The organism is Mucilaginibacter sp. SG564 (genome assembly GCF_013149275.1).
Lineage (GTDB): Bacteria > Bacteroidota > Bacteroidia > Sphingobacteriales > Sphingobacteriaceae > Mucilaginibacter.
Window position 1 is genome coordinate 346,027 of the sequence record NZ_JABGNA010000003.1, and the last position, 115,343, is coordinate 461,369.

Annotated in this window: 102 protein-coding genes, 1 tRNA gene and 1 pseudogene (1 of these 104 running past the window's edge); 59 read left to right on the plus strand and 45 right to left on the minus strand. The window is 43.3% G+C overall.

What is annotated here, in order from left to right; all coding sequences use genetic code 11:
- Positions 1–177: 177 nt before the first annotated feature.
- Complete coding sequence (locus FHW89_RS08970; protein ID WP_172334690.1) at positions 178–801, minus strand: MarR family winged helix-turn-helix transcriptional regulator; 624 nt, start codon at positions 799–801, stop codon at positions 178–180.
- 77 nt (positions 802–878) lie between these two features.
- On the opposite strand from FHW89_RS08970, the gene FHW89_RS08975 reads away from it, so the two are divergent.
- The 4 genes and pseudogenes from FHW89_RS08975 (at position 879) to FHW89_RS08990 (ending at position 5,188) form a co-directional block, all read left to right on the plus strand.
- Complete coding sequence (locus tag FHW89_RS08975) at positions 879–1,217, plus strand: YciI family protein (protein ID WP_172334691.1); 339 nt, start codon at positions 879–881, stop codon at positions 1,215–1,217.
- A 282-nt stretch (positions 1,218–1,499) separates the two neighbouring features.
- Positions 1,500–2,387, plus strand: a complete 888-nt coding sequence (locus FHW89_RS08980) for an AraC family transcriptional regulator (RefSeq protein WP_172334692.1) — start codon at positions 1,500–1,502, stop codon at positions 2,385–2,387.
- An 89-nt stretch (positions 2,388–2,476) separates the two neighbouring features.
- A pseudogene (locus FHW89_RS08985) lies at positions 2,477–3,516 on the plus strand (NAD(P)-dependent alcohol dehydrogenase).
- A gap of 856 nt (positions 3,517–4,372) precedes the next feature.
- Positions 4,373–5,188 (plus strand): helix-turn-helix domain-containing protein, encoded by an 816-nt coding sequence (locus FHW89_RS08990; RefSeq protein WP_172334693.1) that lies wholly within the window; start codon positions 4,373–4,375, stop codon positions 5,186–5,188.
- 27 nt (positions 5,189–5,215) lie between these two features.
- Here FHW89_RS08990 and FHW89_RS08995 read toward each other — a convergent pair whose 3' ends face one another.
- Positions 5,216–5,569 (minus strand): nuclear transport factor 2 family protein, encoded by a 354-nt coding sequence (locus FHW89_RS08995; protein WP_172334694.1) that lies wholly within the window; start codon positions 5,567–5,569, stop codon positions 5,216–5,218.
- 32 nt (positions 5,570–5,601) lie between these two features.
- Positions 5,602–6,792 (minus strand): MFS transporter, encoded by a 1,191-nt coding sequence (locus FHW89_RS09000; RefSeq protein ID WP_172334695.1) that lies wholly within the window; start codon positions 6,790–6,792, stop codon positions 5,602–5,604.
- Positions 6,793–7,041: 249 nt separating this feature from the next.
- Here FHW89_RS09000 and FHW89_RS09005 point away from each other — a divergent pair, with 249 nt between their 5' ends.
- Positions 7,042–7,452: a cupin domain-containing protein gene (locus tag FHW89_RS09005; protein WP_172334696.1), complete on the plus strand. Its 411-nt coding sequence runs from the start codon at positions 7,042–7,044 to the stop codon at positions 7,450–7,452.
- Positions 7,453–7,526: 74 nt separating this feature from the next.
- Here the strand turns inward: FHW89_RS09005 and FHW89_RS09010 are convergent, their stop codons facing one another.
- Positions 7,527–8,207: a hypothetical protein gene (locus FHW89_RS09010; protein WP_172334697.1), complete on the minus strand. Its 681-nt coding sequence runs from the start codon at positions 8,205–8,207 to the stop codon at positions 7,527–7,529.
- A gap of 78 nt (positions 8,208–8,285) precedes the next feature.
- Entirely contained in the window at positions 8,286–8,867 is a 582-nt protein-coding gene (locus tag FHW89_RS09015; RefSeq protein ID WP_172334698.1) for a Crp/Fnr family transcriptional regulator, read from the minus strand.
- Positions 8,868–9,009: 142 nt separating this feature from the next.
- On the opposite strand from FHW89_RS09015, the gene FHW89_RS09020 reads away from it, so the two are divergent.
- Complete coding sequence (locus FHW89_RS09020) at positions 9,010–10,056, plus strand: YncE family protein (protein ID WP_172334699.1); 1,047 nt, start codon at positions 9,010–9,012, stop codon at positions 10,054–10,056.
- Between the two features lie 11 nt (positions 10,057–10,067).
- Here the strand turns inward: FHW89_RS09020 and FHW89_RS09025 are convergent, their stop codons facing one another.
- The 4 genes from FHW89_RS09025 to FHW89_RS09040 form a co-directional block, all read right to left on the minus strand.
- Positions 10,068–10,487, minus strand: a complete 420-nt coding sequence (locus FHW89_RS09025) for a DUF1003 domain-containing protein (protein WP_172334700.1) — start codon at positions 10,485–10,487, stop codon at positions 10,068–10,070.
- Positions 10,488–10,648: 161 nt separating this feature from the next.
- Positions 10,649–11,329: a hypothetical protein gene (locus FHW89_RS09030; protein ID WP_172334701.1), complete on the minus strand. Its 681-nt coding sequence runs from the start codon at positions 11,327–11,329 to the stop codon at positions 10,649–10,651.
- Between the two features lie 326 nt (positions 11,330–11,655).
- Positions 11,656–12,915 carry an MFS transporter gene (locus FHW89_RS09035; protein ID WP_172334702.1) on the minus strand — a complete coding sequence of 420 codons (1,260 nt, stop codon included), beginning with the start codon at positions 12,913–12,915 and terminating at the stop codon, positions 11,656–11,658.
- Between the two features lie 59 nt (positions 12,916–12,974).
- Entirely contained in the window at positions 12,975–13,412 is a 438-nt protein-coding gene (locus FHW89_RS09040) for a MarR family winged helix-turn-helix transcriptional regulator (protein WP_172334703.1), read from the minus strand.
- Positions 13,413–13,632: 220 nt separating this feature from the next.
- On the opposite strand from FHW89_RS09040, the gene FHW89_RS09045 reads away from it, so the two are divergent.
- From FHW89_RS09045 to FHW89_RS09065, 5 genes are all read left to right on the plus strand, one after another.
- Positions 13,633–13,902: a hypothetical protein gene (locus tag FHW89_RS09045; RefSeq protein ID WP_172334704.1), complete on the plus strand. Its 270-nt coding sequence runs from the start codon at positions 13,633–13,635 to the stop codon at positions 13,900–13,902.
- A 9-nt stretch (positions 13,903–13,911) separates the two neighbouring features.
- Entirely contained in the window at positions 13,912–14,304 is a 393-nt protein-coding gene (locus FHW89_RS09050) for a group III truncated hemoglobin (RefSeq protein WP_172334705.1), read from the plus strand.
- A gap of 42 nt (positions 14,305–14,346) precedes the next feature.
- A complete protein-coding gene (locus FHW89_RS09055; protein ID WP_371742439.1) occupies positions 14,347–15,249 on the plus strand; it encodes a glycoside hydrolase family 25 protein in 903 nt (300 codons plus the stop codon).
- A gap of 47 nt (positions 15,250–15,296) precedes the next feature.
- On the plus strand, positions 15,297–15,788 hold the full coding sequence (locus FHW89_RS09060; RefSeq protein WP_172334706.1) for a nuclear transport factor 2 family protein: 492 nt from the start codon (positions 15,297–15,299) through the stop codon (positions 15,786–15,788).
- Between the two features lie 112 nt (positions 15,789–15,900).
- Positions 15,901–16,386, plus strand: a complete 486-nt coding sequence (locus FHW89_RS09065) for a DUF6265 family protein (RefSeq protein ID WP_172334707.1) — start codon at positions 15,901–15,903, stop codon at positions 16,384–16,386.
- Positions 16,387–16,456: 70 nt separating this feature from the next.
- On the opposite strand, the gene FHW89_RS09070 is transcribed toward FHW89_RS09065, so the two are convergent.
- Complete coding sequence (locus FHW89_RS09070) at positions 16,457–17,158, minus strand: GIN domain-containing protein (RefSeq protein WP_172334708.1); 702 nt, start codon at positions 17,156–17,158, stop codon at positions 16,457–16,459.
- 133 nt (positions 17,159–17,291) lie between these two features.
- Between FHW89_RS09070 and FHW89_RS09075 the strand changes: the two genes are divergently transcribed.
- Positions 17,292–18,248, plus strand: a complete 957-nt coding sequence (locus FHW89_RS09075; protein WP_172334709.1) for a glutamate--tRNA ligase family protein — start codon at positions 17,292–17,294, stop codon at positions 18,246–18,248.
- On the opposite strand, the gene FHW89_RS09080 is transcribed toward FHW89_RS09075, so the two are convergent.
- The gene (locus FHW89_RS09080; protein WP_172334710.1) at positions 18,220–19,131 is read right to left on the minus strand and encodes a polysaccharide lyase; all 912 of its coding nucleotides are present in this window, start codon (positions 19,129–19,131) and stop codon (positions 18,220–18,222) included. The two genes, FHW89_RS09075 and FHW89_RS09080, sit on opposite strands and share 29 nt — an antisense overlap.
- Before the next feature lie 1,438 nt (positions 19,132–20,569).
- On the opposite strand from FHW89_RS09080, the gene FHW89_RS09085 reads away from it, so the two are divergent.
- The 7 genes from FHW89_RS09085 (at position 20,570) to FHW89_RS09115 (ending at position 32,819) form a co-directional block, all read left to right on the plus strand.
- A complete protein-coding gene (locus FHW89_RS09085) occupies positions 20,570–22,057 on the plus strand; it encodes a TolC family protein (RefSeq protein ID WP_172334711.1) in 1,488 nt (495 codons plus the stop codon).
- A gap of 17 nt (positions 22,058–22,074) precedes the next feature.
- Positions 22,075–23,259: an efflux RND transporter periplasmic adaptor subunit gene (locus FHW89_RS09090; RefSeq protein ID WP_172334712.1), complete on the plus strand. Its 1,185-nt coding sequence runs from the start codon at positions 22,075–22,077 to the stop codon at positions 23,257–23,259.
- Between the two features lie 47 nt (positions 23,260–23,306).
- Positions 23,307–26,558 carry an efflux RND transporter permease subunit gene (locus tag FHW89_RS09095; protein WP_172334713.1) on the plus strand — a complete coding sequence of 1,084 codons (3,252 nt, stop codon included), beginning with the start codon at positions 23,307–23,309 and terminating at the stop codon, positions 26,556–26,558.
- 5 nt (positions 26,559–26,563) lie between these two features.
- Entirely contained in the window at positions 26,564–29,848 is a 3,285-nt protein-coding gene (locus FHW89_RS09100) for an efflux RND transporter permease subunit (protein ID WP_172334714.1), read from the plus strand.
- An 11-nt stretch (positions 29,849–29,859) separates the two neighbouring features.
- Positions 29,860–30,291 (plus strand): MarR family winged helix-turn-helix transcriptional regulator, encoded by a 432-nt coding sequence (locus tag FHW89_RS09105; protein ID WP_172334715.1) that lies wholly within the window; start codon positions 29,860–29,862, stop codon positions 30,289–30,291.
- Between the two features lie 92 nt (positions 30,292–30,383).
- Positions 30,384–32,300 (plus strand): M1 family metallopeptidase, encoded by a 1,917-nt coding sequence (locus FHW89_RS09110; RefSeq protein WP_172334716.1) that lies wholly within the window; start codon positions 30,384–30,386, stop codon positions 32,298–32,300.
- A gap of 93 nt (positions 32,301–32,393) precedes the next feature.
- Positions 32,394–32,819 (plus strand): SRPBCC domain-containing protein, encoded by a 426-nt coding sequence (locus tag FHW89_RS09115; protein WP_172334717.1) that lies wholly within the window; start codon positions 32,394–32,396, stop codon positions 32,817–32,819.
- Positions 32,820–33,063: 244 nt separating this feature from the next.
- On the opposite strand, the gene FHW89_RS09120 is transcribed toward FHW89_RS09115, so the two are convergent.
- From FHW89_RS09120 to FHW89_RS09140, 5 genes are read right to left on the minus strand one after another with little or no spacing between them, the layout of a single operon-like run.
- Positions 33,064–33,555: a hypothetical protein gene (locus FHW89_RS09120; RefSeq protein WP_172334718.1), complete on the minus strand. Its 492-nt coding sequence runs from the start codon at positions 33,553–33,555 to the stop codon at positions 33,064–33,066.
- 22 nt (positions 33,556–33,577) lie between these two features.
- Complete coding sequence (locus FHW89_RS09125) at positions 33,578–34,306, minus strand: hypothetical protein (RefSeq protein ID WP_172334719.1); 729 nt, start codon at positions 34,304–34,306, stop codon at positions 33,578–33,580.
- 4 nt (positions 34,307–34,310) lie between these two features.
- Positions 34,311–35,291, minus strand: coding sequence for a hypothetical protein (locus FHW89_RS09130; protein WP_172334720.1), 981 nt, complete (start codon positions 35,289–35,291; stop codon positions 34,311–34,313).
- 40 nt (positions 35,292–35,331) lie between these two features.
- Positions 35,332–35,796, minus strand: coding sequence for a hypothetical protein (locus tag FHW89_RS09135; protein WP_172334721.1), 465 nt, complete (start codon positions 35,794–35,796; stop codon positions 35,332–35,334).
- A 21-nt stretch (positions 35,797–35,817) separates the two neighbouring features.
- Complete coding sequence (locus FHW89_RS09140; RefSeq protein ID WP_172334722.1) at positions 35,818–36,141, minus strand: DUF4870 domain-containing protein; 324 nt, start codon at positions 36,139–36,141, stop codon at positions 35,818–35,820.
- Between the two features lie 275 nt (positions 36,142–36,416).
- Here FHW89_RS09140 and FHW89_RS09145 point away from each other — a divergent pair, with 275 nt between their 5' ends.
- Positions 36,417–38,231 carry a hypothetical protein gene (locus tag FHW89_RS09145; RefSeq protein WP_172334723.1) on the plus strand — a complete coding sequence of 605 codons (1,815 nt, stop codon included), beginning with the start codon at positions 36,417–36,419 and terminating at the stop codon, positions 38,229–38,231.
- Positions 38,232–38,297: 66 nt separating this feature from the next.
- On the opposite strand, the gene FHW89_RS09150 is transcribed toward FHW89_RS09145, so the two are convergent.
- Positions 38,298–38,371, minus strand: a tRNA-His gene (locus FHW89_RS09150).
- A 116-nt stretch (positions 38,372–38,487) separates the two neighbouring features.
- On the opposite strand from FHW89_RS09150, the gene FHW89_RS09155 reads away from it, so the two are divergent.
- Together FHW89_RS09155 and rnhA are read left to right on the plus strand one after the other, a co-directional pair.
- Positions 38,488–40,584, plus strand: a complete 2,097-nt coding sequence (locus FHW89_RS09155; protein ID WP_172334724.1) for a cation-translocating P-type ATPase — start codon at positions 38,488–38,490, stop codon at positions 40,582–40,584.
- Positions 40,585–40,689: 105 nt separating this feature from the next.
- Entirely contained in the window at positions 40,690–41,148 is a 459-nt protein-coding gene (rnhA, locus tag FHW89_RS09160) for a ribonuclease HI (RefSeq protein ID WP_172334725.1), read from the plus strand.
- Positions 41,149–41,264: 116 nt separating this feature from the next.
- Here the strand turns inward: rnhA and FHW89_RS09165 are convergent, their stop codons facing one another.
- Both FHW89_RS09165 and FHW89_RS09170 read right to left on the minus strand, forming a co-directional pair.
- Positions 41,265–41,762 carry a metallophosphoesterase gene (locus tag FHW89_RS09165; RefSeq protein WP_172334726.1) on the minus strand — a complete coding sequence of 166 codons (498 nt, stop codon included), beginning with the start codon at positions 41,760–41,762 and terminating at the stop codon, positions 41,265–41,267.
- 380 nt (positions 41,763–42,142) lie between these two features.
- Positions 42,143–42,895 carry a tRNA1(Val) (adenine(37)-N6)-methyltransferase gene (locus FHW89_RS09170; protein ID WP_172334727.1) on the minus strand — a complete coding sequence of 251 codons (753 nt, stop codon included), beginning with the start codon at positions 42,893–42,895 and terminating at the stop codon, positions 42,143–42,145.
- A gap of 129 nt (positions 42,896–43,024) precedes the next feature.
- Between FHW89_RS09170 and FHW89_RS09175 the strand changes: the two genes are divergently transcribed.
- Positions 43,025–43,552, plus strand: a complete 528-nt coding sequence (locus FHW89_RS09175) for a transposase (RefSeq protein ID WP_172334728.1) — start codon at positions 43,025–43,027, stop codon at positions 43,550–43,552.
- A gap of 152 nt (positions 43,553–43,704) precedes the next feature.
- On the opposite strand, the gene FHW89_RS09180 is transcribed toward FHW89_RS09175, so the two are convergent.
- From FHW89_RS09180 to FHW89_RS09190, 3 genes are all read right to left on the minus strand, one after another.
- The gene (locus FHW89_RS09180; RefSeq protein ID WP_172334729.1) at positions 43,705–44,094 is read right to left on the minus strand and encodes a VOC family protein; all 390 of its coding nucleotides are present in this window, start codon (positions 44,092–44,094) and stop codon (positions 43,705–43,707) included.
- Positions 44,094–46,316 carry a phosphoribosylformylglycinamidine synthase subunit PurL gene (gene purL / locus FHW89_RS09185; protein WP_172334730.1) on the minus strand — a complete coding sequence of 741 codons (2,223 nt, stop codon included), beginning with the start codon at positions 46,314–46,316 and terminating at the stop codon, positions 44,094–44,096. The genes FHW89_RS09180 and purL overlap by 1 nt, the downstream gene beginning before the upstream one ends.
- Positions 46,317–46,845: 529 nt before the next feature.
- A complete protein-coding gene (locus FHW89_RS09190; protein ID WP_253952201.1) occupies positions 46,846–47,715 on the minus strand; it encodes an SDR family oxidoreductase in 870 nt (289 codons plus the stop codon).
- A 120-nt stretch (positions 47,716–47,835) separates the two neighbouring features.
- On the opposite strand from FHW89_RS09190, the gene FHW89_RS09195 reads away from it, so the two are divergent.
- The 6 genes from FHW89_RS09195 (at position 47,836) to FHW89_RS09220 (ending at position 51,381) form a co-directional block, all read left to right on the plus strand.
- Complete coding sequence (locus tag FHW89_RS09195; protein WP_172334731.1) at positions 47,836–48,162, plus strand: helix-turn-helix domain-containing protein; 327 nt, start codon at positions 47,836–47,838, stop codon at positions 48,160–48,162.
- 169 nt (positions 48,163–48,331) lie between these two features.
- Positions 48,332–48,775 (plus strand): VOC family protein, encoded by a 444-nt coding sequence (locus tag FHW89_RS09200; RefSeq protein ID WP_172334732.1) that lies wholly within the window; start codon positions 48,332–48,334, stop codon positions 48,773–48,775.
- A gap of 71 nt (positions 48,776–48,846) precedes the next feature.
- Entirely contained in the window at positions 48,847–49,422 is a 576-nt protein-coding gene (locus tag FHW89_RS09205) for a Crp/Fnr family transcriptional regulator (protein ID WP_172334733.1), read from the plus strand.
- Between the two features lie 50 nt (positions 49,423–49,472).
- Positions 49,473–49,901 carry a tautomerase family protein gene (locus tag FHW89_RS09210; RefSeq protein ID WP_172334734.1) on the plus strand — a complete coding sequence of 143 codons (429 nt, stop codon included), beginning with the start codon at positions 49,473–49,475 and terminating at the stop codon, positions 49,899–49,901.
- Positions 49,902–49,947: 46 nt separating this feature from the next.
- Positions 49,948–50,499, plus strand: a complete 552-nt coding sequence (locus tag FHW89_RS09215; protein WP_172334735.1) for a nuclear transport factor 2 family protein — start codon at positions 49,948–49,950, stop codon at positions 50,497–50,499.
- Positions 50,500–50,799: 300 nt separating this feature from the next.
- Positions 50,800–51,381 (plus strand): Crp/Fnr family transcriptional regulator, encoded by a 582-nt coding sequence (locus tag FHW89_RS09220; protein ID WP_172334736.1) that lies wholly within the window; start codon positions 50,800–50,802, stop codon positions 51,379–51,381.
- A gap of 51 nt (positions 51,382–51,432) precedes the next feature.
- On the opposite strand, the gene FHW89_RS09225 is transcribed toward FHW89_RS09220, so the two are convergent.
- A complete protein-coding gene (locus tag FHW89_RS09225) occupies positions 51,433–52,860 on the minus strand; it encodes an amidase (protein ID WP_172334737.1) in 1,428 nt (475 codons plus the stop codon).
- Between the two features lie 228 nt (positions 52,861–53,088).
- Here FHW89_RS09225 and FHW89_RS09230 point away from each other — a divergent pair, with 228 nt between their 5' ends.
- Positions 53,089–53,553, plus strand: coding sequence for an N-acetyltransferase (locus FHW89_RS09230; RefSeq protein ID WP_172334738.1), 465 nt, complete (start codon positions 53,089–53,091; stop codon positions 53,551–53,553).
- 230 nt (positions 53,554–53,783) lie between these two features.
- Positions 53,784–54,803, plus strand: a complete 1,020-nt coding sequence (locus tag FHW89_RS09235; RefSeq protein ID WP_172334739.1) for an LLM class flavin-dependent oxidoreductase — start codon at positions 53,784–53,786, stop codon at positions 54,801–54,803.
- Positions 54,804–55,097: 294 nt separating this feature from the next.
- Here the strand turns inward: FHW89_RS09235 and FHW89_RS09240 are convergent, their stop codons facing one another.
- The 3 genes from FHW89_RS09240 to FHW89_RS09250 all read right to left on the minus strand — a co-directional run bounded on the left by FHW89_RS09240 (position 55,098) and on the right by FHW89_RS09250 (position 57,689).
- Entirely contained in the window at positions 55,098–55,688 is a 591-nt protein-coding gene (locus FHW89_RS09240) for a cysteine hydrolase family protein (RefSeq protein WP_172334740.1), read from the minus strand.
- Positions 55,689–55,746: 58 nt separating this feature from the next.
- Complete coding sequence (locus FHW89_RS09245) at positions 55,747–56,604, minus strand: AraC family transcriptional regulator (protein ID WP_172334741.1); 858 nt, start codon at positions 56,602–56,604, stop codon at positions 55,747–55,749.
- Between the two features lie 254 nt (positions 56,605–56,858).
- Positions 56,859–57,689 carry an energy transducer TonB gene (locus FHW89_RS09250; protein WP_172334742.1) on the minus strand — a complete coding sequence of 277 codons (831 nt, stop codon included), beginning with the start codon at positions 57,687–57,689 and terminating at the stop codon, positions 56,859–56,861.
- A gap of 440 nt (positions 57,690–58,129) precedes the next feature.
- Between FHW89_RS09250 and FHW89_RS09255 the strand changes: the two genes are divergently transcribed.
- Both FHW89_RS09255 and FHW89_RS09260 read left to right on the plus strand, forming a co-directional pair.
- On the plus strand, positions 58,130–58,486 hold the full coding sequence (locus FHW89_RS09255) for a hypothetical protein (RefSeq protein WP_172334743.1): 357 nt from the start codon (positions 58,130–58,132) through the stop codon (positions 58,484–58,486).
- A gap of 348 nt (positions 58,487–58,834) precedes the next feature.
- Positions 58,835–60,142 (plus strand): ammonium transporter, encoded by a 1,308-nt coding sequence (locus FHW89_RS09260; RefSeq protein ID WP_172334744.1) that lies wholly within the window; start codon positions 58,835–58,837, stop codon positions 60,140–60,142.
- Between the two features lie 276 nt (positions 60,143–60,418).
- Here FHW89_RS09260 and FHW89_RS09265 read toward each other — a convergent pair whose 3' ends face one another.
- From FHW89_RS09265 to FHW89_RS09275, 3 genes are all read right to left on the minus strand, one after another.
- On the minus strand, positions 60,419–61,012 hold the full coding sequence (locus tag FHW89_RS09265) for a DUF4468 domain-containing protein (protein ID WP_172334745.1): 594 nt from the start codon (positions 61,010–61,012) through the stop codon (positions 60,419–60,421).
- 366 nt (positions 61,013–61,378) lie between these two features.
- Complete coding sequence (locus tag FHW89_RS09270; protein WP_172334746.1) at positions 61,379–62,416, minus strand: porin; 1,038 nt, start codon at positions 62,414–62,416, stop codon at positions 61,379–61,381.
- Positions 62,417–62,630: 214 nt separating this feature from the next.
- Positions 62,631–64,253 carry an ammonium transporter gene (locus FHW89_RS09275; RefSeq protein ID WP_172334747.1) on the minus strand — a complete coding sequence of 541 codons (1,623 nt, stop codon included), beginning with the start codon at positions 64,251–64,253 and terminating at the stop codon, positions 62,631–62,633.
- 816 nt (positions 64,254–65,069) lie between these two features.
- Here FHW89_RS09275 and FHW89_RS09280 point away from each other — a divergent pair.
- From FHW89_RS09280 to FHW89_RS09290, 3 genes are all read left to right on the plus strand, one after another.
- Complete coding sequence (locus FHW89_RS09280; protein WP_172334748.1) at positions 65,070–67,244, plus strand: glutamine synthetase III; 2,175 nt, start codon at positions 65,070–65,072, stop codon at positions 67,242–67,244.
- A 396-nt stretch (positions 67,245–67,640) separates the two neighbouring features.
- The gene (locus FHW89_RS09285) at positions 67,641–68,819 is read left to right on the plus strand and encodes an AIR synthase related protein (RefSeq protein WP_172334749.1); all 1,179 of its coding nucleotides are present in this window, start codon (positions 67,641–67,643) and stop codon (positions 68,817–68,819) included.
- Between the two features lie 154 nt (positions 68,820–68,973).
- Positions 68,974–69,663, plus strand: coding sequence for a sterol desaturase family protein (locus tag FHW89_RS09290; RefSeq protein ID WP_172334750.1), 690 nt, complete (start codon positions 68,974–68,976; stop codon positions 69,661–69,663).
- 124 nt (positions 69,664–69,787) lie between these two features.
- On the opposite strand, the gene FHW89_RS09295 is transcribed toward FHW89_RS09290, so the two are convergent.
- On the minus strand, positions 69,788–73,147 hold the full coding sequence (locus FHW89_RS09295; RefSeq protein WP_172334751.1) for a TonB-dependent receptor: 3,360 nt from the start codon (positions 73,145–73,147) through the stop codon (positions 69,788–69,790).
- Between the two features lie 363 nt (positions 73,148–73,510).
- Between FHW89_RS09295 and lpdA the strand changes: the two genes are divergently transcribed.
- From lpdA to smc, 9 genes are all read left to right on the plus strand, one after another.
- A complete protein-coding gene (lpdA, locus tag FHW89_RS09300) occupies positions 73,511–74,902 on the plus strand; it encodes a dihydrolipoyl dehydrogenase (protein ID WP_172334752.1) in 1,392 nt (463 codons plus the stop codon).
- A 110-nt stretch (positions 74,903–75,012) separates the two neighbouring features.
- The gene (locus FHW89_RS09305) at positions 75,013–75,852 is read left to right on the plus strand and encodes an MBL fold metallo-hydrolase (protein ID WP_172334753.1); all 840 of its coding nucleotides are present in this window, start codon (positions 75,013–75,015) and stop codon (positions 75,850–75,852) included.
- A gap of 238 nt (positions 75,853–76,090) precedes the next feature.
- Positions 76,091–76,951 carry an RNA polymerase sigma factor RpoD/SigA gene (locus FHW89_RS09310; protein ID WP_090466905.1) on the plus strand — a complete coding sequence of 287 codons (861 nt, stop codon included), beginning with the start codon at positions 76,091–76,093 and terminating at the stop codon, positions 76,949–76,951.
- A 176-nt stretch (positions 76,952–77,127) separates the two neighbouring features.
- Positions 77,128–77,832 carry a deoxyribonuclease V gene (nfi, locus tag FHW89_RS09315; RefSeq protein WP_172334754.1) on the plus strand — a complete coding sequence of 235 codons (705 nt, stop codon included), beginning with the start codon at positions 77,128–77,130 and terminating at the stop codon, positions 77,830–77,832.
- A 22-nt stretch (positions 77,833–77,854) separates the two neighbouring features.
- Positions 77,855–78,187, plus strand: coding sequence for a hypothetical protein (locus FHW89_RS09320; RefSeq protein WP_172334755.1), 333 nt, complete (start codon positions 77,855–77,857; stop codon positions 78,185–78,187).
- Entirely contained in the window at positions 78,162–78,827 is a 666-nt protein-coding gene (locus FHW89_RS09325) for an ATP-binding cassette domain-containing protein (protein ID WP_172334756.1), read from the plus strand. Before FHW89_RS09320 ends, FHW89_RS09325 begins: the two co-directional genes overlap by 26 nt.
- Positions 78,828–78,947: 120 nt before the next feature.
- Positions 78,948–79,739 carry a PhzF family phenazine biosynthesis protein gene (locus FHW89_RS09330; RefSeq protein ID WP_172334757.1) on the plus strand — a complete coding sequence of 264 codons (792 nt, stop codon included), beginning with the start codon at positions 78,948–78,950 and terminating at the stop codon, positions 79,737–79,739.
- Between the two features lie 106 nt (positions 79,740–79,845).
- Positions 79,846–80,268 carry a hypothetical protein gene (locus FHW89_RS09335; protein ID WP_172334758.1) on the plus strand — a complete coding sequence of 141 codons (423 nt, stop codon included), beginning with the start codon at positions 79,846–79,848 and terminating at the stop codon, positions 80,266–80,268.
- The gene (gene smc / locus FHW89_RS09340; protein ID WP_172334759.1) at positions 80,269–83,811 is read left to right on the plus strand and encodes a chromosome segregation protein SMC; all 3,543 of its coding nucleotides are present in this window, start codon (positions 80,269–80,271) and stop codon (positions 83,809–83,811) included.
- A 9-nt stretch (positions 83,812–83,820) separates the two neighbouring features.
- Here smc and FHW89_RS09345 read toward each other — a convergent pair whose 3' ends face one another.
- From FHW89_RS09345 to FHW89_RS09360, 4 genes are all read right to left on the minus strand, one after another.
- Entirely contained in the window at positions 83,821–85,389 is a 1,569-nt protein-coding gene (locus FHW89_RS09345) for a S41 family peptidase (protein WP_172334760.1), read from the minus strand.
- A gap of 56 nt (positions 85,390–85,445) precedes the next feature.
- On the minus strand, positions 85,446–86,054 hold the full coding sequence (locus FHW89_RS09350; RefSeq protein ID WP_172334761.1) for an HAD family hydrolase: 609 nt from the start codon (positions 86,052–86,054) through the stop codon (positions 85,446–85,448).
- A gap of 104 nt (positions 86,055–86,158) precedes the next feature.
- On the minus strand, positions 86,159–86,455 hold the full coding sequence (locus tag FHW89_RS09355) for a hypothetical protein (protein ID WP_172334762.1): 297 nt from the start codon (positions 86,453–86,455) through the stop codon (positions 86,159–86,161).
- 4 nt (positions 86,456–86,459) lie between these two features.
- A complete protein-coding gene (locus tag FHW89_RS09360) occupies positions 86,460–87,125 on the minus strand; it encodes an ABC transporter ATP-binding protein (protein ID WP_172334763.1) in 666 nt (221 codons plus the stop codon).
- 144 nt (positions 87,126–87,269) lie between these two features.
- Here FHW89_RS09360 and sucC point away from each other — a divergent pair, with 144 nt between their 5' ends.
- Positions 87,270–88,556 carry an ADP-forming succinate--CoA ligase subunit beta gene (gene sucC / locus FHW89_RS09365; RefSeq protein ID WP_256367775.1) on the plus strand — a complete coding sequence of 429 codons (1,287 nt, stop codon included), beginning with the start codon at positions 87,270–87,272 and terminating at the stop codon, positions 88,554–88,556.
- 162 nt (positions 88,557–88,718) lie between these two features.
- Here the strand turns inward: sucC and FHW89_RS09370 are convergent, their stop codons facing one another.
- Positions 88,719–89,054, minus strand: coding sequence for a DUF3276 family protein (locus FHW89_RS09370; protein WP_076377769.1), 336 nt, complete (start codon positions 89,052–89,054; stop codon positions 88,719–88,721).
- A 130-nt stretch (positions 89,055–89,184) separates the two neighbouring features.
- Positions 89,185–90,972, minus strand: coding sequence for an ABC transporter ATP-binding protein (locus tag FHW89_RS09375; RefSeq protein ID WP_172334765.1), 1,788 nt, complete (start codon positions 90,970–90,972; stop codon positions 89,185–89,187).
- Between the two features lie 358 nt (positions 90,973–91,330).
- Between FHW89_RS09375 and FHW89_RS09380 the strand changes: the two genes are divergently transcribed.
- The 10 genes from FHW89_RS09380 to FHW89_RS09425 all read left to right on the plus strand — a co-directional run bounded on the left by FHW89_RS09380 (position 91,331) and on the right by FHW89_RS09425 (position 98,605).
- A complete protein-coding gene (locus FHW89_RS09380) occupies positions 91,331–91,570 on the plus strand; it encodes a hypothetical protein (protein WP_172334766.1) in 240 nt (79 codons plus the stop codon).
- A 210-nt stretch (positions 91,571–91,780) separates the two neighbouring features.
- Entirely contained in the window at positions 91,781–92,866 is a 1,086-nt protein-coding gene (locus tag FHW89_RS09385; RefSeq protein ID WP_172334767.1) for a Glu/Leu/Phe/Val dehydrogenase, read from the plus strand.
- A 41-nt stretch (positions 92,867–92,907) separates the two neighbouring features.
- Positions 92,908–93,855, plus strand: a complete 948-nt coding sequence (locus tag FHW89_RS09390) for a transcription antitermination protein NusB (RefSeq protein ID WP_172334768.1) — start codon at positions 92,908–92,910, stop codon at positions 93,853–93,855.
- 11 nt (positions 93,856–93,866) lie between these two features.
- Entirely contained in the window at positions 93,867–94,325 is a 459-nt protein-coding gene (locus FHW89_RS09395) for a DUF1573 domain-containing protein (protein WP_172334769.1), read from the plus strand.
- 15 nt (positions 94,326–94,340) lie between these two features.
- Positions 94,341–94,670: a preprotein translocase subunit YajC gene (yajC, locus tag FHW89_RS09400; RefSeq protein ID WP_172334770.1), complete on the plus strand. Its 330-nt coding sequence runs from the start codon at positions 94,341–94,343 to the stop codon at positions 94,668–94,670.
- 174 nt (positions 94,671–94,844) lie between these two features.
- Entirely contained in the window at positions 94,845–95,792 is a 948-nt protein-coding gene (locus tag FHW89_RS09405) for a YbbR-like domain-containing protein (protein ID WP_172334771.1), read from the plus strand.
- Positions 95,793–95,870: 78 nt separating this feature from the next.
- A complete protein-coding gene (gene coaE, locus FHW89_RS09410; RefSeq protein WP_253952202.1) occupies positions 95,871–96,515 on the plus strand; it encodes a dephospho-CoA kinase in 645 nt (214 codons plus the stop codon).
- Between the two features lie 82 nt (positions 96,516–96,597).
- Positions 96,598–97,533, plus strand: a complete 936-nt coding sequence (locus FHW89_RS09415; protein ID WP_172334772.1) for an MBL fold metallo-hydrolase — start codon at positions 96,598–96,600, stop codon at positions 97,531–97,533.
- A 361-nt stretch (positions 97,534–97,894) separates the two neighbouring features.
- Positions 97,895–98,071 (plus strand): DUF5522 domain-containing protein, encoded by a 177-nt coding sequence (locus tag FHW89_RS09420; RefSeq protein WP_172334773.1) that lies wholly within the window; start codon positions 97,895–97,897, stop codon positions 98,069–98,071.
- 84 nt (positions 98,072–98,155) lie between these two features.
- Positions 98,156–98,605, plus strand: coding sequence for a MarR family winged helix-turn-helix transcriptional regulator (locus FHW89_RS09425; RefSeq protein WP_172334774.1), 450 nt, complete (start codon positions 98,156–98,158; stop codon positions 98,603–98,605).
- A 127-nt stretch (positions 98,606–98,732) separates the two neighbouring features.
- Here the strand turns inward: FHW89_RS09425 and FHW89_RS09430 are convergent, their stop codons facing one another.
- The 4 genes from FHW89_RS09430 to FHW89_RS09445 form a co-directional block, all read right to left on the minus strand.
- Positions 98,733–99,716, minus strand: a complete 984-nt coding sequence (locus tag FHW89_RS09430) for an aldo/keto reductase (protein WP_172334775.1) — start codon at positions 99,714–99,716, stop codon at positions 98,733–98,735.
- Between the two features lie 87 nt (positions 99,717–99,803).
- Positions 99,804–100,886: a family 10 glycosylhydrolase gene (locus FHW89_RS09435; RefSeq protein WP_172334776.1), complete on the minus strand. Its 1,083-nt coding sequence runs from the start codon at positions 100,884–100,886 to the stop codon at positions 99,804–99,806.
- The gene (locus FHW89_RS09440; RefSeq protein WP_172334777.1) at positions 100,883–102,037 is read right to left on the minus strand and encodes a carbohydrate-binding family 9-like protein; all 1,155 of its coding nucleotides are present in this window, start codon (positions 102,035–102,037) and stop codon (positions 100,883–100,885) included. Before FHW89_RS09440 ends, FHW89_RS09435 begins: the two co-directional genes overlap by 4 nt.
- A complete protein-coding gene (locus tag FHW89_RS09445) occupies positions 102,037–102,441 on the minus strand; it encodes an EVE domain-containing protein (protein ID WP_172334778.1) in 405 nt (134 codons plus the stop codon). The genes FHW89_RS09440 and FHW89_RS09445 overlap by 1 nt, the downstream gene beginning before the upstream one ends.
- 143 nt (positions 102,442–102,584) lie before the next feature.
- On the opposite strand from FHW89_RS09445, the gene FHW89_RS09450 reads away from it, so the two are divergent.
- Positions 102,585–103,409, plus strand: a complete 825-nt coding sequence (locus FHW89_RS09450) for a hypothetical protein (RefSeq protein ID WP_172334779.1) — start codon at positions 102,585–102,587, stop codon at positions 103,407–103,409.
- A gap of 102 nt (positions 103,410–103,511) precedes the next feature.
- Here the strand turns inward: FHW89_RS09450 and FHW89_RS09455 are convergent, their stop codons facing one another.
- Positions 103,512–103,880 carry a nuclear transport factor 2 family protein gene (locus FHW89_RS09455; RefSeq protein ID WP_172334780.1) on the minus strand — a complete coding sequence of 123 codons (369 nt, stop codon included), beginning with the start codon at positions 103,878–103,880 and terminating at the stop codon, positions 103,512–103,514.
- A 208-nt stretch (positions 103,881–104,088) separates the two neighbouring features.
- Between FHW89_RS09455 and FHW89_RS09460 the strand changes: the two genes are divergently transcribed.
- A complete protein-coding gene (locus FHW89_RS09460) occupies positions 104,089–106,413 on the plus strand; it encodes a family 20 glycosylhydrolase (protein WP_172334781.1) in 2,325 nt (774 codons plus the stop codon).
- Positions 106,414–106,472: 59 nt separating this feature from the next.
- On the opposite strand, the gene FHW89_RS09465 is transcribed toward FHW89_RS09460, so the two are convergent.
- Positions 106,473–106,865 (minus strand): hypothetical protein, encoded by a 393-nt coding sequence (locus tag FHW89_RS09465; RefSeq protein ID WP_172334782.1) that lies wholly within the window; start codon positions 106,863–106,865, stop codon positions 106,473–106,475.
- A 194-nt stretch (positions 106,866–107,059) separates the two neighbouring features.
- Here FHW89_RS09465 and FHW89_RS09470 point away from each other — a divergent pair, with 194 nt between their 5' ends.
- The gene (locus FHW89_RS09470; RefSeq protein ID WP_172334783.1) at positions 107,060–109,975 is read left to right on the plus strand and encodes a glycoside hydrolase family 38 C-terminal domain-containing protein; all 2,916 of its coding nucleotides are present in this window, start codon (positions 107,060–107,062) and stop codon (positions 109,973–109,975) included.
- Positions 109,976–110,302: 327 nt separating this feature from the next.
- Here the strand turns inward: FHW89_RS09470 and FHW89_RS09475 are convergent, their stop codons facing one another.
- From FHW89_RS09475 to FHW89_RS09485, 3 genes are all read right to left on the minus strand, one after another.
- Positions 110,303–112,594, minus strand: coding sequence for a GH92 family glycosyl hydrolase (locus FHW89_RS09475; protein WP_172334784.1), 2,292 nt, complete (start codon positions 112,592–112,594; stop codon positions 110,303–110,305).
- A gap of 9 nt (positions 112,595–112,603) precedes the next feature.
- Positions 112,604–114,889, minus strand: a complete 2,286-nt coding sequence (locus FHW89_RS09480; protein ID WP_172334785.1) for a GH92 family glycosyl hydrolase — start codon at positions 114,887–114,889, stop codon at positions 112,604–112,606.
- A gap of 61 nt (positions 114,890–114,950) precedes the next feature.
- Positions 114,951–115,343 carry the 3' end of an alpha-L-fucosidase gene (locus FHW89_RS09485; RefSeq protein WP_172334786.1) on the minus strand. Its footprint extends 1,014 nt past the window's final position, so only the last 393 of its 1,407 coding nucleotides appear in the window; its start codon lies off the right edge, out of view — the gene reads right to left on this strand; its stop codon occupies positions 114,951–114,953.

The following is a 115,343-nucleotide window of genomic DNA, read 5'->3' on the forward strand; positions in this document are numbered from 1 at the left end:
CACTACAGGTAACCAGAAGATAAACGATCAGGATGTGTTTCGGCATTTGGGTTTATAATTTTCCTAAATGTAACGGGTATGATACAACAGATGCAAGTGTTTTGAAAAATAATCTTTTTACCGGATGGGATAAAAAGTCAGCATAAGGTCATTTTGCCGTCTGTTTTATGTCATTATTCAGCTCTTATCTGTTAGCTGTTTAATGGCTAATTCCATATTTTCAATCGCTTTTGTTCTTCCATCATTAAGCATCGCTGTATGCTTATCGGCTATTTGAGATAAGGCCAGGCCAACTATCGCTTTATCATCAGTATTAATTCCAGACAGTACCATTGATGTTATCTTTTCGAACAAAGCTTTCAGGCGTTTTAAAATTTCGCCGCCCTCATTGGTTAGCTTTATTAAACGGGCCCTTTTATCGGCAGGGTCTATCCTTTCACTGATCAGACCCGCTTTGAGCATCCTGTTTAAAATATCTATACCCGTGGTAGGTTCCAGCAAAAGGTTAAAACTTACAATTTCGGTTTTACGAATTTCTCCTCCGGCCGCTATCGCTTCCAAAAGATAATACCAATCCAGTTCAAAGTTGGGTATTTGCCGAAGGGCAAGTTTATAGTAGGCTTTAAGGATGCTATTGGTTTTACCCAACTGTTTAGCCAGTTGCAGATCGGCTCGGCTGTTATCGGGCGCTTGTTTTTTATGTGCCGATAGATAGTTATAGCAAAAGCCTGCTACATCGGCATCCGCATGCTGTTCAGTATATTGTTGCCAGGCGGTAATGAGTTGTACTAAAGGTTGCATGCTCAAATATACAATTAATTACAAAACCATTGTATCTATATCGATTTCGTTTTATAATTGTAAAAAATAAATCAGACATGAAAAATTATATCGTATTATTCAGGGAACCCGATGGCCGTGTGGATGAACATCCGACAGAAGCCATCAAACAACACCAACAAAATTGGGCTGCCTGGTTCGGTCAATGGGGCGCTGCGGGTAAACTGGCTGGCGGCAGTGGGTTAACATTACAGGGCCGTATCATTAAAGAAGATGGCAGCATCATCACAGATATTCACCGGGTAGGCACCGAGATAGTTGGCGGCTACCTGCTGCTCAAGGCCGATGATCTTGATGAAGCCACACAAATTGCTGCCTCCTGCCCTATTTATGAGTTTGGCGGTTATGCCGAAGTACGCGAACTGCAAAATCAATAATAACGCAAGGCTAAGGTCCGGTATTAAACTGATTAGAATACAGGGGGCTCCGACGGTGCCAAAAACACTTCATACGATGGCTATAAACAGGGTGTTCCTCCGGAGCTTTGGTAATTTATAGCTCCAGAGGAGTATCTTGTTTATAGATAAACGAGGAAAAATTCATTGGCTCCTTCGGAGCCTCCTGTATTCGTATTGGTTACTTACCGGGACTCGTTTACATTTGTTTTATGGCTTCATCGCCATCTCCCCACTTTTTCTTTGAAATGTTTAACTTTGCGCATGCCAACGTCTGAGTTAACCGAAAACGATATTTATAATCACGACACCATCACCAGCGAAGCTGTTCAGTTTAGGGTTGCCGAAATTTGTGCCACCTATTGCAGTCTGAGTTCATACAATCGCCGGAATTTTTATAAGATCACCTTATCCCTGGGTGGTGAGGGGCAGTTATATTATGCCAACAGGGCCATCGAGATCAATAAACCCGCCCTGGTGTTCACCAATCCGCTGGTTCCTTATTCCTGGGAATGTGACCCGGCACAGCACATCGGATATTTTTGCCTTTTTACCGATGAGTTTTTACACCCGGGCAACCGTATGGAAAGCATGGAAGAATCGACCCTGTTTAAACCTGGCGGCGACCCGGTATATTTCCTGGATGAAACGCAGGTACAATATATCCAAAGCATTTTTAAACGCATGTTGCAGGAGTTTGATAGTGAGTACACTTACCGGTACGAGCTACTGCGCAACCACCTCAACCTCATTATTCATGAGGCTATCAAAATGCAACCGGCCATAGCCTATTTTACACCGCAGAACGCAGCCTCGCGCATAGCCAACCTGTTTTTGGGCCTGCTCGAGAAACAATTCCCTGTAGAATCGCCCAGGTATATGCTGGCGTTAAAAAAGGCCGGCGATTATGCCGATAGGCTATCGGTACACGTCAATCACCTCAACGCCGCCGTACGCGAAATAACCGGCCGATCCACCACCACGCATATTAACGAAAGGATACTGACCGAAGCCAAATCACTGTTAACGCATACCGATTGGAGCGTTGCCGACATCGCGCGCAGCCTGGGCTTTGATTACGCATCCTACTTTAATAACTTTTTTAAAAAACACACCGGACTTACCCCTATGGCTTTGCGCAAAACTCTTTGAAAAGTATAATTATTACTTTGAAACGTTTAGCAGGCGTTCAGGCCGTCCGTTTTAACTTTGCTTAACGAAAACATAAAAGCAACATTATTATGATACAAGCAAAAGCGTATGCCGCCCAAACGCCGGAAACTGACCTGGCGCCCTGGGATTTTGAACGCCGCGAGGTAGGGCCGCATGATGTACAGATAGAAATACAATATTGCGGTGTATGCCACTCCGACCTGCACCAGATCAAAAACGATTGGTTTCCGGGGATATTCCCGATGGTACCGGGCCACGAAATTGTGGGCAAAATTATTAAAGTAGGTGATCACGTTAAAAAATTCAAAGTAAACGAACTTGCCGGTGTTGGCTGTATGGTTGACTCCTGCCAGGTTTGCGAAACTGTAAAGACGGCCTGGAGCAATACTGCCTGGAAGGCAATACCCAAACTTACAACAACAAAGATCGCAGCGGCGTGCCTACCTATGGTGGTTATTCCAACACTATTGTAGTACGCGAGGAATTTGTACTGCATATTTCTGATAAACTACCGCTGGCCGCTACAGCACCCCTGCTTTGCGCCGGTATTACTACTTACTCGCCGCTACGTCACTGGAAAGTGGGCAAAGGCCATAAATTGGCCGTATTAGGTTTAGGTGGACTGGGCCACATGGGCGTTAAATTTGGCGCGGCCTTTGGTGCCGAAGTTACCGTACTGAGCACATCACCATCAAAAGAAGCTGAGGCTAAAGCTCTGGGTGCCCACCATTTTGTAGTAACATCCGATCCTGAGCAGGTAAAAGCCGTTAAAGGATCGTTTGACTTTATCCTGGATACCGTTTCGGCCGAGCATGATATGGATCTGTACCTGTCGTTATTAAGAACAAACGGTACTATCATTGGTGTAGGTGTACCATCAGAACCCTATTCCATCAGACCATTTTCGTTATTGGCTGGTCGTAAAAGCATGGCTGGTTCAGGTATCGGAGGCATCCCTGAAACTCAGGAAATGCTTGATTTTTGTGCCGAACACAATATCGTTTCTGATATTGAACTGATCGACATCAAGGATATCACCACTGCATACGAGCGCATGCTGAAAGGCGACGTACGTTACCGCTTTGTGATCGATATAGCAACCTTATAATTAGTGAATTATTGATTTGGTGAATTAGTGAATTTTCATTCAACATCGGCAGGTAAAAATTTTAATTGTTGATTATTGATTAAAAGACATAGCAACACTGTAATTGATTAACTATTGACTAAACTAAAACTAAAAGCGCCTTCCGGTTTCCCGGAGGCGCTTTTTTAGTTAGTGAATTTTGCCTGAACCATGATTTACACGATTTTTCACGAGTTAATTTTAATCGGTGTTCAAGAGGGCTCTGCCGTTTAAGGATTACCATGATTTATTGCCAGATCATCCCAACATGTTTGTCATCCTGAGGAACGAAGGATCTATTCTTAAACATGCACATCGTTTAATAGATGCTTCACTCCGTTCAGCATGACAATTTTTTTAATTATTGAATTAGTGATTAAAAAAATCTTCTTCCCCGTCAGCAGATAAGCTTCGGGCGAAAGCGGGCAGAACGATGATGGCCTTGTGCGATCGCAGGGGCATAGCAAGTTTTGCAGAAGAAGTGGAATTGTGTGAGCAAAGCGGGGCAAATAATTGCAGCCCGTGGTTCTGTCCGCATTGCAGGGTAAAGGCAATGAGCGCAAAGAAGCATTTCTGCTGAAGCCTTTTTGGTTACTTTTGTGGCGACATACGGCGAAGCCCTCTTGAGTACCTTAAAAAAAACAAACCACAACGAAAAAAGTAACTGGCCCTCCCGCGGCCAAGAGCGGGTATGCGCCATACAAACCAGCGAGTAGATCCTTCGCTCCACTCAGGATGACAAACCGTTCGTTTCCGTCACCTCCAAAAAAGAAGATTTTCGCATAAACATCTGGTAAAGAATATATTTATATTTGTATATCACCTGCTTAAAACTGTAATGAATTACCGTCAGTTATCACCGCCTGACTATCTCAAAAACCACATCCGCTTTTTCTGGACACTGGAAAGCGATGATTCGGCTGTGTTTAGCCGTTCTTTCAGAACCATGGCCGAAGGCTGCCCGGGCTTGATCTTTCAATCGCCGGATAAAGGGCCGATGTACCAGTTTGATAAAAAACTGCCCCATATTTTCATCTACGGACAATCAACCCGCCATGCCGATATCCAGTTCGGCGCTGTTTTTAGTACCATTGGCATCTGCTTTTTTCCTAACGCGCTCAAAGCCATATTCGGGTTTGACGCCTATGAATTGACCGACGATTGTACCTGTCTGGACCTGATAGCCCGCAAAGACGGCTTTTTATTATCAGAACAGCTCCTGGAGACCGATTCGCTCACCGATCGTATAGAAGCATTGAGCGCTTACCTGTTTTTTAAACTTCAAAGAAATACCCGGTATGAAGATGAGGCTATGCAGTTTGCCATAACACGCATAGCACAATCAAAAGGCAATGTTCAGATGAAGGAATTACAGGAGTATCTGCAGCTTTCGGAGCGCAGTTTTGAACGCCGGTTTAAGCAATATGTAGGTATCTCGCCCAAATTATATTCCCGGATCTCCCGGTTCCAGGCGGCCCTCAACCAGATCCGCCTTGGCCAGCACAGCCGCCTTACCGATCTGGCTTATGAGAATGACTATGCCGATCAATCGCATTTTATACGTTCGTTTAAGGAGTTTGCCGGCTGCTCACCCCTGCAATACCAAAAGCAATCCATGCAGCAGGTGGAGAATTTTTATGAGAAGGTGCTGTAAGTATCAAGCGTTTTGCAGACCGGACGCTTACTTCGCCTGTCCATAATAAGCTTTTACCAGTGTGGCCTTCCCATTATCATCCAAAACAGCTACATCGGCTACCAGCGCGCCGGTTTCCCGTTTGTAAATAATGGTGATGCCATCGGTTCCGCTCAGCATATCTATAAATTCAAAATACAGACCTGGGGCCAGGTCAAGGCCTTTCAAAAAATGTGCTCTTAGTTGTTCTTTCCCGCTGATCTTGCCATCGGCAATACCCCAGCGTTTGGTAACGGTGAGCGAGTAAAATACAATATCGTCGGTATAATGCGCCATGATCCGGTCAATGTCCCGGTTATTCCAGGCATCTATCCAGTCGAGCGCTATGACTTGCGTATCCATTTGGTATATTTATGATATATAAATATACGCTTTTAGTTTTTACAGACCAATGCTTCCACCTCTTCCGGAATCTGGACAGCCTTATTTCTGCCATCCTTTATTTTAAAGATCAGTCCGGCAAATAAAATACATACGCCGATAACGCCCAATGCCACAGGCAGTGTAAGCAGTTGGGCTATAAAGCCGATAAGTGCCGGGCCAGCCAGGATACCGGCATATGCCATAGAAGTAACCACCGGGAGCGCATAGGCTGGCGAAAGTCCCGGCATAGTGCCTGCCGTTGAAAATAGGATCGGAATGATATTAGCACAACCCAGCCCCACCATCAGGAAACCCGCCAGTGCCAAACTCACATACGGAAAACAAACCGCAAGTATCAATCCCGCGGAAGCGATAACGCTGCCCCATACAACCACCTTTAATCGTCCTACAGCAGCAATAACGCTGTCGCCTGTTAAACGCATGATGGCCATGGCTACCGAAAACATGGCATAACCAACACCGGCAAACTCAATACTTAAATGCCGGTTGGCGGTCAGGAAAACCGCGCTCCAATCCAGCATCGCTCCTTCGGCCAGGGCCGATATAAAGCAGATAGCACCCAATATCAGCAAAGCGGCTGAAGGAAACTTGAAACCTTTGGTGGATTTATCTTGTATTTCTGCCGGGTCATCACTCATTAAGCTGGAGAATTGCGAGTAAGTGATCAGCACCAATAAAACGGATATAAAAATAATGGTGGTCATGGCATCCAGCCCGGGCTTAAGCAATAAACCAAAGCCCAGCGAGCCCACCAAACCACCTATACTGTACAAACCGTGAAAAGACGACATGATATGTTTACCGTATGATCGCTGCACTTTAATAGCCTGCGCATTCATGGCTACATTAATGCCCCCGGTTGATGCCCCGAAAATGAGCAGACAGATACTCATTTGATAAGTATGATCAAGAATTAGTAACAAAGGTAATATGGCGGCAATCAAAGTGCCCGAAACTACAATCACCCGTTTACTCCCAAACCGGCTAACCAGTTTACCGGTAAGCGGCATAGTGATCATGGCGCCAACGCCAAAAAACAGTAGTAAAAGCCCCAGGCTGCCATTATCCAGCCCGAGCCTGGCTTTGGCCATCGGTACCAGTGGCGCCCAACTGGCAACACCTAAACCACAAACTAAAAACATTAAGGAATTGGCTATTCTGGCTTTTCTAAGATCGCTCATGATTCAATTTTTTTAAGGGTGATTGATTTCTCCTTGCAATAATATGCAATAAAAAGCAAATAATTGCATATATGTGCAAATATTTGCAATTATTTGCAAAAACAGATTCAATCATTTCTAAAAGAAGCACTGGCGGTTTAAGCGGAAAAATGACCAGTTCGGGGTTTCTATTGTCTATTTACCCCATTTAGCGGTTGAATTGAGGCAGTATTAAGCACAACTTTGTATCACAAAACAATAATTAAAACCATGGAAAAGAAAAAAGACATCCTTGCCGGCATCATTATTTTAGTTGCAATGGTCTTATTAACTATCTCAACTTCTGCCTCGGCACAGCAACAGGGAGTTAAACGTAACGATCTTCAACGTCACGATCTGAGCATTGCCGGATACGAAACCGTACAGGCACGCATCGATTTTGAGCCCGGGGCCCTGGCCGTTAAACACAAACACCCGGGCGAAGAGATTATCTACGTACTGGAAGGTTTATTGGAATACCAGGTAGGTGACAAATCTCCTGTTACGCTTAAAGCCGGCGAGGTATTATTTATTCCGGCGGGTACTGTCCACTCGGCTAAAAACGTGGGTAACATCCCAGCCAAAGAGCTTGCCACCTATGTGGTTGAAAAAGGAAAGCCGCTTGTTGTGCCGGTGAATTAAATATCATTACAATGCAAATAATCCCTCCGTTGCCAAAAGCATGGCAGCGGAGGATCATCATCTCCTTATAGCGATTAATTACTTTTTGCTTTAAGCAATCGCCTTATGGTAACCAAATGGGCGAAAAACACTGTAGGAACAATAAAACCGGGTAACCATACAAAAGGAAAATAGAACAAGGCCACACTGGGCTCATCAAACGCAAACCGCTGAAAAGGAAGGGGTGCCGACAATACCGCGGTTATTACAATATTGGCCAGCAATAACAAACAGATCACATTCCAGGCAAGCAATACTTTTTTGCCGAGCATCGGTTTAACGTAGCCAAAATACCAGACCAGTGGCGCGGTTATTCCGCAAAGGATGTCATAGTTCCGGCCTTCAAATGTCATTACCTGGGGGATCCCTTTATACAGGTGCAGCCAGTATAAAACCAGCTCAACCAGTATCCTTACTACATGGAGCAGGGTTAATATTTTCACATCAAAGCTATCCATTGCCCACCGTCCCCTTTTTATAAAAAATAAGGCGATTATGAACACCACCGGCGGCATTAATAAAAGCGCGAACCGTGGCGGCACCACGCTGGTTACCGTATAAAATCCCGACAAGCTGATAGCGCCCTGTAGTACCAGCCATAACAGGGTAATGATCATCACCGGTTTTGAATAATGTGTGGCTTTATACAACAGCAACAGCGTAACGATGACGCCAAGCGCAAACACAATATAGATATCAATTGGTAAATTTTCCATTGCTTAGTTATTTATAAAGCAAAGGAACTTAAATAAGGGCCGCCCCATCTTGCCAATTGGCAAGAAATGAACCTTTTACTATTTCTTTGAAAATTCTTTCCGGATCCGGCTTAGCGAAGTATCGGTAATACCCAGGTATGAGGCGATGTTTTTTAATGACATCTGTTGAAATATCCCGGGGTTGGTTTTTAGCAGATGCGCGTAGCGTTCTTCGGCGGTTTCGGTAATGGTCAGCAACATCCGGTTTTTCAACTCCGAAAAGCCTTTTACCAGTGTCCACCGGCCAAATTCCCTAAACTCCGGCAGCGTATGGAAAAGTTGATTGAGCTGTTCATAAGTGATATACCAGCCCTCGCAATCTGTTAAAGCCTGGATATTTTCTTTTGAGCGTGTACGGTTAAAAAAAGACGACACCTCCAATATGATCTGCCCCGGCGAACAAAAACCGGTAGTAACCTCATTCCCTTCTGTATCATGCGCAAATGTGCGCATGTACCCTTTTTCCAGGAACAGATATTGATCGCTTATTTTCCCGGCTGTTAAATGAAATTGATTTTTAGGAATGATTTTATGGTTAAACTGTCTAACAATTTCCTGCGCCGCAGATAACGAAACCAGGTTGGTGTTCAGCAAAAATGTAGTGAGGGTTTCTTTATCCATACAAACGATACTAATCAGGTAACTAATATACCAAAACCATCACTATAGGTAAGGCTCCTTCACCGTAGCGGGTGTTAAAAATCATATAATAATGGTAACTTTCCTATAAATATATTACCTGTTTCTTCAATCTGTAAATCCTATGAAAAAAGCAGCGCACAACCCGATCTTTAAAATTGCAAAACTCAACATACCCAAATTACTTACAGTAAGCTTTTTATGCGTGCCTTTAGTTTTTATTATAAGTGGATGTGCCGCCCAGTCGACACCAGCGCGTTCGTTGTTGGCCCTTTCTAAAAGTGATCATACGTTATCCATCATTGATCCGGTTAGCCTGAAAATTCTGGCAAGCGTTCCCGTAGGTTCAGATCCGCATGAGGTTATTGCCTCTGCCGATGGAAAAACGGCCTACGTTTCTATCTATGGTGGTGGTAGTCTGCACGAACTTAGTGTGATCGATCTGGTGGCGCAAAAGCCCCTGCCCTCTTTGGATACCAGGCCGCTGATGGGTCCGCATGGTTTGGCATTTGCCAATGGTAAGGTGTGGTTCTCGGCCGAGGGCTCCAAAGCTGTCGGCAGCTACGATCCGGCATCTGCCAAATTCGACTGGGCTATGGGGACCGGCGAGGACCGCACCCACATGATCTATGTAACCCGCGATGGAAAAAAGGTTTATACCACCAATGTTAACGCTGCAACAGTGAGCATTCTGGAGGATAAGGCCACACCCCCAGCCTATCACGAATGGGTGCAAACCGTTATCCCGGTGGCTAAAGGCTCCGAGGGCTTTGATGTATCGCCAGATGGCCGTGAGTTATGGACAGCTGGCGCCGCCAACGGTACCCTCTCTATTATCGATCTCGCTACCAAAAAGTTAACTGCCAATATCGACGCTAAGGCCGTAGGCGCCAACCGGCTCCAGTTTACCCCGGATGGCAAGCGTGTACTGGTGAGCAGCCTCAGAACCGGCGACCTGTTTATTTATGACGCGGCATCACATAGAGAGTTGAAACGCATCAATACCGGCCACGGCGCCGCCGGCATCCTGATAGATGACGATGGGTCACGCGCCTTTATTGGCTGCACCGGCGATAACTATGTAGCGGTGATTGATCTCAAGACCTTAACCGTAACCGGGCATATTGATATACGCGGAGCCGATGGCCTGGCCTGGGCGGTTAGACCGTAGGCCGATATTACTCAACTATTTTTATCCATTTTTTCCAACAGGGCCAGAATTTTGTCGAGTTTATCTGTTTCGATGGCGTTTAAGCGCAGTTGTAATTCTTCAATTTCTCTTTTGGCTTCCACATTGGTATGAAAATCCTCATTGGCCTGTGCCCGGTCGCGCTCATTCTGACGGTTTTGGGCCATCATGATAATCGGCGCGGCATATGCTGCCTGGGTCGAAAAGAGTAGGTTTAATAAAATATAAGGATACGGATCCCAGTGATCAACAAAAGCCACCACATTCAACAGCATCCACACGGCCACAATAATGGTTTGAATAATAATGAATCGCCATGAACCCATGCCCGCCGCTACCGAATCGGCCAATCGTTGCCCAAAAGCCAGTGAATCCGTATGTCTTTGATACCAATTTTTTTTACCGTTTGTCATTTTTAAAGGGGTTAAACTTTGTATGCTAAATATAAAAATTTAATTGGCCGGACTAAGCAGGTGCTTTTATGAAAAGAAAATCCCATCACGCGCCACTCGTGGTCTTCGTGATGGGAAATGATGTAAGTCTATTTTAGTACGCGCGAATCGCAGGCAGTAAATTACGGTTTGGACGATGGCGAGGCCAGAAACAACCTCTCCCCATTTTTAAAGGCCGCCACACCATCAAAATTTATCGATTCTGAAACCAGGTCTTTATCATAGGCAACCCTGCCCTGCCCCTCGTTGATAAATATGCCCGTTCCATGCGAATTGTCGATATTGATGATACCGTAAGTAACATTTTTTAAACTCGTACCATCTTTTGTTCCGGATAGCAGGATGCCGAAATAGGCAAATTTGGTTTTATCGGCCGAAACAGATTTCACCTTTCCATAAACGGTAAAATTATTGCCGCTGCCTGAGATGGCCGTAGTAATGCTGGTGTCTGCAGCGTTCAGAAAATATTTGCCAACTAACTTTATTCCAAAATCCTTGGTGCTTTGCTCAAAGAATTTCACGCTGGCATCATGAAAACTCTGACCGGGATAGTCGGTTTTGATATTACTTTTTTTCAGTATTAATGGGGCAATATGAAAAGCGCCCTCTACATTGGGTGGCGTTGTACCCTGGTTTACCGTCAGGCCTAATTTTGATAGGGTATCGATGTATTGCTGAGGCAGAATGTCCGAAATTTTCTTATTCAGGATCTCCTCCGGAGTAGGATTAACTTTGTCACTTTTTGAACAGGAAACTATCGTCACAGCAGATAGTAAACACAGCAGAACTAATAAATTTTTCATAGGTAAATGAATGATGATTGAATGTGATATCTAAATGTCTTTAGGGAGAGTTCAAAATTATATATGTTCTTACAATGCATCTATACCTACATTTGGGTATTTATTTGTACTGGTTTCTAAGTAATGGGATGGGAAATAGTTCCTATTCTACCGCAAGCGTCCCGCTTGTGGTCACCCTGATGATAACTGTACATAATCTATCTTAAATACCACAAGCGGGACGCTTGCGGTAGCGGGGGACGCCTGAATGGGCAAAGGCACATCAACTTCCGGTCTTGATACTTGATACTAACTACTTGATACTGACTACTCGCTACTTGATACTACTACGAAAGCGTATTCATAGGCTGCTCATCCAGCGTATGCACAGTATCTTTCTGGAGCTGGGTTTTGCGCAGGAAACGGAAGTGCAGTATACCGATGATGAGGGCCACCACGCCTTCCAGCATTACGGTATCGGCTGTGCCTATCCATTGCGAAACCGAGCCTACCAGCAAACCGCCAAGCGGCTGCATACCAAAAAATGCCATGGCGTAAAAGCTGATCACCCGGCCACGCATATCCGGTGTTACCGTGGTTTGTATCAGTGTGTTGCTGATGGTGATCTGCGACATCATCCCGAAACCGGTAACCGCCGCGAACAGCAAGGCCAGCGGGTAATTGGGCATGTGCGAAAAGATGACCAGTCCGGCGCCAAATATGAGCGTGTTAATAGCCAGTATCTTTTTGAGGTTATGACCCGGTTTTAGCGAAGCCAGGAATATAGCACCCGAAAATGCGCCCAGGCCTATCACACTATCCAAAACACCAAAGGTGGATGCCGTACCCTTAAAAATATCCTTGGCGTATACCGGTATCAGCGTGCTAAACGGCAATACCAATAAACTAATGGTGGCCAGCATAATGAGTATGGATTTGATGGATGGCGTATTGCTGATATAAACAAACCCTTCTTTGAGCTCCGAGAAAATATTTTTATCGTGTTTTTTAGATTCCATTTTGGGTAAACGCATCATCAGTAAGGAGCCTATTACCGCTATAAAGCTGATGGCATTGGCGCCAAAACATACGGTATCGCCAAATTTTTCCAGTACCAGACCGGCTATACCCGGACCAATCAACCGCGACAGGTTAACCATGGAAGAATTGAGGGCGAGGGCATTCGGCAGATCGGCCTTATTATCCACCATCTCATACACCAGCGATTGCCTGGCGGGCACATCAAAGGCATTAATAAAACCCAGTACGGCGCTCAGGGCTATGATCTCCCACACCACATAATGCCCCCAGAATATCAGCGCGGTAAGCAGCAGCGCCTGTATCATGGATGCCGCCTGTGTAGCCAGCAATAAACGGTAGCGGTTATAACGGTCGGCTGTTACACCACCCAGGAACGAAAATAAAAACGATGGGAACAAGCTGGCAAATAAGGTGAGCCCCAACATAAACTTCGAGTGGGTAAGCGAATAGATAACCCAGCTCACCGCCGTTTTCTGCATCCAGGTACCTACTAACGATATAGACTGGCCGGCAAAGTATAACCGGTAATTGCGGCTCTTGAAAGCATTAAATGTACTTATATTCATCTCTTAATAATGATTGAATTAGTGATTTAGTGAATTAGTGATTTTTGGGGAACCAACTCTTAATCAAAATCAACTAATTTGGTTAGCGGACCAATGGCCCGTTTCAGCAGTTCTTTTTCCTCCGCTGTGCAGGTAGCCTCCAGGGCCTTGTTGAGCCATTCGTTGCGCTCACTACGTACCTGGTACAACAGGGTTCGGCCAGCATCAGACAGGGTGATGATGGCCTTGCGCTTATCCGTTTCAGAAATACGCCTTTTGATCAGGTCCATCTGTAGCAGCTTGCTCAGTATTTGCGACATGCTTTGCGTGGTGATCTTCTCCATGGCGGCCAGCTCGTTGGGCAGCAACTCACCGTGTTTATCCAAAAGCGCGATGATGGACCGCTCGGTGAGCGATAACTTATCGGCTGTTGACGATTGTTTACGTAATTTTTTGATCAACCGTGTCACCACGGTACGCAGCTCAGAAGCCAGCAGGGAATCTTTTTGCTTTGTCATAATTCATCAAGTAAACTTATAAGTTTACCTTACAAAGGTAAGTATTATTTTATCTGGCTAAAGTCATAAAGAAAAAGAAGGGTTAACCTTAAAAGTGCGGTCCTCGAGCAATTCTCTCCCCACGGCAGGGAATTAAACTAACCTCTGTAACCTTAAATAATTTGACTAAAAAGTGCAACCTTTTTATTCCCGCTGCGTCTTGCATATAAACTATTGACTTATGCACCAATACCTTAAAATCATCAGCCTCACCATCCTATTACTCACCTTTTACATTCATGGCTTCGCGCAAAACGGTTTCTCCAATTCGCCCGACAGCGTCCGCTTTGTAACCGGCGATATCGACAATTTCTGGAAAGCTTTTGATCATTATAAAAAAGACACATCCATAAACACCTTTGGCAAAGAATATATCGACATTGGCAGCGATGGTGTAAAGGGCTTTACCCCTTATCGCATTCGGTGTCGACACAAAACCGCACCTTTGTGATCAGTAAATATGGAAGCCAAACACGACATAACCACGCTGGACGATATCAAACTACTGGTAGATACTTTTTATACCCGCGTAGCTGCCGATGCGCTGCTGGCCCCCGTTTTCACCGCGCGTTTGGGCGGGCACTGGCTGCCCCATCTGCAAAAAATGTATACCTTTTGGCAAACCGTACTACTGGACCAATATACCTATAACGGGGCACCTTTTCCGCCGCATGCCCGTTTACCGGTAGATGAGCAGCATTTTGAGGCCTGGCTTAACTTGTTCTCGGCCACCATCGATAACCTTTTCCTGGGCGAAAAAGCCGATGAGGCCAAATGGCGGGCAGGTAAAATGGCCCAGATGTTCCAGCTTAAAATAGCGCATATCAAAAACAACCCACGCAATATATTATAGCGGAATTACTGGTGTATAAGCGCATTTTTGTAATTTTGTACCGTGCCACCTATCGAAAAAAAAGTTACCGAAATTCCCAATCCCTTCGTCCCGGTGAAAAAGAAAGCTCCTGCTAAAAGAAAAACCGTGGCCCAAAAGAAAAAGGATCAAAAAAACACCGTATACTGGCGAATAGCTATCGTAGGATTGTTACTCATCCTGCTTTCGCCTTTTTATTATGGTTATGTTTTGCGTACTTTCAGCGCTACCTGGCGCTGGATAATGGATATAGGGCAGGATACCGGCTACCGGACTTACAAAAACTTTAACGTGCGTATCCCGGCAGGTTTTACGGTTCACGGCATCGATGTATCATCGTACCAAGGGAAAATAAACTGGCAAAAGGTAAAAGCCATGAATGATGATGATGTGCATATCACTTTTGCCTTTATCAAAGCTACGGAGGGCGTTTTAAGCGTTGATCCCTACTTTCAGCGCAACTGGCGCGAGGCCCCCAAGGCGGGCATCATCTGCGGGGCATATCATTACTTTTTACCACAGAAGAGCGGGGTATGGCAGGCCAGGTTCTTTTTGCAAACCGTAAAAATAGAAAAAGGCGACCTGCCCATGGTGGTTGATGTAGAGCAGTTGTACAGAACTCCGCCAGCCAAAATGCGCGAACAGCTGATGTCATTTGTAAATCACGTAGAAAACAAAACAGGGGTTAAACCTATTATTTATACCAACATCAGCTTTTACCAGGATTACCTGCAAGGTTATTTTGACGATTATACCCTCTGGATAGCACACTATTACCAACCGGTATTAAACATCAGCAAAAAAACCAACTGGCAATTTTGGCAACACTCAGATAAAGCGAGGATCAATGGTATCAATGAAAAAGTTGATTTTAATATTTTCAGGGGTGATAGTATAGCTTTTCGCAGATTGCTCATGAGCCAATGATTTTTTGTAACGGGAGAGCAGCTACAAACGTCAATAAAATAAAAACCATGAAAACACCCATATACCATTTCCTGATAGCTGTTGTCTTTTTAGTATCCTGCATGTTTTCATCCCAAAACGTACACGCCCAAGCCACTCAAAAACATGTTGACCAAAAGCTATACAATACCATTTTGCATATGGACAGTGTTTGCTTTGATGCCTATAACAACCGTGATCTGGAAACGCTGAAAAAAGTATTTTCCAAAGATCTGGAGTTTTATCATGATCTGGGTGGCCTTACCAATTATGAGCAAAACATCCAGGCTTTTGAAAGGACTTTCGCCCAAAATAAAGTTTCAGGCATGAAAAGAGAGCTGGTAAAAGGCAGTCTGGAAGTTTACCCGATTAAAGATTATGGCGCCATTGAGGTTGGTGTACACCGCTTTACCCATATGGAGGATGGCAAGCAAGTGGTTGGTCTGATGAAATTTTTGCATGTATGGCAATACAAAAACAACGAGTGGAAAATTACACGAATAGTTAGTTACGATCATTAATCCGGTTTCTTTAACGGGATAAACAAGGGTACACTATTTACCCACGAAGCACTTATTACAGTTGCAGATAAACCTTATCTTTATAAATTAAGTAACCTAAATCACCCTGTATATGAAGAAGTTCCTGCTGATCCTCATCATTTCAAGTGCATCATCTGCCTATATGGCTTTTGCACAACAAAGAACATGGCATTCTCAGCTTAAAAAAGCAGGTTGGCTAATAGGCGAATGGAAAAATCAGACCCTGAAAGGCCTGTCTGTAGAAAGCTGGAAAAAGCTAAATGATTCCACCTTACTGGGTAAAAGCTATGTATTAAGAGGTACAGACACTGTATCTGTCGAGCACATCCGACTGGAAGAACATCACGGTAACCTGTATTATATCCCTACGGTTAAAAACCAGAACGAAGGCAAACCGGTAACTTTTACCATGACAACATCATCGGCTGATCATTTTGTTTTTGAGAATCCGGAGCATGATTTCCCGCAAAAAATCACCTATAACCGTATCAACAAGGATAGTCTAGTAGCCGAAATTTCGGGAACATATAAAGGAAAGCAACGCGCTATAAAATTTCCGATGGGGCGGATAAAATAATATAGCCTACAAAACGGAAAAACCGCTGGCGGAATGCCAACGGTCTTTTCTGTTTATATAAAATGAGAGATTAGTTTACTTTATTCACCCTGCCCGAACCGGTGTACCTGGTTTCGCCAATGGTGGCATTGCCCGAGTACGAAACGCCTCCTGAACCGGTGATACGTGCGGATACAGTTTTATTGGCGATAATAGAAATGCTGCCCGAGCCACTGATGCTTGCGGCCAATGTTTCTGTAGTTAAGCCAGTACCGTTAATCTCACCAGAACCACTGATACGAAATTGAGCCGATTCGGTATTGCCTTTAATGTGTATACCACCAGAACCACTGATGCGTGTTTCTAAAGCGGATGCTTTTACAGCCACACGCATATTGCCAGATCCGCTTAATATTACGGATACGCTTTGACCAGTCAGGACACCATCAAGATCAAGATTACCAGAGCCGCTGTTGCTCAATCCGTTTAACGATTTGGCGGTAACATAAATGTCGCCCCGTTTAATGTTATGGTTACGCAGGGAAAAATTACGACGGAAGCCTATTTTTAAAACACCGCCTTCTACATCGGTTTTAACATCGTTTACTACATCGTCGTCAACATCCAAACGAACGCTTTCCGTACCGCCAATTTTAACGTGCACATTAAAGGGACCGCCCGATTCTATACTGCTAAAGCCAGAAACAGATCTGGTTTGCCCGCTTTGGGCGAATGTATTTAAAGATAGCATGGTTATAGCCAATGTAAACAGGATAAAGATTTTTCTTTTCATAATTCGATTGTTTTTTAGGAGACGCTATATAATGGCAAATAGTTGCAACAAATAATGAAGGATAGGTATTTTCTTTCCGAAAGAGGTTATTTTATTATTTTGGATGAAGTTAGTATATAAAGTTCCTATTTAAATGCCCGATCAGTCTGTCCGTTTTAACAAAACCCGTATAGCTCCTACCCCCAGCGGCTTTTTGCATTTGGGTAATATTCTGTCGTTTGCGCTGACGGTTGCATTGGCCAAACAACATGGAGCTAAAATATTGTTAAGGATAGACGATATTGATCAGGCCCGTGCTGATGAAAAATATATACAGGATATTTTTGACACCCTGAATTTTTTAGAGATCCCCTGGGATGAAGGTCCCCGTAATGTTGAAGAATTTAAAAACACCTACTCGCAAATACACCGGTTGGAGCTTTATGCCGAAGCTAATAAACAATTAAGGAACAATGGATTCCTGTTTGCCTGCACCTGCTCGCGCAAACAACTGGAAAAAGAAACTTGTACCTGCTTCAATCGTAAAATTCCGCTGGATACAAAAGATGCAGCATGGCGCTTGCATACCCACAATAACCGCGAGCTAACCATCGGGGATTACAATGGGCAAACCGTGGCCATTAATTTACCTATGGACATGCAAAATTTTGTGGTCAGGAAAAAAGACGGGTTTCCCGCCTACCAGCTTACTTCGGTAATAGACGACCTGTTTTATGGTATCGACCTGATTGTCCGCGGGCAGGATCTTTGGTCATCTACTTTGGCTCAGCATGAGTTGGCATTGGCTCTGGGTAAAAACGAATTCCGGGATATTACTTTTTATCATCATCCTCTGCTTACAGATGAGCAGAACCAAAAACTATCCAAATCGGCAGGAGCCACTTCGGTACTTTACCTGCGTCAAAACGGTAAAACCCAGGCGCAAATTTATACAATGATAGCCGGTATGCTGGGGCTCAATATAGCTATCAGCAGTTGGGAACAGCTGGCAGATGCAGTACTATCCTTTTATAAAAACAACCCTGCTCCGACAATGGCGGAACAGGGTCTGACATTTAAGTTTAGTTGGTGCTTATACGGTGTACACTGAGATTATCGTAATAGATATAATCGGTAGTATTGGCCGTCCAATAATCCTGGCTTCCCCCTCTGAAGGTATGCCAGGTTAGCTGGTCAATCATCCGTTTAGAGTCATTGGTTGTCCATCGGATATCCTGGTCAAGCACAACGGTACCGTCAATCACAATTTGAGCATGGCCATTGGTATTGCTGCCTGTATTGCTTTTAATATACATGTGCACATGATACCATTGCCCTTTAACCAGGGCGCCACTTGTAGGATAGGCTTTACCAAATGTATCGCCAAAGTTGTTGCCTGATGACGGGCCACCATTCATATCCTTGTAATAAAGATATGGCTGAAAATATACCCGACCTGGGTTAGAGTTTGGCGAATACCACATTAAGCGTAAAGTTCCGCCGTTGCCATCCCAGGCAGCGTCGCCACCGGTATTGTGCTCGCCTATACCGAAACCGAAGCCTACTTTACCGCCACGGCTCCAGTTAAACTGGCTGTGGAATTTTACATCATAGTCCATTTCGTAAGCGGTACCTGCCCCTATACTGATATTGGTTACCAAACCACCCGCACCCGAAAGCTGACCAGGCAACAGTGTAACACGGCTGCCTACGGTATTATCCTTACCATTGGTAGTGTAAGCCCTGTCGTTCCAGGAACTCGTATTACCCAAATCGGCATTGGCTTGCGACTGGGTGTAGGTAGCCCCGTTAGTCCGGTTATTCCAGTTGGCAGTAAAGCTGCTGTTTACCGCATCGACCGCCAGATTAGGGCCGTTTACAACGGGCTGTTTGTCATCAACATTGTTTGGCGCATTCGCTTCCTTTTTGCAGGCGGTAAGCGAGAGACCGATAAGCATGATAGCTGCCCCCGATCTTAAAACGTTCTTTTTCATAGTACTGGTTTTAAATGATAAATTGGTTAATTGGTTATAGTTAAAAGTTGATGATTTGCTGCAGCGGTTTTCAACTGTAAAACTCAGGATTGTATATCGGCTTAGTGATAAGGTTAAAGCGGATATAAATGAAATGTACAAGCATGGCAATGCCCTGCGAAATGTGTTATTTTTCCAATTCCGTTAAAATTTTAATAAATAATTATTTGATGTATTGACTGCGGTTTAAGCTCCAAATGAGTACTGACTTCCATTTGGTTAATTGGTTATTGTACAGGCGGTGAGCACTGTAACATCATATCAAAACTATTTAACTAAAAGATAATATTGCAACAATATCCCGATTTTATTTGCGCAATCGTTTTCGTAAAAACCCTCATAATCACACCACTTAAATCTAATTATAGCAAAAACATGGGAGACTGTTGAATACTAACCAGGCCAATAACGCAGGACTATAAATATCTATTTTTTTGTATTATAATGTAAAATACATCTTTCAACGATTTATTTCTTACCCACTCAATTAATCATGAAAAAGAGGCCGTTTCGCGGTAACCGCTGTTTGCCTTTAAGGGCAAACTGGCAGGTCACAAAACATCACCTTCTGACCCTCGTCAAGGCCTCTTCATAAAAACTTCATGAATTACCAAATAAATGACAGAGACTTAAAAAGCTTGTTATTTCTATTATTTAGGCAATATTTGGCTTGGATAAATCTCTTTTTATTAAAATCTTGAACTTATTTTGTTTGAGGTATTATTTTCTGTATCTAAATAATTACAAAACAGTTGATAGGTAAAACTGTATTTTTACAGCAGTTAAAATTATGTCGTGAAAACGCGGAAACAGATCATAAAGCAATGTATCGTTTTATCACTTTTAGTGATATTACAGGCTATATCTTTGATCCACATCGCTTCGATGCCCAGGTTCTATACTCCGATCGACAAGTCTCAATCGTCTTCAAGTGTAGATCTTCTTCATAAAAACCAAAGCGCGGGTAATGTAAGGATACCTTTTCAGCGAGGCATCGAAAACAACCGTAAAGCTTTAATAACCCCTCCAGATAAGGATTTTGTCCTTATTTTATCTTTCTTTTTAGGTAGCCTTATTTCACTGGCTATAGTTAAAAAACATAACACTCATGTAAGTCAACCAGGTGCACTATCACCGAGTTCATATCTGAGATTGTGTACGCTTAGGATCTGATTCTCTCCTGCTATTTCCTGCTCTAATTGATTGAAGCTTCTCATTAACAGAGGTTCCGATTCACGATATGTATTATTCCGGTTTTCATATGGAATAATATCTCAGTTTGTTCAGCTGTTTTTTAAAATCTATTGCTCAAAAAACAAGCAGATAATCATCAACTGAACCATCATCCTGATAAAACTAAATACGGATGTGCCGGAAGGCACAAACAATATGTTTTGAAATGAACAAAATACATTTTAATATTAAGCACAACCTTTTCGTTGTATTCGCGGGTTTGCTACTCTTATCATTGAGCGCACAGGCGCAAAATGCTAAGCCTAAAACCAAATCGTTCCCAGTTCCGGAAAATATCCCGGACACTAATAAAGTTGGCTTTCCTGTTATGCCCAACGCTACAAACCCGGGCAACAGCAGCGATCAGTACATGACACTGAAACAATGTATCGAGTATGCTATGATCCATCAGCCAGCGTTAAATAAATCACTGATCAATGTCGATATCGCCAAAACAACCAATGCCATTAATCTGTCGGCCTGGTTGCCCCAGGCCAATGCCAATGGTAACCTCATCCATTATATACAGCAATCTAACGCCAATATATCAACAGGTGTGGGTACCGGTGGCACTACCACCGGCAGTACGGGTACCGGCACTGGCTCAAGCACTAATGTGCGTTCGAGTTATTCCAATACATTTATTCCCGAGCTGGCTGTTACACAAGCTATAGTGAGCCCTAATTTATTATATGCTGCTAAAACTGCCCCCTTGCTGGTTAAACAAGCCCAGCAAGTAACTGATAGCACCAAAATATTCCTGGTATCGGCAGTAAGTAAATCATTCTATAATGTATTGCTTACACTACAGCAGATCAACGTTTTAAAAGAAGACACTACCCGCCTGGGTAAAAACCTTCGCGATACTTACCACCAATATAAAGGCGGTATTGTTGATGAAACGGATTATCTGCAGGCAACCATCACCCTCAACAATTCCAGGGCTCAGCTTAAGCAGGCCAATGAAAATGTGGTACCTCAATACGCTGCTTTAAAACAATTAATGGGTTATGAGCCTGATAAGGATTTTAATGTCAGTATCGATACCGTACAGATGATGAACGATATCCAGATCGATACTACCAAGCAGCTGCAATATGAAAAACGGATAGAGTATCAACAGATCCAAACCAAAAAGGATTTGCAGCTTCAATTAAGCAGCTATTACAGGTATCAGTTTTTACCTTCCGTATCGGGATTTTTTAACTACAGTGCACAGTTCGCGAACAACAGTTTTCCGAATCTTTTATCCAAATCCTACCCAAGTTCGTTGGTAGGTTTATCCATCAGCATACCCATATTTACCGGGTTTGCGCGCCTGCATAATTTGCATAAATCGCATTTGCAGGAACAACTGATCGGTTGGGACGAGGCGGATCTGAAACTGCAATTACATAAAGAGTATGCCACAGGATTGGCCGATTACCGGAGTAACCTTTACAACTTTAATGTTCAGCAGAAAAACGTGGCCATGGCCAAGCGGGTATACTTTGTGGTCGACCTTCAGTACAAACAAGGTATTGTGGCTTACCTGAATGTTATAACCGCCGAATCGAACTTAATTACCGCAGAAATCAACTACACCAACGCGCTGTTCCAGCTGCTTTCGAGCAAAATCGACCTGGAAAAGGCAATGGGAGATATCACTTATTAATATAAAAAACCAACTCCATGAAAAGAGTATTTTTAAATGCCATTTTTATAAGCCTTACTATTCTGGCAGCGTGCAATAAAAAGCAACCACCCGTTAATCCTGAAGTTCCTGTTAACCTGTTTAAGGTAAAGGAAAAACATGTGCTGTATTATGATCAATACCCTTCAACTACGGCGGCTCTTAGCCAGGTTACGCTGTTGCCACAGGTACAGGGTGCTGTAACAGGTATATTTTTTACAGAAGGTACTCATGTAAAAAAAGGTCAGAAATTATACGAGATCGATAAGCGTATATACCAGGACAGCTATGATGCAGCGGTGGCCAACCGCAAGGTAACCGAAGGCACATTAGTACAATCGCAACAGGATGCCGATCGCTATGATTACCTGAACAAATATAATGCTGTTGCTAAACAACTTTATGACCACGCGGTAATTACGCTGCAAAACGCGCAAAGCCAGGTTAAATCGGCAGATCAGGCGGTAAAAACGGCCCGCACAAATTTAAACTACGCTACCGTATATGCCCCTTTTGATGGCACCATCGGTTTTAGCCAGGTAAAATTAGGCAACGTGGTTACCAGCGGTTCCACAATGTTGAATACCATATCGACCGATGATCCTATGGCTGTTGATTTTGTGATCAACGAAAAGCAGCTACCTCGTTTTGAGCTGTTACAGCAAAACAAACAGCAAACCACCGATTCACTTTTTACCATTCTATTGGCTGATAATAGTCTTTATCCCATCAACGGAAAAATTTCGGTGATCGACCGTGCGGTTAATTCACAAACAGGTTCTATTACTATCAGGCTTGTGTTTCCAAATCCCAAAGGTATGCTTAGGGTTGGGATGAGCTGCGTAGTGCGGGTTCATAACCAGGAGAAAGGTCCGCAGTTGCTGGTTCCGGGCAAAGCCGTGGTTGAGCAAATGGGCGAATACTTTGTGTATACCGCTAAAGACAGCCTGATGAACAATCCAAAAGCAGGTGCCGACTCTGCCAAGCAAAAGATAAAGAAACTGGTTGCAGTGCAGAAAAAGGTTCAGGTCGGTCAAACTATAGGACCTAATATGATCATCAAAACTGGTATTAACAGCGGAGACCGGATTGTGGTTGACGGCGTGCAGCTTTTACATGATGGCTCACGAATTACAACGGCTAATAAGGTTGGGCCATCAGCCGGTGGCAGGGGCGGACGCTAATAGCATCGCCAAAAAACACAATCTGAAATTTTTAGACAAAGTATTGTATGATTGCTAACACCTTCATTAAAAGACCTGTAACGGCTATAGTTATATCTATTGTACTCATCATTACCGGTACAGTAAGTATACTGCTTTTACCGATAGACCAATATCCGGATATTACGCCGCCTATTGTACAGGTGAACGGTCAGTTTACCGGTGCCGATGCGCAAACCGTTGAACAAACCGTGGCCACCCCTATTGAAGAACAGGTAAACGGAACTCCAGGCATGGAATATATGCAAAGTAATAACACCAATAACGGGCAAATGAGCATGAACGTGACCTTTAAAATGGGAACAGACATTGACGTTGCCGCACTTGATGTGCAAAACCGGGTGAGTATTGCTACTCCACTGCTACCAGCTGTAGTAAGCCGTCTTGGCCTTACTGTTCGCGCGGTTAACCCCAGTATGCTGATGATGGTGGCTATTTATGCGCCGAAAGGAACGCATAATATCACCTTTCTGGATAACTATACCAATATATTTATTCAGGATGCTTTATTGCGCGTACCAGGTGTAGGCAGTATCAACCGCTTTACCGATGACTTCAGTATGCGTATCTGGATGAACCCGGATAAAATGGCTGCTTACAGCTTAACCCCACAGGACGTGATCAATGCCCTTAATGCGCAAAACGTGCAGGTAGCGGCCGGTACGGCCGGTGTGCCGCCACAGGCATCAAGCCAGACTTATGAGTTGGGTATCCTGGTTAATGGTCGATTGAGCAAAGTATCTGAATTTGAAAAAGTTATTGTAAAAACAGTACCGGCCACGGGCCAACTGGTTTACCTGAAAGATGTTGCCCGGGTTGAACTGGGTAAGTTTACTTTTTCGAGCAACTCCTTTGTTGATGGGCATAAAGCCTCCTATCTGCAAATTTACCAGGCACCGGGCAGTAACGCGTTGGAAACCGCCAACGGTGTATACGCGGCGCTGGCTAAATTGAAAACCAACTTTCCATCGGATGTAGAATACAAAGTTCCTTTTGAATCGGTTACCGTGGTTAAGGTTTCTATGGAGGATGTGGTAGGAACGCTGTTAAAAACCCTGGCGCTGGTTGCCGTTGTGGTATTTATTTTTCTGCAAAACTGGCGCTCGACCCTGATCCCGGTACTGGCTATTCCCGTATCTATTTTTGGCACCTTCTGCTTTTTTATCCCCCTGGGCTTTACCATCAACACCCTAACCATGTTTGGTTTTGTGCTGGCCATTGGTATTGTGGTGGATGATGCCATTATCGTGGTAGAAGCCGTGCAGCATTATATCGACCATGATGGCATGTCGGCTAAAGAAGCTACCTACCAGGCCATGAAGGATATCTCGGCACCGGTAATTGCTATCGCGCTGATATTGGCGGCGGTGTTTGTTCCGGTTGGGTTTATCCCGGGTATTGTGGGGCGCTTGTATCAACAATTCGCCATTACCATCGCCATATCGGTGATCATATCGGCATTTATAGCCCTTTCCTTAACACCGGCGCTATGTACCCTTCTGTTAAAACCATCACACCTGGATAAAGACGCCAAAGGCATTAACAAATTGTTCTTCAAGTTCAATACCTGGTTTGAAAAGGTAACCGCCAGTTATACCGAAGGTGTAAGAAAAAGCATCAAGGCATCGCGTTTTGTGGTGATCATTTTGATCTGCATTTGCGTGGGCACCTATTTCTTATTCCAGAATAAGCCATCGGGCTTTATTCCTTCTGAAGATGATGGCAACCTGTATGTGACCTTCCAGCTACCGCCGGCATCTTCTACCGCGGCTTCTGTTGATGTAATGTCCAGATTGATGAAAGTTATCGGATCGACACCCGGTGTGGCCCATTACGCGGCTCTATCCGGTCTCAACGTGGTAACCAATGCCAGTAACTCCAACAACGGTACTATTTATTGCCAGCTTGCCCCATGGGATGAGCGCAGTAAATCCACCGAGCAGGTACCAGGAATCATTGGCGAGCTGCAAAAACGTATTGCTGATGCTGGTATCAGGGATGCCAATGTGGAAGTTATCCAACCATCACCCCTTCCTGGTATTGGTACAACTGTGGGCTTCAGTTTGCAGATAGAACAACGCAACACCTCTGATAATTTGCAGGACTTTGAAAAAGTGGTGAAAAACTTTGTTGCCGAAGCCAATAAAAACCCGGTTATCAGCAAGGCGTTTACCTTTTATACCGCTCACACCCCCAACTATAGCTTAACGGTAGACCGGGAGAAGTGTGAGAAATTAGGTGTAAACGTAGCCGATGTATTCACCACCATCCAGGCGTATATGGGTAGTCTTTATATCAATGACTTCACCACCTATAACCGAACGTTTCACGTAGTGGTTCAGGCGGATACGGCCTTTAGAAAAGTAGTAAATAACATGGATAAATACTATGTACGTAACCAGGCGGGTGATATGGTTCCGCTGGGTACAGTTATCAGTTATAAGCCAGTTGACGCGCCACCACTGATCTCGCATTTCAACATCTTCCGCACTGCCGAGGTTGATGGTTCTGCAGCACCTGGTCATAGTAGTGGAGAAGCCATTGCTGCCATGCAGGATCTGGCTAAACGGATTTTACCACAGGGTTATGAATACGAGTTTTCGGGACTGAGTTATGAGGAGATCAAGGCGGGTTCAACCACTATTTATATATTCATCTTCTCCATCACCTTCGTATTCCTGTTCCTGGCGGCTTTGTATGAAAGCTGGTCGGTTCCTTTCTCTGTACTGTTGGCTGTACCGGTAGGCGCTATGGGCGCGATCCTTGCCCTGGTACTAGTGCCGAGTTTAACCAATAACGTGTACGCGCAGATCGGTCTCATCACATTGATAGGTCTCGCGGCCAAAAACGCGATCCTGATAGTAGAATTTGCCAAGGTGCGGGTAGATATGGGCGAAGAGCTGATCAAATCAACGCTGGAAGCCGTAAGTCTTCGTTTACGCCCTATCATCATGACCTCCCTTGCCTTCGTTTTGGGTGTATTGCCTTTGGTATTGGCAACAGGTGCGGGTGCGGTAGCGCGAAGGACTATCGGTTTTACCGTTTTAGGCGGTATGATAGCGGCTTCAACGCTGGCCATATTTATTGTACCGGTACTGTTTGTGCTGATAACCCGCTTCTCCTATGGCAAAGAAAAGCTGGAGTATTTACAGGCACACAAAGAAAATCTGAAGGAAAAAGCAAGAAAAGTTGAAGCTCAAAACATTGATCCCGAACTGGAATATGAGATTGCAAAATCCCGTGAATTACATAAAAGCTAACAAGGATGGTTTCAAATACATTTATAAAAAGGCCGGTAACCGCTATTGTTATATCATTAGTATTAATGATAGCGGGACTGATCTGCCTTTTCAATCTGGCGGTTGACCAATATCCTAATATATCACCGCCAAGTGTGTCGGTAAACGGATCGTATACCGGCGCAGATGCTCAAACAGTTGAGCAAAATCTGGCCACTCCCATCGAAGAGCAGGTAAACGGTACACCGGGCATGGAATACATGACCAGTACCAATACCAACAGCGGCAGCATGGGTATAAGGGTAACCTTTAAAATAGGCACCAACGTACATATCGCCGCGCTTAACGTTCAGAACCGGGTGGGCATAGCCACGCCCTTGCTACCTTCCGTGGTAAGTAAACTGGGGCTGACCGTACGTGCGAGTAACCCCGATCAGTTAATGCTGGTCGCGATTTACTCACCTAAACGCACCCATAACATCACCTTCCTGGATAACTATACCAATACGTTTATCCAGGATGCCATACTTCGTGTCCCCGGCGTGGGCGATGTTAGTGCACGTACCGATAATTTCAGTATGCGTATCTGGCTCAATCCGGATAAAATGGCATCTTACAGTTTAACGCCTGCTGATGTTACTGCTGCCCTTAACGGTCAGAACGTTTACGTTGCAGCTGGTTCTGCAGGTGCTCCACCCCAACAATCCTCACAAACTTTTGAAACGGGAATTTTGGTAAATGGGATGCTGAGCAAAGTTTCGGACTATGAAAAGATCGTGGTAAAAACCATTCCCGGAACCGGGCAATTGGTTTACCTTAAGGATGTGGCCCGGGTTGAACTGGGTAAGTTCACCTTCTCCAGTAATGCCTTTGTGGATGGCAACCGGGCATCAACCATACAGGTATATCAATCGCCGGGAAGTAACGCGCTGCAAACTGCCGAGAATGTTTACGCGGCATTGGCCAAACTCAAAAAATCCTTCCCAAAAGATGTGGATTATGTGGTTCCCTTTGAATCGATAACCATCATCAAAGTGTCGATGCAAGAAGTAATAGGCACCCTGGTTAAAGCATTGGCATTAGTGGCTATTGTGGTGTTCCTGTTCCTGCAAAACTGGCGCTCAACACTGATACCTATACTGGCTATCCCGGTATCTATTCTGGCAACGTTCATATTTTTTATACCGCTGGGATTTACCATCAATACGCTAACCATGTTTGGCTTTGTGCTGGCTATTGGTATTGTGGTGGATGATGCCATTATTGTGGTAGAGGCGGTGCAGCATTATATAGATGAGAAGGGGTTGTCACCCAAGGAAGCTACCTATCAGGCCATGAAGGAGATCGCCGCACCGGTGATTGCCATAGCATTGATCCTGGCATCGGTATTTGTGCCGGTGGGCTTTATTCCGGGTATTGTGGGGCGTTTGTACCAGCAATTTGCCATTACCATTGCCATATCGGTTATGCTTTCGGCTTTTGTGGCCTTGTCGCTAACACCAGCGCTTTGTACTTTGCTGTTAAGGCCAACGCCACCGGTAACCGAAAAATCAAACTGGCTAACCAAATTCTTTGATGCTTTTAACAAGCGATTTGAAAAGATCACCCTGAAATATACTAACGGCGTTCACCGCAGTATTAAAGGGGCCCGGTATATTGTTATCATACTGGTGTGTATTTGTGTAGGTACCTATATCATGTTCAGGGTTAAACCATCCGGATTTGTACCGGCAGAAGATGGCGGGCGTTTATACGTAACCTACCAGCTACCCGAGGCCTCATCAACCATTCAGTCCGTTACGGTCATGGAGAAGCTGATGAAAATAGTGGCCTCGACACCGGGCATATTGCATTACACGGCCATATCGGGCTTTAACATACTCAATGGCGGGGCCAACTCCAACAATGGTTCCATGTTTTGTATGCTTACTCCCTGGGACGATCGTACCACTCCAAATACCCGTGTACCCGGACTGATGAATGTGATCAAACAAAAGATAGCCAAAGCGGGTATCAAAAATGCTAACGTGGTGGTAGCTCAACCTCCTCCCATCAGGGGTATAGGCCAGGCAGCCGGTTTTAGTATGCAGATTGAACAAGGTAACACCACCGACGATATTTATGCTTTTGAAAAAGTGGTTAAAAAGTTTGTGGCAGCGGCAAAAGCCAATCCGGCCACAGCAGGCGCGTATAGCTACTTTTCGGCACATACGCCAAGTTATGAGTTGAATGTCGACCGTGAAAAATGCGAAAAGCTGGGCATTAATATATCTGATGTTTTCTCGACCATGCAAGCCTACATGGGTAGTTTGTTCGTCGACAACTTTACGCTGTATAACCGCACCTACCACGTAGTTGTGCAGGCCGATACCGCTTATCGCGCACTCATCTCCAACATGAACAAGTATTACGTACATAATTCTGTTGGACAAATGTTGCCTTTAAGCACAGTGATCAGCTATAAGCCTATTGTAGCGGCCCCGTTGATCACCCACTTCAATATTTTCCGCTCGGCCGAGGTTGATGGTTCTATACCGCCGGGATATAGCAGTGGCCAGGCTATTGAGGCGTTAAAAGCATTAGCAGCTAAAACATTACCGCGCGGATACACCTATGAATTTTCGGGCTTAAGCTATGAGGAGATCAAGGCGGGTTCAACCACGGTTTACATCTTCATGTTTTCCATCATTTTTGTATTCCTGTTCCTGGCGGCGTTGTACGAAAGCTGGTCGGTACCTTTCTCCGTAATGCTCGCGGTTCCCATCAGTGCTTTTGGCGCTATTCTGGCGCTTACTGTTGTGCCTACGGTTACCAATAACGTATATGCTCAGATAGGATTAATCACCTTGATAGGCCTTTCGGCAAAAAACGCCATCCTCATTGTGGAATTCGCCAAAATAAGGGTGGATCGAGGTGAGGAGTTGATCAAATCGACATTGGAAGCCGTACGCCTGCGTTTGCGCCCTATCATCATGACCTCCCTGGCATTTATTTTAGGCGTATTACCGCTGGTTTTAGCAACAGGTGCTGGTGCCGAATCCAGAAATACCATTGGCATCACGGTTTTAGGGGGGATGATAGCCTCGTCAACCATTTCCATATTTATTGTGCCTGTGCTCTTTGTATTATTTACCCGTTTTTCTTACGGTAAAAAGCAGCTGGCTTATTTGCAGGAACATCATGAAGAATTAATGGAAAAGGCCCGCAAAGTAGAGGCCCAGAATATCGACCCCGAACTGGAATATGATATTGCCGAAGCCAATGCCAAACATAACGCGGACAAGCAAACAGCAAATGAAAATAACAAATAGCGTAGCGATCTATGAAACACACACAGCTGATATCAGAAAATTTAAGACTGATCAATTATTTATATAATAAGAACCTCTCCAGGGAATTATCATCTATCAAGGTGAATCATCATTTTGAAGTATTGTTGATTTTGGCCCAACAAAAGGGCCCGATAACGCAAAATAAATTAGCAGAATTGCTGCACGTTGATAAATCGAGGGTGGTGAGTATTGTTTATTCACTGGAACAGCGAAAAATGCTGATCGTGAAAACAAACCCCGCCGACAGGCGTCAGCATTATATCTCCTTATCACCTCATGCTTTACTGTCTATTCCTTATATCGAAACAAAAGTAAAAGAGGTAAATGAATTGGCTAATACCGGCATCAGCGAAGAAAAACTGGATACTTTTTTCGAGGTGGCCGAAGCGATAATGCAAAACCTGACTAAAAACAAGCATTGAAACATACTATGCCTTTCATAAAAGTATAATATTTTTCAGATCGCAGTCAGGGTTATCTGCTGTTAAATGTGTCATGGTTCAAAATATCTACCATGAAATATTTAACAGCAGATTTAAAATTCATCAAAAAAAGCCTATCACTCATCTCCTTCATAACCGCCCTCCTGCTTATTGAACATGCACAATTACGTGCCCAATGCCTGTACTATCCCCGCGACCTGAAACAAGCTTTTAAAAACAAAACCCGGTCGGCAGATGGGAAACCTGGTAAAAATTACTGGCAAAATCACAGCAGCTACAACATCACCTTAACTGTATTACCTCCCAGCAGAAATATCCAGGGAACCGAGCAGATCATCTACAGTAACAACAGTCCGGATACGCTCAAAGAACTGAATATGAAGCTAATCATGAACATACACAAACCGGGAGCGGCACGATTTGCCAATGCGCAAGCCAACTATTTAACCCAGGGTGTGCAGATGGATAGTTTTTCAATAGATGGCCAGCCTGTAACGGTAAACAATCAGGATGCCACAACCAATCAAACTATCGCCCTGTCAAAACCTTTACTGCCACATCAATCTGTAAAATTGGATATTACCTGGCATTATGAACTGGCTTTGGGTGCGGGTCGCGAAGGGGTTATTGATTCCACCTCTTTCTACCTGGGCTATTTTTACCCGAGGGTAGCCGTTTATGACGATTATAATGGCTGGGATAAACTCCCTTTCTTAGATATCCAGGAATTTTACAACGATTTTAATGACTATACCCTGCAGGTTAAAGTGCCATCTGATTTTTTGGTGTGGGCAACAGGAACCTTACAAAATCCAAAGGAGGTACTACAACCAGAGTATGCCAAGCGTTTGCAAAGCTCCATGAACAGCGACTCTAGCATACACGTAGTCACTCCTGCCGACCTTGCCCAAAAGAACATCACCGCAAAAACCAAGCTCAATACCTGGATCTGGAAGGCGGATGATATCAGCGACATGGCTGTAGGCATAAGCGATCATTATGTTTGGGATGCGGCAAGTGTAGTTGTTGATCATTCTACACGTAGAAGAGCAAGCATACAGGCAGCTTACCTGGATAGTGCCGCCGATTTTCACTCTGCAGTAAAATTTGGGCAGTACGCCTTAAAGTGGTTTTCGAACAATTTACCAGGTGTACCTTACCCGTATCCAAAAATGACCGTTTTTCAGGGATATGCGGATATGGAATACCCCATGATGGTTAACGCCAGCCATAAAGATGATCTGAACTTTGCTCAGCTTTTACTGGATCATGAGATCTCTCATACCTGGTTTCCGTTTTATATGGGTACCAATGAAAGTCGCTATGGTTTTATGGACGAAGGCTGGGCCACCACCTTCGAAAGGTTGATAGGCGCCACAGAAATAGGTCAGGAAAGCACCGATGCGCTATGGACTGAGCTCCGGGTAAAACCGTGGATCAGTGATCCATCAGCCCCGGAAGATCTGCCCATCATCACGCCTACGAGCGAATTAAGAGATGGCCTTTCCAATAACGAATATGGAAAACCGGCTTTGAGCCACTTTGCGTTGAAGGACCTGTTGGGTGATGACCTGTTTAAAAGATCGTTAAAAGGTTATATGGACAACTGGCATGGTAAACATCCGGTTCCCTGGGATTACTTTAATTCCATGAGCGATAAATCTGGCCGAAACCTGAACTGGTTCTTCAACAATTGGTTTTTCAGCAATGGTTATATCGATCTGTCATTACAAAAGGTAAACAAAACCAAAGATGGCTACGCCATCACTATCAAAAACACCGGTGGGTTTTATATCCCCTTTGATGTTAAAATTATCTGCCTGGATGGCACCTGCAAGATCATACACCAAACACCTGCCATATGGGAGCAAAATCCGCAGGCTGTCAGCTTTGTGTTTCAAACAGACAGGGTAGTAAAAGCCGTTGAGATAAATACAGGGGTATTTTTGGATGCCAATACCTCGGATAATAGCTATGTGGTTAAATAGCATGTAGTCTGTCGCAAACTGCCCTTAATTTGTCGTTTTCACACGCTTGCTCTTTTTGCATGTACGCTATTTTTGTATCATAAATTCATGAATATGAACAGTAACAATAAAACGATCCTTACCGCGGAGGTAGAAATAAACGCCCCGATTGAAACAGTTTGGGCCAGGTGGACTGAACCGGAGCACATTATGCAATGGAATAACCCATCTGAGGAGTGGCGTAATTCTAAAGTAGAAAATGATCTGCAGGCGGGCGGCAGATTCCTTTTTGCCATGGAATTAAAAGATGGCAGCTCCCGTTTCGATTTTAAAGGCACCTATGATGAGGTCAAAATTCATGAACTGATCTCCTACACCCTTGACGACGACCGCAGATCAACCATAACTTTTACAACAGGCCATATGGTGAAAATAACCGAAGCCTTTGAACCCGAAAAGAACCACCCACTCGATATGCAAAAAGATTTTTGCCAGGCCGTATTAGATGGCTTTAAAAGATATGCGGAATCTGATATTTAATTAAAAAACGAAAACCCCAAAGCCCCTCAGAACTAAACCTATGACAATTTATTCTTTGGGCACATTGATAAAGTTGGGGCAAGAAGCAACCTCAGGAGCCCAAAAGTGGGTTTACACTAAAACCCATAAAATAGCATAAAAATAAAATTAACTATCTGATTGTTAATTAAATACATAAATGCAAACCATAAAAAGTGTAAACCATGTAAACCCACTTTTTAGGCTTTAATGAGCATATGGTTTATCAGGCCCTGCCCTGTAAAAAGGATTCTATGGCTGCCAAAACTTCTGTTTCAAATTCCTCTTGCCTTTTCAGGTCTTTTTTAGTGCTGCCAAACTCATGGCTGATGGGATAGCTTTTGCCGAATTTATTTTTCTTGTTCGAAATGGCGTAATGCAGCAAACCATTCAACTCCACGGGCAGCAGGTGCACATCTTCAAAATTCATTAATTTACGGGTGTATAATCCCGGAAATTTGCGGTAAATGGTTTGGGCGTACTGATCAAACTCATAAGTAACATTTACCCTGAACAAAAAGTCATAAATGGCATAAAGTGCTGGCACCATGCCTACGGTAAGCCATCCCCAGGTACTATCATGCCCAAGGTTTAGCACAGGTACTATGATAAATACGGCTACGGCTATCGAGGCCGAAATAACAATATTGATCCAGTAGTTGCGCATCGGCTGAAAACTCAGCTTCCCACCCATTATTTTCAAATTATAGCGATCCATCTTTATTTTTTAGTTGGCGATATCAATCCTGCCTGAAGCTTTTTAGTGTACCGTCGTTGTTAAATTCTATGGAGTAACGTTGGCGGCTGCCATTGATGGTGCCAGGATACCAGCGCATCACTTTATCCCAAACCACCATATAAGCGCTGGTTGTTGGCCTGGCACCTTCAATTTCCGCAGCCTTTTCATTATATAAGCGGGTAATGTTGGCTATCGTAGTAAAGTCGACCTCATCCAGGGAAACCGACCGGCTGTCTATATCAGCATTTACCGATACCTGTTCTGGTTTAGGTTTTGACCAGGCACCATTCCGGTATTCATAACTATCCACATCATCCGGATTTTCAGGATGACGGAGCATTATACTAATGCTGCCGTCATCATAAAAATGTACCGACCGGTAAATAAAGATCTCTTTACCCCGGTACTGCGGCAGGTTTCTTAAAGATGCCTCCGCTTTTTTCAGCGCCGTGGTGTTTGTTAAAAAATCCTTACTCTTTACAGGCCTACTACGATGCGAGGTAGCATTAACCTTTGATAAGGCTGTTGTTAACTGATCTTGCATCTGCATTATTGCTCTGCTGGTGGTACTGTCAATCGCCTGCTGCACCAAAGCACGTTTACTTACCCTCTGTTGTGGGTTTGGTTTAGGTATAAAAGTCTCTTCGACACTCCTGGTGATCTGTTTGCAGCCCACAGAAGTTAAACTGCAAACTACTGTAATGATTATAAAGGAGCTTAACGTTTTCATCGGTTTAATCTATTTCGTCTAAATCGGTGGCAAAAGCTATTTTTTGTGGGTCATCCTGCAGATAAAAGATGTCTGCCGTTTTCTGTTTTGTGCTATCCAGATCGAGCAAACTCACAATTTTTTTGATGCTGGCCCTATGTGTATGATTCTGGTAATCCACAAATTCCAGTTCGAAGTTCACCATCGGCTGCTCGTTAATGTAGGTACCGGTAAGGTTTGCCGCGATTTGTTTAGCCGTTGTTCTGACCCCCTTAAATTTAATTAAAGGAGCATTATCCAGTCCACTGTTTAGTTTACTGCTAATAAAGCCGAGAAGTACACGATAAAACAGTAGTACCGCCGGGCAAATCAGCAGCGGATGTCCAAAGCTCATAAAGCGCCAGCCCATCCCCTCGCTTTCTGACTGATAGGAGTATATGTAATATCCAACCACTACCGTTAAAAGCAGCAGCCAGCCCAGGTTTATCAACGCTATTATTCCTCTACGGATACTGCCTTCGCTATTTTCAAAAATAAAGTACGGGATATGTTTCATCTCCTTATCAATTAACAAACCAACCCGTTTACCTACTTCAAAGCGGCGCTCATAGGGCTTCATATCATTTATGCCAGCCTTTTGTACAATCTCGGTATTAGCCAGATTTTTAAAGCTCAGACTAAGCTCGTAGGTATTATACCCTGCGTCGGGTTTCGTTAGGTTGACTGATTCCAGTATTTTGGCCTCGCGCCGCACTCCATTTTTCTTAAGGCGATCCATATTCCGTTTGGCCGAAAACGCCTTCAAAACCCATTTACGATAATACCCTGCCAGCAAGATGATCCAAAGCACCATTGACAAAGCCGTCAGTCCTAACGAAAGCCAGGGATCCGATCCTTCGATATCAAGTGGGTTTTCGCTTTTGATGTTATAATATAACAGCATCGGAAAAGGGATAGCGAAAAACAACATGTAAAGCATCCAGAATATAGCAACACCGCGTTTCATTGTCGATTGGTTTTAGTTAAAAGCCAGTTACTTCTTAATTTCATTTGGGCAAGCCCATAATATCACTCAACTCGTCCGTAAAGTTTTGCAGGGGTTTGGTAACAAAAAAGCCTTGCCGCACCAGTATCCTTTTTTCTTTACCATTCTTATAAAAAATCATGGTAGCTGACACATTAAGCGTGATGCCGATGTTGGTCATTTTGGAGATCAGGAAATGATCAAAATCATCAAAGCTGTATTCCTTTTCAGGAGTAAAGAAAAATGTTTTAAAGGTCATGCTCCTGGCTGCTGTGTTAAAGCTTATTTTGGCGGTGGTACGCAGGATTCCTATCGTACCCAGGATACCCAGGCACGCCGCAAAAAAATAGGCACCTTTGCTGTTTCCATAAATCAAAGTAGCAACCATACCCCCGAATGAGAGTAAGGAAAGAAAATAGAACATACCCTTTTGTATTTTCACCTGGTAGGTATTCCCATCCTGTTCAAAATATTTAAGTGATTGCATAAGGCTATATTTTAAAAATGATCAACCTATAAAAGGGAAACTATTTTCAAATGCTTTACCAAATACAGGAATGGGCTTTTGGGCGTTATTGGCTGCATTGATCATACCCAATATCCAGAATACAATGATCACTAAGCCTATCAATCCCAAAAAGGCCAGTGCAGGCACCAACGATACAATAAATCGTAAAACGATATTAAGAATGATGCTCACAATGGCTAAACCCAATGATTGTCTTAAATGATATTTGAGCAACGCATCTGCTTTATCTTTTCCCGAAAAATACGCGACCAGCCACCCAATAAGAGTTATGTACGATACGATGGATAATGTTTTGTTGTTCATGATAATTTAGTTTTTTCGTCTGGCGATATTGCCGTAACAAAATTGCAGACAACTACCATGCAATGCTAATTTTTGCATTCTACAAAGCGTCTACCCATTTACAGCAGAGCGTCTACAATATATCTACAGGTTTTATAAATAATTGATTGTATGAATATTACAAATACACCCCAAGCACCAATCCTGGCGTTTCCGTATTAATTTTCAGTTAATTGTAGTAATTTGGCTTCATGACATCTCCATGGAATAAGCTCTTTATTGGGGCCTGTATGATAATGCTATCATTTGTTGCCCGGGCCCAGAATGTAATAATAGATAGCTTACGCTCTGTTATTGATAACCCCGCATTAAATGAAAAAGAAAAACCTGCTTTACTTTACCAACTGGGCCAGGCAAACCGGGTCAGTAAAAATTATGAGATTGCCGTATCCAATGCTAAACAATGCATTGTCCTGGCTTTAAAGTATAAAAACTTTACGGTAGCCACTAAGGGCTATACTCTATTGGCTACTATTAAAGCCAACACACAGCAGTTGGCCACTTTAAAACAAACCTGTGATACGGCCGTAATCATGGCACAACAGGCTAATGACCCCATAGCTATGGCCTATAGCTATTACGCAAAAGTATGGTTATATAGAATGCTCGGTAATTCGGATAATGTAGTAAAATACTGCCAGTTGGGATTAAAAGAGCTCGAAAAAAAAGCTGACCCCGGTTTAGCCGCTGGTTTTTATTACCGGCTTTACGCCGTAAACTCCGACTGGAACAATGAAGCTAAAGTGAATTTTTATGCCCGAAAAGCCGTTGAAAACGCCTTGCAGGCCAAAAATTATGACTTATTAAGTAATGCTTATACCGCGCTGTCAGTAGCTCATGAATACAATTACAATAAATCAAAAAACAAGGCCCAACTTGACAGCTTTTTCTTTTACCTGAATCGGTCAGAAATACTCTACCGGCAACATTCAGGAAGGGTATCTGCTAATACCTATGGTATTACTTGCATTAATATCGCCAACGCTTACTATAAATACTTCCCGCAAACTGATAAAAATGCCCGGAACCAGGCTATCGAGCATGCTAATATTGCCCTTTCAGTATTAAAAAACTCAAATAACGGTCAGGAAATTATGGCCAGCGGCTTGGGGATACTAAGCGAATATGCCCGGCGCGACGGAAATACCCCTCAGGAGGAAAAATATTTACTGGAAGCTTACCGTGTCATGCAAACTGATAAGCAACCTTATTATTACACGATGATCAATGTGGTTACGGGCTTATCGGAGTTTTATGAAAAAAGAGGAGAACTTGGAAAAGCGCTGGATTTTCAAAAGAACATAACGGAGTACAACATCAAAAACTTTAACCAGGAACAAGCTCTCAATACTCAAAAACTGGAAATACAATACGAGACCGAAAAAAAGAACAGTGAAATGCAGGCCTTAAAGGAAAAAGAGAAAAGCCGCAGATTGCAAAATTACCTTTACGGCTGTATAGCCATCGCTTCTGTTTTGGGTTTGTTATTCATGTTTAGGTCATATCACTTCAAGTTGCGTTATTCTATGCAGCGCGAAAAACAATTACAATTGGAAAATCAGGAATCTGAGCTACAGGTAAAACTGGAAAAAGAAGAACAGGCCAGGCTCAGAGCCGAGCAGCAATTACTGGAAACACAGCAGCAACAACTAAAATTAGAAATGATGGCCAACACGCTTCAACTGGAACACAAGAACCGGATGCTGCACGATATAAAAGATAAGCTAACCGAGGGTGACCCTGTAAATATGCAGCGGATACTAAAAGAAGAAATGCTGCTGGATAACGACTTTGAACATGCCACATTACAAATACAACATGTGCATCCAGAATTTTTCAATCTGCTTAATGATAAGGCAAAAAAGAAACTAACCCTGCTCGATTTAAAACTTTGCGCCTACCTGTATCTTAAAATGGATACCAGGCAAATTTCGCAACTGATGCATATCGAAGCCAAAAGTGTACGAATGAGCCGCTACCGGATAAAACAAAAATTAGGATTGGAAAAAGAAGAAGATTTGAACCTCTTTTTACAGAAATTAGGGAATTAGGGCTATAGCTGGCCGAGGTCATGATTGCGCACAAAAAAAGCCTCTCATTTTCATGAGAGGCTTTCGGGTAAATGATGGGGCTCGAACCCACGACCCTCGGTACCACAAACCGATGCTCTAACCAACTGAGCTACATCTACCGTTTGGAGAGTGCAAAAATAGAAATCTTACGGCTATTTGCAAACTCTTTTTAAAATTACATTCGGCTTACCTGTTTAATTTAGAACGATTTTAATTAATTATTAGATTTGTATTTATGGCTGAGCAATTAATTGAATTGAACGTGACAGGGATGCATTGTAATAATTGTGCCTTATCTGTACATAAACTACTTGAAAAAAGGGGCTTACATAATATACTGGTCGACTTTGCCAGCGAAGAGGTAAAATTTTCAACCAACGATAGCTCCAAATTGCCCGAAATAAAAAAGGGAATAGAAAATTTAGGTTTTAGAGTGATTGACGATATTTCGCAACATCAGCCTTCATTTTACGATAAAGTAGAGAATAAATTTGTCTTCTGCGCCCTGTTTACCGTACCTCTTTTACTCGGCATGTGGTTGCCCTGGCATGTATTACATCAACCTATTGTACAACTATTATTATGCCTGCCGGTATTTATAGTAGGCTGCCTGCATTTTGGTAAAAGTGCATGGAGTTCTGTAAAAGGTGGCGTACCCAATATGGATGTGCTCATATTTATCGGTTCAACATCGGCATTTGTATATAGCCTTACGGGTACACTGCAGCATTTAGGTCCGCAGTATCAGTTTTACGAAACGTGTGCTACTATTATTACCCTGGTACTATTAGGCAATGTGTTTGAAAAACGATCCGTGACCCAAACCACGTCGGCAGTAAAAGATCTGATCAAATTTCAGCAGGTAAATGCTAACCGTGTTGTTAACGGCGGTGTGGAAGTGATCAGCGCCAAAGAAGTACGCCCAGGTGATACCTTATTAGTAAATCAGGGAGATAAAATACCTGTTGACGGCGAAATTCTGTCTGGCAGCGCGTCTGTAGATGAGGCCATGCTTACCGGCGAAAGTTTACCCGTTGAAAAGAAAAAATATGACAGGGTAATAGGCGGTACTATACTAGTTAACGGCAATATACATATGCTGGCCACCAAAGTTGGCTCCAATACTATCCTGTCGCAGATCATCGAGCTGATGAAAAAAGCCCAGGCAGCCAAGCCGCCTATTCAAAAACTGGGTGATAAGGTTGCTTCTATATTTGTACCAGCAGTGCTGGGTATCTCCCTGCTTACCTTTGTACTTACTTTTTACATCGTTCATGCCGGTCTGCAGCATTCGTTGCTGAACGCGATAGCCGTATTGGTGATATCATGCCCTTGCGCTATGGGACTGGCTACCCCTACTGCGGTAATGGTAGGTCTTGGTCGTGCGGCTAAGAGTGGCATCCTCATCAAGGGTGGTGACACGATTGAAGCCGTAGCCCATACCAAATATGTGGTATTTGATAAAACAGGCACCTTAACCACCGGCAAGTTCAGCATCAATGAGATCAAAGCCGAAGCTGGCGTCGATATCGAATTGATCCGAGGCATCATTATCGCCATTGAAGAGCGATCAAACCATCCAATAGCCAAATCACTGGTGAGCGGATTAAAAAATCTCCCCCGGCAAAAAGTAATCCTCAAAGTAGCCAAAGAGGAAAAAGGCCTCGGTATGCGTGCCGAAGACGTACAAGGCAGCAATTACTTCCTCGGTACTGCCAAACTGAATAAGGACGATCATTTTAATCTCTCCCTTTATAAAAACCAGCAGTTACTGGCCCAGATAGCGCTTGATGATGAAATAAAACCCGAAACGGCCTCCCTTATAGCCCAACTCAAAAAAATGGGCATCAAACCCATACTATTGAGCGGCGACAAAAAAGACCGTTGCCTCAAAGTGGCCTCTGCTATAGGCATTAAGGAGGTGCATGCCGAAAAACTGCCCGACGAAAAGTTGAAAGTGATCGAGATGTATAAGCAAAAAGGTAAAACCATCATGATAGGCGATGGAATAAATGATGCCCCTGCATTAACCAAAGCCGATGTGGGCGTATCCATGAACGATGCCAGCCAGGTGGCTATACAATCAGCCAGTGTTGTGCTGCTTAATACCGATCTGAATTCGGTGATTAAATTTTTACAGATCAGCAAGCATACCCTGCTCACCATTAAACAAAATCTGTTTTGGGCATTTGCATATAACATTGTAGCCATTCCTCTGGCAGCCCTGGGCTTTTTAAACCCGATGGTAGGCGCATTTACCATGGCTTTTTCAGATGTGGTGGTGATTGGTAATTCGCTGAGGTTGAAAATTAAAAAGGTCGATGGTCGATAGACCATAGTCCATGGCCCTTTCATTTTCTGTTTTATTTACGCATAAGTCAAAGTTTCTTACTTTTGCAGCTGTGGACTATGGTCTATCGTCCATGGACTAACAATTATGATAGAAATATTTACAGACGGTGCATCAAGCGGGAATCCGGGTCCGGGTGGTTATGGGGTAATTTTGCGTTCGGGGAAGCATTATAAAGAGCTTTCTGAAGGCTTTCGCAAAACCACCAACAACCGTATGGAACTACTGGCTGTAATCAAGGGACTGGAAGCGCTGAAAACCCCTAATCAGCAGGTGATGATCTTCTCCGACTCCAAATATGTGATCGATTCCATTGAAAAACGCTGGGTAAATGGCTGGGTGCAAAAAGGTTTCGCGGGCAAAAAAAATAAAGACCTCTGGCTCCGTTATCTCGATATCAGCAAGCACCACCAGATCAAATTTACCTGGGTACGCGGTCATAACGGTCACCCCGAAAACGAACGCTGTGATGAACTGGCTGTAGCCGCCGGGAAACAGAAACCACTGCTTATAGATTCGGTTTTTGAAGTGGAGAATGGGAAATAATTAGTATCAAGTAGCTAGTATCAAGTATCACGACTTTTTTCTTTTTATATTGAAGAGGCATAGCATCTTGATACTTGATACTAGCTACTTGATACCCTACCTACCTACCTACCTACCTACCACCTTCCCGCCAGCTCTATTACCTGTAAATCCTGAATTTTATCGCCATCGATATTAAAACGCATCAGCGTACGTACTTTATGCCAGCCTTGCTGCCCGGCCGCGCCTGGGTTAAGATGCAGGCAGCCAATAGTTTTATCGGGCATCACTTTCAATATATGCGAATGGCCTGAGATAAACAACTTAGGCGGGTTTAAGTAGATCTCCTTTTTCACCGCCGGACTATATTTACCCGGATAACCGCCAATGTGGGTCATCCATACATCAACACCCTCACAATTAAAACGCAGATTTTCCGGGTATATCAATCTTACATCCTTTTGGTCGATATTGCCATATACCCCTTTTAGCGGTTTAAAAGCGGCCAGTTTATCGGCCAGCTCCAGGGTGCCGAAATCGCCGGCATGCCATATTTCATCGCAATTTTCAAAATGCTTAAAAACGGCCTCGTCGAGGTAACTGTGGGTATCGGATATCAGGCCTATGCGGGTCATGGGAGCAAATATAGATACAAGCGGTAAGAGTCAAGAATCAAGAGTTCATAAATCTGTCGTTGTGCGCAAAAAAACTGGATAAAGGCTAAAAAGTGGGTTTACATGGCTTACACTTTTTAGGGTTTAAATTGATTTAATTTATTGATAATCAAATAATTAACTACAATAAAGGTCTATTTTGTGTTAACCCACTTTTGGGTCTGTTTTTGGTCGAATATCATAAGTCAATCATTTCCAACATCAGCAGCACAAGGTGCACGAAAATATACCAGGATAAAATTTGTCATGCTGAACGTAGTGAAGCATCTATTAGTCGACAGGCAAAGCTCACGAATAGATCCTTCGTCCCTCAGGATGACAAATAAGAGCTAAAATGGTGATTAAAATATCGTCAAAAAGTTCTCCAATACTTTTTGGTATTGCCTGCTGTAAACTTTAGGCGAATCGTAAATCACTAATTTCTCCGCTTTTGATTCTCCCTTACCAAAACCAAAAGCCAATATTTCCCGATGAAGTTCATCACTTTTAAACGAATGTATACTGATTACTTTTTGTAAATGAAGCTGATGTTGCGTGGCCAAAGCTTTAACCAACGCCGCGGTATCAATTGGTAATACCAACCAACAAGTCCCATTTTCTGTTAAATGTTCAGCCACACCAGATATCAAGCCTTCAAAAAAACCATCACCTGCATGTTTGGCCAAATTCTTCTTTACCCCCGGCGATTGAAGGGAGTTGATATAGAAAGGCGGATTGGATACAATCAGGTCATATTTTTTACTGGGATGATCGGAAAAAAAATCGGCAAAGCTTACTGGAAATAAAGCCAGCCTGTCAGCAAAAGGTGAGCTTCTAAAATTGCTTTCGGCGGTTCTAGCCGCACTTTCATCAATCTCAACTGCGTCAATTTGGGCATCGGTATAACGCTGGGCCAGCATCAGGGCAATTACGCCGGTGCCTGTGCCTATATCTAATATGGATAGAGGTTTATCTGCATCAGCCAATGCACCCAGTAAAACACCATCGGTATTGATCTTCATAGCGCAACCGGTTTGGTCGACACTGAATTGTTTAAAGCGAAACATTGATGCGAATTTATTACTAAATGTTAAGATGCGTATCAACGTTGACATTTAGCGGGTTTATATTTGTTGGTGACAACACCAACAAAGTGCGAAGTTGTCCTCGCTGCCGTTGTTTTTGCCGCCCGTTGTTGGTGTTGTCACCAACAACTCTTATCTTGAAAGTTATAACCGATTTAAATGGCCGAAATCAATTTTGACTATCACCCTCAATTTTTCACCGCAACTATACTGGAATGGAAACCCTTATTACAGGACAACGCTTTTAAAGATATCATCATCAAAAGTCTTTTATTTTTAACCAATGAAAAAAGCATTGTTGTTTATGGTTTTGTGATCATGCCGAATCATATTCATTTAATATGGCAGATTCAGGATGGTTATAAACAGGATGTTATTCAATTACGTTTTTTAAAATTCACCGCACAACAATTCAAATTTAAATTATTGGATACTGACGATGATAGGCTACCCCTATTTTTAGTAAACGCTAAAGATAGAAAATATCAATTTTGGGAAAGAAATTCATTGAGCACTGATTTATGGGGTCCGAGAGTGTTTATGCAAAAGTTGGATTATATACATAATAACCCGCTCCAAAAAAAATGGCAATTAGCTACTTTACCGGAAGACTATAAATATTCATCAGCAAGGTTTTATTTGACAAATGAGGATAATTTCGGCTTTCTGAAACATCATAATGAATAAAAGCATAATGGTATTTGTTGGTGATAACTGATGTTTGTTGGTGACAACACCAACAAAGTGCGGGGCGTGAGCATTAAATTTTTACTTCGAAGATTATTTTAAATAAAAATCTTCTTACCGCCCGTTGCTGGTGTTGTCACCAACAAGCATAATTATTTTTCATAAAGCTCCAACGGTAAACCATCCGGATCGGCAAAAAAGGTGAAACGTTTACCGGTAAATTCGTCTATGCGAATAGGCTCTGTAGTAATGCCATTAGCTTGTAAACTATCAATCGCTTCATCAATATCATCAACCTCAAAAGCCAGGTGACGCAACCCAGCGGCTTCGGGGCGTGATGGCCGGGCAGGTGGCTCGGGGAAGGAGAAAAGCTCGATCTGGTATTGGTCGCCCACTTCCAGATCGAGTTTATAGGATTGCCGCTCTTCGCGGTATACTTCTAATAATATCTTGAAACCCAGTATCTCGCTATAAAAATGCTTCGACTTTTGATAGTCGGAACAAATAATAGCGATATGATGTACCCGGTTCAGTTTCAGCATTATTCGCCTAATATGGAGTGTAGCACGTTGCTGTGAACCATTTTCAGGTCGGTAACATGACCAAACGGAACTTCGTCAACAGTAAGCGAGCCATTGTTCACGGTACCCAGCAAGCTGAATTCTACATCGCTGGTAGCCATAAATTCAATAAAGCGCTCTTGCTCTTCGGGAGCTACGGTTACCACTACCCTGCCTTGTGCTTCGCCAAACAGGAAGGCATCTTTACGGATCTCATCATCAGTTTCGATATCAAAACCTAAGCCGTTTGGCATAGATGACTCTAACAGGGCGATGTATAGGCCACCATCGGCAACATCATGTGCCGATTCGATCACACGGTGTTGGATGAGCCCTTTAACAGCCTGCTGTACCTCGTATTCCTGGTCGATATCAAAATGCGGTGCAGGTGCTTTTAGTATTTTGTGCCATGAAGCCAGGTACTGTGATGAAGCGATATCATTAACCGATTCGCCGATTAGGTAAATCAGGTCGCCGGGCTGTTTAAAGTCGGCGGTCATGATGTTCTCTACATCGTCCATTACGCCCAGCATACCAATGGTTGGTGTCGGGAATACCGAACCACCATCTGCCGACTGGTTGTAAAAGCTTACGTTACCACCAGTTACCGGGGTTTCGAACTTACGACAGGCATCGCCCATACCTTTTATGGCGCTTACAAACTGCCAGTAAACCTCTGGGTTATAAGGGTTACCAAAGTTTAAGCAGTTGGTAATAGCCACAGGCTCGCCACCGGCACAGACAATATTACGTGCAGCCTCGGCAACGGCAATGGAGGTACCTTTATAAGGATCGGCATATACGTAGCGCGAGTTGCAATCTGTGGTTAACACAATGGCTTTATCAGTATCCTTAACCGCCACAACGGCTGCATCGCAGGCCAGGTTGGCGGTCATGGTTTGTACACCTACCATGCTATCGTACTGATCGGTTACCCAACGTTTTGAAGCCAGGTTAGGATGTGCAGCCAGGTGCTCGGCCACTTCAATCAGGTTTTCAGGCTCCTTAACATCATCGATGTTGAATTTTTGGTTCTCGGCAAAGTAAGCAGGCTCACGGTATTCGCGCTGATAAACCGGTGCACCGCCACCTAAAACAAGGTCGTCGGCAGGTACGTCGGCAACCAGTTCGCCGTTCACAAAATATTCCAGGCGTTTGGTATCGGTTACCTCGCCTATTACGGCGCAATTCAGATCCCATTTGTCAAAAACAGCCTCTACATCCTTTTCGCGACCTTTATGAACCACAATCAGCATACGCTCCTGTGATTCGGACAGCAAAATTTCGTAAGGCTTCATATGATCCTGGCGGGTTGGTACTTTATCCAGGTGGATACGCATGCCATGCTCGCCTTTGGCGCTCATTTCGGAGTTGGAGCAGATGATACCGGCAGCGCCCATATCCTGCATACCTACTACGGCACCGGTTTTAATTACTTCTAAGGTAGCTTCCAGCAACAGTTTTTCCTGGAAAGGGTCGCCTACCTGTACGGCAGGAAGATCATTTACAGAATCGGCAGTGATATCTTTAGATGCGAAAGCCGCGCCATGGATACCATCTTTACCGGTTGCAGAACCTACTATATAAACTGGATTGCCTACACCGTAGGAGGTTGCCGAAACGGTTTCGCCCGCTTTTACAATACCTGCCGACATGGCGTTAACCAGCGGATTTACATTATAACAATCGTCAAAAAACAGCTCGCCGCCTACGGTTGGGATACCGAAAGCGTTACCGTAATGACTGATACCTTTTACCACGCCTTTTACCAGCCATTTGGTTTTATCCAGGCTCAGATCGCCAAAACGCAGGGAATTCAACTGCGCTATAGGGCGTGCGCCCATGGTGAATATATCCCGGTTGATACCGCCCACGCCGGTAGCAGCGCCCTGGTAAGGCTCCAATGCTGATGGGTGGTTATGCGATTCGATCTTGAAGGCGCAGCCGATGCCATCGCCAAGGTCAACCAGGCCGGCATTTTCTTCACCAGCCTTAGCCAGCATCCGCGGACTATCCTTAGGCAGTGTTTTTAGCCAGGTGATAGAGTTTTTATAGGAACAGTGCTCGCTCCACATTACCGAGAATATAGAAAGCTCGGTAAAGTTGGGTACGCGGCCCAATATTTCTTTTATACGTTCAAATTCTTCGGGTAATAAGCCTAAATCTTTGGCGGTTTCAACGGTGGTTAATTCCTGGTGCTCCAATGTACTATTGTTTTATTTGAAAGGATGCGCAAAAGTAGGAAAAAAGGCTGAAAGCTGAAAGGTAAAAGGCGAAAGGTTTTGGACGGCGTGGGGTTCGGGTTACGGGTTGCGAGGTTTGGGTGACGGAATGGTTAGTTTACTTTCTTCACCTGAAAATGAAACCTGTAAAATTCAAATCGTAAGAACTTTTTAAACCATCGATTTTAACATTTTTTTACTCAAAAACGAATGAAAAACCGATCAAAAACGATTTAAAATTTGATTAAAAGCATCAACTTTAACGCTTTTAACAAATTTTTGATGGTTTTTAAAATTTTAAAAAGTATTAAATAACTGACATTTAAATAGCGATATACCAAATGGTCGGTTTTTGTTGCTTTTTTTGAAAAGGGTAATTCTGTTTTTCAAACGGGATAAAAAGCCGGGCTGGTTCATTTAAATGTTCGGGGAACAGCAATGGAGGGATATATCTATTTAACCTGATGGTGCAGTGATATCACCGCACCACCAGGCCAATAATCAGAACAACTTAAACTCCATAAGTGCTCGTCAGGAACTCTTTTAGCCCTAATGTTTTCCTTCCAAGCAGTTTTTCCAGATCGCTTCGGCGGGTATCAAACTCTCCTTTGGCTATTGCCGTTCCGAACCCTGCCAAAAATGAAGCGTTTTCCCGGGGAACGCCAGCCTTTACCAATTCATCTACATAAGTTTCTGCATCAGGTTTATGATATTGGATGTTTTTGCCCGTAATCTCGGAGATCATTTGCGCGATATCTTCAAATGAATAGGTTGTATCGGCAGCCATGGCATATGCTTTATTTTCGTGTCCCGGGGTTGTCAACACAACCGCTGCTGCTTCGGCCATCTCTGTCCGGGCAACAAAAGGTGTTTTACCGTCCCCGGCGGGGAAGAAAATGCCATTTTCCAAAACCTTATCGCCTAAAAACAAAGGAATCACATCGGCATAAAGTGTATCGTTTAACAGCGTATAAGGAATACCCACTTCCTGAAGGTAGTTGGCCGTATCGCGATGAATATGGCTAACGTAGGGAATAGCAGTTTCATCAAAGCTTTTAATATCTATACCCGTATAAACGATATGTTTAACGCCATTTTCTTTAGCCGCATTGATAACGTTTTTATGCTGAACAAGCCTATCCACCATTTCGTTGGAAGAAATAAGCAATAGCTTGTCGACACCCCGAAGGGCATTTTTAAGCGAATCGTAATCATTATACTGACCGATTTTTATCTGAACGCCTTTATCTTTTAAATGTGCTGCCTTGTTTTCATCCCTTACCAAAGCGGCAATTTCATGAGCCGGAATACCTTTATTTAAAAGCGATTCGATTGTCGCGTTTCCTAAATGTCCTGTTGCACCTGTTACTAAAATCATCATTTGTATACTTAGAATTAATACTTATTTTTGTTTGTTACACAAAGTAACTAATAATGATTTCAAAAAGTAACTTGTTACCTTTTGGTAACTATGAAAATAGTGGTAACCTTTACGTGACTAATGGATAATAAAGCAGAAATTAACCCCTGCCCGTTTACGGCAACCATCGCTTTAATTGGGGGGAGATGGAAAACAATCATCATCTATTTATTGCTGGATCATACCAGGCGCTTTGGTGAAATAGCAGCGCGAATGCCTTCTATTTCGAGAAAAGTATTAACCGAACAGCTGAAAGAACTGGAAAGTGACGGATTAATTAACCGGAAGCAATACAAAGAAATTCCACCCCGTGTAGAATATTCGCTAACGGAGCTGGGCCAGAGCCTTAAGCCAATATTATCTGATATGGCCGTGTGGGGGCAGGAAAAACTATTGGATACGATGTAATATCATATTTTTTGTTCGTTCAGAAGACTCTGGGGTCCTCTGCGAGAGCCCTGAGGAGACGAAAAAGTTTGTTTACATCTGCTCAGACATTCCCATAAAGAAACATTTAGCCTGTGGTTGTTGTTATCAAAGTAACGCTTTATCAATACTATATCTCATAATTAAAACTATGGCAAAAAGTAAATTACTGAGGATGGACAACATCGGCATTGTTGTGGAATCTCTCGATGACGCTATCGCTTTTTTCACGGAAGTGGGCTTAAAGCTCGAAGGACGGGCCACCGTTGAAGGTGAATGGGCCGGTCGCGTTACCGGACTGGGCGATCAACGTGTAGAGATTGCTATGATGGTTACTCCCGATGGCCATAGTCGGCTCGAAATTTCGAAATTTATAACCCCGCCTACTATTGCAGATCACCGGACTGCCCCAGTGAACGCGCTCGGTTATTTACGCGCTATGTTCACTGTTGAAGATATCGACGAGCTGGTACCCAGGCTCATCAAGCATGGCGCCCAGCTTGTTGGCGAAGTGGTTAAGTACGAGAATTCCTATAAACTTTGCTACGTTCGCGGAGCCGAAGGATTGCTGATTGGTTTGGCAGAAGAACTCTAATCGCAAGCCTTCTGCCCGAACCGGGCCGAAAACATTTATCTTTGATCCAGGCCATCAATCAGCCCAAACAAATGGAAGCATTAATCTCCTTATTTACCAAAAACTTGGGGCTAAACATGGATCATTTCCAGGCGTTTGCTGCGGAGTTGAAAGTAAAAAACCTAAAGAAAAAGGAACACCTCATTCGTGAAGGCTCGGTTTGCAATTTTATTGGATTTGTATCATCCGGGATGTTTAGGTCCTATATCCGGAATAATGACGAGGAGTTTAATAATGATTTTTATTTCGAGCATGATTTTGTAAGCGCCTATACCAGTTTTTTAACCCAGGCGCCAACCAATTGCAATATAGAGGCCTTAACCGACAGCACCATCCATTATATCAGTTACGATAAACTAAATAAACTCATCGGGCAGGACAATGCCTTTCTGGAACTGGGCAAATATGTTTCCGATACTTACTTTATCAGGAAATGCAGGCGGGAAACATCTTTCTTAAAACATTCGGCAGCGGAACGGCTCGAGGCTTTATCGTCCCTTTATCCCGGGATAGAGCAGCGGGTTTCGCAATACCATATAGCCTCTTATCTGGGTGTAAAACCCGAATCGCTGAGCCGCATCAAACTCTTAACATACATCAATAAATAAGCGCTTTTTTACCCGGAGCTTTACTTCAGTAATTCACTAAATATTGAAGTATGCCCATCATCAATTTAAAAGTAAGCGGCCCGGAAGACCGCATTTTGGCACAAGAACTTGTAAACGAGATCGGTCGTCTCACCAAGGAGATCCTCAACAAAAAGCCCGAAGTTACGGTAGTAGTCATATCCTTTGTACCAGATCATCTTTGGTTTGTTAATGCTGTATCGCTGGCCGAATTAAATACAAGGAGCTTTCATCTCGACATTAAAATTTCAGACTCTACCAACCTTAAAACCGATAAGGCTAATTATATTAACGCTGTACACAGCTCGTTAGCCCGTATTTTAGGAGATATCCACCCGGTAAGCTATACTGCTATACAGGAAATGAAAGCAGATGCTTATGGCTATGAGGGGTTAACCATAGAATATAAGCTGGTTACCAATCAACAAAAGCAAGCTATTTTGCCGGAGCCTATCGCTTAATAGCATATAAGTTTCTGTTTTCCAACATCCATAAAATCTTAACAAAATGAAAGCTATAAAATTACTATTCATTGCACTTCTGATAAGTATTGGGCAGGCCTACGCCCAGCAACCGTCAGATAATAAAAAGGAAATAACCGACATCATTAATAAATACACCCAAAGCGTAATTGCCAGGGATTCCGTTACTTTTTATAGTTTGTTTAATGATGGGCCGGTTACCTGGTGCGGTGCCATTAAGGGCAAATCTCAAGCCAAAGAAATAGAAAAAAGGGGCGTGAAAGCGGCCGGGAGCAATTATTTTTCGGGTAGTTATAAAGACTTTTTAAGAAGCTTGTTCCGCCTTAAATCATCCGAAGATAAGTTTGATAACATCCAAATTACGGAGGATGGAAACGTGGCGTCGGTAACTATGGATTACAGTTTTTGGGCGAATAATAAAATGACCAATTGGGGCGGCAAATACCTGGGGCTGGTGAAAAAAGATGGAAAATGGAAGATCACCAGTGTTATCTACTCCCTGGAACTTACGGAATACTTTAAACAGCCCCAGCTTAAAGAACGGCAAAAATTAACTTTACATCATGTGATAAAGTAAGCCGTTAGATGAGTCGCTCACGTACGCTACCGCAAGCGTCCCGCTTGTGGTCATCATGATGATAATATTACCTTGCTAAATACCACAAGCGGGACGCTTGCGGTGGCGGTGAGCTTAAATCCCCTCTTGAGAGGGGGCGTGCGGGATTGTGTGACAGCAGGGGTGTGTTAGTAAAGCTGAAGAACACACCCCTCCCCCCTCTCAAGAGGGGAATCGCACATTCTCTGCTTTTAAAAGTCTTCCGAACATTCATGATGCAGCCCTGCTTTAATCACCTCATTTGATTAGATTTGCTTAACCATGTTTGAGGTATTCGAAAAATATTTACGCGGCTGGGTTGAAATCACTGACGAAGAGATGGAACGCATCCGTTTAGCAAGCACTGAAAGGTCGATACGAAAATGGCAGTCGATACTGCATGATGGCGAAGTATGGCGCATCGCTTGTTTTATCACCAGCGGATGTTTCAGGCTTTACCGGTTTGGAAAAGACGGAACAGACCATACCGCGCGATTTGGTGTTGAAAACTGGTGGATAAGCGACCAGGAAAGCTATAATCACGAAACACCTTCTGATTACAACATAGAAGCATTAGCTGCAAGTAAGGTTATTATATGGACAAAGGAATCATGGGAGGAATTGAGGAATACCATCCCCGCGGTGAAGCTATTTAACGAGCGCTTGCTGGCCCGTGCATTCGAAACAAGCCAGCAGCGGATATTCTCTTTGATCAGCAGTTCGGCAGAAGAAAAATACCTGGAATTTCAAAAAACCTATCCCAGCGTATTTAATAAAGTCCCGTTGCACATGGTAGCCTCCTACCTCGGCATATCGCGCGAAACACTCAGCCGCATTCGGAAAGATTTTACTAAGCGCAAATAAGAAAGCTCCCGGACTATTCCGGGAGCTTTCTTATTATATCAATTGCTTTGATCAGGCTATCGGGTGTTTACCGTAAGCATCGCTGCCTATCTGGATCAGTTCACCCAATTGAAGGATCGTGGCTTCATCAAACCACCGGGAAACCAGCTGAACGTTGACAGGCAAATTTTCGGAACTTAAAGTTACCGGTACCGAAAGCGCGGGTAAGCCCGTAGCGTTAAAAGGCGCGGTGGCAGCCATTACATGATAAGCAGATACGGTTTTACCATCTACCACATACTCCTGCAAACCATGGCCGGTAGCCGTCATCGGGTTTACGGGCAGCAACAACACATCATATTGTACAAAGTAATTGGCAAAATGGCTTTTCAGTTGTTCTATGCCGGCTTCGGCTTTTACATAGTCGGTAACGTTAAGCAGCGGAGCATCCATAGTAGCTTTACCAATAAAATGCAGTTCCGATTCGCGGCCTTTGGTAAACTGCTCTATATAAGGCACCAGTTCGCCATACAGCAAACCGAAATAAGGGGTGAGCCAATCGGTGTTTTCCATAAAAGGCAAACGCACTTCTTCTACCTCACAACCGGCCTCTTTCAGCAACAGGGCGGTAGCTTTAATAGCGGCTGTTATCTCCGGATCAACCGGGCCAAAAGCGGTATCCGATACCCACCCTACGCGGATCTTTTGCCCGGGGATCCTGAAACTGGCAGGTTTGGCATCATTGGCGAAAATGCTGTAGCCATCAATTCCATCAGCACCATTAATAATAGAGTACCCCAGAGCCACATCTTTAACCGTACGGGCCATGGCGCCTATATGCCAAAACCTGCTCAGGGCCGCCGGGAAATGCCCCGTATAAGGCACCCTGCCATGTGTTGCTTTTAACGCGGCGATACCCGTGAATGCCGCAGGGCCACGAACAGATATGGCTACATCGCTGCCCAAACCAATAGGCGAAAGGCCGGCGGCGATCACTGCCGATTCACCACCGCTTGATCCGCCGGGGGTACGCTCGGGACTCCAGGGATTCAGGGAGCGGCCGGTAAGCAGATTATCGGATTCCCAATGCGCAGAAAACTCGGGTATATTGGTTTTCATTAAGGGGATAGCACCCGCGTTTTTCATACGGCTAACCACGGTTGCATCCCTATCGGGAATAAACCCGGCGAATATTTTGGAGCCACGTTGTGATGGTACACCTGCTGTATCTATGGCATCCTTAATAGAAAAAGGTACACCATGCAGCGGGCCTAATTTATCGCCGTTGCTTACTGCCTTGTCGGCAATGGCGGCAGATCGCAATGCCTCTTCGCCCATGAGGGTAACCACGCCATTAATGCGGGGATTTATTTCGGCTACGCGATCAAGATGGGCCTGTACAACTTCAACCGAAGTTATTTCTTTATCGCGGATCATTTGGGCCAGTGTACCGGCCTCCTGGTAGTAAACAGGATCTATTTTACTGTTTTGGGTTTTCATATACTTTCTTTTTATGTTCAGCACCCGGGCATTTTTATTGATCAGGTGCGGAACAAAAGTGGGTACCAAACGCTACCCAAAACGAAGCTATATGACACAATTTGGCGTTGACATTTGTCACAGTTTTAGCCACGGATTGTTGTTATCATTGAGCCGCCATGTATATTTGTTTACTGCATAGTGCTGTGCGACATCAGCTAAAGGCTAATTGCAACCTCAAAACCAACTATGGAAATATCCGTACAAAATTTCCTTACCGATACACAGCTCCACGCGGCTTATCAATTATGGAATGACGAATACCCAGGAAAATTACAACACCATCATATAGCTGATTTCAGCAATTACCTGGACAATCTGGCGCATAAAACATACTTCCTGTTAATTAATGAAGACGGGATTCTGATGGGCTGGTCGGCAACTTTTTTGCGCGAAGATGAGCGGTGGTTCGCAATCATTTTGAACAGCAACGTTCAAGGAAAAAAATACGGAACCAGTATATTGAATGAAATAAAAAAACACGAAAATTATTTAGCCGGCTGGGTGATAGATAAAGAAGGAGAGTTAAAGGCCGATGGAAAGCCATACGCATCACCGTTGATGTTTTATATCAAGAATGGCTTTGCCGTACATGAAGATCAGCGAATAGAATCCAATAAAATATCAGCGGTAAAAATCAGCTGGCGGGGTTAAAAGATATTGCAGAAACCCCTTCCTCCCCTTCCCCAGGGAAGGAATCGCACATTCCCCTGTTTTTAAAAAACAAAACAATATCACATTCAATTCCTCCCTCTTGACTCTTGTTTCTTGTATCTTCTTCCTCCTCTACTAAATGACATTCCTATAACGATGTATATTTGGTTTGAAGAAGATTTGGTCCGATCTTTGAATTAGATGTTTAAACATTTATTTAAAATAATCAAATGGAAATAGGAGTTGACAGCTTCGCTTCGGCGATGTACGGCAGTAAGGAATTGAGCAGTGTGGATGCCATGGAACAATTGCTTGACCGCATCGCTTTTGCCGATGAGGTTGGTCTGGATGTTTTCGGTATCGGCGAACACCATAAAAAGGAGTTCCTGGATTCGGCAACAGCGGTGATTCTGGCCGCGGCTGCGGCACGGACTAAAAATATTAAACTCACCAGCGCGGTAACGGTACTGAGCGCCGCCGATCCGGTACGGGTATACCAGAGTTTTGCCACGCTTGACCTGATATCCAAAGGCCGGGCCGAAATGGTTGTCGGCCGGGGATCGTCGGTAGAAGCCTACCCCTTGTTTGGCTTTAATCTTGACGACTATGACGCACTGTTTAGGGAAAAACTGGACCTATTATTAAAGGTACGTGATAACGAATTCGTAACCTGGTCTGGCAAATTCCGCGCGCCTATAAACAACCGCCCCGTGTATCCAAGAACATTGCAGGAAAAACTACCCATTTGGCTGGGTGTTGGCGGCACGCCGGAGTCATTCGCCCGTGCCGGAACCCTGGGATTGCCACTGATGGTAGCCGTGATTGGCGGCGAAACACACCGGTTCAGGCCATTGATCGACCTGTATCGCGAGGCAGGCAAAAGAGCGGGTTTTACCCCCGATCAGTTAACCGTCGGCCTGCATTCGCCGGGTTATGTGGCCGCGACCAATGAACAGGCCGTTGCAGATTATTACCCCGGCTACGCCGAACTGTGGACCCGGTTGGGCCGCGAGCGTGGCTGGCCACCGGTAACCAAAGCGCAGTTTGACACCCTGATAGCACCCAAAGGCGTATTAGTAGTAGGCGGCCCCGAACAGGTTGCCGAAAAACTATTGCGCCACAGCGAAGCCCTGGGTGGTGTGGATCGTTTTACCTTCCAGATGGATAATGCAGGTTTAACACATGCCCAGCTCATGAGCTCTATTGAGCTGATCGGTAAAAAAGTAATTCCGCTGGTGAATTCCAGATAAGTATGACGCGGTGATAACACCGACCATCGGCTGAAACACCTACTGTAAACTAAATAAAAGCTGTCATTTCGAACGAGGTACGAGGAGAAATCTTATACGATTAACCAGACGAACATTGCAAGGTGTAAAAAATTTCTCCTCACGCCATCTCACCACCCAAACTTGTTCGTTCGAAATGACAGATTTTTTTGACTTTTAAATTTTGAATTTTGACTTCTCCTTCCAACTCACTTCATTACCGAAAGCACCTGCACAACCGGCAGATAGGGTGTTAAAAGTTTACGGATGAACTTGCTAAAGAAAGTCGTCGCTTTTTTTTAAAGCGTTGATCACCTCATTGGTATTCAATACGGTGGCAAATTCTTCGTTTATTTGTGCCAGGGCGGTTAAATGGATGGTTTCCGCATCGTAATGTTCACCGTTGATGCCTGTTTTGGCAAAGGCGGCTGTGGCATCGGCTACTACAAAGGTGTTGTAGCCTAAATTACCGGCCATCCGGGTGGTGGTGGATACGCAATGTTCGGTGGTAAGGCCCACAATAACCAGGGTATCAATACCAGCGGCGTCCAGTTGCTGCTGCAAATCGGTACCGATGAAAGAGCTATTCACCGATTTTTTGATCACCGGTTCGCCTGGCAGTGGCTTTACAATTTCTTTGTGTGCGTTGCCCGGGTTACCTTCGGCCAGCGGGGAATTAGGGTTGGTTGAGCAATGCTGAATGTGAAAAATGGGCAAGTTGTTTGTGCGCCAATGATTAAGCAATTTACGGACGTTTGCCTCGGCGCCGGGGTTATTGCGTTCGCCGCCCCAGTAAGGAATATTATCAAAACCCTGCTGTATATCAATCAGTATCAGCGCCGGGTTGGTATTTGTTAATGTTTTCATACCTCAAAATTGCAGCTTTGGCGGCACCCGTTTTTTGCTGTGAGGCTTTATTTGTTTGTTATGATAATACCTGATGGTTACGTGCGCAACTGGGCGGAGCGCCAAACTTTTGCTTATACACTTTTGAAAAATGCGAAATATTCTCGAACCCGCTGCTATAAGCTATTGCCGATACCGGATGGCTGGAGTTTTTGAGCTGATAAGCCGCATATTCCAGCCGGCGGTTGATCTGCCATTTTACGGGTGTAGTATTAAAACGTTCGGTAAATTCCTTTTTAAAGGCGCTTACACTCCGGCCGGTTAGTTTAGCCATATCCTGCAGGGAGAGCTGCCGGTTAAAGTTTTGTTCCATAAAATAAGCCAGATCGATCTTATTTTCGCTCACCATATGTTTTAAAAACGAAACAAAGGTTTTGGAACTGTCGTTCGATAAAATTTGAAGCAATACCTGGTGGGTGATAAATTTCACGATACAGCGCGAATATTCCTGCGGATGCAAAATATGATGAATAGCCTGCGCAATGTTGGCCGTTATAAACTCGGATGTTTTAAAGATAAAGGGCAGCACATCATCGCTAGATTTTTCCTGCCTGAACTCGGGCACGTGGCTGTCCAGAAAATAATCAACAAACTCATTTTCCATAAAAATGAGCATGCTGGTATAATCATCCGACGGGAATATCTGGTAATTACCCCGCCTCCTGAACTGAATATCACCGGCCTTTAAATGCTGTACGTGGCCGCCATACCAAACATCAATAGATCCGGTTAAAACCACCTCAAGGCAATGCATGGTTTGCAAGGTATCATCACAGCCGAAGGGCCGTTTTTTATCAATAACAAAACCATACATTTCACACATGCGCAGCTTCACATGCGCATGATAACCAACCAGATCCTTAGGAATTTGTATCATCGTTACAATAAATTATACTAAGCTACGGCTTGTTGGGTTATCTTTTTAGCTTTTGGGGTAATTGTAACAAAAGGATGATAAAAGGTCGCCTACTAATTTCCTTTTGAGAGGGGAATTAGAATTAATCAGATAACTTTTGAGATAACAAAAAAGGGCAAACGAAAATATTCGCTTGCCCATGGTGGTCATCTAACGATTTCTGTCCCCCCGGAGACGCTATACAACCACCTTATTTTGAATGCCTTATTGCCATATTACTCACTTAGCTGAAAATTGATGGGGATATTGTACCGAACCCGCACCGGCTGACCGTTCTGGATACCCGGTTTCCAGGCTTTGGCCAGTTTAAGCACGCGCAGGGCTTCTTCATCAAACCCATACCCTGCGCCACGCTCAACTTTAATATTGGACAAAGAACCATCTTTCTCAATTATAAAACTCATGATTACCCTGCCTGATACCCCTTGTTCTTGTGCTACCGCCGGAAAGCGAAGATTTTTTTGTAAAAATTTCCCCCAAGCTGCCGCTCCGCCAACCGGCTCGGGCATTACTTCAAGGCCGCCGTCATTTACGTTAACTATTTCCGTATTTGAGGGTACAGTTCCGTTACCACCAGGTCCTGTTTCAGTTTTAGCAGTAGCATTATCTCCACCGGCGGGCCCTTTAATTGTTTCGGGGCCTATTGCTCCTGTGATTTCCTTAATCACAGGTGGATCAGCCGGAGGATCTGTAGGCACAATATGAGGAGTTGTAAATGCTGTGGTTTGTATTGGCGCCGAAGCTTTTACAGGAGCCGCAGGTTTTGATGCAGGTTCAGCTGGTTTAGGCTTAGCTTCCACAGGAGGCGTTATAATAGGCGGTGTATTATTAAACTCGTGAATTATAAACTCTTGCTGCTGTTTTGCCCTGAATACAAAACTTGCCACAATAAAAAGCGCCACAGCAATAAAGCTAAGCCCTATGGCTTTCGCCATGGTGCGGCCATAATTCTTTCTCAGATCATAAGCACCGTACTCTTTGTTACGATGGTCAAATACAAGGTCGAGCCACTCGGCGTTGTACAAATCAAATTTGGCAATACTCATAATTTTCAGAATTAAATTTCTTATTAAACGAATATACATATATAATATTTTACAAAACAAGAATTATTTTAAAATAATTTTCATCCTTGATACAAGGCGCAAACCGTACAAAACTTTAAATTCCAGGCAAAAAATCTTCTCTACTGAATTGGTTTAGCAATTACAATCATTCTTATTTAATGATAAAAAGCTGTCATTTCGACGAGGAACGAGGAGAAATCTTTTGTTTTTTACTTTACAAACAAACTTATAGCGATTTTTTTTACCAACAAGAAGCAAAACAATCACACACGTTTAATTTAGTCTAAAAAATTTTCACATTTAAACAATAAATGCAATTTTAAAAGTCATTTACTTATATATTTATCATATAAACAAACAAAAAGTTAAATTATTTATAAAAAAACTGTATTTATTTTAATTTTTTACTACTTTTAGACATGATCAACAGGCTTTATCAATTTACTGCCTTACTTTTTTTTCTTTTTTCCGGATTTTCAGCATCCGGACGGGGAGGATCATACCACATTTACCATCAGGACGAAAAAAAGGCTTCTTTAAGAGCCACAAATCTTAATCATCGTCCCTCAAACTACGAATACAGCCTTAACAATGTACCCTTACCGGTTATTAATGTGCAGCAACACCGCGGGGCGCATTCGTTACAGGGCTTTTGTCATAATCCCAATTTTTTCTCCATCGGGATCAGATACATCACTTTTTCATGCGGCCGTGGCACAAGTCAGTTGTCGCGCTTCCGCAAACTCATCCTTTTTCCATTTCACGCTTTTTGGTAGCAGGAAAAACAATGCTATCCCGGTGCCCTGATTAAGCACCCGGATCTTATTGTTTTTAAAAATTTAGTTTTAATACCGCCCGGCATTTTTGATTGGGTGCCGGGAGTTATTTAAGAATCAAGAGATAAGAATCAGGAATCGAGACAAAAAAAAACAAAACAGTTGATCGTTAACCCCTTCGTTTGAATATTTATTCCTCAGATCAAGGACAACACCAAACCCATCACTGTTTTTCTTTCGTCCTGATTCCTGGCTCTTAACATCCTGACTCTCCAATACTGCCTGGTATTTTGATTGGTGCCAGGCAGTATTGATCAAACCTTTACTAAACACCCTAAAACCCGAAACATGAAAAAATTCATACCCTTTGGCGTACTTATCCTTGTAATTGTACTTGCCCTTATATATCCATCAGTTACCCTTACCACCATCAAAGACAGTAAAATTGACAGCGGTGATACCGCATGGCTTTTGGTAAGTACCGCCCTTGTACTCATCATGACACCCGGCCTGGCCTTTTTTTATGGCGGCATGGTGAGCAAAAAAAACGTACTATCAACCATGCTGCAAAGCTTTGTTTGTATGGGTGTTATCACCGTTATATGGGTGATATTTGGCTTTAGCCTGGCCTTTGGCGATTCTATCGGCGGCTTCATCGGCGATCCCCGCACCTTTTTTATGATGAAAGGCACCCTGGGTAATGCCACCTGGAAACTGGCGCCAACTATTCCATTGGTATTATTTGCCATGTTCCAGTTAAAATTCGCTGTAATTACACCGGCGCTTATCACTGGTGCTTTTGCCGAGCGTATCCGCTTTAACTCCTATGTGATTTTCCTTTGCCTGTTCATGATATTTATATATGCCCCACTGGCTCACTCTACCTGGCACCCGGATGGTTTTCTGTTTGGCAAAGGCGTACTGGATTTTGCCGGCGGTACGGTAGTACACATGTCGGCAGGTTGGGCTGCATTGGCTTCGGCATTATATTTAAAACAACGTAACGATAAAGCACACGCGCCTGCACGCATCAGCTATGTGTTATTAGGCACCGGTTTATTATGGTTCGGCTGGTTCGGCTTTAACGCAGGTTCGGCTTTAGGCTCAGGCACATTGGCAGCTACTGCTTTGGCAACTACTACCACCGCATCAGCAGCTGCAGCTATGGCATGGATGTTTTTTGACATATTGCGTGGTAAAAAACCCGGGGTTATGGGTGCTTGTATAGGCGCGGTAGTAGGCCTGGTAGCTATCACACCGGCAGCGGGCTTTGTAACCATCCCCCACTCTCTCATCATCGGCATCGTAGCCGCGGTAGTAAGTAACCTGGTTGTGATCTGGAGAACATCAACCAGCATTGATGATACGCTCGATGTATTCCCTTGTCACGGCGTAGGCGGTATGGTGGGTATGTTATTAACCGGCGTATTCGCGCATCAAAATGTAAACGCGGGTAACACAACCGGCAATGGCTTATATTATGGCGAAACCCATTTGTTTTTCCTTCACCTCATTACATTGATAGGTGTTTCTGCCTTCGCATTTTTTGGCTCCTTATTATTATTAAAGATCACAGATATGATCAGCACTTTACGTGTTAGCCCAGAAGAAGAGCTTGCAGGCCTGGATATTAGCCAGCACGACGAAGAGCTTTAAGCTACATAGCGCTATAAAAATCAAAACCAAACAACAAGAAAAAACTAAAGCTGCATTTTTAAAGATGCAGCTTTTTTAATTATTGAATTATTGATTTAGTGAATTAGTGATTTCTTTGTCGGAACCCGAATTAGTAGAATTTAAGAATTAACTCGGTTGAGGGCTGCGCCGTTTTCAGGATTTGACTAACTTGCTTACCAATTTCTCACTACTCACTACTCACTACTCACTACTCACTACTCACTACTCACTACTCACTACTCACTACTCACCAAACTACCACTCCTTGGTTGAAATCTTATTGATCTTTTTTTGCTCTTTGGGCAGGGCTGATATTTTGAGCATGTATGACCTGAGCACTGCTCCTACTTTGCGACTGTTTAATAACATTCGGTTTAAAAACTCCGCCACATCGCGCTTGTCCAGCTTATCTTTGGCTTTTTCCATGGGAATGGTTACACCCGGTACAGCTTCATATACATTATAGCGGTTGCGTTGATAAGGCACATATACAAAATCGGTAAACCAGTAGCGGTATTTATTATCCTTTACCTCAACCCTCAGGGTGTAGGTTATTTCGCCATCTTCATGGGTGGTTACGAATGATTTTTTTGATACCAGGAAACCACTGCTACCTACCAGTACACCCTGGGCCTTATCGGCAGTCGACTGCTTTAGCTTACCTTTTGGATAGGCCGACTTAAAAAAGTAAAGCCCGCGGTTATACAAGGTATCAGCGCTCAGGCCATCCTGGGCAACCGTTTGATAATAGATATACTTATCATTTTCATCCAAAGCCAACGAATCTGTCTGAGCCGAAGCACTTTTCACAAACAACACACAAACAAGCGCTATCAATATATTTTTCATTTTATACTTTATTAAGTTGAGCAAGGATTTTTTGGAGCAAGAAACAAGGACTTTTGGAGCAAGAACAAAAGGAACAAAGAGTAAGGACTTTTAACCCACCTGAATTCTATTTTTTTTCTATCCTTGTTCTTTGCTCAAAAATCTTTGTTCGAAAATCTTTATCCTCAAAGATAAAAGCCGTTCCGGTAATAGGAACGGCTTTTATAAAAAGAATTTATTTATTTTTTCTTAGAAATGGGTTAAAACATCTTTTATGTAGAGACGCATAATTGCGTCTCCCACAGGACAAGCCACTTTGCATTGTTTAACCTCCTTAATCTGTAAACGAGAGACGTAATTATACGTCTCTACATTTAGAACCACCTCTTAGAACGCGTAAACCGCCGCTAACACAAACTGCGAAGCTTTATTGGTTGCTACACCGCTGCTGTTAACAAAAGGCGCGTAGAATTTATCGCTCTTTTTATCAAACCTCACCTCCGGTATCAGCGTTAGCGGACCGGCCTTAATATTTGAGGTTACGGTGATCGCTTTTACATTGCCGCCATCTTTTTTAACTTTAAAATACTCACCCCTTAAACCAAAGCTCACTATTTTTGAAACAGCATACTGCGGGTAAAGAGCAACACCTTCAAAACCGCCACCATCATGAGGAGCCGAGAAGGTGGCACCATTTAAGCCTAATTTAAAGGCATCGGTTATCTGATAGGCTGTTGTCAGGTCAAATTCTGTTCCGGAGTATGACCCGGTTAATACGTTCAGATAAGCAGTCCAGCCTTTAACCGGGGCAACCATCAATTGCGCGCCAAAGGTTGATACATCACCAGAGGTTGTAGCACCTTCACCTACAGACCTGTAAGAGTTATAGGCATTCCAGTAGTTATTAAATATACCGGCCATTAAGCTCACTTTATCAGAGAAAGCATAGGTAGCTTTTAAACCCGCGTTTTGGAACGGACCATTGGTGAACAGGTATGAAGTTGAATAGTTATAATTGCCCGTTGGCGCAATTACCTCATAACCCACAAAAGTTGCCATATAACCCGCTGTTAAATTAAACTGACTGGTAACATCATAGGAAACATACAGGTTTTGGATATGATAATTAGGGTTAGGGATTGACTGATCATTTCGCGGACCGAAAGACAATTCACCTACAAATGAAGCCTTGCCTACCTTTTTCTTCAAACCCAGGTCAATCATACCTATCGAAACCGAATTCTGATCTGATGCGAAACTGGTTGGTATATTGGCGTGTTTAGAAAAATCGTATTTATAGTATGCATCAACAGATCCGGTTATGGTCAGGGGTGGATCTGCCGCTGCTGTTTTTGTGGTGTCCTGTGCTTTCACCGTGAAAGCCGCGATAGAAAATAAACATAATAGTAAAGCTGTTTTTTTCATGATAACGATTTAATTGTTAATAAAATTGGGTTTGTTAATTTTTTGATTTAAAATATTGATATACAAATAGTTATTACCTTACAGGACCTTTTATTGTCGGCATAAAAAATCCCTGTGCAGTTGGCGATGCCATTGCATTAAAGCCACACACCAACCACACAAGGTATTACAAGACCCCGACCGGGAATCTTTTTGTTATTATTTATTCGTCGTCTTAAACTTCGGTAGTCGACTTAACCCCCTTGTCAAAAAGACCGCTCAAGCTGATCTCTTCTTCCTGAGCTGGGTAAACTTCGATACCGTGATCAAACACATCGATACCGCCTAAGCCAGCTTCGCCATGTTCTTCGATACGCAGTTTCCATGGATTTGGCAATTTGTTGATGATAAACATCATGGCAAAAGTTACTATAAACACCGAAGCTGTAATAGCAAAGCTGCCGATGAATTGAGCCTTCAGTACACCAAAACCACCACCATAGAATAAACCTGCAACCGGAGCAGAGTTATCGGCACCTGTTGGCCCCGTGGCACCAAACTGACCAGAAGCGAATAAGCCTAATGATAAAGTACCCCAGATACCGCACAGACCGTGAACAGAAACCGCGCCAACCGGATCGTCAATGCGGAACCACTCGATCAGGTAAACACCAGCAAATATCACGAAGCCGGCAACCGCGCCTAATAAAATAGAGCCAAACGGACTTACCCAGTAGCATGGACAGGTAATAGCAACCAAACCGCCTAAAAATCCATTGATAGTAAAGGCCAGATCGAACTTGCCTTTTGTTGGGCCCCACCAAAGCGCGGCAAGCATAGCAGCAAAACCACCAGCGCAAGCAGCAAGGGTAGTATTAGCAGCAACACGGCCAATACCCTGCATATCCATTGCGCTTAAGGTTGAACCAGGGTTGAAACCATACCAGCCAAACCATAATATAAAACCACCTACGGCAGCAACTAATAAGTTATGACCTGCAGGCAATCCTCCTTTTTCTTTATCGTCACGGGCAAATATTCTGCCTAACCGAGGGCCTAATACCATAGCGCCAGCCAATGAGGCCACACCACCTATAGTATGTACCACGGTTGAACCTGCAAAGTCACGGAAAGGCTGAGCGGTTAAGTGAGCGAAAATTCCCGAAGTTCCCATGGTAGCCAGGAAACCATCCGGACCCCATGCCCAGTGACCAATTATTGGATAAATAAAACCTGTAATACCTATACTGTATAAAATATCGCCACGGAAACTGGTACGACCGATCATGGCACCAGAAACAATTGTTGAACAAGTATCGGCAAACGCATATTGGAAAATCCAGTGTGCCAAAAGCGGAATACCGGTTGAACCATAAGTAGCGGGCGTATTTTGTAAAAAGAACCAGTTAGTAATGGTTTTGCCGTCGGCGCCTAAGCCACCCCAGCCAATAAAGCCATTACCGTTACCAAACATAAAGGCATAACCTATTGCGTAAAACAATAACCCGCAAAGACATGTATCAAAAATACACTCCATTAAAACGTTAACCGTTTCTCTTTTACGGGCAAAGCCAGCTTCAAGCATCACAAAACCAGCCTGCATACCGAAAACCAAAAAGGCGGCCACCAGTGTCCATACCGTATTAACAGTATTGATCAGTGCCGTCTCGTGAGCGGTGTAAGTGTCGGCAGCGTGAGCAGATGTACCTAATATACCAGGTAAACTCATCATGGCCACCAATACCAACCCTAACCCAATCATTTTTCCTGTTAAAATGGTAGCTCCCAGCGCCCATTTTTCACGTGACAGTTGTCGGACTGCACTCAGGAGGTTGTGTTTTGTTGAACTTACTTTCATTTGTCTTTAATTTAGTTTGATTGTTTTTAAAAGTTTAATTTAGTTTGATTGTTTATTTAATTAAGCTTGATTGCAGGGTAAAAATCCACAAAAACCATCATCCCACCTCACAAATACTACCTTTTAACAATTCAATTATTGATAATTTTATAAAAAACTCAATAATTATGATGTTTCTGTAAATTATTTTCTGAAATTATGCAGTAATTTTAAGAATAACAAATTTTTAACAAAAAAATAACGCTAAAAAATGCAATATTTACGAAAATTGTAAATCAAAACTAAAATTTAAGGTAAATTTTAATGATTTTGAAATTTTATTCACCTACAAATCAATTTAAATTCACACATTCAAAAAAAATGAAGAATTTTTCAGACAAAATTTGATTTTTTGAATATTTCAGAGCAAAAAACAAGAAAAAACAGCATAAAATTCAAATTTAAACTCAACTCAAGGCGCCAAATGAGTGATTTTCTTAGAAATATTCAGAATTTAAGTTTTATTGACCAGGGCAATCACTTTTTAAAATTCATGTGTTTTTTATTAGCTCGAAAAGGGGGCGAAAGCTAAAAGGCGGAGGTTACGCCGAATTTATTCAGCATCTCACTCACAGATACACCGCCGCAACAGGCAAATTTTTGACCCGACAAGGGTGAATATCCTTAGGTATGCCCAAATAAATTCGGCATAACCTATTTTTTTATTGATTTTTCTATTCATTTACTTACTTATATCATATTTCCGCTAAATTTTGCACATATTTTAAAGGATAGTTCTATTTTTGAGAGTTGACCTTTATTTAAACCGTATATCTTATGTCTAACATCCGATTTAAAGCACTACAGGACGTCCTGGGCAGGACCATCCCGGAAGTGAAACCACCTTCTTCAAAAATTTCAGATTATTTTGGTGCCAATGTTTTCGATAAAAAGAAAATGAAGGAATACCTTTCAACAGAGGCCTATCAGGGAATCATTAACTCTATCGAAAAAGGTGAACCAATCCCGCGCGACCTGGCCGAGCAAATTGCCGCAGCTATGAAATCATGGGCGTTGGGTAAAGGAGCAACGCATTATACGCACTGGTTTCAACCGCTTACCGGCACTACCGCCGAAAAGCACGACGCTTTTTTTGAACCAACTGCCGATGGAGGCGCCATTGAGCGTTTCTCCGGTGATGCATTGGCGCAGCAAGAGCCAGATGCTTCAAGCTTTCCGAGCGGCGGCATCCGCAATACCTTTGAGGCCCGTGGTTATACCGCCTGGGATCCATCATCACCTGCATTTTTGATGGCCCGCACTTTATGTATACCTACCGTTTTTGTCTCCTACACCGGCGAGGCCCTGGATTATAAAGTACCATTATTAAAAGCATTAAGCGTTTTAGATAAAGCCGCTGTAGATGTTTGCCACTATTTTGATAAAGGCATCGAAAAGGTAAATGCGTCCTTAGGTATCGAGCAGGAATATTTCCTGGTTGATATTGCCTTATTTAATGCGCGTCCCGATCTGTATTTAACCGGCCGTACCCTGTTCGGTCACATATCGGCCAAAAACCAGCAATTGGAAGATCATTATTTTGGATCGATACCGGAGCGCGTGTATGCTTACATGCAGGATATGGAAGCCGAGGCCTTGTTACTAGGTATACCTTTAAAAACCCGCCACAACGAGGTTGCACCTTCGCAGTTTGAGTGCGCCCCTATTTATGAAGAGATAAACCTGGCCATTGACCACAACCAATTATTAATGGACCTGATGGACCGTGTTGCCCGTCGCCACAATTTCAAAGTGTTGTTGCACGAAAAACCTTACGCCGGCATCAATGGTTCAGGTAAGCACAATAACTGGTCACTGATAACCAATACAGGTAAAAACCTGTTGTCGCCAGGTAAAACGCCTAAGAACAACCTCATGTTCCTCACCTTCTTTGTAAATACAATTAAAGCGGTTTATGAGCATGCAGATTTGTTAAGAGCGTCTATCGCTTCGGTAAATAATGATCACCGCTTAGGTGCTAATGAAGCCCCTCCGGCTATCATCTCTATTTTCCTGGGCAGCCAGCTGAATGATGTGCTGGACGAAATAGAAACTTCGAGGATCAGCAAAAAGATCAAAGAAGATAACTTGCTATGGCAGGGCATCCCTAAAATACCACAGATATTGCCCGATAATACCGACCGTAACCGTACCTCGCCTTTTGCCTTTACCGGTAATAAGTTTGAGCTGCGCGCCGTAGGGTCATCAGCAAACTCTGCCAGCCCGATGACGGTGTTGAATCTGATTGTGGCCGATCAGCTTAAAAAATTCAAGTATGATGTAGATAAGCTGATCAAAAAGGGCGAGAAAAAAGATGTGGCCCTGTTAATGGTGATCAAAAAATACATCAAAGAGTCGAAAAACATCCGCTTTGAGGGCAATGGCTACAGCGATGCATGGGAAAAAGAAGCAGAAGAAAGAGGCTTATCAAACATCAAAACTACGCCAAAAGCGCTGGATGCCATGTTATCCGAAAAAACAGATATCCTTTTTGCAGAAACTGGCATATTTACTCCTCGCGAAGCACATGCCCGTCACGAGATCTTGCTGGATGCTTTCTACAAGAAATTACAGATAGAGGCGCGCGTTATTGGCGAGCTGGTACTGAATGTGATCATTCCATCGGCTATTGCCTATCAATCTAAATTGATCGAGAACGTAAAAGGCCTCAAAGATCTTGGCCTAAGCGCCGATACTTACGCCGCCCAACTTGACATTATCACCAAAATAGCCGAACACGTGAACTTTATAAAAGCAAACGTGGAGCAAATGGTTGATGAACGCAAAAAAGCTAATGTGATAGAAGATATACGCCAACGTGCCATTGATTATGACGAAAAGGTTAAAACGTTCTTCCAGCCGATACGCTACCATGTAGATAAACTGGAGCAATTGATAGATGACACCCTTTGGCCACTACCAAAATTCAGGGAGCTGCTATTTATAAAGTAAATAAACACTAATTTTTTGAAGGAGTTGACTTAGGTCAGCTCCTTTTTGTTTAAAGTACATTGGATCATCACGCGGCGACGACTCACCCTGTCATCGCTGCGCTCGACATCCCTCTCTTCGCCTACGGCGTAAAGAGGGAGTTTTTTGTCATCCTGAGGAACGAAGGATCTATTTTAAGATTGAAAAGTTCAATAATAGATGCTTCACTTCGTTGAGCATGACAGATCTATTTTTCCCTTCACCCTCTTTCCGCAGTAGGCGAAGAGAGGGTCGCCTAGCGAAGCGTAGGCGGGGTGAGTCGGTACCGGGCCCAATTCGCGCAATCCGTGTTTCATCGCATTCGTGCAATTCGCATAAATTCGTGACAATTAATGTCAAAATCATTAGTTTTGCGCTATGGTTTCTTCACAACGTTATGATCAACGTGGCGTATCTGCCTCCAAGGATGATGTACACAATGCAATAAAAAATATCGACAAGGGTATTTTCCCACAAGCTTTCTGCAAAATTGTACCCGATATATTAACCGGCGACGAGGATTATTGCAATATTATGCATGCAGATGGTGCGGGCACCAAATCATCCTTAGCTTATACTTACTGGAAAGAAACCGGCGATATATCGGTATGGCGCGGTATTGCCCAGGATGCTATTATCATGAACCTTGACGACCTGCTTTGTGTAGGTGCTACGGATAACATCCTGCTGTCATCAACCATTGGCCGCAACAAAAATTTGATACCGGGTGAAGTGATCGCGGCCATCATCAACGGTACCGAAGAAATTCTGAGCGAGTTGCGTGAAGCTGGCATCGGCATCTACTCCACTGGCGGCGAAACCGCTGATGTGGGCGACCTGGTGCGTACCATCATTGTCGACTCCACCGTTACCTGCCGCATGAAACGCGAGGATGTGATATCAAACCACCGTATCCAACCCGGTGATGTGATTGTTGGCCTGGCCTCATACGGACAAGCCAGTTATGAAAAAGAATATAACGGCGGCATGGGCTCCAACGGTTTAACCTCGGCCCGTCATGATGTATTTAACAAAACCATAGCCGATAAATATCCCGAAAGTTACGATGCGGTCATTCCTTACGAATTGATCTTTAGCGGCAGTAAAAACCTGACTGATAAAATTGATATAGGCAACAACCAATCAGTAACTGCAGGCAAACTGGTACTGAGCGCTACCCGCACCTACGCCCCTATCATCAAAAAAATGCTCGATGCTTACCGCAACCAGATACATGGCATGGTACATTGCAGCGGCGGCGCGCAAACCAAGGTGCTGCACTTTATTGACAACCTGCATATCATCAAGGATAATCTTTTCCCTGTACCACCGCTATTTAAGCTCATCCACGAGGAATCAAAAACCAGCTGGCAGGAAATGTACAAAGTTTTCAATATGGGTCATCGTATGGAGCTTTATGTACCCCAGGAAATAGCGGCAGAACTCATAACCATATCCAAAAGCTTTGGTGTCGACGCGCAGGTTATCGGTCGCGTTGAAGCGGCTGATAGCAAAAAGGTGACGGTAACATCTGAGTTTGGGGTGTTTGAGTATTAAAAGCCGAGAAGCAAGATAATAAGAGTCAAGAATCAAGACAGAAAAATATCTGTATATAAAAACCTTGTTTCAATAGCCGCGTTTAAAGGCTGACAACTATTATTGTTTTTCTTGTATCTTGACTTCTTGGTTCTTGATTACAAAAAACTCGCCTATGCTTAGGTTCCTGTCGGCACAATCAACTTTTAATCTTTGGGTGATATTTTTGACCGAGAACCTGTTGGTGACCGTATTAGCATTGTTGTTTGGCTGGCTGATACTCAAATTCAATCACAAACCTATCAAACCTGCTTCCCGCAAGGAGGTATTCATTTGTATTTTAACCAACGTAATTAATACAGCTATAACCTACGCCGGCTTTTGGTTATGGAAACATGGTTATATTCTGCTCAGCTATACCATATCCTGGCGTATCGGTTTTGATTTTTTAGTTCTTTTTATGCTGATGGATCTGGCGATGTTTTTGTTTCATTACGCCATACATCGGTCAATATTATACAAAGCCATCCATAAATTTCATCACCATTATGCCGATCCTATCCCCATTGATCTGTTTGTATTGCACCCGCTGGAAACGGTAGGCTTTGGCTGCTTATGGCTGGCCCTGCTCCTGTTGTTCAACTTTAATATTTATGCTGTTTTCATTTACCTGGTAGTGAATGTTTTTTTTGGCATCATGGGCCATTTGGGTATAGAGCCCGTCCCGGCAAGCATCCGAAGAATTATACCTTTTAAATATCTGGGTACATCATCATTTCATCACCAGCATCATTTAAATATCAACCACAACTTTGGCTTTTATACCAATATCTGGGATAAGATCTTTAGAACTTATAAGGGATGATTTTGGGAGTAAAGATTTGGGGAAACAAGGAGCAAAAACTTTAGGACAAAGGACGATAAAACAAAAAGACCAGGCCAAATTGGCCTGGTCTTTTTGTTTTATATCTCTGTTTCAGGAGAAACGATTAGTTAAATATGTATCTAACACCGATCTGAGCCTGGAAACGTGAGAACTGACTGATATCTGTTTTGTATGAATTAGTAACGGGTATCTGGTTGTTGGCATCAAGATAAGGGAACGAATAAGTTGCCTGAGTTGAACCATCTGCATTTTTTTGAGGGCCCATATATCTTAACACAGTTGTTGCACCATTGTTGAAACCACTGTACGATACTTGTTGGTTACCCCAGTTACGGTTCAACAGGTTAGTAAAGTTAATTACGTCGAAAGTAAGTTCGAGTGTATTTTTAGTTTTACCTGCTTGTATGAAAAAGTCTTGTGCAAAGTGCAAGTCAACTCTTTTGTAGGTAGGTAATATCGCACCGTTTCTTTGAGCAAACTGACCTCTGTGCTGGCTCAGATAAGGATCCTGGTTGATGAAGTTATTCAACTGAGTCCAGATCTGATCTGCTGTACGGGTATCCTTGGTTCCATTTGCTGCTGTAGGCGCTGCAACCAGAATAAGATCACTCTTATTTTTAGGGATATACATCAAATCGTTGGTAGCACCATCCCCGTTAGGGTCATTAGCAGTAATATATGATATAGCGCCGTTGTTAGCCGCTTCAAATACTAAACCAATGGTTGATGCAAAGTTTTTAGCATATTGTTTGCGGTATGATACGGTTGCAATAATACGGTTTGGCTGTACATAAGAACTGTTTGACAGATTATCTGCGTTCGGGTTACCTGCAACATAACGTGTGTTCCAGATAGTTGCAGCGGTTGAACCACCATCGTTAACATCCTTTGATTTGGTATAAGTATAAGCTACGCTGGCGGCAAAACCGTTGCTGAAGCTTTTTTGCAACTGACCGGTAATAAAGTATGAGAAACCTTTGCTGGTATTTCTCATATAATATAAACCATTGATAAATGGATTAGTGGCAGTGGTAGGATTGGCCGTTGTTGGAGCTGTAGTATTTTTTGAAGCGTACTGGATTTGACCTTCAGGACCAGCCAAAGTGGTGTATGAATCAGATAATACTAAGTTCTGGTGATAAATAGCACGGATATCTTTGGTATAAGCACCTTCGATAGTACCTATAATACCGCCAGGTAGTTTTTGGTCAACCGCTAAGTTGGTTCTCCAGATTTTTGGATATTTCAGGTTCGGGTCAGCAACGTCAAGCTCGTATGAGTTATTGGCTGCCGCATTAGCCGGACGATTCGCGTTAACATTTTGATTGAATAACAATCTTGGATCGCCAGGAGAGTTTTTCTGCGTAACGGTATATGAACCAAATAACAAACCGTTGTTTGATGCCTGGTTAGATATCCACACAAATGGTACCGGACCGGTAAACAAACCAGAACCACCACGTATTTGGGTAGACTGATCGCCATTTACATCCCAGTTAAAACCTACACGAGGTGAAAGCTGTACCCTATTTTTTGGCAGCTTAGAAACATCAACATGTGTACCACCCTGAAAAGTAAGGGCAGCAGCATTGCTGTTAGAAGCTAATGTAGTTGGGAATACGTTATAATCGGCTCTTAAACCATATGTTAATCTGAAGTTATCAGTTACATGGTATTTATCCTGTACATATACACTATAAATAGACGCTTTGATCTTAGCAAATGGGAACCCGCTGCCAACAGCCGAATAGCGGTAAGTATAAGCTTGTGCTGGCAATCCATTGATAAAGTCAGAAGCTGAATTATAAGTATATAAACCATTGTAATCTGGAGCAAAACCGTTAGTGTAGCTCTGGATCTGGTTACTCGTACCTATAGTGAACTCATGTTTACCAGAATAAATGGTAAAGTCATCAGCAAACTGCCAAATGTTGGTATTTAATAAGTTACCCGCAGTATAAAGCTCAGAACCAAAGCTGGTTGCTGTAGCACTTGCAGGAGAGGTAACAACGCCATTGGCATCAGAAGAACCATTACCTATATCAACCATTGGTAATGAACCATTACCCAGGAAATTACGGAAGTCCCTTAATGCAGAGTAACCCACAGTCAATTTGTTTGACATAGAGTTGCTGATGCGGCTATTTAACTCAACTATACCGATATTAAAGTTATTGTTGATAGTATAACCAGATCCGTAGAAAGGCAAAGTATTTGGACCAGGTGCGCGGGTGGTACCATAACCTACGGTGGTTATACCATCGCTGTTAGGGATACCCGAGTTACTGGCTGGCTGATCTTTAAATGATTTTAAGTAAAAATACTTAGCACTTAAAGTATTATTCTTATCAATATTCCAATCTAACTTAGCAGTTAACTTGTTGCTTGAAGTTCTGTAAACATAGTTTTCATAAGCTCCCGGATCATAACCATAGCTTGCCAGTTTTGCTTTGATAGCATCTAATGTGCTGGCTTGTACGTTTGATACGTTCGATCCGCTTAAACCCGGACGGCCTGCTACTAAAGCATTTGCCGGTGGCGCGCTAACTCTTTCCTGTTCACCTGATACAAATAAGAACAATTTATTTTTGATGATCGGACCACCTACAGCAACACCATCGGTATGGTAATCAAACGGAGTAATAGGCACGTTGGTTGTACCTGCATGGTAACCTGTTAACCTGGTACCACGACCATAATAATAAGCAGTACCTTTTACCTGGTTAGTACCTGATTTTACTACGGTATTAACACCAGCGCCGGTAAAGTTACCCTGGCGTACGTCATAAGGGGCAATATCAACCTGAATCTGATCGATCGCGTCTAATGATATAGGCTGTGAACTGGCCTGGCCACCCAAAGTACTTGATAAACCAAAAGAGTTATTGAACAATGCACCGTCAACAGTTACGTTATTATAAGCTCCGCTACGGCCACCGAAACTATTAAAAGTACCGGTTGAGTTTGCAGAAGGTGTTAATTTGGTAAAATCCTGTAATGAACGGGCAACAGTTGGTAAGTTTTCAATTTGCTGACGGTTGATTGTTTCGCGCGCTCCGGTACGTGATGAGTTGATCACTTTACCTTGCGAACCGGTAATTACTACCTCTTTTAACGCAGTCAGATTATCCTCCAGTTTGGAATTGATCTTTTGATCCTGACCAATAGAAAGGGTAATACCTTCCTGAACAAAGTTTTTGTATCCAACAAAACTTACTTTAAAGGTGTACGGGCCACCTACTCTTAAGTTGGGGATATTATAACGCCCATCGGCACGGGTTACTGTTGAATACACAGTACCGGTAGGTTGGTGGGTGATGGTTACGGTAGCACCCGGAATTCCACCCTTGGCATCGGTTACAATACCGTTTACACTGGCTGTTGTTACACCCTGTGCAAAGGCATTCCTGTTAAGGAACATAAAACCGGCCAATAATAATAAAAGAAGTAAAGGCTTCCTCATAAATTGCTTTTTTAATTATACTTTGTGTTGATTAGCCGCAAAGATAAGTAATAGGCTGATTGTCAATGTTAATTTTATGTTAACAATTATTATATATTTTTCAACAGTTTCATTCGTACATAATATGAATCACAAGTAAACCGGTAGATATTATATAATATTTATAATAATTTACCGGGCTGGCCGGGTAAATAGCATCTGATTGTAAATAATAACGCGGGGCTCTCTGAGCCTTCTTATTCCATTTTTCCTTTTCAGCCCTTTTACTTAGCTTTGGGCCATTAAAATTAACGCCTGTGTGTAACAACACAGTTTAGCTTTAATCCGTACAAAGCGAAAATTTAAATTATACATCATTAAAATATGGATTACGATTTAATTGTTATAGGATCAGGCCCGGGTGGTTACGTAGCAGCAATCCGCGCTTCCCAACTTGGTTTAAAAACTGCTGTTATTGAAAAAGAATCAGTAGGCGGCATATGTCTTAACTGGGGTTGTATCCCCACTAAAGCCCTATTAAAAAGTGCCCAGGTATTTGAATACATCAACCACGCTTCTGATTATGGCATCAATGTAAATGGTACCGGCGAGGTTAATTTTGAATCGGTTATCAAACGCAGCCGCGGTGTTGCCGATGGCATGAGCAAAGGCATCCAGTTTTTGATGAAGAAAAACAAGATTGATGTAGTTGCCGGTTTTGGTAAATTAAAATCAAAAGGTGTTGTTGAAGTAAAGGCCGCTGATGGCTCAACCAAACAAATCACCGCTAAACATATTATACTGGCCACTGGCGGCCGCTCACGCGAATTACCTAACCTGAAACAGGATGGCAAAAAAGTGATTGGCTACCGCGAGGCTATGTCATTACCCAAACAACCAAAATCATTGGTAGTGGTAGGTTCTGGCGCTATCGGTATCGAATTTGCTTATTTCTATAACTCTATCGGCACTAAAGTTACCGTAGTAGAGTATTTGGATAACATCGTTCCGTTGGAGGATGAAGAAGTTTCAAAAGGATTGAACCGTATCCTGAAAAAACAAGGCATCAACATTATGACCAGCGCTAATGTGGAGTCTGTTGATACCAGCGGCGAGCTTTGCAAAGTGAACGTTAAAACCGCATCGGGTGTTGAGATATTGGAAGCCGAGGTTGTATTATCAGCCGTGGGTATCTCTACCAATATCGAAGGCATCGGTTTAGAAGAAAACGGTGTTAAAACAGATAAAGGCAAAGTACTCGTTGATGATTTTTACCGCACCAATGTAGAAGGCGTTTATGCTATTGGCGATATTGTAAAAGGTCAGGCGCTGGCACACGTAGCCTCCGCCGAAGGCATCATCTGCGTAGAGAAAATTGCAGGTCACCACCCTGAGCCATTAAATTACAACAACCTTCCGGGTTGTACTTACTGCTCGCCCGAAGTTGCCTCTGTGGGTTATACCGAAAAAGCCGCTAAAGAAGCCGGTTACGAAATTAAAGTGGGTAAGTTCCCATTCTCGGCATCAGGTAAAGCCAGCGCAGCCGGTGCTAAAGATGGTTTTGTAAAACTGATATTTGATGCCAAATACGGCGAGTTCCTGGGCGCACACATGCTGGGTAATAACGTTACCGAACTGATTGCCGAAGTAGTTACCGCACGCAAGCTGGAAGCAACAGGTCATGAGATCATCAAATCGGTTCATCCGCACCCAACCATGAGCGAAGCTGTAATGGAAGCTGCCGCCGAAGCTTACGGCGAATGTATACATTTGTAAAATTCAAAAGTTAAAATTCAAAAGCCGGTTGCTTATATAGTTACCGGCTTTTGTTTTTATATCAACCGGAGTAGAGTTTTTGAATTTTGAATTTTTACTTTTGACTTACTATGAAACTCCACACAATAGATACCGGTTTTTTTAAGTTGGATGGCGGCGCCATGTTTGGCGTAGTACCCAAAACCATCTGGAACAAAACCAATCCTGCCGACGATAATAACCTCTGCACCTGGGCCATGCGCTGCCTGCTGGTAGAGGATGGTAAGCGACTGATATTGATCGATACCGGCATCGGCAATAAACAGGACGAAAAATTCTTCGGTCATTATTACCTGCATGGCACTGCCACTATTGACAGTTCGCTGGCAGCTCTTGGCTTTCATCGCGACGATATTACCGATGTATTTTTAACCCACCTGCATTTTGACCATGTTGGCGGCGCAGTGATACGTGATGGTGATAAGTTACTACCTGCCTTTAAGAATGCGGTTTATTGGAGCAATCCGCAACACTGGGAATGGGCGGTAAACCCCAATGAGCGTGAAAAAGCATCATTTCTGAAAGAGAATATACTGCCCATACAGCAAAGCGGCCAATTACAGTTTGTGGATAGTACAGATGGCATAAAATTCGCCGAAAACTTTCATATACGCTTTGTTTATGGCCACACCGATGCCATGATGCTGCCATTGATAGGTTATAAAGACAAAAAGATACTCTATATGGCCGATCTGCTGCCATCTGTTGGGCATCTGCCACTTCCCTACGTAATGGCCTATGACATGTTTCCGCTGAAAACGCTGGCCGAAAAGAAACTATTTTTAAATGAAGCCGTAGAACAGGAATATATATTGTATTTTGAACACGATCCCATTAATGAATGTTGTACATTGCAGCAAACGGAGAAAGGACCGAGGTTAAAAGAGGCGTTTAAACTGAGTGATATTTAATAAGTGTTTTATGGATACCACAAAAACCATACCGCTTGCGGGTTTTAACAATTAATAATACAAAAATGAACAATTTGTTAACATTGCAATAGCTAACCACTCATAGTCAATTACTTATAAAAGCAATTAACGACGCGTTTTTTTTCAAAATACAATTTGCAATTATATTTTTTTAGAACAATTTTATAACTTTGCACGTTCTGTACTAAATAGAAAGTACCGAAGGTTTATTAAATAAATGAGACAACTCAAAATAACGCAATCCATTACCAATCGCGAGTCACAATCGCTGGACAAATATCTTCACGAGATTGGTAAAGTTGATCTGATAACTGCCGAAGAAGAAGTAATATTAGCTCAAAAAATACGCGAGGGCGACCAGGCCGCTTTGGAACGGTTAACCAAAACCAATTTACGCTTTGTGGTGTCTGTTGCTAAACAATATCAAAATCAGGGTTTAACGCTGGGCGATCTCATTAACGAAGGTAACCTCGGTTTGATCAAAGCCGCCAAACGTTTTGACGAAACCAAAGGTTTTAAATTCATCTCCTACGCGGTATGGTGGATCCGTCAATCAATCCTGCAGGCAATTGCCGAGCAATCACGTATTGTGCGTTTACCATTAAACCAGGTAGGTTCATTAAGTAAGATTAGTAAAGCGTTCTCCAAACTGGAGCAGGAATACGAGCGTGAGCCTTCACCGGAAGAACTGGCCGATATACTGGAAACTACTGTAGATAAGATCTCTGATACGCTGAGTAATTCAGGCAGACATGTATCTATGGATGCGCCGTTTGTACAGGGCGAGGAAAACACCCTGCTTGATGTACTCGAAAACCAGGAACCCAACACCGACTCCATCCTGATCAACGAATCATTATCAGAAGAGATCAAACGGTCACTATCGACCTTAACCGAACGCGAACGTGAGATCATCGTATTGTTCTTCGGCCTGGGAACCAACCATCCGCTTTCATTGGAGGAAATAGGCGAGAAGTTTAATCTTACCCGTGAACGTGTACGCCAAATTAAGGATAAGGCACTACAACGTTTACGCCACACTTCCAGAAGCAAAATATTAAAATCATACCTGGGTTAATCTATAAACCCCGATCATATTGAAAAGCCATCAGTAATACTGGTGGCTTTTTTGTTTTGCCTCTTTATCAGGAGACACAAATATGCGTCTCTACAACACATTTCTTCCTGTAGAGACACATATTTGTGTCTCCATTTTACATCAAACAAACCAAGATCCTTCTGCGTTTTAAACCCATGCAACCCTCCCAGTATGAAAACCTTACAGCAGCCCAGGCCATCGCCTACCAGCATGAGCTACGCAGGCAGATAGACCTTACACCGCTGAATAAACCTATCCAAACCATAAGTGGGGCCGACATCTCGTTCAATAAATACTCGGATGTGGTATATGCCGGTATTGTACTGTTCAACTACCCCGAATTGAAAGTTATAGGCACAGCAACAGCTATCAGCAAAACTAAATTCCCTTATATCTCGGGCCTGCTGGCTTTTCGCGAAGTACCCGCTTTATTGGATGCATGGAACAAACTGCCCATAAAACCCGATATAATGGTTTTAGATGGCCAAGGCATTGCTCATGAGCGTCGAACTGGCATCGCCACACATTTTGGATTGATAACCAATACACCATCCATAGGCAGCGCTAAAAGTCGCCTTACCGGGCGTTATGACGAACCCGGCAACAATCCATTTGATCAAAGCCTCATGTATGATAAAGGCGAAGTCATCGGCATCGCGCTGCGCAGCAAAACCAATTGTAACCCCATTTATATTTCGCCCGGCCACCGGCTAAGCATGAAGCAGAGTGTGGAGATCATCAAAAACTGCATCCGCGGTTACCGCATCCCCGAACCAACCCGCCAGGCACACCTCCTGGTAAATAAAATACGCGTTGACGACGGCGACAACAATAATCGGCAGATTAATCTGTTTGATTAGCTGTTACCTATCTATTATCGCATTGAAACGTTTAAGCATTATTACTTTCCAGTTTTACCGCTTGCTCCTGCTGTATAATATAGCATTTACTATATTGGCGCTATTTCTTTTGCTTTTCAATGCGGCCTCTCTAAATGCCGGAATCTTTGTGTTTGCCAAGGTAATTGGGTTCACATGCGCCGTAGCCCTTCATTATTTTTTTTCGGCCAAGGAGAATTACTTTTATTTCCGCAATGCGGGCTATGGCATGAGGCGTATGTTCGTGAGCGCTTTCGCTATTGATCTTTCTATCTGTATATCATTGATCACCATAACTAAAATCATATTATATGCAGGCCTCTATCTTAAAGGTTGACAGCATACAGCTCGAATTTGATGGTCGAAAAATCCTGCAGGATATTTACCTCGACTGTAAGCAGGGGGAGATCGTGGGCTTGTTGGGCCGCAATGGTTGCGGAAAATCGTCATTGCTACGTATCATATTCGGTATTTTAACGCCTGGCTTTAAACATGTAAGTATTAACGGCCAGTACATAGCCAAAGGTTATCATCAAACCCGGATAGCCTATCTGCCTCAGCATAATTACCTGCCACACGGCATTCCGATAACAAAATTGGCCAAAAATTTTATCGACCCGATTTTCTGGGACGAATTCAGCAGCCTGGATATCTATAAAGGCCATTTTAATAAAACAGTAGGTCAGCTCTCAGGCGGCGAACTCCGCCAACTGGAAACCTTGATGATCATTTACAACAAGGCCGATTTTATCCTGCTCGACGAACCTTTCACACACATCTCACCCATACAGGCCGAACTGTTTAAACCCATCATCAAAAGATGCGCAAGGCACAAAGGTTTTATCATTACAGATCACCAGTACCGCAACATTATCGATATAAGCGATAGGATCATCCTCATCAGCGAGGGCAGCACCAAACATGTTAAAAGCAAGGATGATCTGATTACCTGGGGCTATGTGAGTCACTTAGATTGATGTTTCAGTCATAAAATAATCATCTGGGAATCGAATATAATTGCCGATATTCCGTTATGTTGATGTGATTTAATATTCACATAATAAAAAAGTAATTTAGCTTCACCAGAACATTTTTTTATGACCATCCCCATATACCAGGCCGACGCGTTTACCGATAAGTTATTTGGCGGTAATCCCGCGGCTATTTGTCCGCTTACCAAATGGCTGCCCGATGATGTGATGCAAAAAATAGCCATCGAAAATAACCTGGCCGAAACCGCTTTTTTTGTAAAAACGACTACCGGTTACAAACTACGTTGGTTTACCCCCGAATATGAGATTGATCTTTGCGGTCATGCTACCCTGGCATCGGCACATATACTGTTTACCGAACTGGGGTTCGCAGGTGACACCCTTCATTTTGAAACGGTAAAAGCAGGTACATTGATCGTAAAAAAAGATGGCGACAAATATACCATGGATTTCCCTTCGAGGCCACCAATCCCTATCGAACAACCCATGGGACTGGCCGAAGCCCTGGGCGATAAGCAACCTGTTGCCTTTTTACGCTCACGAGATTACTTCCTGGTTTATGAAAGCGAACAGGATATCAAAGACATTACCCCCGATTTTTTTGCACTCTCCAAAATGGATACCGTTGGGGTAATTGTAACCGCCCGCGGTGATAACTCCGATTTTGTATCGCGCTTTTTTGCCCCCGGCGCTGGCATTCCCGAAGATCCGGTAACCGGTTCGGCACATTGCAACCTGATACCTTACTGGGCAAAAGTGCTGGGCAAAAATACCCTGCACGCCTACCAGATCTCGGCCCGCCGCGGCGAGCTATGGTGCGAACTCAAAGGCGACCGCGTACAAATGAGCGGCAAAGCGATGACTTACTTAAAAGGAGAGATAAGCGTTGTTCATTAGTTCATTAAGAAAACTTCATATCGTTTAAATATTGTTTGTCATCCTGAGAAACGAAGGATCTATTTATAGTCATGCCTGTTGCACATTAGATTCTTCGTTCCTCAGAATGACAACGTTTTTAAATATCTTTTTCTTCTCCCCCGTCAGCAGAACGGCTTCGGACGAAAGCGGGCAGAACAATGGTGGCCTGTGCAGCTGTAAGGGCATTAGCAATTTTGCCTTAAGCGGGGATATGAGCGAACGAGGTAGCGGCAAAATTAAGCAGCCCGTGGTTCTGCCAGGTTTGCAGGGCAAAGGCCATGAGCGCACAGAAGCATTTCTGCTGACAGCCTTTTTGGTTACTTTTGTGGCGACAAAAGTAACTGGCCCTCCCGCGGCCAAGAGCGGATATGCGCCACGCTCCCACCCAAACTTCCAGACTTTCCGTCTTTCTGACTTTCGGTCTATATCCCTCAAAAAAAGTTTAATAAAATCATTTTTTTATGATTACTTTGAAGGTTCGATCTTTTATACGGACACAATAATATAAATGCAGCTTACCCGCTTAGAAATCAAGGGCTTTAAAAGTTTTGGAGATAAGATCACCATTAATTTTAATGAGGGTGTAACTGCTATTGTGGGGCCAAATGGCTGCGGAAAATCAAATGTGGTCGACTCGATACGCTGGGTTTTAGGCGAACAAAGCACCCGGATGCTCCGGTCCGAGAAGATGGACAACGTTATTTTTAACGGAACCAAGAGTCGCAAATCCGCCAATCTGGCCGAGGTTTCCCTCACTTTTGATAATACCAAGAACGTACTGCCTACTGATTATTCGCAGGTTACCTTAACCCGCAAGCTATACCGCACCGGCGAAAGCGAATACCGTCTGAATGATGTTCAGTGCCGCCTCAAAGATATTACAGATCTTTTCCTGGATACAGGCATCGGGTCCGACTCCTACTCCATCATCGAGCTGCGGATGATCGACGAGATCATTACCAATAAGGAAGGCTCGCGCCGTAACCTGTTTGAAGAAGCATCGGGCATATCCAAATACAAGCTTCGTAAAAAGCAAACTTTTAGTAAGCTTAAAGATACCGAGGCCGATCTGGAACGTGTGGAGGATCTGTTATTCGAGATCGAGAAGAACTTGAAAACGCTGGAGAACCAGGCTAAAAAAACCGAACGCTACTACCGCATCAAGGAGCAGTATAAAACGCTCAGCATTATGTTGGCTTCGTTCCGCATTGTATCGTTCAGCGAGTCGTTAAAGAAAATTGAAGACCAGGAGCAACAGCAAAAAGCCGAAAAAGGCGGTATTGTTGCCCAGATAGATACTTTGGAGGCCGCTCTGCAGCAACAAAAGCTGGATAGCATCACCAAAGAAAAAAACCTGTCGGTTCAGCAAAAGACCACCAATGAGTTTGTATCCAAGATCCGTGCTTATGAAAGCGAGAAAAAGATCAAGAACGAGCAGCTCAAATTTCAGCAGGATAAGGAAGCCCGTTTAAGTGAAGAACTGGAACGCGATAAAAACCAGCTAAACCACGTACTGTACAACATCAAGCGCCTGAGCGAGGAAAAAGCTATTGAAGATGAAAACCTACAAGCCATACAAAGCAAAGTAACCGACCTGAAAGAAGCGGTTGATGAACTGCGGCAGCAGCAAACCGAAGCCCGCAACGAACTTAACGAGCTTACCAATATCAATACCCGGTTACAAAACCAGGCTTACAAAGCCGAAAAGGATATTGATATTTTGCAGATTCAGCAACAGGCCCTGGAACAGGAAAGCCAGCGTAACATGGAGGACACCACCAATAAGGAGGTGGAACTTTCGCACTTTAACCAGGTGGTTGCCGAACTGCAAACCCGCAAGGAAACGCTGGATGATGAATATCAGGCATCTTTAGAGGCAGAAAATAAGCTTAAAGAACAAATCGCGGCAACTGATACCGAGCTTACCGAGATAAAGGATACCATTATTAAGGAGAGTCGTAAGCTCGACGCCAAGCAAAACGAATACAACCTCACCAAAAGTATGGTCGACAACCTGGAAGGTTTCCCGGAGTCGATCCGATTTTTGAAAAAAAATACCGACTGGGCCAAAAACGCGCCGCTGTTCAGCGATGTGTTGTTTTGCCGCGAGGAGTTCCGTGTAGCCATTGAAAACTATCTGGAACCCCTGATGAACCATTATGTGGTGGAGAGCTATGACGAGGCTATAAAGGCCATCAATTTACTCAGCACCGCGTCAAGAGGAAGGGCGCATTTCTTTATCCTGGAAAATTACAGCGAAACCAAGCCAACCGAACCCGCGTTTGAAAACGCCGGCGCAGTATCGGCGCTCAAAGTGATCGAGGTGGATAAGCGTTATACCAACCTGTGTAACCATTTATTAAAAAATGTGTACCTAGTTGACGACGATAAAGACCAGCAGATCAACAACGCGCAATTACCCGAGGGCGTGGTATTGATCGGTAAAAGCGGCAAGTTCAACAAATCAAAATATACCATGGCCGGTGGTTCGGTAGGTTTGTTTGAAGGTAAAAGGATAGGCAGGGCCAAAAACCTCGAGAACCTGGCCAAGGAGATCAAAGGGATCGAGAACCAGGTGAACGGCTTAAAAACCCGCGTGGATGACCTGCAAAGCAAACTGGCAGCTCTCAAAGCATCCACCAAAACCGCTGAGCTGAATGAGCAGCAAATGATCATCAACCGTTTAAATACGGAGCTCATTACGGTTAAAACCCGGCAGGAACAATACCAAACCTTCATTGAAAACAGTCTGAACCGTAAGGAAGATATCGCCCGCAAAATAGCCACTATTACAGAGGAGATGCAAAACCTGCACCCCCTGTTAGCCGAGCTGAAAACGCAAAAGCAAATTCAAAACGACCTGCTTGTTGAAAAACAGGCGGCGTTTAACGAGCTGAACGAGTATGTTTCGGTACAGTCAAACGCTTATAACCAGGAGAATATCCGTTTCCATCAACAGCAAAATAAGGTATCGGGCCTGGTAAAAGATCTGGATTACCGCGATACCCAGCAGGAAAGCCTTGAAAGCCGTATCAAGCAAAACAGTGCTGAATTTGAAAATGTAAAAATAGCCATACAGGAAAACCTGAAACAGGCCGATAACTCTGACGAGGGTCTGCTGGAAATGTATGAGCAAAAGGAGGCACTGGAAAAAGCCACTCAACAAGCCGAACAGGAATACTACCAATGGCGCGGCGTCATCACCGAAAACGAGAACGAAATAACCGCCCTGCGCCGCAAAAAAGATAACAGCGAGGTTATAGAGAACGAACTGCGCGAGGAACGCAACAACCTTAAACTGGAACTGAACGCCCTGAAAGAGCGCCTTTCTGTAGAGTTTAATATCGATATTGAAGAACTGCCTGAAACCGAAACCCCGGTTGACGAAAGCGAGCATGACCTGCGCGAAAAGGCTGAAAAACTGAAACGCCAGCTGGATGATTTCGGCGCCATTAACCCTATGGCGGTAGAGGCTTATAACGAAATGAATGAGCGCTATACCTTCATCCAGGCACAAAAGAAGGATCTGAGCGAAGCTAAGGCCTCTTTACTGGCCACTATACAGGAGATTGATGATACCGCCAAAGAGAAGTTCATGACGGCCTTTATCATGGTGCGCGAAAACTTTATTAAAGTATTCCGTTCGTTGTTTAATGAAGAGGATTCCTGCGATCTGGTGCTGACAGACCCTGATCATCCACTGGAATCAGACATCGATATTATTGCCAAGCCAAAGGGCAAACGCCCATTGTCTATCAACCAGCTATCAGGTGGTGAAAAAACATTGACCGCTACAGCCATCCTGTTCTCACTTTACCTGTTGAAGCCAGCCCCCTTCTGTATTTTTGATGAGGTTGACGCACCGCTGGATGATACTAATATTGACAAGTTCAATAACATTATCCGTACATTCTCCAAAGATTCGCAGTTCATCATCGTATCCCATAACAAAAGAACCATAGCCAGCACCGATGTAATTTACGGGGTGACTATGGTTGAACAAGGTATCTCGCGCGTTGTTCCCGTGGATCTGCGGGAACTTGCTGATTAAATTCAGTATTTATTTCTTTCCTTTTAACGTCAGGAACATGGAGCTTTTAAGGAGCGGCTGTGCCTTCACAGCAAGCACCCTTCGCTGGTAATCGCTCATGGTTATAGCATTGGTTGATAAGCCCTGAACCTTTAAGGTTGTACTTGCCGGATAAGCTCCGTTTTCGATATAACCTATGGCCTGGGCTAATAAAGTTTCATTGGTGTCGCCAAAATCATTCTGAATATTTTCTAATATCCGCTTACCCTGAAATGTTCCACCGCCTGATAAGCTGCCAACAGGTGGCATACCGGTATAATAACCGCCTTCGTTGTTTGAATTTTTTGTTTCAAACTCAGGTGTATAAAAATAATAGCCATTAACTTTAAGATCTGACAAAAAACCAACCGGTTTACCAAAAGTGGTGTCACCAACTAACTGAACATTCATTTTAGGTCGCAGGTTATTGATGGTAAGCTCACTGGCCGATGCCGTATTACCCGTTACCAGAAAGAAAACGCGATTGATATTTAAAGGTCCTTTTTTTGCAAACTTTTCTATTTGCGCGGCGTTAGTTGGCTTAAAATACCCGGTAGGGAAAGGACCCAGTTTTTTCTGTATGATAGGATATTTATCATTTTGCATGTTGGCTGTCCAATAAGTGGTATTCATTACGCTGCCGGTTGCGCTTGACGGCGCTATAAGATTGGTGAGGTAAATACTCATATCCACATCACCCCCGCCGTTATAACGCAGATCAACAATCAGGTCGGTCACATTTTTACTGGCAAAAGCATTAAAAACAGAATCAAGCCTGGCCTGTACATCTGGATTTTTGTCCAAAGTCACAAAACTGTTAAACACCATATAGCCCGCTGTTTTACCCCCTTTAAGGGCGTAAGTATTGGTATAAACAACCGGGTTAACTGTATAACTTTTGGCGTTTATGGTAACCGTTTTTTCGGTACCATTTGCCTTACGGATCTGAAGCGTTATTGTACTGCCGTTATTCACCGCGTTACTTACAAATTTGTAGCCTGCATCATTAGCCGGGTCTTTAAGATTGGTAATGTAAATACTATTACCAGTTTGACCATTGATCCCGATAATCTGATCGCTTCGTTGCAAACCAGCTGAAGCCGCTGGCGAGCCCGGATAAACCAGGCTTACCCTGATTACGTTGGCGTAAGTATAAAAGTAATTGAAACCAAAATCGCCTTTTACAGCATTTAACTCACCATTAATGGTACCATCATCAATAAATGAATATTTGGAGCTGCCAGGGTTAAACGGATCATACTCATAAGGCAGGTTATGATCTGCCGGGTTTGCTGATAATTGGGTATAATGATCAATCTCGTCACTATAATTAAGCAGATCCGTGCTCTGCCTGGTATACTTCCTCGGATTAAAATCATTATAGGAGGGCAATGAATTATTCCAGTAATAATCCTCCTGGGCTATCATGTAAATGGAGTCCTGGGTGAGCTGGAGTTTAGTAGCATCGGTATTATTAGGTCCGTTGTTCGGGCTACTTTTTTTACAAGCCGAAACAACAATTGCGCAGGAAAAAAGTATTGGGTAAAATAATTTTTTCATATAGGATCAGTTTATTTAAATGCTTAACGCCATATAACCAACTATGTTACGCTGGCTTATAAAAATTTGTCGATATTAATATAGTCTATTCCTACGGCTTCGGCACATATCCTGTCCACTTCAGAATTTTCTATCATGATAATATCCCTTCTTTGTAAACTATGGTCTTGCATAAGCAGGTGCAAAACATCAGGTTCGGGTTTTGGGGCCGTTTCTTCGGCAAAATAGCAGGCCAGGTATTTTTCCAACCCGTGCCACTCTGTTTGTTTAATTTTATTTACCTGCTGTTCAATGTTTCCATTGGTTACAATGAACAGCTTTTTACGATCAACAACAATTTCCTGCATCAGCGTCAGCATATTCTGATACAGCAACAACTTCAATGGCAGCTTGGCGGTGATCAGCAGGTTTTCAAATTTATCCCTATATTTTTCAGCAATGGGGAAAGCTTCGGCTACTTGATTAAAAACCGCGTCCTTGCCTATAGTTGTATACGCATCAACCATGATATCGGTTGTCTGTTTCGCGTCAACTAATTCGGTATATTCCAATAAATTGGCAAACAGGTAATAAACCTGGTATAAATAATCTTTTTCGGGATACAGTACGTTATCCAATTCAAAAATAAAAGCGCTCTTGCGCCCGTCGATGTCCCTATAGTTCATTGGTTCATTAGTTCATTGGTCAACCTCACCCCAACCCTCTACAAAGGAGAGGGCTTCAAAATATTTTTTTGATGTTTCCCCTTTTGGGGGAGATTTAGAGGGGGCTACTCCACCAGTATCTTTATATTGTATTCATTAAACAATGTTTCGGCTTTCATCAACAGATCAATTTCCAATTGCCGAAACAGGTAAAGCGTTTCCACCCCCATATCCAGGCATAAGGTAAGCATTTCATGCGTATAACTTGCCGATTTTGGATCGGGCAAACGGATGAGCTTACCGGGTTTCAGCATAAAATCGGGCAGATCCATGTGATCGCCCATAATTACATCATCACTATTCAGCAGGTTTTTCAGTTTATAGGCCGGTGCAGAATTGGCCGCGGTTATCAGTATACTCACAATCTTAGGCTAAAGGTTGTTCGGCAATTAAACCATCTTTCATTAATATGGTACGATCAGACAAATTGGCCAGATCCTCATTATGCGTAACGATCACAAAGGTTTGATTGAAATCTTTACGCAGCTTGATAAACAATTCGTGCAGTTCCAGCGCGTTCACCGAATCGAGGTTGCCCGATGGTTCATCGGCAAATATCAAAGCCGGGCTATTGATGAGCGCACGTGCCACGGCTACCCTTTGCTGCTCGCCGCCTGATAGTTCATTAGGTTTATGGTTCACCCTATCGGCCAAGCCCAGGCGTTCCAGTAGTTCTGTGGCTCTTTTTTCGGCCTCAGCGCGGGCTGTACCTGCTATAAACGCGGGGATACACACATTTTCAACAGCTGTAAACTCGGCCAGTAAATGATGAAACTGAAAAATAAAGCCAATTTTACGGTTACGAAAATCGCTCAGCTGCCGGTTGCTTAACTTGCTCAACTCGATATTATTGATAAACAACTGACCAGAATCGGGCCTGTCCAGCGTACCCAATATATTAAGTAAGGAGCTTTTACCCGCGCCGGATGCGCCAACAATGGTTACAATTTCCCCCTGCTGTACATCCAGGTCAACCCCTTTTAATATTTGCAGCTGCCCGTATGATTTATGGATAGATGTAGCTTTAAGCATTTACAAATGTAAAATTAGTATCAAGTAGTTAGTATCAAGTATCAAGATTTTTTACAATGGAGTCTAAATCCTATAATCTGCATACAGAAAACGGTCGTGATACTTGATACTAACTACTTGATACTTCCCCCTATTGTAAACACAATGTTAATAAAAGCAACAAGGGTAAATAAACTCCATTTTGGGCATGAACCTTTGAAACAAAATTGTAGATTTACCGCAAATTCTTCAAAAAACATGAATATTCACGAATATCAGGGTAAAGCTATATTAAAGAGCTTTGGCGTTAGAGTTCAGGAAGGCATTGTTGCCGACAATCCTGAAGAGGCTGTTGCGGCTGCGCAAAAAATGAAGGAAGACTTTGGGTCTGACTGGGTAGTTATAAAAGCACAAATACATGCCGGTGGCCGTGGAAAAGGTGGTGGCGTAAAGCTGGCCAAAAATCACGATCAGGTTAAAGAGATTGCCGGTAACATTATAGGTATGCAACTGGTTACTCCGCAAACCGGACCAGAAGGTAAAAAAGTAAAAAAGGTTTTAGTAGCACAGGATGTTTACTACCCGGGCGAAAGTGAAACAAAAGAGTTTTACATGAGCGTACTGCTTGATCGCGCCCGTGGCCGTAACATCATCATGTACAGCACCGAAGGTGGTATGGACATTGAGGAAGTTGCACACTCAACCCCCGAATTAATATTTAAAGAAGAAATTGACCCTAAAGTTGGTTTGCAACCATTCCAGGCACGTAAAATTGCCTTTAACCTGGGTGTTAGCGGCGATGCTTTTAAAGATATGGTAAAATTCATTACCGCTTTATACAAAGCTTATGATGCTACCGATTCTTCGCAATTTGAAATTAACCCGGTATTAAAAACATCCGACAATAAAATTTTAGCGGTTGACGCTAAAGTAAACCTGGATGATAACGCGTTATACCGTCACCCGGATTACGCCGCTATGCGTGATACCGATGAAGAAGATCCAACCGAGGTTGAAGCCGGTAAATCAAACCTTAACTATGTAAAACTTGATGGTAACGTGGGTTGTATGGTTAACGGTGCCGGTTTAGCCATGGCTACCATGGATATCATTAAACTGGCCGGTGGCGAGCCCGCTAACTTTTTGGACGTAGGTGGTACCGCAAACGCGCAAACTGTTAAAGCTGGTTTTAACATCATCCTGAGCGATCCAAACGTAAAAGCTATCCTGATCAATATTTTTGGCGGTATAGTACGTTGCGACCGTGTGGCGCAAGGTGTTATTGACGCTTATAAAGAAATTGGCAACATCCCTGTACCTATCATCGTTCGTTTGCAAGGCACCAACGCTGCCGAAGCCAAAGAACTGATCGATAACTCAGGCTTGAAAGTATTCTCGGCTATCCTGTTAAAAGAAGCTGCCGAAAGAGTAAAAGAAGTATTGGCTTTGTAATTAAAGCTGGTATTTAATATAAAAAAGCGATGGGTTTTACCTGTCGCTTTTTTTATGCCCGTTTGACTACAATAAACTTTGACAAAAAATGACATAAACAAGAAAACCTGCTTCTGGTAAAAGCAGGTTTTCTTTATAGTATTAATTTAGTTTTGTTCTGTTCTATATGTCGAATGAAAAATCATCGTCGGCACCGGCAGCTTTGGCCACTTCAGAGCCTTCGCTGTATTCGTAACGTTTTTCAACTACTTCCTGGTTTGCTTTGATATACTCAACGGTTTCTTTTAAACCTTCAGCAAATTTTTCGAAGTCTTCTTTGTACAAAAATATTTTGTGTTTAATAAACACACCGTCTTCCAAACGCTTTTTGCTTTCAGTTATTGTAACATAATAATCGTTTGAACGGGTTGCTTTCACATCAAAAAAATAAGTCCTCTTCCCGGCTCTCACCTTCTTTGAAAAAACCTCTTCACGCTCTCTATTGTCAAAATCTCCCATAATGAATATACCTGTAATTAGTTTTGGTTGGCATAAATATAAATCAAAATTTGAAAGCGCAAGTATTTTATTCAATTTTATTGAACTTTTTGAAACATTTCTGTCATTTTATTGTGTTTGCGCAAAAAAATCAGGCGTCTTGTTCTTCTTCAAGCAATTGTTTTTCGTATAACTCAAAGTAGGTACCTTTCAATTGCATCAGGTGATCGTGGTTACCGTGTTCAACAATCTGGCCATTATCCATTACCAGAATTTTGTCGGCATTTTTTATGGTTGATATGCGGTGGGCTATAATGATGCTGGTTTTGTTTTGCATTACCCGCCCCAGGTTGTTTAATATCGCCTCTTCGGTACGGGTATCAACTGCCGAAAGGCAATCATCAAAGATCAATATCTGCGGATGCTTAAAAATTGCCCGGGCTATGGACACCCGCTGCTTTTGGCCACCTGATAAAGTTACGCCCCGCTCCCCTATCAGGGTTTCAAAGCCCTGCTCCAGCTCAATGATATTATCATATACGGCAGCATCCTTGGCAGCCTGTTCTACAACCGGCATATTGAGCACATCGGCGCTAAAAGCGATGTTATTGGCAATAGTGTCCGAAAACAGGAAAACTTCCTGCGGTACAAAACCCACCTGCGAGCGATAACTCTCCAGGTTCAGTTGCTTTACCGAAGTACCATCGACGGTTATCTCACCGCCAGTAGTATCATACATGCGCATGACCAGATTGGCAATGGTTGATTTCCCTGACCCTGTACGACCGATAATGGCTACCATTTGCCCCGGTTCTACCGTGAACGACACATCCTTTAAAGCTTCGATGCCCGTATCGGGGTAAGTAAATGACACATGGTTAAACTCGATAGCTCCCTGAACCGTACGCTCGGGCTGATCAGGCGATATAATATCCGGTTTTTCGTGCAGAAATTCATTGATACGTTTTTGCGAAGCAGCAGCCCGCTGTATAAGCGATGTTACCCAGCCCAATGATATCACCGGCATGGAAAGCATGTTGAGATAAACAATAAACTCGGCTATGTTACCCGATGTAATGTTGCCCTTCATCACCTCCACCCCGCCCACGTAAATAGTGATCACCGTACTTAAACCTACCAGCAACAGCATGGTTGGATAAAATACAGCCTGCACTTTAACCAGGTGCATGGAGTGTGTTTTATAGTTTTCGCTCTCGGCGGCAAAACTCTTACGTACAAAGCTCTCTCTTACGTATGATTTGATAACCCGAATGCCCGAGAAATTCTCCTGCACAAAGCTCGACAGGGCCGACAGTCGCTCCTGGATCTGCTCGCTGCGCTGATTGATCACATTGTTTACATAATAGATAACCCCGGCCAATATGGGCAACGGCAATACCGAAAGCACAGCCAGCCTTACATTCACGGTAAGCATGGCATATATCACCAATATAAACAGCACCACCGTATTCACGGTATACATAATGCCTGGCCCCAGGTACATGCGCACCCGACTTACATCTTCGGTAACACGGTTCATGAGGTCGCCGGTATTGTGGCGGCGGTAAAACGCGAGCGAAAGTTTTTGATAGTGATGATAGATCTCGTTTTTCATATCATACTCGATATGCCTCGACATCAGGATGATGGTTTGCCGCATAAAAAACAGGAACAAACCACGCAAAAGCGCCAGCACCAATACCAATACACCAAAAAGCATCAGGCTGCTGCCAAAAATATCATAGATCATGTTTTGCCTGTTAAAACCGGCAAAAAGCTGGTAGGCGCCAATATTTTCGGTCACCAGGTCAAACGCTACCCTGATCACTTGTGCCGGCAGCACCGCGAAAATGTTAGAGATGATCACAAACAGCACACCGGGTATCAGCCGCCAGCGATATTTGTAAAAGAATTTATTAAGGTAAGCAAGGTCTTTCATATTTATGTTTTCCGGAAAACCGGGAAGCCGGAAAATCCGGAGGATATCGTTGCCTGATATCCGGTTAATCAAAAGTATTAAAAAGTTGGCAGAGTGGTTGAATGGAAAAGTCGGAATGATGTAAGAAAATGGCTACAGATCAGATCCGGTTAAATCCAGAATCAACTCACCTGGTCTACGCCCCGCCGGACCGCCCTCTCTTCGGCTTCGCCGGGAAGAGCCTCCCCCATGTCTGCAATTCAACACCTCCTCCTATATTATTTATAAACCACTGTTAATCAATAAACAAACAATACTTAAATTGTTAGTTATTATTTTATATTTGATAAGTCTATAACCATTTTTAAAACAAAAAATTATGAAGAATTTCCAAAATTTTGGTTCAAAAGTATTGAACCGTGCCGATCTTAAAAACATTAAAGGAGCGGGTAGCGGCGAATCAGCCGTATGTGATAATGCCGGAAGATCCTGCAGCCGCTTTTGCTCAGCCGGTTTTTCAAATGGATATAGCTCATTTGTGGCTTGTGTTAGCTCCTATAACCCATGGCCAGGTTCGCCATTAAATGAATGGGGAGTTGTTTGCGGCAGTTACAATTAATCAAACTTCGTAACGCTTACTTTGCTGTATAACCGGGTAAGCGTTACTTCTTATTGCCCCACACCTGGTACCAGCCGTTTGTAGCCACCTTATTACGCGTTATTATAGTTTAAAAATACCCCATCTATACTTCCCCGCTAATAAACTTTGTCAGAATAAAAAAAACCTCTACTTTTGTCCACGCCTTAAAACATTTACTATCGTATACTAATGCCCGTTCAACAACAACCGGAATCCATATTCAATCAGCTCGATGCCTTTGGCCACAAAAAAGTTGTATTCTGCAGCGATCCGGACACGGGTTTAAAAGCCATTATAGCTATTCATGATACCACGCTGGGCCCGGCCTTTGGCAGTACCCGCATGTGGAGCTACAGAACCGAGGCCGATGCTTTGAACGATGTATTACGCCTTTCAAAAAGCATGACCTACAAATGCGCCATCGCAGGTTTAAATATGGGCGGCGGTTATTCTGTTATTATAGGTGATTCGCGTAAAGATAAAACCGAAGCATTGATGCGTAAGTTTGGCCGTTTTATAAAAAACCTGAACGGCGAATTTATTACATCTGAAGATGTGGGCACCAGTCCGCGTGATATGGAGTACATCCGTATGGAAACCGAGCATGTTACCGGTATACCGGAAAGCTTAGGTGGTAGCGGCGATCCATCACCGGTAGCCGCGCAAGGTGTTTTTCAGGGCATCAAAGCCTGCGTAAAAGAGCAATTCGGCAGCGATAGCCTTACTGGGAAATCGGTTATAGTACAGGGCGTTGGCCATGTTGGCGAGCACCTGGTACGTTTGCTTCGCGATGAAAATGTAAAAGTTTATGTGAGCGATATCCAGGAAGAACGCATTGGCCAGATAGCCAAAAGATATGGCGCCGAAGCAGTATCTAATAACAGTATATTTGATATCGATGCCGACATTTATGCACCATGCGCTTTGGGCGGTACCGTTAATACACAAACTATCAATAAACTTAAATGTAGTATTATAGCAGGCTCGGCCAACAACCAGCTGCTTGATGAAGCCGAACACGGGGCTATGCTTTTAGAGAAAGGGATATTATTCGCGCCCGATTATGTGATCAACGCTGGTGGTATCATCAATTGCTATTCGGAGTTGATGAGTTTCAGCAAAAAACGCACTTTGCAGCTTACCGAAAACATTTACGAGGTAACGCGCACCATTTTAAAACTTTCTAAATCAGAAAAAATCTCTACCGTTAAGGCAGCCAATAAAATTGCCGAAAAACGGATGGAGGATATTAAAAAAGTAAAATCGTCTTATTAAATTAACCATCTGCCAGCTGGCAGATCAAATCGTTCTTACACATGTTAAACAGAAGGCACCTCCGGGTAAAAGTATTACAGGCATTATACGCGTATCATCAGTCAGATACCAAGGACATCAAGCTATACGAAAAAAATATGCTGCACGGCATCGACCAGGTATTTGAAATGTACATCTGGATGCTGTCGCTGATTTCGGAAGTGGCTAATTACGCGGCTAACGACGCGGAAGAACGCGCCAACAAACATTTACCAACTGCCGAAGACCTGAATGCCAATCGTAAAATATTGGAAAACAGGTTTATCGTTACCCTTAACGATAACCGCGATTACCTCATCGCGCTGAAAAAATATAAAGTAGAGTGGCACTTTGAGCCCGAACTGGCCAAAACGCTGTTCACCACGCTTAAAAATTCGCCGGAATATGCCGAATACCTGGCTAAAACCGATGATACCATCCATACCGATAAAGACATCATCAAATTCATTTTCAAAAAAGTGATCCTGAAATCGTCATTAGCCGAACAGGTTTTTGAAGACAAGTTTATCTTCTGGCCGGTTGACCGCGACGTTTTACAGGCTCTGATAGCTAAAACTTTTAAGAATTTTGCCTCGGAAGACGCCAAGCAGAACCACCTGGCCGAAATTACCGGCAACTGGATAGAAGACCGTGAATTTGTAGTAAATCTTTTTGAACAAAGCATCCGGTTTGATAAACCTTACCAGGAGCTCATTGCCGCCAAAACTCAAAACTGGGAGCCCGAGCGTATTGCCATGATGGATACCCTGTTGATGAAAATGGCTATTACCGAGTTTGTTAACTTCACTTCCATCCCGGTTAAGGTAACTATTAACGAGTATCTGGAGATCTCTAAAGAGTTCAGTACACCTAAAAGTAATTCATTTATAAACGGTATCTTAGACAAGATTTTGATTGACCTGAAAGGGGAGAACAAAATCAAAAAAATAGGACGAGGACTAATAGAATAATATTTTAACCGATGAAACGATTATTTTTAAGCTTATTAACCGCAGGCGTATTATTATCGGCCTGTAACCAAACACCCGCCAATGGCGCGGCATCAAGCACTGCCGATAGTTCTGCAACTAAAACACCTGCAGCAACTACAGCAAACGCCGCTACCGCCCCTGTCATGAAGTTTGAAAAAGAAAGTCATGATTTTGGCAAGATCAAACAAGGCGATAAAGTTAGTTACGATTTTAAATTCACTAACGATGGCAAATCGCCGCTGATTATTACAGACGCGGTTGCCAGCTGCGGTTGTACTACGCCCGAGTGGCCTAAAACCCCGGTTAAACCAGGCGAAAGCGGCTTAATTAAGGTGGTATTTAACAGTGCCGGTAAAACAGGTTTACAGGACAAACAAATAACCATTACCGCCAATACCGTACCGGCACAAACTATGGTACACCTTATTGGTGAGGTATTAACAAAATAACAATTAATTAAAAAAATGATAGCTACTATTTTATTACAAGCACCAGCAGGTGGTTCCGGAGGTTTTGGTATGTTGATACCAATGGTATTGATCATCGTGGTGTTTTACTTCTTCATGATCCGTCCGCAGGTTAAAAAGCAAAAAGATCAAAAGAAATATGTTGAGGAACTAAAAAAAGGAGATAAGGTAGTTACTACTGCCGGTATCCACGGCCGTATCATTGATTTGAACGAGACCACCTTTTTAGTTGAGGTAGAGAACGGCAAGATCCGTTTTGACAAATCGGCTATCTCGTTAGATGCTTCAAAAGCATTAAACACTCCTCCGGTAGCTGTAAAAAGCTAAGGCTTTTTGTTGATAAAAGACCAATGGAGCAAAGACAAAGGACTGAAAGTTCTTTGCCGCTATAAAAGATAAAAGGGCGAAAGATAATTGGTATTTTACCTCTATCCTTTCGCCTTTATCCTTTCAGCTTAAATAATCTTTTGTCTTTTTATCTTTGATCCTTAATCTAAAAGAATGGCAATAGTAAAATTATCGGCTACAGAACGAAGGCGCTTATCGGCATTTTTTACCTGCCTGGTGCTGGCCGTTGTGGCCTGGTTGTTTACTACGCTCTCTACCCCCCAGCCGTACACCATACAGGAAGTTCTTACCTATAAAAACGCTCCGCAGAAACGCGCTTTTCATTCCCTGCAGCCCGATACCGTGAATGCTACCGTACAGGGCACCGGCTGGCAAATGCTTTTTTCGAGCATGAATAAAGAAAGCAAGCCCATTACTATTGATCTTTCGACACTGGAGAACCGCAACTATGTAGTACTTAATTCACAGCTCAAACAGATTAACCTGAATAAAGATATCACGCAGCAGATCATTTCCATCGATCCGGATACGCTATACTTCGATTTCTCGAACCGCTTAGTAAAAAAAGTACCGGTACAACTGATGCTGGGTATCAAATACCGCAAACAATTTGCCGTATCGGGTAATATGATCATTAAACCGGCATACATCACCGTGAGCGGCCCTACCGAACGTTTAAAACAAATAAACCTCTGGAAAACAGATTCGCTGCAGATGAGTGATGTGGGCGAAACCGTGAATACCCGTGTAAACCTGCAAGCGGTTAAGGAAGGGAACTTAAATGTATACCCAAAAACGGTACAGGTGATCATCCCGGTTGATGAGTTTACCGAAAAAACGCTCGATCTGCCTGTTAAACTTATCAATAACCATAATTACGATAATGTTAAGGTGTTTCCGCAACGAGTTAAGGTAACGTTCACCACATCGTTAAACAGGTATCGCGACATGACCGAGGACCTGTTTGAAGCCACTGCCGATCTTGACCTCTGGCGCGATCACGGCTACACCACCCTCCCCGTAAAACTGACCCGGGTACCCCCATTTTGCAAAATTGTAAAGGTGAGCCCTGCTAATATTGATTTTATTATTAAGAAATAAGGTTTTGTCTGAACCATGATTAAAGGATTTTAGGATTACCATGATCTTTAATCCCAAAATCCTTTAATCATGAAAATCATGGTTCAGACAAAATCCCTTATCTTTGCTCCCCAAATGCTCAAAATAGGTTTAACAGGTAATATAGGTAGCGGCAAAACTACGGTGGCCAAAGTTTTTGAACTTTTGGGCATACCCGTTTTTTATGCCGACGATGAGGCTAAAAAAGTAATGGTGACCGATGCTATACTGATTGCTGCACTGAAACAAACCTTTGGCCCGGAATCATACTTTGAAGATGGCAGCCTGAACCGTAAATATATTGCCGGTATAGTTTTTAATAACGAGGCCGAACTCAAAAAACTGAACGCGTTGGTACATCCGGCAACTTTCAGGACTTTTGATAACTGGATACTGCATATTAAGGATGCACCCTATGTGATCAAAGAAGCAGCCCTGTTGTTTGAAAGCGACTCCTATAAAATGTGCGACCGCAGCTTACTGGTATCTGCCCCGCTGGAAAACCGTATAGCACGCGTTATACAGCGCGACCATATTACCCGTACCGAAGTGGAAAGCCGCGAGGCCCGCCAATTTACCGAAGAAAAAAAGAAACAACTGGCCAATGATATAATTATCAATGACGATAGGCAACTGGTGATCCCGCAGGTGCTGGCTTTGCACGAGCAATACTTGGCCCTCGCCGCACAGCAGGAAAAAGGATAGAAGGAACAATGATTTTTAGAACAAAGACAAAACAAAATCCTTGCTCCATAAATCCTTGCTCCTAATTTAAGCTTCCATATAAATGATAATTGACGATTTTGTACAGATAGATGAAAAGGGATTGTATTGCAAATACGGTGATTTTTATCTGGATCCTAAATTACCCGCCAAAATAGCGGTGATAACCCACGGCCATGCCGATCATGCCGTAAGCGGCAACCACGATGTTTATTGTACCCGGGCCACAGCAAACATTATGCAGCTGCGGTATGATCGTACCGCGGCTAAGGTGTTTAATATAGTAGATTTTAACCAGCCTTTTACCCTTGGCAGGATAACCATTACGCTGATACCAGCCGGCCATATGCTGGGCTCGGCACAGGTACTGATGGAATACGAAGGAACACGCTACCTGTACACCGGCGATTATAAGCTACAGGCCGATGATACCTGCGAACCTATTGAATGGGTAACCACCGATGTACTGATCACCGAAAGCACCTTTGCCGACCCTGAAGTGATACACCCCGATCCGGTTGCCGAGATACAAAAGATCAATGCTATCAAAACCAATATTCTGCTGGGTGCTTATGGTTTGGGTAAAAGTCAGCGGCTTATTAACTTGATCAGCACCTATGCGCCGCAGAAAAAGATACTGGTACACCACCGTATTATGCCCATCAATGCTATTTATCAAAAAATGGGTGTTGTACTGGGGCCGCATCAAATTTATGGTCGTAAGTTGATGAAGGTACAGAATGAATTTGTTTATATCGTACCACCGTTTACGTTTGATAGCTATATCAGGGCTACTGGTGTAACCCGGCTTTTTGCCTCGGGCTGGAAAAACCTGCAGGTTAACCAGCGCGATACCCTCTTTATATCCGACCATGTGGACTGGAACGATATCCTGGAAACCATAACCCGCACCCAACCCCAGCAAATATGGACACTCCACGGCGATGGCCGCCACCTGAAAGCACATTTTAACAACGATATTTTTGTAAAACTGCTTTAAAGCTTGTCTTATAATTACCAATTTTTTTAGTAAATTTGTCTAAGCAATAGTCCTAACGCTCTTTTCCAGAGGCGACTTATTGTTGAGCTAAGCATAAATATGATCAAAAAGGGGTAATATTTATTTCAAACTATTAACTATCAATCAATTAATACTTTTTAAACTTTTCAAAACGCGTCAAAATCGTGTTGAAGTTTGTTAAAAAGTGTTAAAATCGTTTTTTTTCGAACATTTTTGAACCGTTTATACCCCGTTTTGAGCCAAAAAGTGTTAAAATTTAAGGTTTAAAAAGTTTTATCGCGGCAGCAAATGTTAAATATGGTATGGCTTATTAATGGGCTGCGCCAAACAGTTTAAATAAATGCTACAGGAAGGAATAGATTATTACATCAATGAGGACGGCAATTTTGTTTTCACAAAAGAGTACCACTTAAAGCGGGGTTACTGCTGTAAAAATAAATGCCTGCATTGCCCCTGGAATTACGGTAAACCGGAAGGGTCTGATCCTCAAAATGAAATAAATAAAAACGGGATGTAATGAAACACCCGCAGCTTACGTATAGGCTTAGCTCAAATTAAGAATTAATTAAACATATTTGCATCTCATTGATTGTTACCAATTATGCGCATTGACGACGAAATACAAAGTACAAATTTTGAAGATAATTATCATAAAGCAGCCATTAATATTGCCTATACAGCAGGCTGGTTAAGCAACTACTTTAGAATATATTTTGATAAATATAATATTACACAGCAGCAATTCAACATCCTCAGGATACTAAGGGGCCAATACCCTAAACCAGCTACTATTAACCTGCTGAAAGAACGTATGGTTGATAAGATGTCTGACGCGTCGCGTATAGTTGATCGCCTGATCCAAAAAGAATTGGTTTCGCGCTGTACCAATAATAAAGACAGGCGTGCTGTTGACATTCGCATCACTGAGATGGGCTTACAAATATTATCAAAAATGGATAATGAATTTAAAGCCAAGGACATTCTGAAAGGTAACCTGAGCGAAGAAGACGCAGCCGTGCTTAGTGATCTTTTGGATAAGCTGAGAGGGTAAAAGATTAAGCCCTTTAGGTGTCATCCTGAGCGAAGCGAAGGATCTATTCGTAAACTTTGCATACACTAAAACAGATTCTTCGCTTCGCTCAGAATGACAAATGTTAATTAATAGTTAGTCGCTATATTTAAAAATGACCTCTTATTTTACCCGCAATCTCTGCATCATACAACGACCTTAACTGCTGATGCGCCTCTGCTGATAAATGGGGTAGTTTTACCGCTTCCACATTACTGTTTACCTGTATTACTTTAGATGCACCGGGTGTTACAGTGGTAACCTCCGGATGATCCAATATCCAACGAATGGCCCATTGCGGCATCCGGTCATCGGGAAGCAAGCTTTTTATTTTATCGGATAGTTTTACACCTTCGCTAAATTCAATACCCGAGAATGTTTCACCGGCGTTAAAAGCTTCGCCATTGGCATTATAATTACGGTGATCGTTTTGGGCAAACTGCGTTTGCGCGGTGAATTTACCCGATAACAAACCACTGGCTAATGGTACGCGCACGATGATAGCCACGCCCTTTTCGGCTGCTTTGGCAAACAACTCATCGGCCACGTGTTGCCTGAATAGGTTAAAGATAATCTGTAACGACGCTAAACCCTCCTGCTCCAGACAGATCAGTGCTTCCTCGGATGTTTCGACACTGGCGCCAAAATGCATGATGAGCCCCTGTTCCTGCAATTGACGCAGATGATCAAACACTTTTCCCGAACGCAGTTCTTCTGTAGGGATGCAATGCAGCTGCTCCAGGAATATGCGGGGAATATCCAGGTGGCGCAGCGAATCTTCTACCTGACGTTTCATCATATCATAAGTGAAATTCTGCGGCCAGCCGTTTGGTTCGTCACCACGCCGCCCCAGCTTGGTTGCTACATACACTTTATGATCAACCAATTTTAAAAACTTACCAATTACGGTTTCACTCACACCCATGCCGTATACATCGGCCGTATCCAGAAAATTGCCGCCGGCATCGGTATAAGCTTTTAGTATATTGATGGCTTCATATTCGTTCACATTGCCCCAGTCGGCGCTGCCCAATTGCCAGGTGCCTAATCCAACTTCGGCAATGGCTGTGCCTTTAAAATCTCTGTAGTTCATGGTATAGATTGCTATGCTGTAAAATTACAAAGCCGTTCTGATAAACAAAACGGCTTTATAAATAGTATTATCGAAACGTTCTTTAATTTATGCTTTAAATGCCGCGCTCTCCTGCTTCAATATATCCAATACTGATGGCGTAACCCGGCCAAAGAAGGATACTCCCGAAGCTCCATTTTTTAAAGCATATTGAATACCGGAGCGCACTTCTTCATCATTATTAAAATCAGAAAGATACAGACCGGCGTACAGTGGAAACTTACCATCGAGTACATGGATACCTTCTGCAACGGCATCACCTATCCAGCTTACGCTTTCTTTATAAAAGCCGTGATATATCATCGGGCAAACGCCATCGAGCTTAAAATTTGTCCAGTCTTGCCGCACATTACGGCGTGCCACTTCCGGCGTTGGGAAAACAGCCGCCGTGATTGGTTTTTTATGCTGATGGGCCACTGCCGATATCGCATTCACCACCCTGATGATATTACCATACCTGAACAAGCGCCAGGACAGACTGGCATCGGGATATTGAATAGCTTTAATATCATTGCCGTATTGCTCTTTGAATTTGGCCTGGCAAACTTCGCAATAGCAAAAATCGTATTCGGGTAGTTCTTTGGTTTGTTCAATTTTGTATTTATCCCACAGGTTTACAGGGAGTATCACATCACAATAACGCACATAATCCAGGTGGATGCCATCAACATAATCCTTGGTCAATATCTCGTTAACGGTACTGGTTAAATACTCCTGAACCTCGGGGCGCGAAGGGCAAAGCCAGCGATAATACTGTACATATGGCGGTTTATCGGCACAGGAATCACCGTTACGGCTTTTGCTGTACCATTCCGGATGATCAGCCACTCTTTCGGCACGGTTAAAAGTCCATATCCAGCGATGAGCCTCGATACCCGCGGCTTTCGCGGCACGGAAGTGTCTTTCGCTGTCGTTCTCAAAAAATATCCCGGTAATGCCTGCTGCTTTGTAGGCCGCGTAATTGGTTTTCAGATCCTCGTCCGTATCCTTTAGGTTAGGATTGATCCAGATCCAATTTTTCATGGCCTTTTTCTTATTGACAGCAACAGGTTCTTTTGCCTGGCTTTTTACAGGTAATTGAGATGCGACGGTAGCTACTAAACCGGCTTTTAAAAATTCGCGCTTGTTCATGGCGTTTGGTGATTGGTGGTTAAAGGTTCAACAAATCCATCCTGATTAATGGTATAAGTTATTTTATTTTCCTCATCGGTAATTAAAGCCATAAACTGGTGTTTAGTAGCTTCGAGTTGTAAGTTATTAAATTTTTTTAAAATGTTATAACTACTTTCCAATCCCAATTCTTTTAATGATTGCGCATAACTATGGTTTTGCCTTTGCCACTCTTTTTGCTTGTAATAAACCAGCCATAGATATTGTTTTTGCAGTTCGGTGTAGGGCATTTCAAATACCACATCATCGGCCTGATGATCACTGAACAGCAGGTATCCCCAGCGTTCGGGGTAATGCATATTGATTAAACCCTGGGCCGACCATACCCAGTTATGCTCGGGCAGGTCACGGCCCGAAGTGGCATCTTTTACCTTCACGTATTGGCCATTCCGGATGTTTGTATCATACTCAACCCGCGAAAAATTGATCCGCCATAGCGTTCCATTTTGTGGCACTACTCTTCTGAAACCCGGGTTAAGCGCTTTATAGGGAATGGCCATTTCAACCGTCCAGCCCTGGTCTGTGTCACTCGCGTCATTGAGTGTACCACGTATTTTTACAGCCGTACGCAAACCCGGGGCATCCCAACCCGATATGGCGGCACCACGATTACGGTATGGTTTTGACAAGAATAAGTCGAAAATAGTATTCAGCGCATTAACCTCTATTTCGTAATACTGATGCCCGGTATTCAAGGGGTCAACAAACAGCTCAAAATCGTTATCCATGAAAATCACCTCATCGTGCTTTTTGAGTTTGGCCCACACATGCGGATCATACAAGCGGGCAGCTATGTACAGGCAGCTATCATCCCAAAGCATTTTCACATTGGTTTGCAATGGTGGTTTGGGTTTCAGGTTGCCTTCAATATCTACAAAATCGTTTGTCCATTTGGCTTGTTGCCATATGGGCTCATCAACATCCCCATCAATTACCGGGGCCTTTGCGGTATGTTTTACAACATAACCCTCCGGAACGGTAAACAGGCTTTCATAGCCTTTAAAAACATCCTGGGCCTTAAGCTGCCAGGGCATCAGCATCACAAAAACAGTAAAAGCCATCATTTTACGACGGCTTTTAAATAAGTTGAAGTTAACGATATGGGTTTCCATTAACTGCCCAGTTCTAATATACGGTCAAATTCTTCGCGCTTTAAACCCATTACCGAAAGACGGCCCTGCCTAACCAGGCCCACATCTTTTAGTTGTTCATCGGCCTTAATGGTTTCCAGGGTTACCGGGTTCTTCAAGGTTTCAACCGGCGACAGATCAACCACCACCCAGTTAGGGTCTGAAGTAGTAGGATCCTGGTAAAACTCTTTCACCACTTTGGCTATACCTACTACAGCCTTGCCATCGTTACTATGATAAAACAATACCAGGTCGCCTTCTTTCATCAATCGTAAATTATTACGTGCCTGATAATTACGCACACCATCCCAAAAAGTACGTCCATCTTTATTAAACTTTTCCCAACTGTATTTTACGGGTTCCGATTTGACTAACCAGTATTGCATAGATATTTTTGAATTATATGTTTTGTACCTGTAAAGATGTTAAAATACACCGATAAACTAAAACAGCGTTTTGTAAAAACATGGAAGCGCAAGAAATTTGAATGGTAGCATACATTAGATAAATTATTGCTTAAATTTGATACATGACAAAATCTATAGTATTACTATTGTTACTTTCTGTTTCAACAATTTGTTACTCACAAAGTCTTTATACGGCTTTGCATATGAATGATAGCCGCGAATATAAATTTGGGAAACCAAAGCAGATCATTGAGGAAAACACCTTTTATTCGCCCAGCCATACGGAGACAGCAAAAAATATAAAAGTATTTGATGTCGCCGGAATGCTATTGACCGAGGAACGGTACACCCAGGATGGGATACTCACAGCCAAACTCACCTATATCAATGATACCACCAGGCACCTTAAACGCTCACGGATATTTGAAAGATGGTTAAAATATGGCCGCGGCAAGGAAATCGCCAGTAATCAATACGATGAGCACGGCTTTCTGACAGGGACCATCGATAGTACCGCAAATGGAAAGATCATTGATGTTGTAAAAATAGTTAATAACAGCAAAGGCGATCCTACGGAATTGGTTCTTTTTGATGCCAATAATAACCCAACCGGAAAAGAGACAGCTGAATATAATTATGATAAAAACACGGTGGTTATCTCTGTATTCAAAAATGATGGGACTAAAGTTACTTCCGACACATCAAAGATTCGTTTTGATGTGATTACCTCTAGTGAGGACAAAAGCAATTACAATCAATACAATGATGTTCTTAGCTCTAGTACAAAAAATTTAAATGGCTCGGTAAATCTTTACGAATTCGAATACCGGTACGATAAAACCGGTAATTGGATTGAACAAAAAATATATAAAACTACGCTAAAACCCAATGGTAAAAAGGAAAGGCAACTCGACAGACTTTTCAAAAGAGAAATTACTTACAGGTAAAAGCAGGTAGCAAAAGAGCAAATTTCATTAGCATAAAAAACTCCAACAAAAAACCCCGGGACAGGTGTCTCGGGGTTTTAGCTTTATAATTGGTTAATTTGGTTATTGTCCGGGTACAGTATAAAAAAATCTTTCATACACAATTTTACCATCTTTCACTTCATATACGCATATCTCCTGCATATTAACCCTACCCATTCCCTTAAAGGTGATGTCCATCTCCATGGTAACGGCAAAAAAGTTTCCGGTTACTATCGGGTCAGAAATGGTGCCGCCATGTATTTCTTCCACGGATTCATGCCATTGTTTTGATTTTTCCAATACAGCTTCTTTGCCCCTTGTAAATTCCTGATACCCGCCTTCCTGCTCCTGGCTCACTATATCATCGGCATAAAGCTCATTCATGGCCTCAAAATTTTTACCCTCGCGGCAAAACTGTACTAATGCATTAGCTACTTCCTGTGTGTTCATAATTGGATGTTTTTAATTGGTGGTTCCTGATGTTAAAGTTATTAATATTCTATGCAAAACCACAAACCACCATTTTAACTTTAAGTTACCTTTTGCTAAATTTTAGATTGTCAATAATTTGTTACATCCATCATTATGCTGATGATTAAATTATTATAAAGTATTTTAGCACAGAACAATCCGGGTTATTCATCATTTTACCTTTATCATGAATCCAAACTACACTCCACGACTAAAGTTCCTGCTTACTATTTTCAGTTGCCTGATCCTGACAAGCCAGGTAAAGGCACAAACGCCAACCGATGACCCTCATTTGGGGATCATTCCCGCGCCTGCTTCTATAACTAAATCCCAGGGCACTTTTGTGTTCAGCCAGTTAACACAGATCAAGGCAGACAATATCAAAGACAGAAACGTCGCTTTCCTGAAAGATTTCCTGCTGAATAGCCGGCACTTCAATAACAAGCTATCTAAATACAACCCTAAGGTAAAATCAACCAAAGGCACCACGCTCGTACTAACCGCTAAAGGATCAGCAGCGCTGCCTAAAGAAGGCTATAAACTAACCATTACCCCGCACCGCATAATCATTATTGGTAAAGATGCCGGCATGTTTTACGGCATTCAAACACTGATGCAGTTATTCCCGGTAGAAACTTCGGGTACCGAAAAATTCAACTGTGTGACTATTGAAGACAGCCCCAGATTTGGCTACCGGGGTATGATGCTGGATGTATCGCGTCACTTTTTTACTGTGCCACAAGTAAAAAAGGTGATCGAACTGATGGCCGCTTATAAGCTAAATAATTTTCATTGGCATCTGGTGGATGGCCAGGGCTGGCGTATCGAGATCAAAAAATATCCCAAGTTAACCCAGGTAGGTGCATACAGGCTGCAAACATCCTTTGGCAGTAATCGCGACTGGCCCGATTCATTATCATATGGCGGTTTTTATACCCAGGATGATATCCGTGATGTGGTGAAATTCGCGGCACAGCGTTATATCAACGTAATTCCTGAAATTGAAATGCCCGCGCATTCCGAGGCTGCTTTACGTGCCTATCCCGAACTCAGATGCGAGTCGCCTGCTGATAGCAAGATCCCGGCTCGCGACATCAACAATATTTACTGCCCTACCGAAGAAACTTTTACTTTCCTGGAGAATGTGCTGACCGAGGTGATGGCACTTTTTCCAAGCAAATATATCCACATTGGTGGCGACGAGGCTGGCAAACAGCCCTGGAAAGAATCGGCTTTTTGCCAGGCACTGATCAAGGAAAAAGGCCTGAAGGATGAGCACGAACTGCAAAGCTATTTTATACAACGCATCGAAAAGTTCCTGAATTCCAAAGGCCGCAGTATTATTGGCTGGGATGAGATACTGGAAGGCGGTCTGGCCCCAAACGCTACCGTAATGAGCTGGACGGGTGAGGCCGGAGGTATCGCCGCAGCCCATCAAAAACACAATGTGATCATGACACCGCAAACAACCGGCAACTACTTTGATCATTACCAAAGCGGATCGCCACAGGAGCCAGTTTCGTTTGGCCGTTATGCGGCCCTGGACGAAACTTATAATTACGATCCCGTATCCAAAGAATTAACAGCCGATGAACAAAAATATGTGATAGGCACACAGGGCAACCTGTGGACGGAGTATGTACCTACCGTGGCCAAATTGCAATACCAGATATTGCCACGATTGTTTGCCCTTTCAGAAGTAGCCTGGAGCCTGCCTAAAAATAAAGACTATACCAATTTTTCGGAAGTACGACTGGCCAAACATTTCGCACGCTTAGAGGCCATGCATTACAATTACCGTGTACCTACAGCCCTGCCTGTTATCGATACCATGGTTTTTGGTGATAAGTTTACCTTCGCCCCCAAATCTGTAGTACCCGGAGCCCGGATCTTCATTACCTATAACGGCCGCGATCCACTGGATACCGATTGGGAATACTCTTCGCCCGTAACTATTATAGTACCGCCCAATGAAAAGCGTGAGTTTAAAACGCGCGTAATCACACCAACCGGTCGCCGTAGTATAGCTACCCGAATATTGATGTATAACCGGGCACTGATGCCTGCGGCAAACTATACCGCCAATAAACCCGGCCTAAGCTATAAACTCATCAAAAGTAAATTTACCACACCCGAGCAGCTGGATTATGCCAGTGCTCCGGATTCGGCCGTTACGGATCGTTTAAACGCCGAAACTTTCAAAAAAGATAACCCCAATTTTGGCGCGGTGTACAGCGGCTATATCAACATCCCTGCCGATGGTGCCTACAATTTCAGCACAGCATCATACACCGATACCCAGGTATTTATTGATGGTGAAAAAATAACCGAAAGTGAGCCTGCCCTTCTATTGGCAAAAGGTTTCCACATTATTAAAGTAAAATATATTTACAACGCACCTGCAGTTGTACCGGGAGCATACCGGGTTAGGCAAACTCCGCTGCGTGTTTTTATAGCAGCACCGGGCTCAGCTGGCAAAAAAGAAATTATGCCGGGTATGTTGTTTAATTAATTTCGTTCGATAAAAAAAGCGGTGCATTATTGAATAATGCACCGCTTTTTTTATAACCTTTATTTTAGCTTGCTTAAATTTTGCAGATATAAATTCACAGCGGCATCATCCAACAAAATTTCTTTGCTCATTAAATATTCAGTTGTAGAATATATATTAGCAAATCCATTAGATCCGCTAAAGGTAGTCGGTTTTACAATTACGGATACTAATTTCCAGCCGTCCTGGTTCATTCTTAAAATTAAGGTATTGGGGAAAACAACTTTATATTTTTCTTTGTAATCGATCATGACGGCGGTCTTTATGCTATCGGGATAAAGCTTGTCATAGTTAGGATATTGCACTACACAATACCGCTCATCAAAAGAACTATAGATAGTTAATTTATGGGCTTGAGCAAACGCTCCCATGGTCGTAAAGCCAAGGAGCAGGACAAATAAATGCTTTTTCATGATTTAGGTAGATTATGGTTTGGTAAAATGGCTTTTCTAAAGGATCAACTCGCTTAGGGGGCTTTTCGTTTGACGATATAAAAAGCTAAAGGATTAATACTATTGAAATGTCTTGATAAATCCATTTTATATTATATGTTTGTACATTATAACATATTTAATTATCCCGTTAAATTTTAACTATTTGCATCATAATGAAAAGACGACAATCCGGTATAAAAAGCTTCTGCCTTATCACTATTCTGTTTTTACTGAGCAACGTGGCTACAGGTGTTTATGGTCAAAAAGCTCAACCTGCTTTTACCTCCATAACCCTGCAGCCTACGGTGGCTTATGTAAAGTATCATGGCGAAAACAGACGTATGGCGCGCCTGCTTTTCAGAAATGGCAAAAGTTATCATGCAGGCAGCTTGTCGGTTTCATTTAATGGGCATTCAGATCATATCAGCATACCGGCCAGCACCACCGGATTGGATGTTTTTGAGGTACCCCTGCCTGGCCCTGCTATAAAAATCGCTACCCAGGCTACTGTTACCCTAACCTATGGCGGTCAAACCTATCCGGCCCGTTGTATTGTTGAACCGGCTCGTGATAACTGGACGGTTTATGTGCTGCCGCACTCACATGTTGACATTGGCTATACCAACACACAGGCCAAGGTGCTTAAATTGCATATGGACAACATTGATGAGTCTATCAACCTGGCCGAAAAAACACAGAACTATCCTGTCGAGGCCCGTTATAAATGGACAACCGAAGCTATATGGGTAGTGGATAATTACCTGAAACAAGCCAGCACCGAAAAGAAGGCTCGCTTTTGGAATGCCGTAAAAAAGGGCTGGATCAACCTGGATGGAGCCTACGGCAATATCAATACCAGCATGACCGATTCCCGTCAACTGATGCAGATGTTTGCAAAATCGCAAAAACTGGCACGCGAGCAGGGCATCGAGATCCATACCATGTTCCAGGGTGATGTACCGGGAGCTTCATGGGGATTAGCAGCTCAGGCCGAGCAAACCGGTATCCACTACTTTTTATCAGGTCCTAACGCGTCTGACCGGATCGGCAACCTGGCCAAATGGCAGGATAAGCCTTTTTACTGGTTATCGCCATCGGGCAAACAAAAACTGCTGTTCTGGCAATGCCAGCCCTACTCTATTGGTTATCAGCTCAAAGGCGATAAAACTCCTAACTTTTTTACTATTGATGATCCTAAACCTTATTATACCGGTCACCCCGAAGAAAACTTCCTGAACCCCTACCTTTTCCAATACCTGGGCGGCCTGGAGCAGAATAATTTTCCGTATAACATGACCATACTCACCTGGGCCATGAGCGATAATGCCCCCATCGACCCGGAACTGCCGGATGCTGTAAAAGCATGGAACGAGCATTATACTTCGCCCAAATTGGTGATCACTTCGGTAAAACAGTTTTTTAACGACCTGGAAAAACAGTACAAAAATGATATCCCTTCTTTTACAGGCGATTACACCGAATACTGGACCGACGGTGTGTCATCGGCAGCACGCGAAACCGCTTTGAGCCGTGTAACATCCGACAGGTTGAAGCAAACCGGGGCCATCTGGGCCATTCGTAACAAAGCGGTCTATCCTGCTGACGCTTTTGACGATACCTGGAAAAACCTTTTGCTGTACAACGAACATACCTGGGGAGCCTATAACAGCGTAGGCGAACCCGATAACGAAAAGGTAAAAAGTGAATGGAACTTAAAACAAGGCTATGCACTGCGTGCCGATAAACAAGTAGATTCACTGATGACCGAAGCCTTAAAACCTGCTGCAACACCAACTAACGCCATCGATATATACAACACTACTAACTGGCTTCGCACAGACGTAGTTTACGTACCCGCCAGCCTCAGCAAAACCGGCGACCTAGTTAAAGATGCCACAGGTAAAAAGATCCCATCCCAACGCTTAAGCAGTGGTGAACTGGCTTTTGTAGCGAATGATGTACCGGCGCTGGGTAAAAGCATATATACCGTTAATGCGGGTAAAGCATTCAGCAATGGCAAAGCTAAGATCACCGGCAATAGTTTAAGCAATGGCATTTATACCGTTGCCGTGGATGCCACAAGCGGAAATATTATTAAACTTAATAAAGGCACAACCGGTCGTAACTATGTTGCCGCTGATTCTGCCGGACTAAACCAATATATGTATATGCCGGGCGATTCATTAAAGAAACTCGTAAGCAGCTCCAATACCCACATTAGCATCAAAGAAAATGGGCCGCTGGTAGTAAGCATGCTCATTACTTCGGATGCACCCGGCACCCAGGGTATCCTCCGCGAAGTAAGATTGGTAAGCGGTTTAGATCAGGTAGAACTCATCAATACGATAGATAAAACAGCTATCAGGCGCAAGGAGAGCGTGCATTTTGCATTTCCTTTCAATGTACCGGGAGCACAGGTTCGTTACAGCATTCCATGGGGCAGCGCCCGTGCCGAGGCCGATCAGCTACCTTATGCCAACCACAACTGGTTTACCATGCAGCGCTGGGTTGATGTATCTAACAGCGCTTACGGCATTACTTGGTCGAGCCCTGACGCGCCTTTATTTGAGATAGGTAATATTACTACCGGCAACTTGCTGGGTGGTTTACATCATGCACCGCAATGGCTTTCGTTCACCCCGCAATCACCGGTATTGTATTCCTGGGTGATGAATAATTTGTGGCATACCAATTTCCGCGCGGATCAGGAAGGCAAGGCCACTTTCCACTATTTCATACAAGCCCATGAAGGCGATTTTAACAGCTTTAAAGCCAATCAAACCGGGTTGGACAATCATCAACCCCTGGTTGTATCTACTACCACTGGCGCGCCGGAAAAAGGCCTGTTCTTTAAGATCGGCGGCGATAATATCTACGTAGAAGCCATCAAACCAACTGATGATGGTTTAGGCGTAATAGCCCAACTGGTAAACAGCGGCGATATCGATATTGAAGCAGCTATCACCCCGAATACAGTACCCGCTATTAAAGTTTGGGAAAGTAATTTGATGGAGGAAAAGCTGAAAGAATTAGGTAATCGTTTTACGATCCCGGCTAAAGGCGTAATAAGTGTAAGGGTAGATAAGTGATCATACCTGCAAGTGACATCAATTAGCAACAATAGTGTTGAACCAGCTATAAGTTAAAATTGAGCTGGTCATATTTATACAAAAAGTGGGTTTACATGTAAACCCACTTTTTGACGATAAAATATATTTAATTATTTGATTATCAATTAAATAAACAAATGTAAACCATAAAAAGTGTAAACCATGTAAACCCACTTTTTGGTTAATTCTGTCCATCTCATCCCAAACTATACATCAATCCGTAACTGAGTATCCGGATAGATCAAATAAAAAAGAGGCTGATCATGATGATGATCAGCCTCTTTTTTTATAGCAAAATCTCTGGTGTTATTTATGTTTTGATCCCATATAGTAAGTGATCTCGCCACCATTCATAATATCGGCGTGACTGATGAAAAGACTGTTAAGTACTTTACCGTTCAACTCCATTTTTTGCACGTATACATTTTTAGGGCTTTGATTTTTAACGTTGATGGTAAATGTTTTACCATTATCCAAATTGATCACCGCACCATTCACAGCCGGGCTACCGGTTGAATACTGATCAGAACCCGGCGCTACCGGGTAAAAACCCAGTGAGCTGAAGATGTACCAGGCGCTCATCTGGCCGGTGTCATCATTACCGCCTAAACCATCTGGTGTTGGTTTGTACATGCGTGGCAGTATCATCCGGATGCGCTCCTGCGTTTTCCAGGGCTTGTCTGTCCAGTTGTATAAATAAGCTACATGGTGCGACGGCTCGTTACCATGTACGTAGTTACCGATGATACCGTCGCGGGTAATGTCCTCTGTTTCGGCAAAATATTTATCGGGCAAATTCATGGTGAACAACGAATCGAGGTAACCGACAAAGCGTTTATTACCACCCATCAGCTTGATCAAGCCTTCCGGATCCTGCGGAGCAAACAGCGTATAATTCCAGGAGTTGCCTTCAATAAAACCTTCGTTGATGGTGCTCAAAGCGTCAAACTTTTGGCGGAAGGTGCCATCAGCCAGTTTAGGACGCATGAAACCCGATTTTGGATCATACACATTCTTATAGTTCTGTGAGCGTTTGATAAACTCCTCGTAAATATCATTACGGTTCAGCTTTTTGGCCATCTGCGCGATAGCCCAGTCGTCAAAAGCGTACTCCAGGGTTGAAGATACCGATACGCCGCTTTTTTCATCCGGAATATAGCCTCTGTCCATATACTCCCCTATTCCCTCATAATTGCGGTGACGGGCAGTAGCCACGCAGGCATCCAGTGCCTTGTTGGCATCAAACGGAGCATTACCCTTTACAACAGCATCAGCAAGTACTGTTACGCTGTGGTAGCCGCTCATGCACCAGTTTTCGTTGCCTGAGTTTGACCATATAGGCAGCATCCTTTCCGGACTTTGATCAAAGTGCGCCATCATAGATTGTACCATATCCGCATTGCGCTTAGGATCAATAATATTGAACAGCGGGTGCAAAGCACGGTAGGTATCCCACATAGAGAAGGTGGTGTAGTTGGTAAAACCATCCGCCTTATGCACATTCTTATCAAGCCCTTCGTACTGACCGTCCGCATCCATATAAATGGTTGGGTTAATCATGGCGTGGTACATGGAGGTATAAAAGTTTTCTTTAGTCTCTTTGCTGCCTTGGATCACAATTTTGTGCAGTTCCTGCTCCCATTGTTGCTGTCCATCGTTTTTTACCTTATCAAAATTCCAGCCTGGTAGTTCGGTACGCATGTTATTGAGCGCTCCATCCGTACTTACCGGCGATATAGCAAATTTGATCTTGATCTTTTCACCTTCTTCGGTTTTAAAATCAAAGTAGCTCCTGATCTGACGACCAGCTATTTCGGGGAAGTTTTTGGTTTGATTGAACTTACCCCAGAAACCTCCGTAAACTTCGCGTTTATCATATTTCTTGAAACCATGCTGAAAGAACGGTTTAGAGAAACTCATGGCAAAATACAGCGAACGGGTACGCGCCCAGCCATTGGTTTGGCGATAACCTACTACGGTAGAGTCGTTCAATACCTTGAGGTAGGTCCACACATTTTTGTCAGGGTAATTATAGATGCCCGCCATCAGGTCAAGAATAATGTGCGATTGATCTGATTTGGGGAAAGTATATTGATGAAAGCCCACCCTAGTGGTGGTGGTCATCTCGGCAATAATGTTGCTGGCATCCAGCTTTACTTTGTAATAATTAGCCTCGGTAACTTCGTTCTGATGCGAAAAAGCAGAGCGGTAGCCGCTTCCTGGTTTATCCGCAGTACCCGGATTCAATTTTAGCGGCCCAACAGTAGGCATGATCAGGAAATCGCCCAGATCGGAGTGCCCTGTACCACTAAAATGGGTATGACTAAAACCTACAATGGTTTTATCATCATACTGATAACCGGCGCAGTATTTATACACATCTGGGTTATAGTGACCGTTAAGCTCATAGCTGGCCGTATCCGTTTCGGGACTTAGCTGCACCATACCAAAAGGCACGGTAGCTCCGGGATAAGTATGCCCCATACGTTGCGTACCTATAATGGGGTTAACGTATTGTACCAGTTTTTCTGCCGGATGTGTTTGCGCACTGGCTATAGAAGCCGTACCCAATAAAAAAGCAGTGAATAAATGTTTCATGTTATATAATTAGTTTTTCTCTGACAGAGAAAATGGAAAATCTTTGTCTTGCGTACCCCGGTTTTTGTTTGGCGTTGCTCCCATACCCACATTAATCACCGCGCCCTGCATCAATGCTTTATGACTCAACCAATTTGGGTTATACGTTTTACCATTAACAGTAAAAGTTTGTACATAACGGTTCTGTGCACTATTAGTAGGTGCATTGATCACTACCTGCTTACCGTTCTCCAGTGTCAGGGTTAATTTTTTGAATAATGGCGCACCTAATACATATTGGTCGCTGGCAGGGCAAACCGGGTAAAAGCCCATAGCCGAGAACACATACCACGCCGATGTTTGACCATTATCTTCATCACCGCAATAACCATCAGGCGTAGCTTTGTACATACGGTTCATGGTTTCGCGTGCCCAGTACTGGGTTTTCCAGGGTTCACCGGCATAGTTATATAGGTATATCATATGCTGTATTGGCTGATTACCATGCGCGTACTGGCCCATATTGGCTATCTGCATTTCACGGATCTCGTGGATCACGCCACCGTAATAGCTATCGTCAAATATCGGTGGCATGGTAAATACCGAATCCAGTTTGGTTACAAATTTTTGTTTGCCACCCATCAGGTTTATCAATCCCTGGATATCATGAAAAACACTCCAGCTGTAATGCCAGCTGTTACCTTCGGTAAAGGCATCGCCCCATTTGAACGGGTTAAATGGTGTTTCAAAAGATCCGTCTTTATTTTTGCCACGCATTAAGCCTGTAGCAGGGTCAAACAGGTTACGATAGTTTTGGCTGCGTTTTTTGTAGATGGCAATTTCAGATTCTGGTTTGCCTATAGCTTTTCCTAATTGATAAATCGCAAAATCATCATATGCATATTCAAGCGTACGGGCTGCGTTCTCATTGATCTTTACATCATACGGCACATAACCCAGCTCATTATAATATTTTACACCATAACGCCCTGTGGCTGATATCGGACCCTCGTTATTGGCACCGTGAACCAACGCGTCATACAAGGTGTTGATATCATACCCACGCAACCCTTTCAGATAGGCTTCGGCAACAACCGAGGCTGAATTATTACCCACCATAATATCGGCATAACCCGGGCTCGACCATTCGGGCAGCCAGCCGCCTTCTTTATAGTCATTGATCAAACCTTCCTGCATTTCTTTATTGATAGATGGATAAACCAGGTTTAGGAACGGATAAAGCGCCCTGAAAGTATCCCAAAAGCCGGTACCGCCAAATAAATAACCTGGCATTACCTTGCCATTGTAGGGGCTGTAATGTATTATCTTATTCTGTGCATCCAGTTCATATAATTTATTCGGAAAAAACAGCATGCGGTACATGCAGCTATAAAAAGTACGGGTTTGGTCGATGCTACCGCCCTCTACGTTAATCCGGCTCAGGGTTTTATTCCACACCGCTTTGGCTTTTTGGCAGGTGGCATCAAAATTATCGTTGGCCAGCTCGCGTTTCAGGTTAAGCTCTGCCTGCTCAAAGCTTACAAATGAGGAGGCTACTTTCAAGTGTACCTTTTCGCCTTTTGCTGTTTTAAAGCCGATGACCGCGCCGGAATGAGCGCTGCTGATCTCCAGTGAATCATGGGCAATGGTTTTATCATGCCATGCTTTAGCCAGTATAAAAGGCTTATCTACATAAATAACAAAATAGTTTTTAAAATTGGTCATTTTACCACGGGCATAGCGGGTACTGTAACCGATGATCTTTTGCTCCTTAGGCAATATTTTGATGTATGATGCCCGGTTAAAAGCATCAACAACGATGAATGAGCTGTCAGACTTAGGGAAAGTGAACCTGAACTGCGCGGCACGTTCGGTTGGAGTAATCTCTGTAGTCACATCAGCGTCGGCCAGGTAAACGCTATAATAGTAAGGTTTGGCCGTTTCTGATTTATGCGAAAACCAACTGGCACGATCGTCCTGATCAAAACGCAGCTTACCGGTAACCGGCATAATTACAAATTGCCCATAATCATTCATCCAGGGGCTTGGCTGGTGGGTTTGTTTAAAGCCGCGTATTTTATCGGCTGCATAAGTATATTGCCAGCCATCGCCCATCTTACCAGTTTGCGGTGTCCATGTGTTCATGCCCCATGGTAAGGCAATAGCCGGATAAGTGTTGCCATTAGACAGATCGGGCTTGGAATCGGTGCCCATCAAGGGATTGATGTAATCCACCGGATTACTGACCGTTCCGGTTTGCTGTGCATAAGTACTCACGCAAAGCGAAACCAAAATGGCGCTAAAAAGTGCTTTCATTAGTTATAATTTAGATGTGATGAAACTGCAGGTTTCAGGTTAATGTTTATTAGGTTATTTATTATCTTCTTTCATTATAAACGCCAACTTCGGCAATAGATACCTGGTGATCGGCCGCATCAACAGATACACGTATCTTACTACCCCATACCCTGTCAAAGCGGAATATTTTCACTTTATTTTTATTCTCACCCGCAAATAATGGTTTCCAGGTACCATTATCACAATATTCCAGGTGAAGTTTGGTGATGTTTGGTTTCTCTTCGGTAATGGCTATAGCATTAAAGCCCTGATCACGTTTGAAGGTGATCTCGTACCATGGATTTTTTACGGTAGTGTTTGATATCCATGAAGAATGGAAATCATCATCATTGGCAAAATCCATAATATTGGAATCATCACTCCAGCTGGAGTTGGAGAATTGATTTTTAGCCAGATTTGATGAAATAATTGG

Excerpts from the sequence above, each read along its gene's own strand:
- FHW89_RS09440 (WP_172334777.1), bottom strand. The coding sequence starts at position 102,037 with ATGGAAACCCATATCGTTAACTTCAACTTATTTAAAAGCCGTCGTAAA.
- FHW89_RS09135 (WP_172334721.1), bottom strand. The coding sequence starts at position 35,796 with ATGCAATCACTTAAATATTTTGAACAGGATGGGAATACCTACCAGGTG.
- FHW89_RS09265 (WP_172334745.1), bottom strand. The coding sequence starts at position 61,012 with ATGAAAAATATATTGATAGCGCTTGTTTGTGTGTTGTTTGTGAAAAGT.
- FHW89_RS09350 (WP_172334761.1), bottom strand. The coding sequence starts at position 86,054 with ATGAACTATAGGGACATCGACGGGCGCAAGAGCGCTTTTATTTTTGAA.
- FHW89_RS09285 (WP_172334749.1), top strand. The coding sequence starts at position 67,641 with ATGGTTTCTTCACAACGTTATGATCAACGTGGCGTATCTGCCTCCAAG.
- FHW89_RS09195 (WP_172334731.1), top strand. The coding sequence starts at position 47,836 with ATGGATAATAAAGCAGAAATTAACCCCTGCCCGTTTACGGCAACCATC.
- FHW89_RS09280 (WP_172334748.1), top strand. The coding sequence starts at position 65,070 with ATGTCTAACATCCGATTTAAAGCACTACAGGACGTCCTGGGCAGGACC.
- FHW89_RS09380 (WP_172334766.1), top strand. The coding sequence starts at position 91,331 with ATGAAGAATTTCCAAAATTTTGGTTCAAAAGTATTGAACCGTGCCGAT.
- FHW89_RS09030 (WP_172334701.1), bottom strand. The coding sequence starts at position 11,329 with ATGAAAAATTTATTAGTTCTGCTGTGTTTACTATCTGCTGTGACGATA.
- FHW89_RS09455 (WP_172334780.1), bottom strand. The coding sequence starts at position 103,880 with ATGAACACACAGGAAGTAGCTAATGCATTAGTACAGTTTTGCCGCGAG.
- FHW89_RS09200 (WP_172334732.1), top strand. The coding sequence starts at position 48,332 with ATGGCAAAAAGTAAATTACTGAGGATGGACAACATCGGCATTGTTGTG.
- FHW89_RS09070 (WP_172334708.1), bottom strand. The coding sequence starts at position 17,158 with ATGAAAAGAAAAATCTTTATCCTGTTTACATTGGCTATAACCATGCTA.
- FHW89_RS09430 (WP_172334775.1), bottom strand. The coding sequence starts at position 99,716 with ATGAACTACAGAGATTTTAAAGGCACAGCCATTGCCGAAGTTGGATTA.
- FHW89_RS09295 (WP_172334751.1), bottom strand. The coding sequence starts at position 73,147 with ATGAGGAAGCCTTTACTTCTTTTATTATTATTGGCCGGTTTTATGTTC.
- FHW89_RS09210 (WP_172334734.1), top strand. The coding sequence starts at position 49,473 with ATGCCCATCATCAATTTAAAAGTAAGCGGCCCGGAAGACCGCATTTTG.
- FHW89_RS09425 (WP_172334774.1), top strand. The coding sequence starts at position 98,156 with ATGCGCATTGACGACGAAATACAAAGTACAAATTTTGAAGATAATTAT.
- FHW89_RS09310 (WP_090466905.1), top strand. The coding sequence starts at position 76,091 with ATGAGACAACTCAAAATAACGCAATCCATTACCAATCGCGAGTCACAA.
- FHW89_RS09165 (WP_172334726.1), bottom strand. The coding sequence starts at position 41,762 with ATGACCCGCATAGGCCTGATATCCGATACCCACAGTTACCTCGACGAG.
- FHW89_RS09045 (WP_172334704.1), top strand. The coding sequence starts at position 13,633 with ATGCACCAATACCTTAAAATCATCAGCCTCACCATCCTATTACTCACC.
- FHW89_RS09480 (WP_172334785.1), bottom strand. The coding sequence starts at position 114,889 with ATGAAAGCACTTTTTAGCGCCATTTTGGTTTCGCTTTGCGTGAGTACT.
- FHW89_RS09475 (WP_172334784.1), bottom strand. The coding sequence starts at position 112,594 with ATGAAACATTTATTCACTGCTTTTTTATTGGGTACGGCTTCTATAGCC.
- FHW89_RS09205 (WP_172334733.1), top strand. The coding sequence starts at position 48,847 with ATGGAAGCATTAATCTCCTTATTTACCAAAAACTTGGGGCTAAACATG.
- FHW89_RS09190 (WP_253952201.1), bottom strand. The coding sequence starts at position 47,715 with ATGATGATTTTAGTAACAGGTGCAACAGGACATTTAGGAAACGCGACA.
- FHW89_RS09230 (WP_172334738.1), top strand. The coding sequence starts at position 53,089 with ATGGAAATATCCGTACAAAATTTCCTTACCGATACACAGCTCCACGCG.
- nfi (WP_172334754.1), top strand. The coding sequence starts at position 77,128 with ATGCAACCCTCCCAGTATGAAAACCTTACAGCAGCCCAGGCCATCGCC.
- FHW89_RS09170 (WP_172334727.1), bottom strand. The coding sequence starts at position 42,895 with ATGTCAACGTTGATACGCATCTTAACATTTAGTAATAAATTCGCATCA.
- FHW89_RS09270 (WP_172334746.1), bottom strand. The coding sequence starts at position 62,416 with ATGAAAAAAACAGCTTTACTATTATGTTTATTTTCTATCGCGGCTTTC.
- FHW89_RS09235 (WP_172334739.1), top strand. The coding sequence starts at position 53,784 with ATGGAAATAGGAGTTGACAGCTTCGCTTCGGCGATGTACGGCAGTAAG.
- FHW89_RS09140 (WP_172334722.1), bottom strand. The coding sequence starts at position 36,141 with ATGAACAACAAAACATTATCCATCGTATCGTACATAACTCTTATTGGG.
- FHW89_RS09245 (WP_172334741.1), bottom strand. The coding sequence starts at position 56,604 with ATGATACAAATTCCTAAGGATCTGGTTGGTTATCATGCGCATGTGAAG.
- FHW89_RS08980 (WP_172334692.1), top strand. The coding sequence starts at position 1,500 with ATGCCAACGTCTGAGTTAACCGAAAACGATATTTATAATCACGACACC.
- FHW89_RS09015 (WP_172334698.1), bottom strand. The coding sequence starts at position 8,867 with ATGGATAAAGAAACCCTCACTACATTTTTGCTGAACACCAACCTGGTT.
- FHW89_RS09145 (WP_172334723.1), top strand. The coding sequence starts at position 36,417 with ATGCTATCATTTGTTGCCCGGGCCCAGAATGTAATAATAGATAGCTTA.
- coaE (WP_253952202.1), top strand. The coding sequence starts at position 95,871 with ATGGTTCAGACAAAATCCCTTATCTTTGCTCCCCAAATGCTCAAAATA.
- FHW89_RS09420 (WP_172334773.1), top strand. The coding sequence starts at position 97,895 with ATGCTACAGGAAGGAATAGATTATTACATCAATGAGGACGGCAATTTT.
- lpdA (WP_172334752.1), top strand. The coding sequence starts at position 73,511 with ATGGATTACGATTTAATTGTTATAGGATCAGGCCCGGGTGGTTACGTA.
- FHW89_RS09175 (WP_172334728.1), top strand. The coding sequence starts at position 43,025 with ATGGCCGAAATCAATTTTGACTATCACCCTCAATTTTTCACCGCAACT.
- FHW89_RS09180 (WP_172334729.1), bottom strand. The coding sequence starts at position 44,094 with ATGCTGAAACTGAACCGGGTACATCATATCGCTATTATTTGTTCCGAC.
- FHW89_RS09405 (WP_172334771.1), top strand. The coding sequence starts at position 94,845 with ATGGCAATAGTAAAATTATCGGCTACAGAACGAAGGCGCTTATCGGCA.
- FHW89_RS08990 (WP_172334693.1), top strand. The coding sequence starts at position 4,373 with ATGAATTACCGTCAGTTATCACCGCCTGACTATCTCAAAAACCACATC.
- FHW89_RS09090 (WP_172334712.1), top strand. The coding sequence starts at position 22,075 with ATGAAAAGAGTATTTTTAAATGCCATTTTTATAAGCCTTACTATTCTG.
- FHW89_RS09450 (WP_172334779.1), top strand. The coding sequence starts at position 102,585 with ATGACAAAATCTATAGTATTACTATTGTTACTTTCTGTTTCAACAATT.
- yajC (WP_172334770.1), top strand. The coding sequence starts at position 94,341 with ATGATAGCTACTATTTTATTACAAGCACCAGCAGGTGGTTCCGGAGGT.
- FHW89_RS09330 (WP_172334757.1), top strand. The coding sequence starts at position 78,948 with ATGACCATCCCCATATACCAGGCCGACGCGTTTACCGATAAGTTATTT.
- FHW89_RS09130 (WP_172334720.1), bottom strand. The coding sequence starts at position 35,291 with ATGAAACGCGGTGTTGCTATATTCTGGATGCTTTACATGTTGTTTTTC.
- FHW89_RS09470 (WP_172334783.1), top strand. The coding sequence starts at position 107,060 with ATGAAAAGACGACAATCCGGTATAAAAAGCTTCTGCCTTATCACTATT.
- FHW89_RS09125 (WP_172334719.1), bottom strand. The coding sequence starts at position 34,306 with ATGAAAACGTTAAGCTCCTTTATAATCATTACAGTAGTTTGCAGTTTA.
- smc (WP_172334759.1), top strand. The coding sequence starts at position 80,269 with ATGCAGCTTACCCGCTTAGAAATCAAGGGCTTTAAAAGTTTTGGAGAT.
- FHW89_RS09275 (WP_172334747.1), bottom strand. The coding sequence starts at position 64,253 with ATGAAAGTAAGTTCAACAAAACACAACCTCCTGAGTGCAGTCCGACAA.
- FHW89_RS09385 (WP_172334767.1), top strand. The coding sequence starts at position 91,781 with ATGCCCGTTCAACAACAACCGGAATCCATATTCAATCAGCTCGATGCC.
- FHW89_RS09395 (WP_172334769.1), top strand. The coding sequence starts at position 93,867 with ATGAAACGATTATTTTTAAGCTTATTAACCGCAGGCGTATTATTATCG.
- FHW89_RS09110 (WP_172334716.1), top strand. The coding sequence starts at position 30,384 with ATGAAATATTTAACAGCAGATTTAAAATTCATCAAAAAAAGCCTATCA.
- FHW89_RS09005 (WP_172334696.1), top strand. The coding sequence starts at position 7,042 with ATGGAAAAGAAAAAAGACATCCTTGCCGGCATCATTATTTTAGTTGCA.
- FHW89_RS09305 (WP_172334753.1), top strand. The coding sequence starts at position 75,013 with ATGAAACTCCACACAATAGATACCGGTTTTTTTAAGTTGGATGGCGGC.
- FHW89_RS09010 (WP_172334697.1), bottom strand. The coding sequence starts at position 8,207 with ATGGAAAATTTACCAATTGATATCTATATTGTGTTTGCGCTTGGCGTC.
- FHW89_RS09445 (WP_172334778.1), bottom strand. The coding sequence starts at position 102,441 with ATGCAATACTGGTTAGTCAAATCGGAACCCGTAAAATACAGTTGGGAA.
- FHW89_RS09260 (WP_172334744.1), top strand. The coding sequence starts at position 58,835 with ATGAAAAAATTCATACCCTTTGGCGTACTTATCCTTGTAATTGTACTT.
- FHW89_RS09095 (WP_172334713.1), top strand. The coding sequence starts at position 23,307 with ATGATTGCTAACACCTTCATTAAAAGACCTGTAACGGCTATAGTTATA.
- FHW89_RS09040 (WP_172334703.1), bottom strand. The coding sequence starts at position 13,412 with ATGACAAAGCAAAAAGATTCCCTGCTGGCTTCTGAGCTGCGTACCGTG.
- FHW89_RS09345 (WP_172334760.1), bottom strand. The coding sequence starts at position 85,389 with ATGAAAAAATTATTTTACCCAATACTTTTTTCCTGCGCAATTGTTGTT.
- FHW89_RS09000 (WP_172334695.1), bottom strand. The coding sequence starts at position 6,792 with ATGAGCGATCTTAGAAAAGCCAGAATAGCCAATTCCTTAATGTTTTTA.
- FHW89_RS09250 (WP_172334742.1), bottom strand. The coding sequence starts at position 57,689 with ATGAGTATTGCCAAATTTGATTTGTACAACGCCGAGTGGCTCGACCTT.
- FHW89_RS09035 (WP_172334702.1), bottom strand. The coding sequence starts at position 12,915 with ATGAATATAAGTACATTTAATGCTTTCAAGAGCCGCAATTACCGGTTA.
- FHW89_RS09370 (WP_076377769.1), bottom strand. The coding sequence starts at position 89,054 with ATGGGAGATTTTGACAATAGAGAGCGTGAAGAGGTTTTTTCAAAGAAG.
- FHW89_RS09115 (WP_172334717.1), top strand. The coding sequence starts at position 32,394 with ATGAACAGTAACAATAAAACGATCCTTACCGCGGAGGTAGAAATAAAC.
- FHW89_RS09240 (WP_172334740.1), bottom strand. The coding sequence starts at position 55,688 with ATGAAAACATTAACAAATACCAACCCGGCGCTGATACTGATTGATATA.
- FHW89_RS09080 (WP_172334710.1), bottom strand. The coding sequence starts at position 19,131 with ATGAAAAAGAACGTTTTAAGATCGGGGGCAGCTATCATGCTTATCGGT.
- FHW89_RS09100 (WP_172334714.1), top strand. The coding sequence starts at position 26,564 with ATGGTTTCAAATACATTTATAAAAAGGCCGGTAACCGCTATTGTTATA.
- FHW89_RS09105 (WP_172334715.1), top strand. The coding sequence starts at position 29,860 with ATGAAACACACACAGCTGATATCAGAAAATTTAAGACTGATCAATTAT.
- FHW89_RS09335 (WP_172334758.1), top strand. The coding sequence starts at position 79,846 with ATGACAACGTTTTTAAATATCTTTTTCTTCTCCCCCGTCAGCAGAACG.
- FHW89_RS09060 (WP_172334706.1), top strand. The coding sequence starts at position 15,297 with ATGAAAACACCCATATACCATTTCCTGATAGCTGTTGTCTTTTTAGTA.
- FHW89_RS09375 (WP_172334765.1), bottom strand. The coding sequence starts at position 90,972 with ATGAAAGACCTTGCTTACCTTAATAAATTCTTTTACAAATATCGCTGG.
- FHW89_RS09025 (WP_172334700.1), bottom strand. The coding sequence starts at position 10,487 with ATGACAAACGGTAAAAAAAATTGGTATCAAAGACATACGGATTCACTG.
- FHW89_RS09120 (WP_172334718.1), bottom strand. The coding sequence starts at position 33,555 with ATGGATCGCTATAATTTGAAAATAATGGGTGGGAAGCTGAGTTTTCAG.
- FHW89_RS09460 (WP_172334781.1), top strand. The coding sequence starts at position 104,089 with ATGAATCCAAACTACACTCCACGACTAAAGTTCCTGCTTACTATTTTC.
- FHW89_RS09360 (WP_172334763.1), bottom strand. The coding sequence starts at position 87,125 with ATGCTTAAAGCTACATCTATCCATAAATCATACGGGCAGCTGCAAATA.
- FHW89_RS09290 (WP_172334750.1), top strand. The coding sequence starts at position 68,974 with ATGCTTAGGTTCCTGTCGGCACAATCAACTTTTAATCTTTGGGTGATA.
- FHW89_RS09065 (WP_172334707.1), top strand. The coding sequence starts at position 15,901 with ATGAAGAAGTTCCTGCTGATCCTCATCATTTCAAGTGCATCATCTGCC.
- FHW89_RS09255 (WP_172334743.1), top strand. The coding sequence starts at position 58,130 with ATGATCAACAGGCTTTATCAATTTACTGCCTTACTTTTTTTTCTTTTT.
- FHW89_RS09325 (WP_172334756.1), top strand. The coding sequence starts at position 78,162 with ATGCAGGCCTCTATCTTAAAGGTTGACAGCATACAGCTCGAATTTGAT.
- sucC (WP_256367775.1), top strand. The coding sequence starts at position 87,270 with ATGTTAATAAAAGCAACAAGGGTAAATAAACTCCATTTTGGGCATGAA.
- FHW89_RS09215 (WP_172334735.1), top strand. The coding sequence starts at position 49,948 with ATGAAAGCTATAAAATTACTATTCATTGCACTTCTGATAAGTATTGGG.
- FHW89_RS09020 (WP_172334699.1), top strand. The coding sequence starts at position 9,010 with ATGAAAAAAGCAGCGCACAACCCGATCTTTAAAATTGCAAAACTCAAC.
- FHW89_RS09415 (WP_172334772.1), top strand. The coding sequence starts at position 96,598 with ATGATAATTGACGATTTTGTACAGATAGATGAAAAGGGATTGTATTGC.
- FHW89_RS08970 (WP_172334690.1), bottom strand. The coding sequence starts at position 801 with ATGCAACCTTTAGTACAACTCATTACCGCCTGGCAACAATATACTGAA.
- FHW89_RS09390 (WP_172334768.1), top strand. The coding sequence starts at position 92,908 with ATGTTAAACAGAAGGCACCTCCGGGTAAAAGTATTACAGGCATTATAC.
- FHW89_RS08995 (WP_172334694.1), bottom strand. The coding sequence starts at position 5,569 with ATGGATACGCAAGTCATAGCGCTCGACTGGATAGATGCCTGGAATAAC.
- FHW89_RS09155 (WP_172334724.1), top strand. The coding sequence starts at position 38,488 with ATGGCTGAGCAATTAATTGAATTGAACGTGACAGGGATGCATTGTAAT.
- rnhA (WP_172334725.1), top strand. The coding sequence starts at position 40,690 with ATGATAGAAATATTTACAGACGGTGCATCAAGCGGGAATCCGGGTCCG.
- FHW89_RS08975 (WP_172334691.1), top strand. The coding sequence starts at position 879 with ATGAAAAATTATATCGTATTATTCAGGGAACCCGATGGCCGTGTGGAT.
- FHW89_RS09225 (WP_172334737.1), bottom strand. The coding sequence starts at position 52,860 with ATGAAAACCCAAAACAGTAAAATAGATCCTGTTTACTACCAGGAGGCC.
- FHW89_RS09220 (WP_172334736.1), top strand. The coding sequence starts at position 50,800 with ATGTTTGAGGTATTCGAAAAATATTTACGCGGCTGGGTTGAAATCACT.
- FHW89_RS09435 (WP_172334776.1), bottom strand. The coding sequence starts at position 100,886 with ATGAACAAGCGCGAATTTTTAAAAGCCGGTTTAGTAGCTACCGTCGCA.
- FHW89_RS09050 (WP_172334705.1), top strand. The coding sequence starts at position 13,912 with ATGGAAGCCAAACACGACATAACCACGCTGGACGATATCAAACTACTG.
- FHW89_RS09085 (WP_172334711.1), top strand. The coding sequence starts at position 20,570 with ATGAACAAAATACATTTTAATATTAAGCACAACCTTTTCGTTGTATTC.
- FHW89_RS09075 (WP_172334709.1), top strand. The coding sequence starts at position 17,292 with ATGCCCGATCAGTCTGTCCGTTTTAACAAAACCCGTATAGCTCCTACC.
- FHW89_RS09465 (WP_172334782.1), bottom strand. The coding sequence starts at position 106,865 with ATGAAAAAGCATTTATTTGTCCTGCTCCTTGGCTTTACGACCATGGGA.